Source organism: Bradyrhizobium guangdongense, from assembly GCF_004114975.1.
Classification (GTDB): domain Bacteria; phylum Pseudomonadota; class Alphaproteobacteria; order Rhizobiales; family Xanthobacteraceae; genus Bradyrhizobium; species Bradyrhizobium guangdongense.
In genome coordinates, this window is record NZ_CP030051.1 from 5,507,845 (window position 1) to 5,623,187 (window position 115,343).

Below are 115,343 nucleotides of genomic sequence, written 5' to 3' on the forward strand. Positions count from 1 at the left end.
ACCGGTTCACCTCCGACATCCATTGCGTCACGACGTGGTCGCGCTACGACAATGAATGGGAGGGACTTGCGACGCGCGAGCTGCTCGCGGCCTGCCAGCCGCACGAGGATGCGCGCTTCGTCGTACTGCATTCCTACGACGGCTACACCACCAACCTCGCGCTGGAAGACTTTGCTGCCGAAGACGCGCTGCTCGCCCATAGCTGGTCGGGCCAACCGCTGTCGGATGAACACGGCGGCCCTGTCAGGCTCGTCGTGCCGCATCTGTATTTCTGGAAGAGCGCCAAATGGCTCCAGGCCATCGAGTTCCTGACCGAAGACGCGCCAGGCTTCTGGGAAGTCCGCGGCTATCATAACCGCGGCGATCCCTGGGCTGAACAGCGCTATTCAGGCGATTGAATCAAACAAGCACGGGGAAGCTCATGCCGACCGAACGCTTTCAATTCACCGGCGAGGGCGGCCATCAGCTCGCGGCCGCGCTGGAGCTGCCGGATGGCGAGCCCGCGGCTTACGCGCTGTTCGCGCACTGCTTCACCTGCGGCAAGGATGCCCTCGCCGCAAAGCGCATCTCGGTTGCGCTTGCCGCCAAGGGCATCGCGGTGCTGCGCTTCGACTTCACGGGCCTCGGCTCCAGCGAAGGCGATTTCGCCAATTCGACGTTCTCCTCCAACGTCGCCGATCTCGTGCGGGCGGCCGATCATCTGCGCAGCGTCCGCAAAGCCCCGTCGATCCTGATCGGCCACAGCCTGGGCGGCGCCGCGATCCTGGCGGCGGCCGGACATATTCCGGAAGCCAAGGCGGTTGCGACCATCGCGGCGCCTTCTGATCCCGCGCACGTCACTGGCCTCTTCAAAGAACATCTCGACGACATCCGCGCCCAGGGGGAAGTCGAGGTCTCGCTCGCAGGAAGGCCGTTCCGGATCAGGCGCGAATTTCTCGACGACATCACCGAACACGAGCTGATGAAGGACATCACGGGACTGCATAAGGCGCTGCTGGTGATGCACTCGCCTGTCGACGACACCGTCGGCATCGACAATGCGACAGGGATCTTCATTGCGGCGAAACATCCGAAGAGCTTCGTCTCGCTCGACCACGCCGATCATCTGTTGACCAAGCCGGCCGACGCGCTCTATGCGGCCGATGTGATCGCCGCCTGGGCGAGCCGTTACATCGACACCGCAAGACCTGCGAATGCGGTGGACCTTCCCGAAGAACCGCGCAAGGTTGTGGTGCGGGAGACCGGCAAGAGCAAGTTCAACCAGATCATCACCGTCGGTCCGCATCATCTGGTGGCGGACGAACCGAAAGCTGCCGGCGGCGAGGATGCCGGTCCCGGTCCCTATGACTTCCTGCTGGCCGGTCTCGGCGCCTGCACCTCCATGACCATGCGTCTCTATGCGGACCGCAAATCGCTGCCGCTCGACCGCGTCACGGTCACGCTGAAGCATTCCAAGATCTACGCCAAGGACTGCGCGGAGTGCGAGACGCGCGACGGCATGCTCGACCAGATCGAGCGCGACATCGCGATGGAGGGCGCGCTGGATGCCGAGCAGCGAAAGAAGCTGATGGAGATCGCCGACAAGTGCCCGGTGCACCGGACGCTGACGTCGGAGATCCGCATCGTCACCAAGGCCGTGGACTAGCACGCTAGAAGCACGAGGCCATCGTCCGCAGCGCTGCGCTGATCTCGTTCTCGCGCCAGGCCGCAAAGCCGAGCAGCAGGCCATGATCGCGCGGCTTGCCGAGCGCCAGGCTGGACAGGGCGCGCGTCTCGACACCTGCGTCGACCAACCGCTTCACGGCGGCCTGATCTGCGCGGCCGCGCTTGAGGCGGGCGACCAGCTGGATGCCGCCCGATGGCACCTCCACCGTGAGGACATCACCGAGATGGCGCGCCAGTCCCTCGACCAGATGATCGCGCCTCGCGTGATAGAGCCGGCGCAGCCGACGCAGATGCGCGAGGAAATGGCCGTCGGCGATGAACTCGGCGAGCGCCTCCTGGATATGGCTGGACGCGACCAGCCCGATATGCCGCTGCGCGATCTCGAATGTGCCGACAAGCGCCGAGGGAACAACGAGATAGCCGAGCCGGATATCCGACGTCATCGCCTTCGAGAAGGTGCCGACATAGAACACGCGGCCATGGGCATCCAGCCCTTGCAACGCCGGCACCGGACGGCTGTCGTAATGGAATTCACCGTCATAATCGTCTTCCACGATCCAGGTCTTGCCCGGCTTGCTCGACCGGAGAAACTCGGTGCGGCGCGCCAGGGACATCAGCCGCCCGGTCGGGTGCTGGTGGGATGGCGTCATGAAGATGAGCTTGGGCGCAGCCAATCCCGGCGTCCTCAGCATGCCCTGCTCGTCGAGCCTCATGCCAGTCACATGCGCGCCGGATGCACGGAAGGCGGCTGCGGCGCCGGGATAGCCGGGATCCTCGACCCAGACCTCGTCGCCCGGCGCGATGAGGACCGACGCGATCAGGGTCAGCGCGGCCTGCGCGCTCGGCAGGATCATGATCTGGTCCGCGGTGGCGCGAACGCCCCTGCTGGTCGCCAGATAATGCGCCAGCGCCTCGCACAGGCGGATGCGGTTGATCGGACCAAGCTCGCGTTTGGCGGCGCGCACCGCACTGCGGCGCAGGCAGCGCGCCCAGATCTCGTCCGGAAACTCCCTGAAGTCTCCATGCCCCGGACGGAGCGGCCTGAGCGACGCCTGATAGGACATCGGCCAGTCGGTCTGCTTGAGCTTCGCGGCCCATGGCGAGAGCTGCGGCTTGGCCGCGCGACCGCGTGAAGCCGTGGCGCCCGCTCCCTTGATGCGCTCGCCGCCGTCGACCGTCACCACCGGACGCCGGCCGTGCGATGCCGCGAGATATCCCTCGGCGGCGAGCTGCTCGAACGCGTAGGTGACGGTGTTGCGCGAGACGCCAAGGTCGCTCGCGAGCCGTCGACTCGACGGCAGCGCGCGGCCTTTGGCAAGGCGCCCGGCTGCGATCAGGCTGCGCAGCTGGCTCGTCAGTTGCGCGACCAGCCCGTCGTCGCCGGCTCGGTTCAGATCGATCAGCGCGGAGATCATGTCGTCCGAAACTGGCACCTTATTCCTTTCACATCTGGATCTTTTTCAGGAGCCAGCGCGGATGCTATCCGCCGGACCGGACTGCTTCAAGGACACTGCGATGAACTCCTCCCTGTCTCCCCGCACTGCCGTCGGCCTGTTTCTCATCGTCGTCGTCGCCTGGGGCGTGAACTGGTCGGTGACGAAGCAGCTCGTCCAGTTTCTTCCGCCGCTGTGGACCTCGGCGATCCGGAGCTGGATCGCGCTGGCCGGCTTGTTCGTGATCCTTGCCCTGAGCAACAATCTGGTGATCCCGGAGCGGCGCGACGTTCCCGTGATCTTGAGCGTGGCGCTGCTGCACATGACGGTATTCTCGGTGCTGGTGGCGGCCGGTGTGCGCTTCCTGCCCGCCAGCAAGGCCATCGTGCTCGGCTACACCACGCCGCTCTGGGTCGCGATCGCGGCGCCCATGCTCGGGAAAGATACGCTGACGGCGCCAAAGCTCGCCGGCGCCCTGCTCGGGCTGGTCGGCCTTGCCGTGATCCTGAACCCGGCGTCGATCGACTGGACCAATGCGAACGTCCTGGTCGGCGCCGGCATGGTCATCCTGGCCGCGATCTCCTGGGCCGCGAACATCATCTATATCCGCGCGCACCGCTGGATCGCATCTCCGCTGCAGCTCCTGATCTGGCAGGTGCTGGTCGCGACCATCGTGCTGACGGGATCGGCGCTGGCCGCGGATGGGCTGCCTCGCGCGGAATGGTCGTGGCGGCTCGTGCTGCTGTTTCTGTACTCCGGCCTGATCGGGACGGCACTGGCCTATTGGGCGATGTCGATGGTCAACAAGAGCATCTCGGCGCTGACGACCTCGCTCGGCACCACGGCGACGCCGGTCGTCGGCATTGCCACCGCCGCGATCCTGCTGGGTGAGCCGATCGACATCAGCCTTGGCATCGCGGCCGCGTTGATCGTCACCGGCATTGGTCTTGCGACGCTGGGTGACCGGTTGCTGCGCCGTCAGGCGACCGCGAGCGGCTGAACCCGCAACGCGCCACGCAGGCCTGCCGTCGTGCCAAGCAGAATGCCGGCGACCGCGATGAACGAGCCCGCCGCAAGCGTCGACATGCCGGTGAGCCCCTGCCCGATCGAGCAGCCGAATGCCATCACGCCGCCGATCCCCATCAGAGCGGCGCCACCGGCCGAGCGCAGCATGTGGCGCGGCGAGGAATAGCCTTCGAGGTGGAAACGGCCCGTCAGGACCGCAGTCGCCAGACTTCCGGCGAAGACCCCGCCAACGGTCGCGATGCCGAAATTCAGCGTCAAGCCGGTCGAGAGCATGGCGTATTGCAGGCTGTCGGCGATCGGCGCGATGAAGGTGAGCGAGGTCACCGGCACCGGATTGAAGTCGTCAGCGCCAAGATAGCCGGTCACGTACCAGCCGCCGGCGACGAGGAGACCCACAACGACGCCCGCCGCGATCTGGCCCGGCGAGCGGCGGAACCCCGCATGCGCGAAAGCGAACAGGATCAACGCGAGCACGATCACGGCCGCGGCCAGCATGCGCGAGAGCGCTTCCGTCAGACCCAGCGTCGCCAGCAAGGACGGCAGCGTGTTCATGCTGACGGTCGCCTGCGTTGCCTGCACCAGCGCGATGCGCGCCGGCGCGATCAGGCCCTTGAGTGTCATCTGCGCGGCAATCGCAAGGACGATGACAACGACGAACGAGCGGAGATTACCGCGGCCGAGCAGCACCAGCGCGCGCGAGCCGCAGCCGTTCGACAGCACCATCCCGTAACCGAACAGGAGTCCGCCGAGGAACAGCACCGGCATCGAGAAGGTTGGTTGCAGGTAGATCGACTTGCCGAGATCCACCATACCCTCGCCGGCGAGGAACTGGCTGGCCGCGATTGCAACTGCGAGCGCCAGCGCATAGCTCCGCACCAGCCGCCCGTCGCCCTGCCCCAGCCAGCCGCGCATGCTGCTCATCAGGCAGAAGCCGCTGAGCAGGCCGACGGAGCCGTAGACCAGGCCAATGACGAGGCCGGCAAGGAGGACGAGTTGGGTCGAGTCCATGACTATGGCTTCAGGATCACGCGATCCCGCGACGAGCCGGCGACCGCAACATACGCCTCCTTCGCCCGCTCGAGCGGATAGATCGCGCTCGCCTTGATAGGGAACGGCCTCAAGTGCCCGCTCGCAAAGCCTGGGCCGAGATCGCGCAGCACCGCACCGGTCGCTGCCGAGGACAGGCCGAGCGTGTCGATGCCGACATAGGTATGCTGTCCCCGATAGAATTCGAGGATGTTGAATTGCACGATGTGGTCGATCGCGGCGATCAGGATCTGGCGGCCGCGCAACGCGAGCGACTTGTGCGCCACCTGGAAATAGGGATCGCCGACCGTGTTGAAGACGATGTCGGCGCCCTTGCCGCCTGTGAGTTCGCGCACGCGCGCGGCAACATCAGCGGCCGAGGCGTCGATCACCTCGATCGGCGCATTGGCGTGGCCCGCATAGGCTTCGGCCTTGCGCACCACGCCGATGACGCGCGCGCCCTGCCAGGTCGCGATCTGCACCGCAGCCTGGCCGACCTTGCCGTTGACGCCGAACACCAGAACGGTTTCGCCGGGCTTTGGAACGCCAGCGCGACGAAAGCCTTCCATGGCCGTCACGAACGGCACGCCGATTCCGGCGGCCTCTTCCCATGACAATCCCTTCGGCTTCTCCACCACCGCATCCGCTTCGACAACGAGATGGCTGGCGTGGGTGCCGTCGCGGCGAATGCCAAGATCCCCGGAGGAACCGAACACGTCGTGACCGATCGTGCCGGCGGGCCCGTCGATCACGACGCCGGCGTAGTCGCGGCCGGGCGTGCGGGGGAAGACGGCATAGGGCATCAGGCCGGTCGCGGCCTTGATGTCGGACGGATTGACGGACGCGGCCTTGACCTCGATCAGCAGATCATTGGGACCGCGCGTCAGCGTGTGATGCTCCACGACCGGCGCGACCGCGGCGGCGTTCTCGGCCTTGGCAGTGAGGCGAACGCAGCGCACCTCGACGGTTTTGGGATCGGCAGATGACATGGACAAGGCCCGCGATTTCTCGCGGGCCTTGTCGCCTCTGGGGCCGGTCGAGTCAATCCGTCAAGTCAGTCCTTGGGCCGCTTGTCGTAGAGGCGCTTGGCCTTGCCGAGCGAGCGCTCCAGCGTGGCGGGCGGAACTATCTGGACCTTCGAGCTGATCCCGATCGTGTTCTTGATGTGGGTCGCGATCCGGTCGGCGTGGTCGATCAGCCCCCTTCCGTCCCAGCTTTCGGTGCGCGCCTCGGCGATGATGGTCAGTTCGTCCATGCGGCCTTCGCGAGTGAGCTCCAGGATGAAGTGGCCGCCGCACCAGTCGGTCGCGAGCAGGATCTCCTCGATCTGGGTCGGGAACAGGTTGACGCCCCGCAGGATGATCATGTCGTCGGAGCGGCCCGTCACTTTCTCCATCCGCCGCATGCCCGGCCGCGCCGTTCCCGGCATCAGCCGCGTCAGGTCGCGGGTCCGATAGCGGATCACCGGGAAGGCTTCCTTGGTGAGGGAGGTGAACACCAGCTCGCCCTTCTCGCCATCGGGCAGCACCGCACCGGTCTCGGGGTCGATCACTTCAGGATAGAAATGGTCCTCCCAGATATGCAGGCCATCCTTGGTCTCGATGCATTCCTGCGCGACGCCGGGGCCGATCACCTCGGAGAGACCGTAGATGTCGGTCGCATCCATGTCGAAAGCGTCCTCGATCTCGGCGCGCATGGCGTTGGTCCAGGGCTCGGCGCCGAAGATGCCGATCTTGAGGGAGCATTGCCGCGGGTCGAGCTTCTGGCGCTTGAATTCGTCGAGGATCGCCAGCATGTAGCTCGGCGTGACCGTGATGATGTCAGGCCGGAAATCGTTGATCAGCTGCACCTGCCGCTCGGTCATGCCGCCCGAGATCGGTACCACGGTGCAGCCGAGCTTTTCGGCGCCGTAGTGCACGCCAAGCCCGCCGGTGAACAGGCCGTAACCATAGGCATTGTGGATGATCATGCCGCTGCGGCCGCCGGCGGCGCGGATCGAGCGCGCCATCACGTCCGACCAGGTGTCGATGTCGGCTTGCGTATAACCCACGACGATCGGCTTGCCCGTCGTGCCGGACGAGGCATGCACGCGCACCAGCTTTTCGCGCGGCACGGCGAACATGTTGAAGGGATAATTGTCGCGCAGGTCCGTTTTCACGGTGAACGGAAATTTGGCGAGATCGGCGAGCTCCCGAAAATCGGATGGATGCACGCCGGCCTGATCGAACGCCTTGCGATAATGCGCGACGTTGTCGTAGGCGTGCTTCAGCGACCAGCCCAGGCGTTGCTTCTGCAACGCCATGATCTCGTCACGCGAGGCGCGTTCATGCGCATCCATTTCGGCGCTGTAGGCGCCGGCATCATCCTTGAGCCTCGTCACGGCCATCCTCGTTTCCCCACATTGATTCGTTCTTTTCTTGGTTGATCGCTAGTTTTCTTGCGCCGGCAGCCACGTGCCGGGAATGACACGTGAATGCCCGCGGAATTCCGCGATGACGACATCGCCGGCGGTGACGCGCACGTCGTAGATGCCGGAGCGTCCGCCGCGGGTGACCTCGCGCGCATTCGCGACGAGGCGGTCGCTGAGCCTGCCCGGCTTGATGAAAGTGATCTGCCCCTGCGCCGCCACCACGCGCTCATTGTGCGAGTTGCAGGCGAATGCAAAGGCGGAATCGGCAAGCGTAAAGATGAAGCCGCCATGGGCGATGCGCTGGCCGTTGACCATGTCCGGCCGCACCACCATCGCCAGCGTCGCAAAGCCCGGGCCGATCTCGACGATCTCCATGCCGAGGCCTTTGGAGGCATCGTCCTCCGCCCACATCGCGTCGGCGCAGGCGCGGGCGATATCCTCGGGCGACAAGGCGGCTTTGACGTTCACGCGCTTCTCCGGGCCAGGTGTTTGCACATGATGTTCTGCTGGTCGCCCCAAACTGTCAAATAATGCGACGCATTTGCATCGTTGAGGCCCGATGCGGCCGATCAGACCGGGCTTCAAACATGATCGTAATCGACCACGACGCGCTCCGAGGATGGCTTGGCCTGGCAGGTGAGCACAAAGCCCGCCTTCAATTCCCAGGGCTCCAGCGAATAATTGATGTCCATCGGCGCCTCGCCCTCCAACAGCTTGGCGCGGCAGGTCGAACACATGCCGCCTTTGCAGGCAAAAGGCAGATCGAACCCGGCGCGCAGCGCAGCATCCAGGATCGCTTCGTCCTCGGCGACCGGCACATCACGGCGTTTGCCATCAATGATGAGGGACGCGATCGCCTTCGGCGGAGCGTCGGGCGCAACGACCTTCTTCGGCCTCGGCTTGCCGCCGAACTCGGAAACGAAGCGCTCGACGTGGATGCGCTCGTCCGCAATGCCGAGATCGCGGCAGGTCGCCTCGATCTCCTCGCTCATGCCAAGCGGACCGCAGATGAAGACGTGATCCACGCTTCCCGCCGGGACCAGCGAGCGCAACAGCACCCTCACCTTGTCGCCGTCGAGCCGGCCATGCAGGATCGGGATATCCTGTTCCTCGCCGGAGATGACGTGGAAGATCGAGAGACGATCGATGAAGCGATCCTTCAGTTCCTCGAGGGTCTCGCGGAACATGATATTGTCGGTGGTCCGGTTGCCGTAGAACAGGAAGAAGCGGCTGTCCGGCTCGCGCGCGAGCACCCCCTTCACGATCGACAAGATCGGCGTGATACCGGAGCCTGCGGCGAAACCGACGTGAATACGACCGGTATCGCCGGACGGGATCACGCCAAAACGCCCGGTCGGCGTCATCACGTCGAGCTCGTCGCCGCGCTTCAGCTCGTCCGCCGCCCAGCTCGAAAACGCGCCCCCATCGACCTTCTTCACAGCGATGCGGATTTCGCCGTCATCAGGCCCGGAGCAGATCGAATAGGAGCGGCGCACCTCTTCACCATCCAGCGTGGTCCGCAGAGTCAGGTATTGGCCGGGGCTGAAGGTGTAATCGCCGGCAAGTTCGCCGGGAATGTCGAACGTCATCGAAACGGCGTCCGACGCCTCGCGGCGAAGGTCGTTGACGGCCAGGCGATGGAAGCGCGGTGCGGCTGCTGACATTGGATCGACTCTACATCGCTGTCATTGCGAGGAGCGAAGCGACGAAGCAATCCAGATTGCCTCCGCGGAGACAGTCTGGATTGCTTCGCTTCGCTCGCAATGACGACAGGGTTGGCATCTGGTTCAACTCAATGACACTTGAAATAATCGAACGGTTCGCGGCAAGTCTTGCAGCGCCACAGTGCCTTGCAGGAGGTCGAGCCGAATTCGGACAGCAGCTCGGTGTTGTCGGAGCCGCATTGTGGGCACGCGACTGCCTGCTCGCCGAACAGCGCGCGGCGCGAGCCCGAGGCCTGCGGCGGCGCGATGCCGTAGGCGCACAGCTTGCGGCGGCCGTCCTCGCTCATCCAGTCGGTGGTCCAGGCCGGCGACAGCACGGTTCGCACCTTTGGATGACGGAAGCCGGCGCGCTCCAGCGCGAGCTCGATCTCGAGAGCGATCAAGTTCATGGCCGGGCAACCCGAATAGGTCGGCGTGATCGCGACTTCGACCTGGTCTCCGTCGAGAACGACATCGCGGAGCACGCCGAGATCGGCAATGGTGAGCACCGGAATCTCGGGATCAACCACGCTCGCGGCCGCATCCCAGGCGCGCTGGCGCAGCTCGGCCTTGGCATCGAGCACCGTTACCATGTCAGCCCCGGAAAACTCCGCTGCATCGATTGCAGTTCGGACAGGAGGTGGCCGAGATGCTCGCTGTGCCGGCCCGCGCGGCCGCCCTCTTGCATCCAGTCATTCTGCGGGATGCTGAGGGTTGCTTCATCGACGACATCGGAAAGCGTCGTCAGCCAGCGCCCCCGCAAAGCTCCTGGATCGATGGCGACACCGGCATGGATCAGGGCGCGCTCGCCGTCGTCGATGGCGAACATCTCGCCGGTGAAGGCCCAGAGGTGATCGATCGCAGCCTGTGCGCGTCGATGGCTTTCGTCCGTACCGTCGCCGAGCCGGATGATCCATTCCGAGGCGTGGCGCAGATGATAGGCGCTCTCCTTCTCCGACTTGGCGGCAATCGCCGCGAGCGTCGCATCGCGCGAAGCCGTCATCGCGCGCCAGTAGAGATCGGCGAAGGCGGAATAGAAGAACTGCCGCACCATGGTCTGGGCGAAATCGCCGTTCGGCTGCTCGACCAGCAACAGGTTGCGATACTGCCTGACGTCCCGCAGATATGCGAGCTTGTCCTCGTCGTTGTCCCTGCCTTCGATCTTGGCGGCATAGCTGTAGAGCTCGCGCGCCTGGCCGATCAGGTCGAGCGCGATATTGGACAGCGCCATGTCCTCTTCCAGAATCGGCGCATGCCCGCACCATTCCGACAGCCGGTGGCCGAGGATCAGCGCATCGTCAGCGCGTCGCAGCGCATAGAGCACAAGCGGCGTTTCGGAGACCTGGATGTTGGCGCAAGACATCACACCACCCCCATCACATGTGCCCCACTTCCTCGGGGACCTCATAAAACGTCGGATGGCGGTAGATCTTCGATTCCGCCGGCTCGAACATCATGCCCTTCTCGGCCGGATCGCTGGCAGTGATCGCGGCCGACGGCACGACCCAGATGGAGAGACCCTCGCCGCGACGGGTGTAGATGTCACGAGCGGCCTGCAGCGCCATGGTGGCATCGCTCGCGTGCAACGATCCCACATGCTTGTGCGCGAGCCCGTTGCGGCTGCGAATGAAGACTTCCCACAGCGGCGTGTTCGGCGTGGTCATAACGATCTCTCCTATTCGGCGGCTTGCGCGGTCTGGCGCCGTGCGCGCTTGGCCGCATAAGCGGCGGCTGCCTCGCGCACCCAGGCGCCCTCATCATGTGCCTTGCGGCGCGCAGCCATGCGGTCGCGGTTGCACGGGCCGTTGCCGGCGAGCACCTGCTTGAATTCGGTCCAGTCGATCTCGCTGTAGCGCCAGTGCCCTTCCGCATCCTTGATCATGCCGGGATCGGGAATGGTGAGACCGAGATATTGCGCCTGCGGCACGGTGGCATCGACGAACTTCTGGCGCAGCTCGTCGTTGGAGAAACGCTTGATCTTCCATCGCGTCGAGGCGTCGCTGTGCTGGCTCGCCGCATCCGGCGGCCCGAACATCATCAGCACCGGCCACCACCAGCGGTTCAGCGCATCCTGCGCCATCGCCTTCTGCTCATCGGAGCCGCGGCACAGCGTCACCATGATCTCATAGCCCTGACGCTGGTGGAACGACTCCTCCTTGCAGACGCGGATCATCGCGCGCGCATAGGGACCGTACGAGCAGCGGCACAGCGGGATCTGGTTCATGATCGCGGCGCCGTCGACCAGCCAGCCGATCGTGCCGATATCCGCCCAGGTCAGCGTCGGATAGTTGAAGATCGACGAATACTTCGCCTTCCCCGCCAGCATGGCGTCGACCAGTTCCTCGCGCGAGGCGCCGAGTGTCTCGGCGGCGGCATAGAGATAGAGCCCGTGGCCGCACTCGTCCTGCACTTTCGCCAGCAGCGCAGCCTTGCGGCGCAGCGTCGGCGCACGCGTGATCCAGTTGCCTTCGGGCAGCATGCCGACGATTTCGGAATGAGCGTGCTGGGAAATCTGGCGGGTGAGCGTCTTGCGGTAGGCCGCCGGCATCCAGTCGTTCGGCTCGATGCGTTCCTCGGCATCGATGCGCGCCTGGAACTGTGCAGCCTTGGCGGCGTCCTCGAGACCGCGATCGTCGGTCTCGGCCGTGTTCAGCGCCTGGGTGTACATGCGCATTCCTCCCGATGTATTGGGAGCCAATATATAACAATAATTATCTCATGCAAGATATTTCTGTAACATAAATCAGGTACCGAACCTCCGCTCCAACAGCTTTCGCGCCGGCGGCAGCGGCCCTTTCTCATTGGTCGCATGATCGTCGAGCCATTGTTCTGAGGGAGCCAGCAGGGCGCGATAGATCTCGCCGCAGAGCTCGCGAGCGGCCCTGCCCGGCCACTCCGCCGGCAACAGGCTCTCGGGCAGCAGCGGATCGCGCAGCACGACGCGGCGGTAATAGTGGATCAGCAGGATACGCGCGGTGAAGGCGTCGGCCTCGGACAGGTCCGTGCCGCGCGCGAGCGCTGCACGCAGCGGCTCGAACGTCTTCATGAATTTCAGATAGGCGTCCGCGGTGCGCTCCAGCGGCCAGCTGGCGCTGAGCAGACGACGGCCGTTGTCATCCTCGGCCGAGACTTCGAGGCGGATGGCACCTGCCGCCTCGTCCGGCACCGGCACGCCTGACGGGGCAACCCACACGCCCGGCAGCGGACTGCCGAAGCCGGCATTGCGCAACGCTTCGCGCGAGGCGTCGCGGTCTTCACCATTGCCGATCAGCAGCAGCTCGAAACGACCCGTCCAATCGGACGGCGGGGGACCGTAGATATGGCGCGTCGCCGCTTCGAAAGTCTCCCGGCCTTTCTCGGCCAGACGATAGAAGCTGTTGCGGCCGACCTTTTCGCGCGTCAGCCAGCCGTCGGCAGCAAGCCGCGACATCGCCGTGCGCACCACGCTGCCGTCGATGTCGAGACCCTCGAAGAATTCCAGCAGCGTGCCGAGCCACACCACGCCGCCACGCGGCACGATGGCATCGCCAAACATGGTGATGACGATGGAGCCGGTGCGTGACGGCTCACGCTTGAGCTGATCGATGATGCGAGAGAGCGGATGCGCCATGCGGCAGGCTTAGCGCGTTTGGTGCGGCCGCGACAATGGAGGGAAGCGACGGCGGCTGCTTCCTCCCTCTCCCCGTTCTTACGGGGAGAGGGTTGGGGTGAGAGGCTCTCTCCGCCAACGAGATAGCCGTAAGACCTGTACCCCCTCACCCGGATCGCATCTCCGATGCGATCCGACCTCTCCCCGCAGGCGGGGCGAGGTGAAGAAGCGCACTACCTGTGCGGATCGGGATACGCCAGGCTGCGCCAGCCGCTGCGATCGAACGGCCGCCACTGACCTTCCTTCTGGGCGAGGCGATCGGCGACCGCATAGACCACGGCGGGATGGTGGCCCATGCCGCAATGGCTGCTCTCGACCTCGATGCTCTCGGTCTGCGCGCCCGATTTCTCCATGCAGCCCTGCCAGGCGCAGACGCCGTCGGTGCGACTGAAGATCGCGGTGGTCGGCACCGGCGGCGGGACGGCGAGCTCGCCGCCGAACTGCGGATCAACCTCGTCGGACTTCCGCCCGCTCGCCCACTCGTAGACACGCCAGGCATTGGTCGAACGCGGATTACCCGCGAACGGGCTACCGAGCGTGATCACCTGGCGCACGCGGTCGGGCATCATCTTGGCGAGCTGACGCGCATAGAGGCCACCGAGGCTCCAGCCGACCAGGCTGATCTTGCGACCGTGAGTGTCATTGAGCTCCTCGACCAGATCGACCATGGCGCGCTGTACGCCGTCGCGCAGGCCATAGTTGCGGCCCTGGCGCCAGCCGCTCACGGCGTAGCCTTTGCTGATCAGAAATGTGCGCAGTGCGCGCGTCGAGGCATCGGAGGCCACCAGGCCCGGCAACACCAGCACCGGATGCCCGTCGCCACGGGGCGCGAGGCTCAGCAGCGGCAATGCGCCGAGGAATGCACCGAACTCGTGGATCGCGCGCCCTTCCAAGAACATCAGGGTACGGGACGGCGGACGCAGCGTCTGGGCAGTAGCGGTCATCAATGGATCCCCTTGGGAAGAATTCGGGAAGAGCCCGCCGGCTGCGATGCCGGCAAACGGGCATGAATTCCAATACGCCGGCTTCTTGATCGTTCCGCAGCGCAACATGAATCAGCCAGGCGGCCGGTTCCATCCATTCAAGCGGGAGAGACGCAAGGCCACAATAGGTCCCGGCGTTAATGCTGTCGGTCGTGACGCAAAAGTCACAACAATCGGAGCAGGAATTCTACGGAGTAGAGCGCCAATCCCGCGAGGCCGCCGATCAGCGATCCGTTGAAACGGATGTATTGCAGGTCGCGGCCGATGTTGATTTCGATCAGCGAAATCAGCTGCGCCATGTTCCAGGCCTTGACCTGGTCGGAGATGAAGGTCGAGACGCCGCTCTTCTGGTCGGCGACGAAGCTGCGCAGCACCGTCACCAGGCCCTTGTTGATCTCGCCGCGCAGCTCGGCATCGCCGGCGAGCGCATCGCCCGCCGAGACGAACATGCCGGCGAGATGATGCTGCAGCACCTGCGTCTCGCCGCTCGCGCTGCGCTCGATGAAGGATCGCGTGTTGGCCCAGACGGTGCGGGCGAGTTCGGCAAGCTCGGGCCGCGCGAGCAGATCGCGCTTCAAGCTATCGATGCGATCGATATAGGCTTGATCGGTGCCGAGCCGATCGACGAAGCTCAGCACCATGCGGTCGAACTCGCCGCGGAACGGATGCTTGGGATCGCTGCGCACCTCGTTGAAGAACGCGGTGGCGGACGCCACGATCTTGTTCACCAGGAACTTGTCGGCGCGATAGAGCTTGAGCAGGGTCGGCAATTCCGCGCGCACCTTCTCGCGGATCATCGCCATGGTCTCTTTCTGGTTCAGCGTCTCGTGCATCACGCGCAGCAGATCGTCGAAAAGGATCTGATGCCGTCCCTCCGCCACGAAGCCGCGCAGCGTGCCGGCCGCGAGCGGAGCGAGGTCGATCGCCTGGATCTGCGAGGACATGCGGCGGATGATGAAATTCATCAGGCCCGAGCTTTCGGTCGCGGAGACGGCCTCCGGCAAGAGACGGAGCGCAAAGCGCGCAAGGTCATCGCTGCGCTTGCGGTCGCGCAGCCAGTCGGCGACGAAGGAGCCGAAATCGATCTCCATCAGCTTGGCTTCGACCGGGCCGGCCTCGAGGAAATGCACCTGAATGAACTCGCCGAGCTTGTCGGCAATGCGGGCCTGGTTGCTCTGGATGATAGCGGTGTGCGGGATCGGCAGGCCGAGCGGCCGCTTGAACAGCGCAACGACGGCATACCAGTCGGCGAGCCCGCCGATGGTCGCGGCCTCCGCGAAGGCGGCGATGAACCCGAACACGGGATGCACGGGCAGCAGCCATTTGGCCAGGACGAACAGGCCGAGCGTCGAAGCCAGCACCAGCGTCGCCAACGCCTTCACGCGGCGCAGCTCCGCCGCGCGTTCGGCATCGGCAGGAGTGTCAAATGAGAAGGTGGATGAGTCCATAACTGCATCACCCTACTCGTCATTGCGAGCGAAGCGAAGCAATCCAGAATCCCTCACGCGGTGACATTCTGGATCGCTTCGTCGCAAGGGCTCCTCGCAATGACGGCTGTGGCCCAAAACAAAAGGCCCGCCGAAGCGGGCCTCAAATTCAGTTTGGTCTCAAGCCGCGCCGGATCAGGCGGTCTTGTTGTAGACCTTGGCGAAGTTGTCCTGAGCGGACTTGGCACCGTTGGCGGCGAGCTTGCCGAGATAATCGGCGGTCGCCTTGGCGCGCGAGACGAACACTTCGCCGCGGGCGCGGAGCAGGCTCGACTGGATCTCGACGGCTTCGCTGACCGACTTGGCGGACGCGAGCTTGTCGATACCCGAGAAGAACGCCTCGGCGTCCTCGTAGATCGCCTGCTGGATGTTGCGGCTGATCTTGCCGGCTTCAGTGACGGACTCGGTCACCGCGTTCTCGACGGCGGCGGTCACGCGCTCGGAGCCAGCGAACACCTCGGCGGCACGGTCCTTGGCAGTGTTGGCGGTCTTCTTGACGAATTCGCGGGCAGCCTCGGGAACTTCCAGGTTCTGGATGTTCTTGAAAGCGTCTTTGAAGCCCTCGAAAGCGGTATTGGTTTCGGCGGTCATGGGGTTCTCTCCATCCTCATTGGTCTGAGCTATGGGCTCACCCCGTCCTCGATGGCCCGGGGCACGGCCTATATGGCATAGTTAATTGTGCGATGCAATATTCATGTTGCATCGCGATATCACGAAATCGTGAACAGCCTTGATAGGAGGCATCCTGATGCCTCCCCTCCCCGCCCTCTACTGTGCATGGGGTTGTTTTGCAGTTTTTGGGCGCATGGTGGTGCGTCAGTGCCGGACGGCGTCCGGCAGACCATAGGCCTCCATCTGGGCCCGGACCTGCGCGACATTGTGCCCAAGGACGACAATGTCGTGGGTGTTGCCCTCGACGTCCCGGACATGATCCCGCAGCAACGCCTCGGCCTTGAAACCGAGGCTCTCGAACAGCGCGATCGCCGCCTGCTGGTCGACCGTCATCTGCACCGAGAGCTTCTCCAGCCCCGCCCCCAGCGCGAGCGCAAAGGTCTCCTGCGACAGCGCCTTCCCCACTCCCTTCCCGCGCACCTCGGACGAGACCACCATCCGGATCTCCCCGACATGGGGCGACCAGGAATGCGGGTCGCGCACCAGGGTCCCGCAGCCGACGACCTTGCCGTCCTTGACCGCGAGCAGGCTCCGAATGGCGCCGCGCTCGATCTCCTTGATCCAGGCGGACAGCACCTTCGGCTCGCTGATGTTACGCGGCAGGAACAACAGGTCGTGGGTCGGCAGCGCCTTGCCGAAGGCCAAGACGGCGGCCTCATCGGACGGCGACATCAGGCGGATCTCGATATCGCCCGCATCCGTCTTGACGTGACGCGGGTAGGAACGTGGCTCGCTCATGTCGATCTTGTCCCCAGCCAGGAATCCAGTTTCGGCCATAGCCGCTTGATCGCGTTGGCGCCGGCGACGAGCGAGACGTGCCCGCCTTTCAGCACCACCTCTTCCTTGTCCGCCGACCCGATCTTCGCAATCAGGTGTTTTGCCGCCTCATAAGGCACGATGTGATCGTGCTCGGCGACCGCATGCAGGATCGGCACCTTGATGTTCTCGAGTTTCGCGGGACGACCGCCAACCGACATGGTGTCGTTGTACAGCTTGTTGTCCCACATCAGATCCTTGGTGATGGTGCGGAAATATTCACCCGCCAGCGGCAGCGTGTCGGTCGCCCAGCGATCGAACATCCGATACGATTTCACGAACTCGTCGTTCCAGATGTTTTCCCAGAGCTGGATCTGACTCACCGTGCGCGAAGCCGGGCGCAGCATCTCGAACGAGGACAGGATCATCTCCGGCGGCACGTTGCCGACGCTGTCGACGAGGCGGTCGACGTCGAAATAGCGACGGTCGGAGAAATTCGAGAACAGCTTCATCTCGCGAAAGTCGATCGGCGTGGTGAAGCAGATCAAATTCTTCATCGGCCCGTCCGGAAAGATCGAACCATAAAGCAGCGACAGCACGCCCCCGAAGCAATAGCCGATCACGGAGACATCCTGTTCGCCGGAATCGGCCTGTACGCGGCGGACGCAGTCCGGGATGAAGTCGAGGACATAGTCCTCCATCCGCAGGCTCTTCTCCTCGGGCCGCGGCGCGCTCCAGTCGAGCATGTAGACGTCGTAGCCGTGCTTGAGCAGGAACTCGATGAAGCTCTGGCCCGGCACGAGGTCGAGGATGTAGCCGCGATTTGTGGTCGCCATCACGATCAGCACCGGCACCCGATAGATCTCGTCCGACATCGGCCGATAGTGATAGAGGCTCATCGTTCCCCGCGAATGCAACACGTCCTTCGGGGTCGATCCGAGTGTCGGACCGGAGGTCGAGAAATATTCGACGCCCTTGATGCTGCGCTGGATCGCGCGCTGCACCTCGGCCTGGATGCGCTCCGGGATTGCCGCCAAATCAAGCCCCGTCGGCGCGTTCATTTTGGCCCTCCGCCTTCGGACGGCGGACGCTTTGTGCGCGGTGGCCGGAGCGCGCTGCCGATCGGCGATCCCGCAGGATTGGCCGACATCTGATTCAGCATCGCCCTGATTTCGCCGAGCTGCCCTTCGATCGACTGCAGCCGCTCGGCAATGCCGGTCATCTGCTCGCGGCTCGGCAGGTTCATCGAGAGCAGATACTTCTCCATGAGATCGCCGAACTGCTTCTGAGCACCCGCCGCAGCGCCGCCGGCGCGGTTCATGGCCTGCGAGAACTCGGGGGTCTCCATCGCCTTGGTGGCGAACGAGTTGAAGCCCTTCTCCATCTCGCCGACCATCTTCTGCCACAGGGCGACGGGGTCGGTGATCTTGTCGGTCATCGGCGTCCTCCAGGTCACGGGGGCTTCTTGCCCCTCTTTTGTCGCCATACCACACCGTTGCGACGGGCCGGTCAACGGCTAAGCGACAGCGCGATGTCGCCCGCACGGCTTCTTTGCGCCAGCAAACCATGCGATACAATTCCGACCTGCAAGCCAAGGGAACACACCGGTGAACGCCTCCGCCCATCAGCCGCCCCGGACCGTCCGCGCCAACGGCATCGACATCTGCTACGAGATCTTCGGCAATGACGACGCTGAGCCGCTGCTGCTGATCATGGGCCTCGGGGCGCAGATGATCCATTGGGACGATGCATTCTGCGAGCAGCTCGCCGCACGGGGCTTTCGCGTGATCCGTTTCGACAATCGCGATATCGGCAAGTCTAGCCATCTCACCGGCGGCAAACGCCTGACCCCGCTCGAGCTGCTGAAACTGCGCTTCCTCAAAATTCCCGTGGCCGCAACCTATAAGCTGATCGACATGGCCAAGGACACGGTGGGCCTGATGGATGCGCTCGGCATCAAGTCGGCGCATCTGGTCGGCGCCTCCATGGGCGGCATGATCGCGCAGGAGGTGACACTGTCGTTTCCGCAGCGCGTGCGCTCGCTGACCTCGATCATGTCGACAACGGGCAATCCGCGCGTGCCGCCGCCCACGCGTGAGGCCGCCGCCATGCTGATGGCGCCACCGCCACGCAGCAAGGAAGAGTTCATCGCCCGCTTCGGCGAGACCTGGAAGATCTTGCGCGGCGGCTCCTTCCCGGAGGAAGAAGCGCTCGATCTGGGCCGAGCCGAACGCGTCTTCGCCCGCGGGCTCAACCCGGCCGGGGTTGGCCGGCAGCTCCGCGCCGTGCTCGCCTCCGGTAGCCGGAAGGAGCGGCTGCATGGGGTCAAGATGCCGACGCTGGTGATCCACGGCACGGTCGATCCGCTGGTCCATCCGGAGGGCGGCAAGGATACGGCAGCGTCCATTCCGGGCGCGAAGCTGCTGATGATCGAAGGCATGGGCCATGCGCTGCCGATGCGGTTCTGGCCGGAGATCATCGGCGCCATCGACAAGCATGCGCATGGCGCTGCGGCGCAGGCCGCTTAGGCTTTCTTCGCGATCCAGATCACGTGACGTGCGCCGCCGCCTCTGCCGGTGGCGCGGACATTGACCTCGTTGACATCGAAGCCGGCGCGGCCGAGACGCTTGGTGAAAGCGGGGTTCGGTCCCGACGACCAGACGGCCAGCACGCCGCCCGGGCGCAACGCCACCTTGGCCGCTGTCAATCCGCCCGCACTGTAGAGCGCGTCATTGCCCTTCCGGGTCAGTCCTTCCGGCCCGTTGTCAACGTCGAGCAGAATGGCGTCGAACGCCGAGTTCTTCGTGCGGATGATTTCGCCGACATCGATTTCGCGGATGCTCACCCTGGCATCGTCCAGGCTGTCGCCGAACACCTCCGCCATCGGGCCGCGCGCCCAGGCGACTACCGCCGGCACCAGCTCGGAGACCACGATCTTCGCCTTGCTTCCCAGCACGGCCAGCGCCGCACGCAGCGTAAAGCCCATCCCGAGGCCACCGATCAGGACGACGGGCTTTGCGACCTTCTCGATCTGCTTCGCCGCAAGGGTTGCCAGCGCGGCTTCCGAGCCCGACAGGCGGTTGTTCATCAGCTCGTTGGTGCCGAGCTTGATGGAAAACTCCTTGCCGCGCCGCATCAGGCGGAGCTCTTCGTCGGAGCCGGGGATTTTTGCGGTGTCAAGCTTTTCCCAGGGAATCATGGGAGTGCTTTAGCACGATCCGACGAACAATCACCCTCCCGCCCAGACATCCAGCACATAGCGGTTCTTCGTACCCATATCTTCGATCCAGCGCGCGCCCGCGGCCGCATCGCTGCCGCTCTTTTCGCGATAGATCGCGACGAGCGCGGCCTTCACATCGGGCTCCATCCTGCTGCCGTCGCCGCAGACATAAATGATCGCGCCCCGTTCGATCAGCGGCCAGACCTTGTTCTTTTGCGCAGCGAGGACGTGCTGAACATAGGTCTTAGGGCCGTCCGCGCGCGAGAACGCGGTGAAGAGCTCGGTGATGCCGCTTTCGGCGAGTGCCTTCAGCTCATCCGCATAAAGAAAATCCTGGTCGGGATGGCGACAGCCGAAAAACAGCATGGACGGTCCGAGGCTGGCGCCCTTCGCCTTGCGCGCGGCACGCTCCTGGAGGAAGCCGCGAAACGGCGCGAGACCGGTGCCCGGACCGATCATGATAACAGGTACGGAGGGATCGTCCGGCAGCCGGAAGCCAGCCTTGGTTTCGCGCACGGTGGCGTAGATCGTATCCCCGGCCCGCCGGTTGGCCAGATAGTTCGAACAGATGCCTTTGTAGATGCCGCGTCCAGAAGCGGCCGGCCCTTCGACCACGCCGACCGTGACGCTGCAGCGCGCTGGATCCACCGACGGCGAGGACGAGATCGAGTAATAGCGCGGCGCCAGTAGCGAGAGCATTTCCAGATAGGCATGGAACGGCAATTCGCAGGCCGGGTATTCGAGCAGAAGATCGAACACCGATTTGCGCCTCGCCAGAATCTCGCTGCGATAGCGCTCCAGCGGCTCGGCTTCTTCGCCGACAAAGGCCAAAAGCTTCGGCTTGGTAACCGGGCAGCGGGTGTGCTCGGCCATGATCTGGATCTGCTTGCGCGTCGCCACCTGCTGCAGCTCAACAAACTCGCTGAGCAGGCGTCCGACCGAGACGGCCTCGCCGACCGGCAATTGCGCGCGACGGCCCTCGGCAACTTGCAGCCGGATCTGATCAGCCGGCAGGAAGCCGAAGCGGCGGGCGACGGAATCCACCAGCCTCGGATCGTTGCGCGGAACGACGCTGAGGTGATCGCCGACGCGATAGCTGACGCTCGTCGGCAGCTGCACCTCGATGTGGCGCGTCGAGCGCTCCGACGGATTGGTCCCGCTCTTGTTCTGAAGCTCGTCATTGGCCAGCACCTTCATCGCCACAGCACCGCCCTGAGCGACGATGGTATTGACGGCAGTCACCGCGACCGGCTCGATTGCGTAGAGCGGATCGTCCTCGGCGGTGCGGGTGAAATTCCAGTCGATGCCGAACTCCTTGGTGGCGACCTGCGCGGCCGCCGGGAACCACTTCTGGAACTGGCCGTCGAGATCGCTGCGCGCATCGCCCTCGCCGCGCGGATAGACTGCGCGCGCGCCGTGCTTCGACAGCTGCTCATCGATGAAGCGCGGCACCGATTGATAGGTCGCAGCCCAATCGCTGTTGCCGCAGCCGAATACGGCGTAGCGCACGTTGGCGAAGGCGTCCCCAGGCAAATCACCGCCGAGCCATTTCACGAACTGCGTCGCGTTGTCAGGCGGCGCACCGTTGTAGGAGGCGCAGATGATGAGGACGCCCCCCTGTTGCGGTAGCTTGCCGACGTACTCGTCGAGCGACCCGAGATGCACGGCAAAGCCATTGATCTCGGCGAGGTCGGCCATACGCGTCGCGAGTTCCTCGGCCGTACCGAGGTTGGAGCCGTAAAGCACCAGCATCGGGGTGTTGTGGCCCGGCCGCGTGGCCGGCTGGCGCGGCGCCGTCGGCGTCGAAGCTGCAGCCGCGACAGGCCCGCCATAAGCACCGCGCTCGCGGTCGGCGCGCGGACGCACCTTGATCTTGAAGCCTTCCGGCTTCATCGTCAGCGTTTCCTTCAGGTGCAACTGGTAGCGCTGGTGGTCGATCAGCTTGAAGCGCTGAAGGATCATGCCGAGCGCGAGCGCCGCCTCGTGCATGGCAAAGCCGCGGCCGATGCAGGCGCGCTGGCCATTCCCGAACGGCTTCCAGGCATTGATCGGCCGCTTGGCCTCGGCTTCCTTGCTGAAGTTCTCGGGATCGAACGCATCGGGATTGGGCCCCCAGACACTGGGATCGCGATGCAGCGCGGTCACCAGGATCGTGGTGAAGGTGCCCTTCCGGAGCTTGTACTTGCCGCCCCCGATGGTCTCGTCGTTCAGCGGCGAGATGCCATAGGCCGGCGCCGGCGGCCACAGCCGCAGCGCCTCCTTCAGGATCTGTGTGATGTAGGTGAGCTGTGTCACCTGCTGATAGGTCGGCTTGGCATTGACGTCGGGGCCGAAGACGCGGTCGACCTCGTCATACGCCTTCTTGAGAATGTCGGGATGCTTCAGCAGTGCATAGAGCGTGTACGACAAAAGGCCGCTGGTGGTCTCGTGCCCCGCGATCAGGAAGGTATTGATCTGGTAGCGAATGTTGACGTCGTCGAGCTGCTCGCCCGTGGAGCGGTCGACGCCGGTCATCATCGCCGCGAGCATGTCCTTCTTGTCGTCGATGCCTTCGGCGCTCTTCCGGCGCTCGGCGATGATCTCGTCGACCATCTTGTTCATGAAGGCGACGTCCTCGCCCAGCGTCTTGCGCCGCTTCTGCATCCAGAGCTGCTCGAACGGCAGGCCGCGCGTCATCATGATGGTTTCGAGCGAGCGCACCAGCGACTCGACGAAGGGATGATAGTCGCGCCGGTAGAACGAATTGAAGCGGTAGTCGAAGCCGCACAGGCCGATCGTATCCAGCGTCAGCGCGGTCATATCGTGGACGACGTCGATCTCGTCATCGGCGTTCAGGCGCTCCCATTTCTGGACGAGCTGCTCGGCGACATCGACCATGCTCGGATGATAGGATTGCATGGCGCGGTTGCCGAAGGGCTGCAGCAGGATGTTGTGCGCCTTGCTCCAGTTCGGCTCGTTGGTATCAGCAGTGAACAGCCCGTCACCACCGACCGCGCGCACCCGCCGCAGCGCGCCGCGCACCGTCTTGTCGAAACGCTTCTCGTCGGAGAGCTCGTCGACCAGATCATGGCCGGAGACGACAACAATCGGCGAGCCCATCATATCGAGCCAGAAGATCGGACCTAGCTCCTTCGCAAGCCGCGTTAGATGCTGCACCGGCGCGGCCGAGTCCAGCGACAGCATGTTGCCGACCACTGGCTTGGTCGGCGGATGCGGAATCGGATCCAGACGGTTCTTCGATGACATTAAAAGTGCTTCCCCCTCATATCCCCGTCATTGCGAGGAGCCCTTGCGACGAAGCAATCCAGACGACCTCTGCGGAAAGATACCTGGATTGCTTCGCTTCGCTCGCAATGACAAGTGCTAACCAAACCGCCTCTTACGCCATTCGATCAAGACGGCGCTGACCTCTTCCGGCTTCTCCTGCTGCGTCCAATGGCCACTGTCTTTCACCAGGTACTTCTCGAGATCAGCCACCAGTCTCTCCATGCCGTCGGCCGCGGACGGCGGCAGCACGGCGTCGTTCTCGGCCATGATCATCAGCGACGGCACGCTGATGTGGTGGTCCAATCCTTTCGAGCGTTCCCAATTGCGGGTGAAATTGCGGTACCAGTTGATCCCGCCGGTGAAACCAGTCCTCGTAAAGGTATCGACAAACACCTTCTTCTCGTCGGCCGACAGGATCGGCGTGCGCGGGTCGAGCTTGGCGTCATAGGCCGCCACCATCTGCGGGAATGCCAGGTTGGTCTTGGACGAGGCGCCGACGCCCGCGATCGGCGCCTCCTCTGATTTCACCGCCGGCCGCGGCAGCGGCTTGCGCATGAAGGCATCAAAGGTCTGCTCGACGCGACCGCCAAAAATCTTGTCCGGCTCGCGCGCGGGATCCTGGAACTGGACGATATACATCTGGTCGCCGAAGCGCTGGCGAAACAGCGCAATCGGATCCACCGGCGCGCGATCCCAATGCGGCGTGTTGACACCAACGACACCGGCAACTCGCGTCGGATGCCGCAACGGCATTTGCCAGACGACGAAGCCGCCCCAATCATGGCCGACGAAGATCGCCTTCTCGATGTTGAGATGGTCGAGCAGCCCGACGAGATCGCCCGTCAAATGCTCCATGTCATAGGCCTCGACCGGTTCAGGCCGGTCGGTCGTGCCATAGCCGCGCTGGTCCGGCGCGATCACGCGGATGCCCGCCTCGCTCAGCGCTTTGATCTGGTGGCGCCAGGAGAAGGCGAGCTCGGGCCAGCCATGGCACAGCACGACCGGCGGCTTGTCCGTGATCGGGCCCGCTTCGTAATAGCCCATGCGGATTCCGTTCGTCGTCGCGAACTGAAGCGGCGGCATTTCAACCATTGTGAGGATCCTGACAAAGCTTGCTATTCAGCCGCGCCCTTGATGTCCGTCGCCGGCGGTGCATAGGCGGCTTCGAGCGCAGCAAATTCCTCCGGCAGCATGTCGCACATCACCTGCACATGCGGAATGATGTTGGCGCCGACGATGAAGCCGAAATCGAGCTGGTCGCGGTAGCTCTGAACCGTGATGTTGAGTGCCTGCCCGTGGGTCGAGATCGACACCGGGAAGATGTGCAAGAGCTCGGCACCGGCCGCGTACAGCGTCTGCCGCGGCCCCGGCACGTTGGACACCGTGATGTTCGCCGCGGGCGGCAGCACGTCCGACAGGTTGGAGCGGCTGTAGAGCAGCGCCAGGATCTGCACCATGATCGGCGCGCCCAGCATCGAGATGTTGGAAACCTGAGGCATCAAGGCGCGAAGCGGATGCGACATCTCCTTGGATTTGGTCGATTGCGCGATGATGGCCTCCAGCCGCGCCTTGGGATCCTCGACATTGGTGGCGATCGAGCAGATCATGCCGAACACCTGGTTGTTGGCCTCGGTGTTTCCCTCCTCGCGCAACGAGATGGGCACGGCGGCGGTCAGGGATTTCGCCGGCAGCGTGCCGTATTGCTGAAGATAGCGGCGGACGACGCCCGAGGCGAGCGCCAGCACGACGTCGTTGAGCTTGCCGCCGGCCTGCTTGGCCAGCGCCTTGGCCCGCGACAGCGAGATCGACACGCCGGCAAAGCTCCGCTCCGACGAAATCGTCTTGTTGAGCATGGTCGGCGGCGACACCATGCTGGCGAGGCTCTCGCGCGATTTGGGATCGGCGATCTTGCCGAGCACGTCGGACACGCTCTTGAGCACGGTCGGGATATTGCCGGCAAAGCGCACCGCGCTCTCGATCTGGTACATCGCGTTGTCGAACAGGATCGAGCCGATGTCGCTCTTGCCGGTGCGCGGCAGTTGCAAGTTCTTCGCGGCCGTCGACGCATCGAGCGGCTGGCTGAACAGCTGCTGATAGGAATCGAGCAGGTTTGCCGCGATGTCGCGCGGCTCCTGGCCGGGCTTGGCTCCCGCCGTCGGCGGCTCGACCTTCCGCGGGATCGGCGAGATATCGTAGATCATGTTGGTCAGCGCCGCGCCTGCGCCGCCATCGATAGCGGCGTGGTGCATCTTGGAATAGAGCCCAACCTCGTTGTCCTTCATGCCCTCGAACACGTAGAACTCCCACAGCGGGCGGGCGCGGTTCAGGAGTTTTGCGTGCATCCAGCCGACGATGCGCTCGAGCGTTGCGCGGTCGCGCGGCTGCGGCAGGCTGGCGCGGAAGATGTGACGGTCGATGTCGAACTGGTCGTCCTCAACCCAGGTTGGATGATCAATATCAAGTGGCGCTTTCTCCAGGCGCGCCTTGAGGATCGGCGCGATATGCAGCCGTGAGACGATCATCGCCTTGAAGTCTTCGAAGAAGTCGCCCTTGTAATCGTCGGGCAGGCGAAAGATCGCCATGCTGCCGACATGCATCGGCATCTCAGGCGTTTCCAGATACAAAAACGATGCGTCCAGCGACGACAGCTTCTTACCGTCAGCCATAGTTCCCTCCCGAAGAATTTGACGGGCGCTCTTGGACGGCGCTTCTCGTCAGACCGATACTGCCCGCTCTGGCGGGGCATATGCAATGGCAAACGGGCCTGACCGGTCAAACGCCAGAACTCTCCCTCCGGTTGGGCCAGTCGATCCGCCACGGCCCACAACGCTGCGGGGTTGACGCCGAGCCCGACATGGCTCGCGAAGTACACCTCGATGTTCTCCGCACGGCCCGACGGGTGCAGCAGGCAGGTCCGCCAGTTCACGACACCGTCGCCGCGCGAATAGATCGAGGTCGCCGGCACCGGAAGTTCGCCGGCGATCGCCTCGCGCGCTTCCGCGAAATCCTCGACCCGCTCGCCCGACACCGCCTCGTACAGTGCCGTCGCATTGGTTGCCTTCACGTCGCTGGCAAAGGGACTGCCGAGCGTGACGACATAGCGAACCATCTCGGGCGCCTGAAGCGCGAGATCGCGGGCGTAAACGCCGCCGAGACTCCATCCGACCAGACTGACTTTTCGCCCGCTTGCGCCGTGGATTTCAGCGAGGCGCGCGCGCAGGCCTTCGCGCATTCGCGCCAGACCGCCGAGATTGCGGCCCATCCGCCAGGCATGGGTCTCATAGCCGAGCTCGCCGAGATAGCGCCGCATCGGCGCCATCGAGAGATCGCTGGCGAGAAATCCAGGCAGCGCCAGCACCGGATGGCCGTCGCCCCTGGGTGCGCGCATCAGGAGCGGCGATAGCAGGAGGCTGGCGTTGAATTCGAACAGAGCGCGTGCTTCCGCGAGCAACAGGCCGAGGGCCGGCGGACGAAGCCGACCCGAGCCCGGCGCCCCGTCGCGCGCATCAGGCATTACTTCTTCTTGTCGCCGCCGCGCGGGCTGCCGAGACCGGCCATGGTCACGAACATGTCCTGAAACCGCTCGGCGATCTTGGGATCGAAGGTGAACCAGCTCTGGATCAGCGATTCCGGCGAGACCTTCTCGATGTTGCTCAGGACCTGCTGCTGGAGCTTGTCCATCACCGCGGTCTGCATCGGCGCCACGTCAGGCAATCCGAAGAACTGGCGGGCTTCGAGGGGGGTGCAGTCGATTTCGATATTAACCTTCATGTCCCCTCCGGACGAGATTCGAGCCGTCTGCCCGCAGTATCGCCGCGAGTTGTGGTGCGACGCAAGCGACCTGATGCGGGCGCGCCATGGCCGATCCGGCAATCGGCTGATATGGTCAACCAAAGTCGAAAAAGGGCGGAGCTCCATGCCGGGCCGCAAGGTCAGCATTGCTGCACAGCGGTGCAACTTGGCGCGTTCCTTGCTGGAATGGCGCTTGCACGGGTCGAGAACTCTGGGCAACATGCATCGATCAGCCCCGCCGAACAATCAAAAATCACGGCGCGGGCGAGTGGAGAGGGTCAAGAATGTCAGTCGGACGAAGTCTTTTTGCGGCGACGCTCGCCGGTGTGCTTGCGTTGGCAGTTTCGCCGGCGTCGAGCCAGACGCTGCGCTACGCCAACCAGGGTGAGCTGAAATCGCTCGACCCCTACACGCTGAACGAATCGACCACCAGTGCGCATCTCGGCCATGTCTATGAGGGCCTGGTTGCCCGCGGCAAGGACCTGAAGATCGTCCCGGCGCTCGCCGAGAGCTGGGAGACGCCGGAGCCGACGCGCTGGCGCTTTCACCTGCGCAAGGGCGTGAAATTCCACAACGGCGATCCCTTCACCGCTGACGACGTGGTGTTCTCGGCGGAGCGCGTGCGAGCAAAGGGCTCGAATTTCCAGAGCCGCGTTCCCGCCGACGCCAAGGTCGTCAAGGTCGACGATTACACCGTCGATTTCATCTTGACCTCGCCCAATCCCATCCTGACGGCGTTGTGGGCGACCTGGTACATCATGGACAAGAAATGGGCAGAGGCGAACGATGCGGTGGCACCGACGCCCGCCGCCGCGACGACCCCGAGCTACGCTTCGCTTCATGAAAACGGCACCGGCCCCTTCATCATCGAAAGTCATCAGCCGGGCGTGAAGACCGTCTTCAAGCCCTATCCGAACTGGTGGCGCAAGCCGGAACACAATCTGAAGGAGATCATCTTTACGCCGATTGCCAACCCCGCCACGCGTGTTGCGGCGCTGTTGTCCGGCGAGGTCGATGTGATCGAGCCGGTTCCTGTCCAGGACATCGAGCGCGTCAAAGCGAGTCCCAACGCCACCGTGCTGACGGGACCCGAACTCCGCACCATCTTCGTTGGCATGGACCAGGCCCGCGACGAGCTCCTGTATTCCAACGTCAAGGGCAAGAACCCGTTCAAGGATGTTCGCGTCCGCGAAGCCGTCTACCGGGCGATCGACGTCGACCTGATCAAGAATCGGGTCATGCGCGGGCTGTCCACGCCCTCCGCTTTGATGGTGGCGCCGGAGATCTTCGCGTCGAAGGACTTCATCCGACCGAAATTCGACCCTGAGGCCGCCAAGAAGCTCCTCGCCGACGCCGGCTATGCCGGCGGCTTCGAGGTGACGATGGACTGCCCGAACGACCGCTACGTCAATGACGCCGCGATCTGTCAGGCCATCGTCGGCATGCTCGCCCGCATCAACATCAAGGTGGATCTGCTGGCGCAGCCCAAGGCGCAATATTTCGCCAAGGTGCTCAAGCCCGGCGGCTACAAGACCTCGCTGTACATGCTGGGCTGGACCCCGGATACGCTAGACTCCCAGAACGTCCTCCACGACATCATGGGCTGCCGGGACGATCCCAAGGATCCCAACCGCGGCGAAGCCAATCTCGCAGGCTATTGCAACAAGCAGTTCGACGAACTCGCCGACAAGGTTCTCGTGGAATCCGATACGGCCAAGCGCGATCTCCTGATCAAGCAGGCCTTCGAGCTTTCGATGAAGGACTGGGCCTATATCCCCCTGCACCAGCAGGCGCTCGCCTGGGGTGTGTCTAAGAAGGTGAAGCTGACCCAGCGCGCGGACAACATGGTCATGCTCTACTGGGCGACCAAGCAGGACGAGTAGGTGTCGACATCTTGTGAAGTCCCGGAAGCACCCGCTTCCGGGACTTGCTGTTTCGGGTTAACGCAATGATGCGTGCTGCTGAAGACATGTGAAAGGAACAGATGCTCGCTTTCACACTGCGCCGGGCCATCCAGGCCATCGGTGTCATGATCGCCGTCGGGATCATCGCGTTCTCGATGTTCCGGTTTGCCGGCGATCCCGTAAACCAGATGGTCGGGATGGACACGTCGGGTGCCGAACGCGCCGCGATCCGCAAATCGCTCGGCCTCGACGACCCCGTTCTCGTGCAATTTGGCCGCTATATCGGCAACGCTGCGCAGTTCAAATTTGGCGTGTCCTACCAGTTCCGCCTGCCCGTCAACAATCTGCTGATGGAGCGGATGCCCGCGACGCTGGAGCTGGCGATCTGCGCCACCATCTTCGCGATGGTCAGCGGCATCCTGATGGGCGTCTATTCGGCGCTGCGCCGTGACAGCTGGCTCGCCCATACGTTCCAGGCCGTCTCCCTGATCGGCATCTCGCTGCCGACCTTCCTGATCGGCGTTCTCATGATCTACCTGTTCTCGGTTACCCTCGGCTGGCTGCCTTCGTTCGGGCGTGGCGACGTCGTGCATATCGGTTGGTGGACCACCGGCCTGCTGACGGTCTCCGGCTTGAAAGCGTTGATCATGCCCGCAATCACGCTTGGGCTGTTCCAGATGACGCTGATCATGCGCCTCGTGCGCGCGGAGATGCTGGAAGTGATGCGGACGGACTATATCCGCTTTGCCCGAGCCAGGGGTCTGACCACGCGCGCGATCCATTTCGGCCATGCGCTACGCAACACAATGGTTCCCGTGATCACAGTCGCCGGCCTGCAGTTTGGCTCGGTCATTGCTTTCGCGATCATCACCGAAACCGTGTTCCAGTGGCCCGGCATGGGGCTCCTGTTCGTGCAGGCCGTTCAGAACGTCGATATCCCGATCATGGCGGCCTATTTGATGATGGTGTCGCTGATCTTCGTCACCATCAATCTCGTGGTTGATATCCTCTACACCATCGTCGATCCGCGGCTGCGCTCGACGGTCAGCCGGGCGCACTGACATGAGCGAAGCCGTCGTTCCCCACACGACCGAGAAGCGCGCTGCGGCCGCGCCCGGCTGGTTCAGGCGCGCACTCGACAGCGACCTGTTCTATTCGTTCCGCCGCTCCAAGATCACCATGATCGCAGCGGGCGTGACGCTGCTGTTCTTCCTTCTCGCGATCTTCGCCTCCGTGCTGTCGGTGCAGAATCCATTCGACCCGGCGCAGCTGCAGCTGATGAACTCGCGCATCTCGCCGCTCTGGACCGCCGACGGCCAGAGCCCGTTCCTGCTCGGCACCGACGAGCAGGGTCGTGACGTGCTGTCGGCGATTCTTTACGGCCTGCGCATCTCGCTTCTGGTCGGCGTGCTCGGCGTCGTGCTCTCCGGCGCGATCGGCATCCTGCTTGGGCTGACGGCCGGCTATTTCGGCGGTGCGGTGGATGGATTGATCATGCGCGTCGCCGACGTGCAGCTTTCCTTCCCGGCCATCCTGATCGCGCTCTTGATCAACGGCATCGCCAAATCGGTCTTCGGCAACAAGCTCGACGAGATGAGCATGCTGGCGGTCCTGGTCTTCGCGATCGGCCTGAGCTTTTGGGTGCAGTATGCGCGCACCGTGCGTGGCTCGGTGCTGGTCGAGAAGAACAAGGATTACGTCGCCGCCGCCCAACTGATCGGCCTGTCCGCCCCGGTGATCATGCTGCGCCACGTACTGCCGAACACCACCGGGCCGATCCTCGTGATCGCCACCATCAACCTCGCGCTTGCCATCATCACCGAGGCAACGCTGTCGTTCCTCGGCTCGGGCATGCCCGAGACCATGCCGTCGCTCGGCACGCTGATCCGCATCGGCAACGGTTATCTGTTCGCTGGCGAATGGTGGATCGTCGCCTTCCCCGGCATCGCACTCGCGGCGTTGATCCTGTCGATCAACCTGCTCGGCGACTGGCTACGTGACGCCCTCAACCCCAAACTTCGATGAGCATGCCGCGTTCATGACCGAACCCGTTCTCTCCGTCCGTAATCTACAGGTCGAGTTCGCCTCTCGCCGCGGCACGCTGCGCGCCATCAACGGCGTCTCCTTTGATATCGCCAAGGGCGAGGTGCTGGGCGTGGTCGGCGAATCCGGCGCCGGCAAATCCGTCACCGGCCTTTCGGTGATCGGCCTGATCGATCCGCCCGGCCGTATCGCCGGCGGCGAGATTCGCCTCGCCGGCCTGCGCATCGACAATCTGCCGCCGGAGGAAATGCGCCGCGTCCGCGGAAAGCGCATCGGCATGATCTTCCAGGATCCCCTCACCTCGCTCAATCCGCTGTACAAGGTCGGCGACCAGATCGTGGAGACGATCCGGACCCACCTCAATCTGTCGGAGCAGGCGGCGCGCCGCCGCGCCATCGACCTGCTCGCCGAAGTCGGCATCCCTGCTCCCGAAAAGCGCATTGACGGTTATCCCCACGAATTCTCCGGCGGCATGCGCCAGCGTGTGGTGATTGCGCTGGCGATCTGCGCCGAGCCGGAGCTGATCATCGCCGACGAGCCGACCACCGCGCTCGACGTCTCGGTCCAGGCGCAGATCATCTCGCTGATCAAGCGGCTCGGGCGCGACCACGGCACCGCCGTGATGCTGGTGACGCACGACATGGGCGTGATCGCAGAAACCTCCGATCGCGTCGCGGTGATGTACGCCGGCCGCGTCGCCGAGATCGGCCCTGTGCAGGACGTCGTGCGTAACCCGCTGCATCCCTATGCCAAGGGCCTGATGGGCGCGATCCCGACGCTTGCCGGTGACGACAAGCGCCTCGTGCAGATCCCCGGCTCCATGCCGCGTCTCTCGGCGATTCCGCGCGGCTGCTCGTTCAATCCGCGCTGCGCTTTCGCTTTTGACCGCTGCCGTGTCGAGCGGCCGGAGCCACTGGCGCGTGGCACACAATCGGTCGCCTGCCATCTCTACGACACCGCCCCGGCGGAGACCGCCGCATGAGCACGCCTTTCGTCCAGGCTACAAACCTGCGCCGCGTCTTCGACGTTTCGAAACCCTGGCTCAATCGCGTACTTGAAGGCGGGCAGCTCGAATATCTCAAGGCTGTCGATCACGTCAGCTTCGACATCAAGAAGGGCGAGACGTTTGCGCTGGTCGGCGAGTCCGGCTCGGGCAAGACCACGGTGGCACGCATGGTGGTCGGCCTGTTGCCGCCGAGCTCCGGCGACGTCCTGATCGACGGAGTCTCCATGACAGATCCGCGGCAAGGCCAGGCGCGACGAAAGCTGCGCCGCCGCATTCAGATGATCTTTCAGGATCCCTATGCCAGCCTGAACCCGCGCTTCCGCGTCGACGCCATCATCTCCGAACCGATTCGCGCCTTCGACCTGATCCAGGGCGAGCGTGATATCCAGGCCCGCGTCGGCGAGCTGCTCAGCCTCGTCGGCCTGCATCCGGACGACCGGCTGAAGTTCCCGCACGAATTCTCCGGGGGCCAGCGCCAACGCATTGCGATCGCGCGAGCGCTCGCCTCCGACGCCGAGTTCATCGTGTGTGACGAGCCCACTTCGGCGCTCGACGTATCCGTACAGGCACAGATCCTGAACCTGATGCGCGATCTCCAGGACAAGTTCGGACTGACCTACATGTTCATCAGCCACAACCTGGCCGTGGTCCGCCACATGGCGAGCCGGGTTGGGGTGATGTATCTCGGCCGGATCGTGGAGATCGCGGAGGGACGCGAGCTGTTCGCCAGTCCCCGCATGCCCTACACCAAGATGCTGCTGGGCGCCGTGCCCGATCTTGCCATGAGCGGCCGCCAGCGCATTCCGGTGAAGGGCGAGATTCCGAACCCGATCAATCCACCGCCAGGCTGCGCCTTCAACCCGCGCTGCCCGCTGGCATTTGATCTTTGCCGCAAGGAAACTCCGGAACTGATCGACGGCGTCGCCTGCCACGCCGTAAACACCGCACCGGTCCCGGCGTGACGCGCGCGTGCCATGCTATCAGCGCATTGCCGGCTCGGCATTGCCTGTGATCAATTGCGCGCGCCGCAAATGAGGTAGCCCATGGCTAGCAATGTCAATCCGGATCCCTTCACGACACGCCCCGAGATCGAGGGCACATTCGGGGTCGTCGCGACCACGCATTGGATCGCGACCGCCGTCGGCATGTCCATCCTGGAAAAGGGCGGCAACGCCTTCGATGCCGGCGTCGCCAGCGCCTTCACGCTGCAGGTGGTCGAGCCGCATCTGAACGGGCCCGGCGGCGACGTGCCGATCATCGTGCACGACGTGAAGCGCGGACGCACCGAGGTGATTTGCGGCCAGGGTCCCGCGCCCGCGCGTGCCACCATCGCTCATTACAAGAGCGAGGGGCTCGACATGGTGCCCGGCACCGGCCTGCTCGCCGCCTGCGTCCCCGGAACGTTCGAATCCTGGATGATGCTCCTGCGCGACTACGGCACCATGCGCGTGCGCGACGTGCTGGAGCCCGCAATCTCCTATGCGCGCGACGGCTATCCGCTGGTGGAACGCGCCTGCGCCACGATCCAGACCGTCGAGCAGCTGTTCCGCAAGCACTGGCCGACCTCGGCGGCGGTCTACCTGCCGAATGGCGAGGTGCCGAAGCCCGGCACGATGTTCACCAACAAGACGCTGGCTGCGACTTACGCCCGCATCCTCAGCGAGGCCGAGAGCGGAGGTGGCGGCCGCGATGCCGAGATCGAGCGCGCGCGCAAGGCCTGGTCGCAAGGCTTCGTCGCGGAAGCCATCGACAAGTTCTGCCGCACCCAGGAGGTGATGGATGTCAGCGGCTCGCCGCATCGCGGCGTGCTCTCCGCCGACGATATGGCACGCTGGCAGCCGACGGTCGAAGCACCACTCGCCTACGACTACGGCCGCTACACCGTCTGCAAGGCGGGCGTCTGGAGCCAGGGTCCGGTGACGCTGCAGCAACTCGCGCTCTTGAAGGGTTTTGCACTGGATGGACTCGACCCGACCGGACCGGAATTCATCCATCTCCAGATCGAATGCGCAAAACTCGCTTTCGCCGACCGCGAAAAATTCTACGGCGATCCGAAATTCAGCGAGATCCCGATCGGGACACTGCTGTCGGATGCCTATAACGACGAACGTCGCAAGCTGGTCACCGACAAGGCTTCGCTCGATCTCCGGCCCGGCGCGGTCGAAGGCTTCGGCGGCGTGGTCAAGCTGCGACGCGCTGAAGGCCAACGCGATGCCGTCGGCGCGCTCGGCGCCGGCGAGCCGACGGTGGGGCGCTTCGGCGAGGTGCGCGGCGACACCGTGCATTTCGACATCATCGACAAGGCCGGCAACATGGTGTCGTCGACCCCGTCCGGGGGCTGGCTGCAATCATCGCCTGTCATTCCGGAGCTGGGTTTCTGCCTCGGTAGCCGCGCCCAGATGTTCGACTTGGAGGAGAACCAGCCGAGCTCGCTCGCCCCCGGCAAGCGGCCGCGCACGACGCTGTCGCCGTCCATGGCGCTGCGCGATGGCGAGCCGTACCTGGCCTGGGGCTCGCCCGGCGGCGACCAGCAGGATCAGTGGATCACACAGTTCTTCCTTCGCCATGTCCATTGCAACCTCAATCTCCAGGAGGCGATCGATGCGCCGGCCTGGCATTCCGAGCACTTCCCGATCTCGTTCTGGCCGCGCACCGCACGCCCCGGCGTGCTCGTGGTCGAGAACCGCGTGCCCAAGGCGACGATCGAGAATCTTCGCGAGCGCGGACATATCGTCGAGATCGGCCCCGACTGGTCGGAGGGCCGACTCACCGCGGCCTCGCGCGTCGGGGTGCGCCGCCGGGCCGCCGCCAATCCGCGCGGCATGCAGGGCTACGCCGCGGGACGCTGAGGGCACCCCATGACCTGGTCGATCATCGCGCGCGACAATGCCACCGGCCAGTTCGGTATCGCGGTTGCGACCCGCTTCTTCGCCGTCGGCGCGCGCGTGCCCTACATCGCCGCCGGTCTCGGCGCCATCGCGACCCAGGCGTTCGTCAACCCCTATTACGGAATTGACGGCGTCAAATTGCTGCGCGAAGGCCTGAATGCGCATGACGTGCTCGCCGCGCTGCTCGCCAGCGACGATGGCCGCGAGAGCCGGCAGGTCCACATCATGGATGTCGGCGGCGCGATCGCCGCCCACACCGGGCGCGATTGTGTCGGCTGGTGTGGTCACATCGCCGGCAACGGCTTTTCGATCGCAGGCAACATGCTGGCGGGCGCCGATGTGCTTGCCGAGACGGCGAAGACCTACATTGCCAATGACAGCCTGCCCTTCCCGCGCCGGCTGCTCGCGGCGATGCGTGGAGGCGAAGCCGCCGGCGGCGACAAGCGCGGCAAGCAGTCTGCGGCGCTGTTGATCCACGGCGAGGAGGAATGGCCGGCGCTGGACATCCGCGCCGACGATCATGCCGATCCGCTCGGCGAGCTCGAACGGCTCGAACGCGTCAGCCACGAGCTCTGGGTCCACTTCCGCGCCTCCATGCCGACGCGGCAGAACCCGGCCGGCAATACCGATCGCAGCGTCATCGAGGCCAGCATCAAAGCGGCCCAGGCACGGTAGGCATGAACGCGAGCCCTCTCATCGAGATCAAGGACCTGCGCATCCGCTTTCACGGTGACGAGGGCCGCATCACCCACGCGGTCGACAGCGTAGATCTCAGCGTCGCCAACGGCGCCACACTCGGCCTCGTCGGCGAATCCGGCTGCGGCAAGAGCGTGACGTCGCTCGCGATCATGGGACTGCTGCCGAAACAGACGACCGACATATCAGGCGCGATCCGCTTCGACGGTTTCGACCTGCTAAAGACGACGGACGAGACCCTGCGGGACCTGCGCGGCAACCGGCTCGCGATGATTTTTCAGGAGCCGATGACTTCGCTCAACCCGAGCTTTACGATCGGCGACCAGATCATCGAGACCATTTTGCGCCACCGTGGCGGCTCGCGGAGGTACGCGCGCGAGCGCGCAATTGAGCTGCTGCGCCGCGTCCACATCCCCTCGCCGGAACGGCGGATCGACGACTATCCGCACAAGCTGTCGGGCGGCATGCGCCAGCGCGTCATGATCGCGATAGCGCTCGCCTGCGATCCGCAGCTCCTGATCGCAGACGAGCCGACCACCGCGCTCGACGTCACCTTGCAGGCCCAGATCCTGGAGCTGATGCGCGAATTGAAAGCCGCGAGCGGCGCCGCCATCATCCTGATCACCCACGATCTCGGCGTCGTCGCCGAGGTCTGCGACGAGGTCGCGGTGATGTATGCCGGAGAAATCGTCGAGCGCGCGCCGGTCGACGAACTGTTCTCCGCGCCACAGCATCCCTACACCGTCGGCCTGCTCGGCTCGATCCCGCGTCTCGACCATCGCGCCGAGCAGCTCGCGACCATCGAAGGAATGGTCCCGAACATGGCCCAGCCACCCGCGGGCTGCCGCTTCGCCGCGCGCTGCCCGTTCATGCTGGACGTCTGCACCAAGGCGCGGCCACCGCTGGTGGAGGTCAGCCCGGGACATGTCTCGCGCTGCGTCCGCGCGCCGCTCGAACTCCTGGTGTCGTGATGGCGCTCCTCGAGGTCGAAGGCCTGGTCAAGCACTTCGTCGCCGAACGCTCGTTGTTTGGCCGGGCACGCTCACATGTCAAAGCCGTCGATGGCGTTTCTTTTTCGCTCGAGGCCGGCAAGACCCTTGCCTTGGTCGGCGAATCCGGCTGCGGCAAATCGACCGTCAGCCGCCTGGTGCTGCGGCTGATCGAGCCCGATGCAGGCAGCGTGCGGTTTGGCGGCCGCGACCTGCTCTCGCTCGATGCCGACGCGCTCCGAAAATTCCGCCGCGAGGCGCAGATCATCTTTCAGGATCCTTACGCCTCGCTCAACCCGCGCATGACCGTCGGCCAGATCCTGACCGAGCCGCTGGCGCTGCACGATCTCGTCCCATCCGCACAACGGCGCGAGCGGGTCGCGGAACTGCTGCGGCTGGTCGGGCTGGAGCCGCGGCTGGCCCGGCGCTATCCGCACGAGTTCTCCGGCGGCCAGCGCCAACGCATCGCCATCGCCCGCGCGCTCGCGGTCGAGCCGAAGCTCATCATCTGCGACGAGCCGGTCTCGGCGCTCGACGTCTCGATCCGCTCCCAGATCCTCAACCTCCTGCGCGAGCTGCAGGACCGGCTTGGTCTCGCCTACATTTTCGTGTCGCACGACCTCGCGGTGGTCAAGCACATCGCGGACCGCGTCGCGGTCATGAATCTCGGCTGCATCGTCGAGGAAGCCGATGCGGACGAGTTGTTCGCCCGGCCCCGTCATCCCTATAGTCGCGCGTTGCTGTCCGCGATCCCCCTGCCGCAGCCTCACGCCAAGCGGGCGAAGGTCGTGCTGCAAGGCGAGATTCCGAGCGCGCTCAACCCGCCGGCCGGCTGTCGTTTCCATACCCGCTGCCCCTTCGTGATTGACCGCTGTCGCACCGAGCCGCCAGCGTTGGCGGCCGACGGAGCCGGGCACGCCACCGCTTGCCATCGTGTCAATGAGCTCCCGCCGGCCGATACCATCCTGCCCGCAACCGGGGGATTCTCACCGGCATTGGCGAAATTAGTCGCGGCTTTCAGCCGAAAGACGGAAGGCGCGAGGCCCGTCGGGGTTGGTATACAGAGTGCAAGGCCTTCGCCGCCGTAGCCGAAGCAATGGGGATTGACCGATGAAGATGTTTCGCCTGGCCGCAATGGCGGCTGCCTTCTTGCTATCGTTTAGCGCCGCCCAGGCCCAGACCACGCTCCGCATCGGCCTTGCCGAGGATCCTGACATCCTCGATCCCTCCATGGCGCGCACCTATGTCGGCCGCATCGTGTTCGCAGCGTTCTGCGACAAGCTGTTCGACATCGACGAAAAGCTCAACATCGTGCCGCAGCTCGCGCTGTCGAGCGAGACGGTCGATGACGGCAAAGGCCTCGTCATCAAGCTGCGGCCGGGCGTGAAATTCCACGATGGCGAGCCGTTCGATGCGGAAGCCGCCAAATTCTCGCTGGAGCGCCACCTGACGTTCCCGGGCTCGTTCCGCAAGCCGGAGCTGGCTTCGGTCGACCACATCGATATCGTCGATCCCCTGACCATCAAGCTGGTGCTGAAGTCGCCGTTCTCGCCGCTGCTCGCCCAGCTCACCGACCGCGCCGGCATGATGATGTCGCCGAAAGCGGCCAAGGAAGCCGGTGACAAGTTCGGCCTGCACCCCGTCTGCGCCGGCCCCTACAAGTTCGTCGAGCGCGTGCAGCAGGACCGCATCGTGTTCGAAAAATTCGCGGACTATTGGAACAAGGACAACGTCTTCATCGACAAGATCGTGTTCCAACCCATTGTCGATGCCACCGTGCGGCTGGCGAACCTGAAATCCGGCGGCCTCGACCTGATCGAGCGCGTGCTCGCGACGGATCTGAAGGAGGTGCGCGCGGATTCACGGCTGAAGGTCGCCACCGCCATCGAGCTCGGCTATCAAGGCATCACGCTCAATATCGGCAAGGACAAGGCCAAGGGGCCGCTCAGCCAATCCGCCAAGGTGCGGCAGGCGCTCGACCTTGCGATCGACCGTGAGGCGATCAACCAGGTCGTGTTCAACGGCGAGTTTCAGGTCGGCAATCAATGGATCAATCCTGATCATCCCTACTACCAGAAATCCCTGCCCGTCCGCGCCCGCGACGTGGAAAAAGCCAAGGCGCTGCTGAAGGAAGCCGGCGTGAAGCCGCCGGTCAGCGTCGACTTTCTGGTGCCGAAAGGCGCGGAAAACGAAACACCGGCGCAGGTGATCCAGTCGATGGCCGCAGAAGCCGGCTTCGACATGAAGATCCGCCTCACCGAGTTTGCGACCGGGCTGAAGCAGGCCGAGGCAGGCGATTATCAGGCCTTCTGGCTCGCCTGGAGCGGCCGCATCGACCCCGACGGCAACACCTTCGTCTTCCTGCACAGTGGTGCGCCTCAGAATTACGGCGACTGGACCAACGCCCAGGCTGACAAAGCACTGGAAGAGGCGCGGCTCGCGACCGATTTCGCCAAGCGCAAGGCGAGCTACGAAACGCTGGCGAAGCTGGTCCAGGATGAGGAGCCCATCCTTTATCTCTACCACCGGCGTATCATCATCGCCCATACGACGAAGCTGGAGGGCTACAAGCAGATGCCGGACGGACTCGTGCGCGTCGTCGGCCTCAAGCTGAAGTGACGCCGCGGGAATGCTGAATTTCCTCGCCCGCCGTCTCGCGCAGATCGTGCCGACGCTGTTCTTCGTCTCGGTGCTGATCTTCTCGCTGCAGCAATTGCTGCCGGGCGATCCCGCGCTGGTGATGGCCGGCGAGGAGCGCGATCCCGCCGTGATCGAGCAGATCCGGCACCAGTACCGGCTGGATCAGCCGGTGCCAGTGCAATACGCCTACTGGATCAAGGGCGTGCTATCGGGTGATTTCGGCGAGTCGCTGCGCAACAAGATGCCGGTGCGCGAGCTGATCGCGCAGAAGCTGCCGGTGACGCTGCAACTCGGTTCGATGGCCATCATCATCGCGTTCCTGATCGGCATTCCCGCCGGGATCGTCGCGGCCGTGAAGAAAGGAACGGCCTGGGACTACGGCGCCAATTTCTTCGCGCTGTGGGGCATCTCGACGCCGAATTTCTGGCTCGGCATCATGCTGATCTTCCTGTTCTCGATCGAGCTGGGCTGGCTGCCGGCCTCGGGCTATGTGCCGCTGACCGAGGACTGGCGTGCGAGCCTTGCCGCCACCATCATGCCGGCCTTCGTGCTCGGCAACGCCATTGCGGCGGTCCTGATGCGCCATACCCGCAGCGCCATGCTCCAGGTGCTGGAAAGCGATTATGTGCGCACCGCGCGCGCGAAAGGCCTGTCCGAGCGGACGGTCATCCTCAAGCATGCCATGCGCAATGCGTTGACGCCGATCATCACACTCGGCGCGCTCGAGCTCGGCACGCTGCTGTCAGGCGCCGTGCTGACCGAGCAGATCTTCTCGATTCCCGGCTTCGGCAAGCTGATCGTGGACGCCGTATTCAATCGCGACTACGCCGTGGTGCAAGGCGTGGTGCTGGTGACCGCGACGATCTACATCACGCTCAATCTGGTTGCCGACGTCGCCTACATCCTCGTCAATCCAAGGCTGCGAGGCTAGTGTCATGACTGATGCTGCCTTGTCTCGCCCGCATGTGCAAGCCGACGAGCTAGACAGCCCGGCACGCCGCGCGCGGCGGCGGCTGTTCAAACGCAAGGCAGCGGTGTTTGGGCTCGTCGTGCTCACGATGTTCATCACTGTTGCAGCCCTGGCGCCGCTCATCGTTCCCTACGATCCCATCGCGACGAGCTGGAGCCTCGTGCGCAAGCCGCCCACGGCCGCGCACTGGTTCGGCACTGACGAGCTCGGCCGTGACGTTCTGAGCCGCATCGTCTACGGCGCTCGGGCCTCGCTGCTGGCCGGCCTGATTTCGGTCGCGATCGCGCTCGGCATCGGCGTGCCACTCGGTCTGCTCGCCGGCTATCGCGGCGGCTTCGTCGATGCGCTGATCAGCCGGATCACCGATGCGATGCTGGCCTGCCCGTTCCTGATCCTGGCGATTGCACTGGCGGCGTTCCTCGGTCCGAGCCTCGGCAATGCCATGATCGCGATCGGCATCTCGGCAACGCCGGTCTTCATCCGCCTGACCCGCGGGCAGGTCTTGAGCGTCAAGGCCGAGGACTATGTCGAGGCGGCACGCGCGCTTGGCAATCCGCCATGGCGGATCGCCCTCTCGCACATCCTGCCGAACATCCTGCCGGCGCTGCTGGTCCAGGCGACCTTGTCGATCGCCGCGGCCATCATCGCAGAGGCTGCGCTCTCGTTCCTCGGCCTCGGACAACAGCCGCCGTCACCGTCCTGGGGCAGCATGCTCAATGCGGCGCAACGCTTCCTGACCCAGGCGCCCTGGATGGCGGTCTGGCCGGGGCTGGCCATCTTCCTCGTGGTGCTGTCGCTGAACCTGCTCGGCGATGGCCTGCGCGACGCGCTGGACCCGCGCCAGCGTTAGATGACCACCTCGCGCATCACGCGGCGGCAATCCATCTCGTATTCGAGGTCGACCACCGGCGGTCGCGCGAAGTGCCAGGTCAGACCGGAGCGCAATGCGCCGCGACAAACCAGTTCGTCGGCCAGAGTGTGGTGGAAATCGCGGATCGAATAGGCTTGCACGCCCGTGGTGTCCGTCCAGCCAAAGCCGAACGCCGCCATCCGGCCTTCCATCTGCGAGGTCGTGAACCGAACTTTCTCGCGAAGTCCGTCCGGACTGAGGTCGCGGTAGCGCACGGTACGCTCCACATAGCTCCCGCCGCCCTCCCGTGCTTCGGCGCCGCCGGCGATCACGAAGGTCGGAGTTTTCGCACGCGTCGGGCGGGTGAAGGAGAACGCATAAAACGACGGTTCCGACGGCGGATCGATCTCGGGGCAGACATTGCTTCGCGCCACCGGATTGGTGGTGCCGTCGAAGATGCCCCACTCCGACAACGTCTTCACATAATGCAGATTGAAGGCACGAAAGCCTTCCTCAGTGAACGCCGCGGGCGAACGCAGCTCGCAGGCGCAGAAGGCCGTCAGCGGGCGCCCCGCCTCCTGGATGAACTTCGCTGCGAGCGCAAATCCCTCCGCGAGGGGCACGAGACGGTCGAACCGGACACGCTCGATCTCGTAATCATTGTCCGCGACCGCACCTGCCGAATATTGGAACACCGACGGAATGAAGCGATAGTTGCCGGCAGAAAATGCTTGCGTCATGGCGGCCTCCTATTCCAGTTGCATGCGGATGCCTTTGGCGCCGTTCAGCAGACGCTTCAGGTGGAAGCCGGCCAGGGGATCATCGGCATGCATGCCGACCAGCGCGGCAAAGGCGGGCATGGCGGCGGCATCGCCGGCCTCCATCTTGGCGAAGGCCTCGGAATAGAGCGCCGTTGCCGGTGCCTCGAATGTGGCCGGTGGCAGCGGCTCGAAAGCGCGCAAGGCTTCGCGGCGCCCGCGCAGCACCAATTCGCCGACGGGGCGTCCCTGAAAATTCTCAGCCCTCTCGGCGACGCTCGAGCTGACGCATATCCGTGTACCCAAGTGCTTGTTGGCGGCCTCCAGCCGTGCCGCGGTATTGATGGTGTCGCCGTAGGCAGTGTAGTCGAAGAAGCGGTTGCCGCCGAAATTGCCGACCAGCGCCGGTCCGGCGTGAATGCCTATCCTCGTGGCGCCGAAGTTCACGCCCCTCGCCTTCTGGCGTGCGCAAAACTCCTGCGCCCAGCGATCGAGGTCATGCGCGCAGGCGACCGCTCGCGTCGCATAGTCCGGCTGATCACCCGGTGCATTGAACAGCACCTGGATTGCATCACCGATGATCTTGGCGACTGTCCCCTCATGCGCGAACACCACTTCGGTCATCCCGCCGACATATTCGTTGAGGAGCTCCCCGAGCGTCTCAGGCGCCGCGCTCTCGACCAGCGACGTGAAGCCGGTGATATCGGTGAAGATGGTCGCGACATCGCGCCACTGGACGGCGATCCCCTCGCCCTCTCCACCTGCCGCCAAACGCTTGGCGAGCTCGGGGGAGAAATGACGCGACAGCGCCGCATGCGCGCGCTCGGCTTCCATCTGGCGCCGCCGCACCTCGCGCAGCATCTCGATGTGGCGAACGGTCTTCTGGATCGTTGTTTCCAGGTCGAGGAAGTCGATCGGCTTAGTCAGGAAGTCGAATGCGCCGCGGTTCATGGCCGTGCGGATGTTGCTCATGTCGCCATAGGCAGAGACGATGATGGTCGACTTCTTGTCCTCGGCCTCCTGAAGCTTCGCGAGCAGTGAGAGCCCGTCCATGCGCGGCATGTTGATGTCCGAAACGACGAGGTCAACGAGCGGATTCTGTTCGATCGACTCCAGCGCCTCGACGCCATCGCGCGCGAAAATGAAGTTGACTAGCCCATCGCGGATCTGCCTGCGGAATTTTTGCAGGATCAGAGCCTCCAGATCCGGTTCGTCGTCAACGAAGAGGATGGTCGGGATCATGCCGCCTGCTCGAGCCTCGTGTCGATCTCCTGGCGCAACTGCGCAAAATCGATCGGCTTGGTGAGGAGCCCTGTGGCGCCGCCTTCGATCGCCTTCCGGCGCGTCTCGACATCGCCATAGGCCGTGATCATGATGACCGGGACATGCGGATGGTCGGCGCGTACCTTGGGCAGCATGTCGAGCCCGCTCATGCCGGGCATGTTGATATCGGACAAGATCAGGATCAGCGAAGGATCCCGCACCTCGGCTGCGCGCTTGATCGCGTCGGGCGCCGAGAGCGCAAATTCCATATGGAAGCGGCCGGCGCGCAGATCGCGCCGGAACTGCTGGCGGAACAGCGCCTCGACATCGGGCTCGTCATCGACGACCAGGATGTAAACGTTCAAGTCTTGCCTCCGGAAGGACCGCCTGCCGCCATCACGCGCGGTAGGGTGATGATGAATTCGGTAAATACACCGGCCTCGGTGTTCACGTCGATCGTCCCGCCATGCTGCTTCACGATGATGTCGTGGCTCATGGAAAGGCCAAGTCCGGTGCCTTCACCCGCCGGCTTGGTGGTGAAGAAGGGATTGAACATCTTCTCCTTCACCTCCTGCGGAATACCCGTACCGTTATCGCGGATGCGGATCTCCACCCTGCCACCGAGATTCTTCGTCACGGCGCTCAAGGTCGGCTCGAATCCCTCCGCGGCGCTCTCCTTGCGTTTGGCCGCCGCATAGAAACCGTTCGAGATCAGATTGAGGAAGGCGCGGGTGATTTCCTGCGGGTAGATGTCGGCCATACCGGCGGTCGGATCGAGGTCGCGCTCGAGCGTCACGTTGAATGATGGTTTTTCGGCGCGCGCGCCGTGATAGGCCAGATTGAGGCTCTCCTCGACGATCGCATTGACGTCGGTGGAGCGATGCTCGCCGGAGCCCTCGCGTGAATGCAGCAGCATGTTCTTGACGATGGAATCGGCGCGCTTGCCGTGCTGCACCACCTTCTCCAGGTTTCCGCGCAGCATGCCTGTCAGCTCGTCCACCTCGTCCTTCGTCTTGTCGTCGAGAGAAGCCGTTCGCAGAACCTCCTTGAGCTCGTCGATCAATTCGGTCGACACCGAGGAGAAATTGTTGACGAAGTTGAGCGGGTTCTTGATCTCGTGGGCAATGCCTGCCGTGAGCTGGCCGAGCGAGGCCAGCTTCTCGGTCTGAACCAGGCGGTCCTGCGCCGCGCGCAGGTCGTCGAGGGATTGCCTCAGTTCTGCGGTCCGCCGCTCGACCTTGTGTTCAAGGTCGGCGTAGGATTCCTGCAAGCGCTCGCCCATGTGGTTGAACTGGTTCGCGAGCTCCTCGAGTTCGTCGCCGGTCCTGATCGATATCCGCTGCGCGAAATCGCCCCCGCCGATGCGCATCGCCCCCGTACGCAGCGCCTGGATCGGGCCGACCATGCGGCGCGCGAGAAAGACTCCGGCGAGCACCGCGAAGATCGATGCTCCGAGCAGGACAATTGCGAGCCGCTCCAACGAGGCATAGAGCGCCGCATAGGCCTCCTCGACCGGCAGCTCGACGAACATGGTCCAGCCGACCGGGCTGATCGGCGCAGAAGTCGTCAGGACTTTCTGTCCCTGGATGTTGGTCGCCTCCTGCAAAGCATCCGGCATGACACCGCCGCCGGCCAGCGCGGCGCGCACCTGCGCCAGCCCGGACAGATCTGTATTGCGCAGGACCAGGCTGATGTCGGGGTGCGCAATCAGGCGCCCCTCCGGACCGACCACATAGGCGTGTCCATGCTCGCCGACCTTGATCCGGGACACGACGTCCCAGATCAGCTTGAGGTTGACGTCCGCGATGCTGACGCCGGCATCCTTGCGCGCGCCGGCCTGCGCCAGCGTCATGTAAGGCTCGGACTCCCTGCGGAAATAGACCGGTCCGTAAAAGACCTTGTGCGCAACCGCCTGGGTGAACTTCGGATCGCCCGACAGGTCGGCGCCACTGTCGATCACGTCCATGGCCAGACGCGAGACGCGCAGGCGCTCCCTGCCGGTCGAATCCACCTGGGCGAGCTCGGTGATCGCAGGCACCTGACGCAGCAGCCGCAGCGCGTCAAACCGGCGCGGCTCGATCGAGCCTGCCGACCACGGTAGCTGCGTGGTCCAGCCCAGCTGGCTCTCGATCTCCTTGACGAACTGGCTGATCTTCGCGGCGGCCGCCTCGGCCTGCTCGTGCTGGACCCGGATCAGCGCGGCCTTGTGCTCCCGGTAATAGAAGAGAACCTCGAACAGCCCATTGGCCAGCAGGGCGACGGCGACGACAGCCACGAACAGTCCGACATATTTGGTGAACAGCCGAGTCCTGATGCGGCCTTCCGGAGTGCTTGATACTCCGCCGTCCCCGGTCGCGCGTGCCAGGGCCCCGGTTTGCGGGGTATCGGAATGGACGGAAATGCTCATTCCCCAAGCCTAGCAAGAAGGCCGTGCCTTGTCTCCCGCCGCAGCGGGCAGGGTTACTCGATGACCTCGTCGGCAAGGGCCAGCAAGGTCGGCGGAATTTCAAATCCGGCTGCCTTGGCGGTCTTGAGATTGATCACCAGGGGATAGCGGGTCGGCAGCTCGAACGGCAGATCGCCGGGGCTGGCCCCGTTGAAAATGCGGGCGACGAGCGCTGCAGCCCGCTCGAAGGATTCCGGCACATCCGCTCCGTAAGACATCAGTCCGCCGTCGCGGGCAAGGTCGGCATTTTCGTAGATCGCCGGCAGCTTTCGGACGGCGGCGAACTCGAACACCCGCTTGCGGTTGAGAATGGTGAGCGCGTCGGCCACCATCAGGATGCCGTCCGGGAGATCGCCGTTCATCACGGAGAACGCCTCGTCGAAGTCGTCAGGCTCGCGGACGCCGAGCGCCTGCACGGTCAACCCGAGCTCCTGGGCCGCCTTCGCCGAGGCCTGATAGCGCGTGGTCATGCCGAGGTCGTCCTTGTTCCAGAGCATTGCGACCTTGGATAGTTTCGGCGACATGTCCTTGAGCAGCGACAGCCGCTTCGCGCTGAGCGTTGCCGCGACATCCGAAATCCCCGTGATCTGGCCGCCTGGATGCGCCAGGCTTTCTATCAGCTTGGTTTCGACGGGATCACCGATGCCGCTTGCCGCCACCGTCGCAATGCCAGCCGCCTTCGCCGCCATGGCCGTCGGGTAGCCCACGATCACGACTGCATCGATGTTTTTGGTCTTCAGCTCACCGATCAGTGCGGGAAGCTTGGCGACATCGCCCTGGGCGCCGCGCGCCTCAAAAGTCAAGTTCTGGCCAAGCTTGAAACCACGCTCGCCGAGCACCTTGATCAGGATCTTGCCGCCCGGACTGGTTTCGGTAATTGGCGAGATCGGGGTCAGTGTGCCCAGATGAAACGTTCGGCCGCCCTCAGCCGCAGCGGAGCGCGGTCCCAACAGCGACACACTACCGAGCCCTCCCAGGAATTCACGCCGCCTCATCGTATCTTCCCTGCCCTGGCGCAACAGCGCGCTGGACAAAGTCTAGCACGGGACGAGAAAAAAGCGGCAATGGCGATGGCCATTGCCGCTCTGCAATCTCCGCTTCCGACGGTCTCAGGTGGGGCGTAACGCCTTGCCACTGAGGTCGAGTTCGTTGACCTGCTTATTGCGCTCGGAATCGGCCGCCGCACGATGGTCGGTCGCCAGCACGACATAAACCGCCGGCAGCACGAACAGGGTGAACAGCGTGCCGATCGACATGCCGGCGACGACCACAAGGCCGATCGAGAAGCGGCTGGCCGCACCGGCGCCGGACGCGGTCAGCAGCGGGATCAGGCCGGTCACCATCGCAGCCGTCGTCATCAGGATCGGCCGCAAACGGATGCGGGCCGACATCTCGATGGCCGAGCGGCGGTCGAGCCGCTCGTTGACCTGGAGTTCGTTGGCGAACTCCACCATCAGGATGCCGTGCTTGGTGATCAGGCCCACCAGAGTGAGCAGACCGACCTGGGTGTAGATGTTCATGGTCGCCACGCCGAAGAACAGCGGGATCAAGGCACCCACGATCGCCATCGGCACCGAGATCATGATCACGAACGGATCCCGCAGGCTCTCGAACTGCGCGGCCAGCACCAGGAAGATGATGATCAGCGCGAAGCCGAAGGTGATGGCGAGCTGATTGCCTTCCTGCACGTACTGCCTGGAATCCGCGAGATAGTCGTGACTGAATCCCTGCGGCAGCTTCTTGGCCTCGCCCTCGAGGAAGTCCACCGCGGCGCCGACGGTGACGCCGGGCATCGGCACGGCCGAGAACGTCGCCGAGTTGAGCTGATTGTAGTGCGTCAGCGAATTCGGATCGGTCTTGGTCTTGATCGAGACCACGGTCGACAGCGGAAGCTGCTGCCCGGTATTGGTCGTCACATAATAGCCTCCGAGCGATTCCGGAGAGAGGCGCTCGCTACGCGGCACCTGCGGGATCACCTGATACGAACGTCCTTGGAGATTGAAGCGGTTGATATAGTTGCCGCCGAGCAGAACCGCGAGCGTCGAGCCGAGATTCTGCATGTTGACGCCAAGATCCTGCGCCTTGGTGCGGTCGATCGTGACTTCGACGTTCGGCTGGTTGTAGGCGAGATCGCTGTCGGAGACGATGAACATGCCGCTCTTGCGGGCCGCGTCCTTCAGCTTCTCCATCTGCTCATAAACGGTCTGGAAGCCCGCGGTGGAGCTGATGACCATCTGCACCGGCAAGCCCCCAGGGCCGCCCGGCAGCGGCGGCAGGTTGAATGCGAAGGCCTGGACGCCCTCGATCTTGGAAAGCTCGGCCTGAACCAGAGGCTTCAGCGCGATCGAGGAGCGCTTGCGCTCGTCCCACGGTTTGAGCAGCATGCCGGCGATGCCGCCTTGCGGACCGTTGATGCCGTTCAGCACGAAGCGAAGATCGGTCTCCGGGAAGCTCTGAAACTTCTTGTCGAGCTTGTCGCCGTAGAAATCGACATAGTCGATGTTGGCGTATTTCGGCGCCTTGGTCACCGCGAACACGATGCCCTGGTCTTCCTCAGGCGCCAGCTCTTTCGAGGTGTGCATGTAGAGGAAGCCGACAAGCCCGAGGATCGTCACCGCGAACAGGCCGGTGATGGCCTTGTAGTCGAGCGAGCGATCGAGCCGGCGGCCGTACCAACGGGTCAGCGCGCCGAACACTCTGTTGACGAGCTTTGCGAAGCGGCCCTCTTCGGTGTTCTTGAGGAGCACCGAACACATCATCGGCGACAGCGTCAGGGCGATCACGCCCGACACGATCACCGAGCCGGCGAGGGTGAAGGCGAATTCGCGGAACAGCGAACCGGTGAGGCCGCCGAGGAAGCCGATGGGGGCATACACGGCCGCGAGCGTGATGGTCATCGACACGACGGGGCCGACGATCTCGCGCGCGCCTTGGAGCGATGCCTGGACTGGCGTCTTCCCTTCCTCCAGATGGCGGTGGATGTTCTCCACCACGACAATGGCATCGTCGACCACGAGGCCGATCGCGAGCACCATCGCGAGCAGGGTCAGCAGGTTGAAACTGAATCCCAGCGCCAGCATCAAGGTACAGACGCCGATCATCGACAGCGGGATGGTGACCACAGGGATGATGACCGAGCGGAGCGAAGCCAGGAACAGGAAGATCACCACGATCACGATGATCACGGCTTCGCCCAGCGTCTTCTCCACCTCGTCGATCGAGGATTGGATGAACTTGGTCGAGTCGTAGGCGACCTTCATCTTCATCGACGGCGGCAGGTTGCGTTCGAGCTCGGGGAACAGTGCGCGCACGCCCTTGACCAATGTCAGTGGGTTGCCCTGTGGCGTCGCCTGCACGCCGATGAAGATCGCATGCTCGCCGTTGAAGGCGACGCTCGCGTCCGTGCTCTGGGCGGCAAGCTCGACGGTGGCGATGTCCTCCATGCGCACAAAGCCGCCGTCCTTGGCCTTGACGATCATCTTCTTGAACTGGTTGACGTCGGTCAGACCCGTGTTCGTCGAGACGTTCGAGACGATGAGGTAGCCTTTGGTCTGGCCCGCCGCGGACTGGAAGTTGTTGGCCGTGATCGCGGAGGCGACGTCCGCCGGCGATACGTTGCGGCCGGCCATCTTCACCGGATCAAGCCAGAGCCGCATCGCAAAGGTCTGACCGCCGAGGATGTCGGCCGAGGCCACGCCGTCCACCGTCGACAGCACCGGCTGAACCACGCGCGTCAGGTAGTCCGAGATCGCCGAGCCCGACAGCTCCTCCGAGGAGAATCCGAGATACATCACGGCCGTGGTCTGGCCCGTGGTCTTGGTGACGATCGGGTCGTTGGACTCCTTCGGGATCAGGTATTTGACCGAGTTCGTCTTGGCCAGCACCTCGGTGAGCGCCTGGTTCGGATCGAAATTCAGCTTGATGTAGACCTGGATCGTCGAGGTGCCGAGCACCGAGGATGAGGTGATATAGTCCACGCCCTCGGCGGAAGCGACCGCCTGCTCGATCGGCGTCGTGATGAAGCCCTGGATCAGGTCCGCGGACGCGCCGGGATAAACGGTCGTGATGTTGATGACCGTGTTCGACAGTTTCGGATACTGCCGGATCGGCAGCACCATCGCCGCGCGCAGTCCGATCAGCAGGATCAGCAAGCTGACAACGACCGACAGAACCGGGCGCTTGATGAAAATATCAGTAAAGGCCATCGCGGCGATCTCGATTTCTTTGTCTCAAGAGACGTGATCCGGCCAAGCCGGATCACGTGAGTGTCTCGTCAGTAGCGCGGCGGCTGCGCAGGGATCTGCGGAGCCGGATCGGTCGAAATCGCAACGGGTGCGCCCGACTGCAGCTTCAGCTGGCCGACGGCGACGACCTTGTCGCCCGCCTTGACGCCCTTGATGATCTCGACACGACCGTTGACGCGGTTACCGGTCTGCACGAAGGTACGCACTGCGGAGAGGCTGGTCTTGCCGTCCGCTTCCTTCTTCTCGGTGATCACGAATACCGAGTCTCCATACAGCGTGTAGTCGACCGCGGTTTCGGGAACGGTGATCACGGCCGGGTTGTCCGGCAGCACCACGGTGGTGGTCACGAACATACCCGGCTTCAGGATCTTCTCCGGATTGGCGATCGTCGCCTGCACGCGGATGTTACGGGTATCGGTCGCGATCTGCGGCTCGATCGTGGTGATCTTGCCGTCGAAGGTGCGGCCCGGATAGGCGTCGACCTTCAGCCGGACCGGCTGGCCGACCTTGAGGCTGCCCGAGTCCTTTTCCGTTACCGTGAAGTTGGCCCACAGTTCCGACAGATCCGTCAGCGATACGATCGCCGTGCCGGCGGTCAGATACTGGCCGACCTCGACCTTACGGACGCCGAGCTCGCCGGAGAACGGCGCGCGCACCAGCTTCTGCGAGATCAGCGCTTCGGTCTTGGCGATCCCGGCCATGGCTTGGTCATAGGTCGCCTGCGCGGCATCGACGGTCGACTGCGGACCAAACTGGCGCGCCGCCAATTGTTTGGCGCGGTCGAGCGCGAGCTGCGCGCCAGTTGCCTGCGCCTTGTAATTGGCAAGGTCACCCTGCTCCGGGGCGTCGAACAGCTGCACCAGCGGAGTGCCGGCCTCGACATGCGTACCGGGCTCAAACTTGATCTCGGTCACGCGGCCATTGACGTCGGCGGTGACGTCGACCTGGTGCACGGCGGCGAGACCGCCGACCGCGGTGAGCAGGTTCGGCACCACCTCGGACTTCGCTTCCGCTGCGCTGACCAGGGTCGGCGGCGGCTTGTTGTTGGCGAAGAACTGCTTGATCATCTGGCCGCGGAAATAATTGAACCAGACGAGACCACCGACGAGGGCGCCGAGAAGCGTGCCGACGATGATGAACCACAGCACCGGCCGGACCGGACGCTTGGGAGCCTTGCTGTCGATCGGTTCGCCCGAAATCTTGTGTTCGGTTACGATGTTCATTGTCATACGCTTTCTGCAATTGCCGTCTTGCCCACACCACCGGCCTGATCGTGGCCCAGATGCGAAGCAATTGCGGCGTCGTTAAGTCCGATGCCTCGGAGGAGAAACTCACAAAGCTGCCGCTCCAGATCGTTCGGACCGCCATAGGCGAGACACGGCATGGAGGGCAGCCTGGTCAGCGCAGCTGTCATCACCGTATGATGCGCAAACCAGAACAGGTTGAGTGGCTCACCGCCGCAGACCCGCGCATCGCCGGCGGCGACGGCTCGGTCGAGCGAGGCGACGAAGATCGGTCCGATCAGCGCCTCGATCTTGGCATATAGCAAACGCGCGAACTCGCCGTCATCCAGATGACTGGTGGCCATCAGTCGCAGGCGTTGCGCCTCCTCCTGATCAGGACCGTCGGCGATCAGCAGGAAATGCTGGACCATGCCGCGGATCAGCTCGACCAGGGTAGCCGTCGACGGCTCCCGCTCGAGGAGCTCGGTCAGCGCCGGGTCCGCTTCGCATTCGTCGCTCAGGATCTCGGCGTAGAGCGCCGCCTTGGACGGGAAATGCTTGAACAGCAGCGCCTCGGAAATGGCAGCAGCGGCCGCCACGCTCTTGGTCGTGGTGCCGTTATAACCGTGTCGGGCAAAGCAGCGTTTCGCGGCACCGAGGATCAATTGACGCCTCAGGTCGCTCGTCATACGCAATGAGCTCATGCTAGTGAGTAACCACTCACTAGCGCGAAAGTCAAGCACTATGCTGCATCGCAACCTGAATGCGTTGTAAAATCAGGAGAAATCAGCCTCCCCTGCACGTCCTGCGAGCAGGACTTTGGCGACCTAGATGGGCTGAAAGCCGAGGTCCCCTCGGATCCGGTTGAGAATGTACGTCCCATCCCGCGTGGGCAGGATGCGCTCCAGATTGGCGCTATCGATCTTCACACTGGCAAATCGCGGCCCGGCCGTGAGGTCGTGGACGGCTTTGGCGAAGGCCTCCACCTCGGCCATGGTCGAGATCGCCCGGCTGTCCTTGATACCGCAGGCCCTGGCGACGCCGACGAGGTCGGCAGCGGCGGAGGTATGGCTGGTCTGGCCGCCGGTCTCGCCATAGGCCTCGTTGTCGAGCACCGCGATCGAGAGATTGGCCGGCTTCTGCAGGCCAATGGTGGCAAGGCTGCCCATGCCCATCAGCATCTCACCGTCGCCGGTGATGACCAGCACCGGCAGTGTCGGCTGAGCCAGCGCGAGGCCGAGGCCGATCATCGCAGCGCCGCCCATGCCGCCCCAGAGATAGAAGTTGCGGGCGTGGTCGCCGGCGGCGGTGATGTCGTTGGTCGAGGCCCCGAGGCCGCCGATCGCGACGACGTCCTTGCGGTTCGCAAGCAGCGCGGAGACCACCTGACGGCGATCGAGGAGATTGGCCTTGCTCATTTGGTGAAAACCTTGGCGCCGATCAGGCGCTGCGACAGCAGGACGGCGGTGGGCGTGAGTGCGTTGTAGGCCTGCGCCGCAGCTGCTTCCAGCACCGCGGGCACCTCGGCCGCGTTCGAGGCGCGCAGCACCTTGATGCCCGAGAGCTCGAGTACGCCCTGCGTGGTCGAGCCCATCGGCACCTGCCACGGATTGAACTCGCCCCACTCACCTCGCATCGTAACGAGCGTCAGGAACGGAAAGCGCAGGATCGGGATCAGCGACAGCATGTTGATGCAATTGCCGACGCCGCTGGACTGCATCAGCAGGACGCCGCGCTGGCCGCCGGCCCAGGCGCCGGCGAGCAGCGCCACGCCCTCCTCCTCCGTCGTCAGCGGAATGCCGCGCATCGCAGGCGAGTCCAGCACGCGCAGGATCAGCTTCGAATGGCCGGCATCGGGCACGTAGGGCACCTGGCGGACGTCGAAGCGTTGCAAGGTCGCGAAGATATCGTCGGGCCAGGTCGGCGCCGTGTCGGCAGCATCAGTGCGGGCGTGCATTTTCCTGTCCGGTCGGCTAGCAAGGTTCGAAGAGTGTAGACGCGTCCACGCATCGACCAGAACAACAAAAACGGCATAACGGCTTTAACGTGCGAGTATAACGGGATGAACGCAGATGCGAAGGAGCTGGCGGCGAGCTTCGACCTCGAGAGACTGACGCCGGAGTTCTACGACAACCCCTATCCGACCTATCGTGCACTGCGGGAGAACGAGCCGGTCAAGCGCCTGCCGAGCGGCACCGTGTTCCTGACCCGCTATGACGATCTCGTCACCGCCTACAAGAACACCAGGTCGTTCAGCTCGGACAAGAAGCGCGAGTTCGCGCCGAAATATGGCGACACGCCGCTCTACGAGCACCACACGACGAGCCTTGTCTTCAACGACCCGCCTTCGCACACCCGCGTACGCCGCCTGATCATGGGCGCGCTGTCGCCCCGCGCGATCGCCAGCATGGAAGGCGACCTCATCAAGCTGGTCGACGGCCTGCTGGACGCCATCGCCGCCAAGGGCCGTTGCGAGCTGATCGAGGATTTCGCCGCCTCGATCCCGATCGAGGTGATCGGCAATCTGCTGGACGTTCCCCATGAGGAACGCGCGCCGCTACGCGACTGGTCGCTGGCGATTCTTGGTGCGCTCGAGCCGGTGGTGTCGCCTGAAGCGGCTGCGCGCGGCAACACGGCCGTGACGGATTTCCTTGGCTATCTCGAAACGCTGGTCGCACGGCGGCGCGCGAAGCCGGGCAATCCTGATCGTGACGTGCTGACGCGCCTGATCCAGGGCGAGGAGAACGGCGAGCGGCTGACCGAGAAGGAGCTCCTGCACAATTGCATTTTCCTGCTCAATGCCGGCCACGAGACCACGACCAATCTGATCGGCAACGGCCTCGTCGCGCTGCATCGGCATCCCGACCAGAAGCAGCGGCTGATCGATAACCCCGACCTGATCAAGACCGCGGTCGAGGAGATCCTTCGTTACGAGAGCTCGAACCAGCTCGGCAATCGCATGACTACCGAGCGGGTCGAACTCGGCGGCGTCATGCTCGAGGCCGGCACGTCGGTGACGCTGTGCATCGGAGCTGCCAACCGCGACCCCGCGCAGTTTGCCGAGCCCGAAACATTCGACATCGCGCGCACGCCGAACCGGCACCTCGCCTTTGCCACCGGCGCGCATCAATGCGCCGGCATGGCGCTGGCGCGGCTCGAAGGCGCGATTGCGATCTCGCGCTTCCTGGCGCGCTTCCCGGACTATGCCGTAAGCGGCCAGCCGGTGCGCGGTGGTCGGGTCCGGTTTCGGGGCTTTTCAAGCGTGCCTTGCGCGACCGGATGAGGTCTTAAAACAAAAAAGTCGAAAACAACCCCATGCACAGTAGACCGCGGCCGGCGCGAATGCCGCGGTGAATCCGCACAACCATTTGGCACCTCAGGCAATCCACTGCGCCGCGCGCAATGGACGCCAGAACGCCTACACCAGCGCCTTGTGCCGCGCGATGCAGGCGCGCAACACTTCGTCCATCGGCTTGCTCCACCAGTCATTGGAGAAGATCTCGATCTCCGAATAGCCGGCAAAGCCCTGCGCCTCCACGGCCGCGCGCACCGATTTGATGTCGATGACGCCATCGCCCATCATGCCGCGGTCGTTGAGGATGTCTTTTGTCGGCACCAGCCAGTCGCAGACGTGGAAGGCGAGCAGGCGATCCTGGCCGGCACGCGCGATCTGGCCCATCAGCTCAGGATCCCACCAGATGTGGTAGACATCGAGCGCGACGCCGAGCATGCCGGTGCGATCGGGATCGAGCCGGTCGCAAATGTCGAGCGCCTGTTTCGTGGTGTTCACGCAGGCGCGGTCGGCGGCATAGGCGGGATGCAGCGGTTCGATCGCCAGCGGCAGCTTCGCCTGCCTGGCATAGTCGAGCATCTCGGCGAGCGCTTCCTCGACCTGGCCGCGCGCTGCAAAGATATCCCTGGACGCCTCGCTGCCGGGCCGCGAATATTGCGGCAGGCCGCCGACGACGAGAACGACGCAGGGCGCGCCCAGCGCCTTGGCCTCATCGACGCAGCGCCTGTTGTCGTCGCGCACTTCGCCCCGGTGCGCCACATCCGAGGTGAACATGCCGCCACGGCAATAGCCTGACAGTTCGAGGCCGGCGTCGCGCACCGCGCGCGCCGCGCGATCGAGACCGGCGGCGGCGACCTGGTCGCGCCAGGGATCGATGGCGCGAATGTCGTGCCTGGCACAGGCGTCGATGATCTCGACGAGATCACCCTGTTTGCGGACCGTCGCCGTGTTCAGCGACAGCCAGCGATGATCGGACGAAAAATCACGCATCAGGGTTCGATACCGTGGGTGGCGAGCACGGTCTTCATCCGCTGCGTCGCGAGTTCGGGATTGGCGAGCAGACCGGCCTTGTCGGCCAGACGGAACAGCTCGGCCAGATGCAGCGTGGAGCGCGTACTCTCCTGGCCGCCGACCATGGTGAAATGGTCCTGATGGCCGTTGAGATAGGCCATGAAGACGACGCCGGTCTTGTAGAAGCGCGTCGGCGCCTTGAAGATGTGACGCGACAGCGGCACCGTTGGACCCAGCACGTCGTGGAAGCCGGCTACGTCGCCGGCCGCAAGTCGCGACAGCGCATAGGATGCCGCCGGCGCGATCGCGTCGAAGATACCGAGCAGCGCGTGCGAAAAGCCCTGTTCGTCGCCGGCGATCAGCTCCGCGTAGTTGAAATCATCGCCGGTATACATCCTGATGCGCTTGTCGAGACGGCGGCGCATGTCGATCTCGCGCTGCTTGTCGAGCAGCGAGACTTTTACGCCGTCGACTTTGGCCACGTTGCCGTTGATGATGGCGACCGCAATGTCCATCGCCTTGTCGAGATCTTTTGTGCCCCAATAGCCGCTCAGCGCCGGATCGAACATGTCGCCGAGCCAGTGGATGATCACGGGGTCGCGGACCTGCGACAGCACGCGATCGTAGACCTTGGCGTAGTCGTCGGCGCTACGACCGAGCTTGGCGAGCGCGCGAGAGGCCATCAGGATGATGCGGCCGCCGACCTTCTCGACCGCCGAGATCTGCTCCTCATAGGCGCGGATGACGTCGTCGATGGTCTTGGCGTCCTCAACCGCGAGATGGTCGGTGCCGGCACCGGAGAACACCAGCGCATTGCGGCGCTTGGCGGCGCCGACCGAGCGTGTCATCAGCTCCAGCGATGTCGGCCAGTCCAGCCCCATGCCGCGCTGTGCGGTGTCCATGGCTTCGGCAACGCCAAGCCCGAGATCCCAGACGTGCTCGCGGAAGGCGATCGTCTTGTCCCAGTCGACGGCGGCCGACAGCCAGGGGTCGTTCTCCGCAAGGGGATCGGCAACCGTGTGCACAGCCGAGAAGGCGATGCGGTTCAGCGGCCCCTCGAGCTTGACGGGGAACGTGCGCGAGGCTGCGAGCCGGTAGGTCTCGATCGAGCGATCGGGTTTCGGCAGTTTTAATGACAATGACGACATGGGTTGAACGGGCTTATTCATGTTCTCAGACCTCTCCCCGTCATTGCGAGCGAAGCGAAGCAATCCAGAATGCCTCTGCGGCAAGAGTCTGGATTGCTTCGTCGCTTCGCTCCTCGCAATGACGGCTGGATAGACATCGGGGGCTTATCCGCTAGGCTCAGACCTTGATCGGGGCGACGTCGATCCAGCGCCGCTCCTTCCAGCTCTTCAGCGCGCATTCGGCGAGCTGCACGCCCTTGGCGCCTTCGAGCAGCGTGAACTTGTAGGGCGCATCCTCATAGACGTGGCGGATGAACATCTCCCATTGCTCTTTGAAGCCGTTGTCGTAGGAGACGTTGTCGGGCAGCTTCTGCCAGTCGCCGTAGAAATCATGCAGGCGCTTCTCATCGGGATTCCACACCGGCCTCGGCGTCGCCTGCCGCGCCTGGATCATGCAGTCGGTGAGACCTGCGACCGCCGAACCGTGGCTGCCATCGACCTGGAATGTGACGAGGTCGTCGCGATAGACGCGCGTCACCCAGGACATGTTGATGTGCGCAATGATGCCACCTTCGAGCTGGAAGGTCGCATATGCGGAATCGTCGGCGGTCGCCTTGTACGCCTTGCCCTGCTCGTCGAAACGCTCGGGAATGTCGGTGTTGCCGATGCAGACGACGCTTCTAACGTTGCCGAAGAGGTTGTCGAGCACGTAGCGCCAGTGGCAGACCATGTCCAGAATGATGCCGCCGCCGTCCTCGCTGCGATAATTCCATGACGGCCGCTGCGCCTCCTGCCAGCCGCCCTCGAACACCCAATAGCCGAACTCGCCGCGCACCGAGAGGATGCGACCGAAGAAGCCGGAGTCGCGCAGGAACGCGATCTTCTTCAGGCCCGGCAGGAACAGCTTGTCCTGCACCGTACCGTGCTTGACGCCCTTGGCATTGGCAAGTTTTACCACCTCGACGGCTTCCTCGAAATTCGTCGCGATCGGCTTCTCGCAATAGACGTGCTTGCCGGCATTGATGGCCTGGGTCAGCAGACCGGGGCGCGCCTGCGTGGTCGCGGCGTCGAAGAACATGGTGTCGTTGTTGTCGGCCAGCGCCGCGTCGAGGTCGGTCGTCCAGCGCGTGACGTTGTAGCGTTTGGCGAGCGCTTCGACCTTCTCGGCGCTGCGGCCGACCAGGATCGGATCGGGCATGACGCGGTCGCCGTTCTTCAGGCGGACGCCGCCCTCGTCGCGGATCGCGACGATCGAGCGGATCAGATGCTGGTTGAGCCCCATGCGGCCGGTAACGCCGTTCATGATGAGGCCGAGACGTTGGGTGGTCATGCCAAATACTCCTGAAGTGATCCTGGCTGTTCGAGTGGACGAAGCGCCGACCAGTCCGGATGGACCGAGGTGGCAAAGCCCACCGCATGAAGCGATCCCGTCAGGAGATCGCCGTTGTGAATGTTGAGACGAATGCCCTGCCCGGCATCGGCATAGAGATCCGGATGCGCGGCGGCGAAGGCCTGTACTTCGCCAGCCGGCGTTTCGCCGAATCCGTCGACATAGTGGTGACCGTTGCGCTCGGCATGGGTGACGCCGATGAAGGCGCCGAGTGCGAGGTCCTGCTGCACGGCAAGGCCTGCCTGGCAGGTCAGGTCCTCGCCCGTGATGAAGAAGGTCTCGCCGCCGGCGCTCCATTTCGCTGCCCGGGTCGCGTTGACGATGGATTTGTACAGGCCCTTGCAGGACTTCGAGGAAATGCCGCGATAGCCGAGCGCCCGCGCCGCTGGGAACGCGTCATACGAATCATCGGCCTCGTCGATGATGAAATCGCGCGTGGCCACCGAGCCCAGCGGCGACTGCCTGATGATGTCGCGCGGCATCGGCTGTTCGATATAGAGCAGGCGCGAGGCGATGGGACGTAGCGCGGTGTCATGATCCAGCCGATCCATCAGCGCTTGCAGCGCGGCCAAATCGGCGTACTGCTCGTTGGCGTCGAGCGTCACTTTGGTGTCGCGTCCCAGCGCGTCGAGCTCCTTGCCGATGCGCGCCAGCCGCGCCGCATCGGAGGCGGGATCGCCACTCAGCTTCAGCTTGAAATACCGTGCACCGGCGTTCTCATGTCCGTCGGCAACACCGCCCTCGCCTTCGATGGGATCGTCGAGGCCGACCGTATGCCTGACGGCGACGCGCGGCAGCGGTTTGCGGCCGGCAAGAAAGATGGTGAGATCCGCATCCTTCAGATCGGGCGAAAGCTGCGCATCGATGCCGGCAATGTTGCCGGTCATTCCATTGAAAAAGTCGGTCTCGGCCGCACGCAAGAGCGCATCGAGAATGGCCTTGTCGATCTCCGCGGGGCCATAGGCGGCCGCCAGCGTTGGGATGTTTTCTTTCGCGCAAGCCGCGACCTGCACACCGATGCACGATGCATGCAGATCGAACGCGGTCTGGAATCCGGTCCGCGCCAGGTAGAGCCCGCGCGCGATCTCAAGCGAGCGGCGCAGGCCGTCGACCGTCTGCGCCGGCGACAGCTCCGGCCGCTTGTCGAACCATTTCGGCACCAGCAACTCGGCGCTGGCGCCGACCGCTAGACCCCTGCCCTCGACCTCGATCTCGACCCGTGCGAACAGCTGCGGCGTCGCGTTGATGGTCACAGCGCCAAAGCGGAACGGCCGCGCGAACTGCACGGGACGTTCGAAGAAGGCGATGTCTCGCAGCTTCAGGCGCGGGGGCATGGCTTCAGTCCAGCGAACCTTGCGAAAAGAAATGCTTACGGATGCGCTGCACAAGTTCCGTGAAGACAGGGTCCGCCATCACCTCGAGCGAGCGCGGACGCGGCAGCGGGACGTCGTAGATCGCGGCGATCGCGCCGGGGCGCTCGGTCATGACCAGCACGCGGTCGGCGAGGAACACGGCCTCGGGAATCGAGTGCGTGATCAAGAGAACCGTCTTCTTCGTCTCGCGCTGGATCCGCATCAGCTCGACATTCATGCGCTCGCGCGTCAGTGCATCGAGCGCGCCGAACGGCTCGTCCATCAGCATGATCCGGGGATCGTGCACCAGCGCACGGCAGATGGAGGCGCGCTGCTGCATGCCGCCGGAGAGCTGCCAGGGCAGCTTCTTCTCAAAACCTTCGAGGCCGACGAGCTTCAAGAGCGACTTGGCGCGATCGAGATATTCCTGTCGCGGCAGCCGCTTCATGTCGATCGGCAGCATGACGTTACCCAGGATGTTGCGCCAGGGCAGCAGCAACGCGTTCTGGAACACGATGCCGACATTGCCGTGCGGCGTCGTCACCTTCTCGCCCTCGACCAGCACCTCGCCCGTCGTCGGCGGCAACAGCCCGGAGATCAACTTGAGCAGCGTGGACTTGCCGCAGCCCGACGGCCCGACCACGACGAAGAACTCGCCATCGTTGATGTGGAAGTCGAGCGGCCGCAACGACGGCACATCGCCGTCGCGCGTCCGGTAGGTCTTTGATACGCCTGACAGCGTGATGCCCGACGCATCGCCGGCCCGGTCGTTCACCAGTCGAAGATGCGCGGCCGGCTGGTCTGTTGGACTGGCCTTTTTCGGTATCATTCAGTCACATCCGATCGAACACGCAAGTTACATTCGTCATTCCGGGGCGCGACGAAGTCGCGAACCCCGAATCCATCAGGCAGCAGGTTCTGACGAAAAATGGATTCCGGGTTCGCCCTCCGGGCGCCCCGGAATGACGGGAGTGGATGTTTCACGACCCACTCTTCGGCAGATAATCGTTGGTGTAGAAGGCCTTCGGGTTCTCCTTGGCCTTGGCGTCGAGGCCGCCATATTCGACCATCAGGTTGACACTATCGGTCATGTTCTGGTCGGTGACCTGGAACGGCCGCTTGCTCTTGGTCTCGGCGGTCCGGTACAGCGGAATGGTCAGCTCGAAGCCCTGCGTCAGCGTGTCGATCTTCCCGCCCTTGGGGTTGGCATCGAGAATCGACTGCGCCGCCGCCTTTGGATCCTTCTCGGCGGCTTCGACGGCCTTGGTGGTCGCCGACATGAAGCGGCGGACGAGATCGGCATTGGCCTTCACATAGTCGGTGTTGGCGATGATGCCTGAGGAGACCATGTTGATGCCGTAATCGGCAAACTTGATCGGGTAGACGTCCTTGCCGGTGGCGTCCTTGATCTTCATGGACTGGTCCATGACGTAGCCGAGCAGGAGATCAGCCTGGCCGTTGATGACGGCATTGAGCTTGGTCTGGCCGTCCCCGGCAACGGTCTTGAAGTCGCTCTCCTTCAGGCCGGTCTTCTTCAGGAACAGCGGCCAGATCTGGGTCATGGAATCGGCCGGCGTGATCGCCACCGTCTTGCCCTTGATGTCCTCGGGCTTCCGGATGTTCTTGTCAACAAACCCCATGACGGACATCGGCGAGGTCTGCAGCAACACACCGGTCGCGATGACAGGCGCCCCCTTGATCGCCGCGCGCATCATGGTCGGAACGTCGACATAGCCGAAATCGGCAGTCTTGGCCGCGACGGCCTGCGTGGTTGCCGCCGAGCCGCGTCCTTCCTGGATTTCGAGGTCGATCCCTTCGGCGGCATAGATGCCCTTGGCCTTGCCGTAATAGAACGGCGCGTGCTCGCCATAGACGTACCAGTTCAACATCAACACGACCTTGTCCGCCGCCTGCGCCGGCATGGCTGCAAACGCCATCAGCACTCCGGCTGCAGCCCCGATCCACCGCTTCATCGTCACTCTCCCTTGTCGTTATGTTTCGGCCGTTGGTGGCCGTTCATGGCTTGAACTCAAGAGGCGAAAATCACGTCCTCGCGCTGGCTGACATGCCAGGGAATGACCAGCTTCTCGATCCGGTCGACAATCCAGAACAGGACGACGCCGAGCAGCGCGAGGAGCACGAGCGCTGCGAACATGGTCGGCAGATCGAAGGTGCCGATCGAGCGCTGCATCACATAACCGATGCCGGAATTGGAGCCGACGAACTCGCCGACGACGGCGCCGACCACCGCCAGCGTCACGGAAACCTTCAGGCCGGAGAAGATCGCCGGCAGCGCGTGCGGCAGATTCACCGCGCAAAACACCTGAAAGCGGCTGCCCTGCATGGCGCGGGCGAGATCGACCATGTCAGGATCGACCGATTTGAAGCCCTGTACGGCGGAAACGACCACAGGGAAAAAGCCGAGCAGAAACGCCGAAATCACCTTCGGCAGGATGCCGAAGCCGAACCAGACCACGAACAGCGGCGCGATCGCGATCTTGGGCACGGACTGCGAGAATACCAAGAGCGGATAGACGTAGCTCTCCACCGTCTTCGAGCCCGCGATCAACATCGCGACGGGAATGCCGAACAGCGCCGAGAGCAGGAAGCCCCAGACGGTTGCATAGGTCGTCGGCCAGCACTGGCGCAGCAGTTCGGGCCAATCGGAGCGGAGCACGGCGACGACGTCGGCCGGCGCCGGGATCTGATAGGCGGGAATCCTGAACAGCCGGATCGACAGATCCCAGGCCACCACGATGAAGACGAGGAACAGAAACGGCCGAACCCAGGCCGCGTTCAGCATCTTGGACACCGCACTATGCGGCTTCGGCTCGGCCAATTTTCACTCCCGGCAGTCTTCTTCGTTATCAGGAGAAATTAACCCGTTGGATAAATACTGTCCAGAGGATTCCCTGTGGCGTTTTGCGGCGGGTTCCGGGGATTTGGTTGAAAACGCGGAGCCGACCGTCTCGTGTCCCGGACGCGCTGCAGCGTGCAGCGCTGCTGCGCAGAGCCGGGGCCCAAAGAGACGTGCTCTGCGGTCGCATGGGCCCGGCTCTGTAGCGCATCACTTACGTGCTGCGCTGCGTCCGGGGCACGAGATCGCTACACCGTCTGCGCCACCGCAGCGCGCGACTTCGGCGTCTTCGCGATCTCGAACAACGCGGCCGACGAGCCCGTCAGCGCGGCGAGCACCAGACCGACCATGTGCGCAAGCCGCTCGTCCTTGGCGTCCTTGGCGAGCAGGTCACGGCCGAAGATCACGCCTAAGGTGGCCGAGTTCGAGAGATAGAAGAAGCTGAGCGCCGCGATCGAGATGTAGAGCTGCACCGGATCGACCGCGACCTGGAAGTCGCCGCTCTCGACCCCTCGCCGCACCACGGTGCGAATCATCTCGACGAAGGGCGAGTGCATCGACTTGACCTTGGTCGAGCGCTTCAGATGCTTGGCGCGCGCGAGGTTCTCGGTTTGCAGCAGCGACAGGAACTCGGGATTGCGCAGGAAGTAGTTCCAGGTGAATTCGATCAGGCGGCGGATCGCCTCGGGTGGATCGAGATGCTCGAGATCGAGCCCCCGCTCCTCGCTGCGGATCTTGTCATAGGCGCCTTCGAGCACCGCCAGATACAGCTCATCCTTGTTGCCGACGTGGTAGTACAGCATGCGCTTGTTGGCGCCGGCCTTGGCCGCGATGCGATCGACGCGGGCGCCGGCGAGCCCGTGCGCGGAAAACTCCTGCTTGGCCGCCTCGAGAATGCGCAGCCGCATCCCCTCGGGATCGCGCTGCCATTTCAGGGTTCGCTTTGCGGTTGCCTTGGCCAAACCGGGTGCTCGCTGGGTGGTTACAAGACGCATGTAACACGCGCATAGGCGTTTGAGAACGTTCTGTCATTCCGGGGGGCGCCCCTTTTGGGCGCGAGCCCGGAATCCATTGTGCGGCAGGGTTGGTGGATGAATGGATTCCGGGCTGGTCGCTGCGCGACGCCCCGGAATGACAGCTCACTCCGCCGGCTTCGGCGAACGCTCCAGCAGCACGGTCTGGATTCCGCAGGTGCCGCTGCGCACCGTCATGATGCGGGTGCCGGGCTTGCGGCCGTTTCTGATATCGCTGACGTCGAGGCCGGCGGCGATCAGGCGGGCGCGCGTGGCGTCGATGTCGGCGACACGCCAGCTCAGGCCCCAGAGACGGTCATGCCTGACATCGCCGCCCGCGACGGGGCGGCGCACCACCTCGACGATGAGATCGCCGCAGCGGAAGAACATCAGCTGGCCCCAATCATGATGCGAGCGGTCGAGCGCAAGATCGAGCCCGAGGCGCGCGCCGTAGAGCGCGGCGGCGCGATCGGAATCTTCGGTGGTGATTACGACGTGATCGAGCCCGTCAATCGGTGCGAAATCGGTTGGGGCCGACTTCGGACGCTCCTCGGCAAGTTCGAGGAAGAACATGCGCACGCCGCGCGTCAATTCGGTCGCGGCGCGCGTGCGCTTCCAATGCAGCACCGCCCCGCTCGCATCATCGCTGCTCTCGACCTCGGTGACGGGATCGGGCTTGAGCGCCACCCGGTCCAGCCGCCGGTGCATCTTGCCGATATCAGCGACACGAAAGCACAGGCTGGCGAGCATGCCCTCCTGGTCCTCGAGCAGTGCGCGCATCCGGTCCGCCGTCGCGGTGAAGCCGCTCGGCGCCATCAATTCGATGGTCATGTTGTCGAGGGTGAACAGCACGCGATCGGCGCCCTCGCCGGAATTCTGCCAGGCCGGCGCGCGGGCGAGCAGCGTCTGATAGGCTGCCTTGGCCGCGGCGATGTCCCTGACCAGAACGACGACGTGATCGAGGCCGGTGATCATCTTTTCCCCTTCTTGATCGACGTCTCGATCAACCTGGAACCCTGGGCCGAAAAGCGGCATTTGTCCGGGCTTGGCATGAGCCTGACATGGTCGTATTCCGGCCATAGGCCGACCTCAAGCGCTCCGGGGCGGTTTTGCGAATAATTTCAGCGTCTCCGGCACGGAACCGGTGTTAGAGTAAATCCGCCGGCCGGACCACAAGCGCATCACGGACAAGCAATGCAGGCTCTCTTCATCGGACAGACCTATATCGACGTCGTCTTCATCACCGACCACATGCCGACCGGCGACGAAAAGCACGTGGCTTCGGACTACGCCGTCTCCTTTGGCGGCAATGCGGTGACGGCGGCGTTCTGCTGCGCCAAGCTCGGCATCGTGCCCGACCTGATCGCGACCGCGGCCAATGACTGGCTGGGACGCATGTTCCAGGACATGTGCGCGAAATACGCGATCTCGCTGCATGGGCGGAAGGTGAACCAGTCTTCGCTCTCCTTCATCATGCCGAAGGACGGCAAGCGCGCCATCGTCCGCTGCCGCGACGACGAGCACATCCACCCCTTCCCGATGCTCAATCTCGGCGGCTGCCGCGCGCTGCATGTCGACGGCCATCAGCCGGATGCCGCGATCCACTATGCCAAAGTCTGCCGCGAGGCCGGCATCCTGACCTCGCTCGACGGCGGCGGCCTGCGCACCAACACGCACGAGCTCCTGGAGTTCATCGACGTCGCCATCGTTGCCGAACGGCTGTGCGAGCAGATGGACCTCACGCCGGAGAAGATGCTCGACTACCTCAAGAGCCGCGGCTGCAAGATCGGCGGCGTCACCATGGGCGAGAAGGGCCTGCTCTGGTACGACGAAACCGGGACGGTGCAGGTGATGCCGGCAATGCCGATTCCGCGCGAGCGCGTGATCGACACAAACGGCGCCGGCGACGTGTTCCACGGCGCCTATGTCTATTCTTACCTGGCCCATCCCGGCAAAAGCTGGCGCGAGCATTTCGACTTCGCGCGGGCGGCCTCGACCTTCAAGATCCAGCGCCTCGGCAACGAGGCCGGCCTGCCGACCCTTGTCGACATCGCCAAGGTCAGGCACGAGTTCGAAGTCCGGGTTTAGGGATTTGTAAGGGCGACATGTCATGGGGCGCGTCTTCGTCGCCGGCAGCATCAACATGGATGTGGTGGCGACCGCCGATCGCCACCCCAGGGTCGGCGAGACCGTCGCCGGCCGGCAGGTGCTGTATTTTCCGGGCGGCAAGGGTGCGAACCAGGCGGTCGCGGCGTCCAGGCTCGGCGCCAAGACCACGCTGATCGGACGGCTGGGCAAGGATGCGTTCGGGGCGGAGCTGAGGACGTTCCTCGGTGATCAGGGCATCGATCTCGGGTCGGTGCGCGAGGCTGACACGCATACCGGCACGGCGATCATCACCGTCGCGGCTTCCGACAACACCATCGTCGTCGTTCCCGGCAGCAATGCGCTTGTCGGCGCCGATGACGTCGCTGGCGTGAGGCTGACGAAGGGCGATGTTGCGGTCAGCCAATTCGAGATTCCTCTGCCGACCATTGCCGCGTTCTTCCAGCGCGCCCGGAGCGCCGGTGCCACGACGCTGCTCAATCCGGCCCCGGCGCAACAGATGCCCGGCGAACTGCTCGCGCTGGTCGACATCCTCGTACTGAACGAGACCGAGCTTGGGTTTCTCGCCGGCAGCGAAGTTTCCGACAGCGATGAGGCCGCAAAGATCATCGCGGTGGCGCGACAGCTTCAGGCGCGCGAGGACCAGACCATCTGCATCACGCTGGGAAAGCGCGGCGTGCTTGCACTCGCCGGACGCGAGGAGTTTGCGGTGCCCGGGCGTGTGGTGACGGCGGTTGATGCCACCGGCGCCGGCGATTGCTTCGTCGGCGCGCTGGCTTCGCAGCTCGCCGACGACGTCCCCTTGCGCGCCGCCCTCGCCTTCGCCAATGCCGCCGCCTCGATCAGCGTGCAGCGGATGGGCGCCGGGCCGTCGATGCCGACGGCCGCGGAGGTGGCGGCGGTGCTCGGCGCCGGCTGATCAGGCCAGCGCGCTCTTCAGGTCGAAGCTTTCATCCGCCGCCTGCTCGGGCGTGATGGAGCGATCCATCGCCTGCAAGCGGCGGCCGAACATGTGATCGCCGGCGCGGTTGATCGATTCGATCCCGAGCAGTCTGTCGCGGTGATAGCAGAACGCGGAAAACGCCTTCTTGGCGGGATCGCCGCGCAGCACGACGCGATCATAGCCGGCGGTGAGGCCTGCGATCTGGAGCTTGTCGTCGCCCTGGTCGCTCCAGAACCAGGGATGGCCGTCGTACGGCTTCTTGTCGCCGGTCAGCCGCGCCGCCAGGCAGCGGGCGTGATCGGTGGCGTTCTGCACCGATTCCAGCCGCAGCGAGCCGCCGAACCGCGGGCTTGCGAACAGAGCGCAGTCGCCGATTGCCGATATGTTCGGATCGGCCGTCGACAGATATTCGTCGACGATGATGCCGGCCGCAACCGGCAGCCCGGCCTCGGCCGCGAGCTCGATGTTCGGCAGCACGCCGACGCCGACCACGACGAGGTCGGCGGGCAGATGCCGGCCATCGCTCAAGGACACCCCGGTGACCTTGCCGTTCTCGGCCTCGATGCTCGTCGCCTGCACGCCGAGGTGAATACGGATGCCGGCCTCGCGATGCCGCGCTTGAAAGTATTCCGAGACCTCCGCCGTCACCGCGCGCGCCATCACCCGCGGCGCCAGTTCGAGCACGTCGACCTCAAGGCCCTTGATGCGCGCGGTGGATGCGAATTCGAGCCCGATGAAGCCGGCGCCGATGATCACAGCGCGCGTCTTCGACGGCATGATCTGTCGCAGCGCCTCGCTTTCGTCGAGGATGCGCAAGTATTTCACGTCGGGCAGATTGGCGTTGGGCAGGTCGAGCAGGCGGTTGCGCGCGCCGGTCGCCAGCACGAGGTGGCCGTAGGCCAGCGTCTCGCCCGAGGCAAGCAGCACTTTGCGCGCGGCGCGATCGATCGAGACGGCGCGGCCGGCGATCAGCTCGATCTTCTGATCCTGATAGAATTTTTCGGGGCGGAACGTCAGGCTCTCGGGCCCGGCGGAGCCCTTGATATAGGCCTTGGACAAAGGCGGCCGCTGGTACGGCAAATGCGCCTCGTCATTGATCAGGCAGATCCGTTCGGAAAACCCCGCCTGGCGCAGCGAGGCCGCGACCTGGTAGCCGCCATGGCCGGCTCCGACAATGATGACTGGACCCTCGGTCATCGGACAGCCCATTTCTGCAAGACACGAGCGTAACCCATGTTGCCACTTCTCCCCTGGTTTTGGCTTGGCTTGCCTAGGAGGAGCCGGCGCTCGTGTCCGTCCCTAAACGAAGGCGCCCGCATTTGAGCCCATCGTTCCGCCCGGCGCAAGAGCGGCGGGTGGGGATTGTCACTCCTCGGCTTCTGCGATTTAGTTGCAGCAATAACCTCCAGCCGGGGATTTCCGATGCCAGCTCCCGTCGCAAAGCCTGACGATCCCGCGCTGCTGCGGATCGAGGGTGCGATCGCGACCATCACGCTCAACCGCCCGACCGCGTTCAACTCGGTCAACCTTGCGATCGCGCAGAAGCTCGAACAGCTCGCGGCGTATATCGAGGGCGACGACGCCATCCGCGTCGTCGTGCTCGAGGGCGAAGGCCGCGCCTTCTCGGCCGGCGGCGATCTCCAGACCATCGGGGCAGCGGCCGAGGCAGGCACCGTGACGCCAGTCGTCGGCGAGCTGCTCAAGCACTATCATTCATTCATCGAGATCCTCAGGCGCATGCCGAAGATCTCGCTGTCGAGCGTGCACGGCTCGGCGGCCGGCGCGGGCATGGGCCTCGCCTTCGTCACCGATCTCTGCATCGCCGCCGAGGACGCGAAGTTCACGCCCGCTTACGCCAAGATCGGCGTGTCGCCGGATGGCGGCTCGACGGTCGGGATCGTCGGCACGGTCGGCTCGCGCCGCGCGCTGCAGATCTTCCTCGCCGAGGACAATTTCACTGCGCAGCAGGCGTATGAATGGGGCCTGGTCGCCAAGATCGTTCCCGCGGCCGAGCTGAAGGCGGCCACGCGGCAGCTGGCCGAACGCCTGGCGCAGAACCCGCCGGCGGCCATTTCAGGCACCAAGTCGCTGGTTTATCAAGCCGCCACCACGCCGGTAAAACAGCAGCTCGATGCCGAGGAGCACAAGATCATCATGGCGATGAACACGGAGGAGTTCCGTGTCGCCGTGAAGAAGTTCACCAACAAGGGCAAGTAGCGCGCTACTGCGGGCAGATGTAGCCCGTCCCCGCCGGCGACTTGAAGCAGCCGACCGATTCGGGAAGCACGTGCCGCGGCAGCCACAGCACGACGCTCGGGAAATAGATCGCAAAGGCAATGGTGGCGAAGAACACGACATAGATCGGCAGCGCCGCACGCAGCGCCTTGGCAAAACTGATGCCGACGAATTTCGAGGCCATCAGCAGCACCAGGCCGTAGGGCGGCGTGATCAGGCCGAAGGCGAGCGTCGCGATCAGCACCACGCCCATGTGCACGCCGTTGATGTCGCCCGCCTCCGTCAGCGTGTTGACCAGCGGCATGAAGATGATGATGGTCGGCACCGGCTCGATGAAGTCGCCGACCACGGTGAACAGCAGCACCATCAGCAGCATGATCAGGTGCGGATCGTGGCCCGCAATCGAGGTGATCATCTCGGCGATGTAGCTGGCACCGCGCAAGTAAGCGAGCATCCAGCCGAACGCGTTAGCGGCGCCGATGGTGATCAGCGGCAGCGAGAAGATCAGGCCGGCCAGGCAGAAATCGTACGGGATCTTCTTGAAGTGCCCGCGGTTGAGCCCGGGGATCACCACCAGGATGATCCACACCACGGCGACGACGCCGGCCTCCGTCGGCGTGAACCAGCCGGTCAGGATGCCCCCGAGCAGGATCACCGGGATCATCAGCGGCAGCGCCGCATCTCCGGCCGCGAACACGATCTGCCGCAGCGGCGCGCGCGGCTTGCGCAAGCCCGAGGGGCCGAAGAAATAGCAGTAGATCATCAGGCCGAAGCCGATCATCAAGCCGGGCACGACGCCCGCCATGAACAGGCCGGCGATGGAGACGTTACCGACCGCGCCATAGACCACGGCGGTGATGCTCGGCGGCACCAGCGCGGCGATGGTCGAGGCCGAGGCGATGATCGCGGCGATGAAGGCGGGCTCGTAGCCCTCGCGCTTCATCGGACCGCCGAGCGCCCGGCTCATCACGGCGACGTCGGCGGTGGTCGAGCCCGACATTTCCGAGAAGAACATGCTGAAGACGACCACGACCTGCGACAGCCCGCCCCTGATATGGCCGACCAGCGACACCGAGAGATTGGCAATTCGCACCACCACATTGGCCGAGCTCATGAGCTCGCCGACCAGGAGGAAGAACGGAATGGCGAGCAGCGCTTCGGAATCGACGCCGTCGAAGATCTTCTGGATGATCGCGGCGAGCGACACATCGGACAGCATCGCGCCGATGAAGACGCCGGCCATCAAGGAGAACGGCACGGGCACGCCGAGATAGCCGAACGACAGGAAGCAGATCGACATCAACGCCAGGACGACGGGTGCGCTCACGGCTGCGCCCTCGCCTGCGCCTCGGTGACGACGGGCGCCGCATCCTCGTCCGGCGGCGTGGGATGATCAAAGCCGTTGCGCAGGCCGTTGACGAGCTGCTCGATCGTGAACAGGCCGATCAGCACGCCCGACAGCGGGATGATCGCATAGAGCGAAGCGATCGGCGTGCCCGACGGCAGGCGGAAGCTGCCGAAGCCGCGCAGGTAATTCTGGTAGCCGTACCAGATCAAGCAGAAGGCGACGCCGAGCACGATGATCCGGATGATCACTTCGACGATCACCCGCGGCGTGCCGTGCATCGCCTCGGAGATCGCGGTGAGATAGAGGTGATCGTTGCGCCGCGTCGCTGCCGCCGTGCCGATGAAGATGGCGTAGATGAACAGCGTCGATGTGACCTCCTGGAGCCACAGCCAGGGATGACCGATCGTGCGGGTGACGACGTCGGCGGTCACCGACAGGGAGAAGCCGAAGCACAGCACGCCGCAGAGGATCATCAGCGCGAGCTCAAGCCAGTCGAGCGCGCGCCATTTGAGATGGCGTTGGCGTTGGAGGATGAGCTTGTCGGCGATGGGCATTGATATCCCCGGCTGCGGCTGGCTACACCTCTCCCGCTTGCGGGAGAGGTCGGCGCGGAGCGCCGGGTGAGGGTTCTTTCCTCGAGGGAATTGTCCCAATGCGGAGACACCCTCTCCCCTGCCTCTCCCGGAAGCGGGAGAGGGAGCGCACCGTCTTCCGGCATTACGTCAATTGATCGACCGGATCAGATCCTTGATCTTCTCGGCGTGCGGGCCGAGCTCCTTGGCGAGCTTGTCCAGATAAGGATCGGCGATCGCCGTAAAGCTCTTCTTGTCGACGTTGTCGACGACCTTGACGCCCATCTTCTTCAGCTTCTCGGCCGCACTGCGCTCGAGGTCGAAGGCTTTCGCGGGCTCCTTGGTGCTGATCTCGTTGGCCGCGGTCTGCACCCAGCCCTTCTGCTCGGCCGAGAGGCTCTGCCAAAGCTTGTCGGAGACGAATACCAGCGCGTTGTTGGCTTCGTGCTCGGTGATGTTCAGCACCGGGGCAACTTCGTAGTGCTTGTTGACGAGGTAGACATTGATGCTGTTCTCGGCGACGTCCACGACGCCGGTCTGCAGGCTGGTGTAGACGCTGCCGAACGGCATGTGCACCGTCTGGGCGCCGTACGCCGGGAACATGGTGTCTTCGGTCGCGGTCGCCTGTACGCGGACCTTCAGGCCCTTGATATCTCCGACATTGTGGATCTCCTTCTTGGAGTACATGTGACGGACGCCCTGCGAGCCCGTGCCGATCAAGTGCAGGCCCTGCGTGGTCTCCTCGATCATGGTCTTGAGCGCTTCGAACACGCGGGGGTCCGCAAGCCCCTTGATCACATGCTGCTCGTCCCGGAACAGATAGTGCAGCGACATCACGCCGGCCTGCGGCGAGATCGTCGCGGTGTTGGCGGAGGAAACGATGGAGAATTCGACGTCGCCGGACTTGACGAGCTGGAGCACCTGCGGCTCCTGGCCGAGCTGCGCGCCCGGATACTGGTCGATGATCATGGTGCCTTTGCTCAATTCCTTGAGCTTGTCGGCAAAGAGGTCGCCGGCGATGGAATAGCCGGTGTTACGGGGCTGGTCGTAAGCGAAGCGATAATGCTTCACCTCCTGTGCCCCCGCGCCCGTGACGAACAGCATGGCGGCCGCAGCCACCAATGCACGCATGGATCGTGCAGTCATCGTCTCCCCCTTGTGTTATCGCCCGCCGCTTTCAGCGGTCTGGGCGTTCGTTGTCAGCCGTTACTCAGTTTGCTTGCCAGTCCTCTGCATGAAGTCGAAGTCGCAGCCCTCGTCGGCCTGCATGATGGTCTCGTGGAACAGCCAGGCATAGCCGCGCCGCGCCTCCTCGAACGCGGCAGCCGGCTTCAAGGCCGCGCGCCGGCGCTCCAGCTCGGCCGCATCGACCAGAAGCTCGATGCTGCGCTTGGCCACGTCGAGGCTGATCATGTCGCCGTTCTTCACCAGCGCCAACGGCCCGCCGACCGCGGATTCCGGCGTAATGTGGAGAACGATGGTGCCGAACGCGGTACCGCTCATGCGCGCATCGGAGATGCGCACCATGTCCTTGGTGCCGCCGCGCGCGAGCTTCTTTGGAATCGGCAAGTATCCCGCTTCGGGCATGCCGGGCGCGCCCTTGGGGCCGGCATTGCGCAGCACCAGCACGTCGTCGGCGGTGACGTCGAGATCGGGATCGTCGACCCGCAAGGTCATATCCTCGACGGATTCGAACACGACGGCCCGTCCCGTATGCTTCAAAAGCTTCGGGCTCGCGGCCGACTGCTTGATCACGGCGCCGCGCGGCGCGAGGTTACCGTGCAGGATGGCGAGGCCGCCTTCTGTCTTGATCGGATTGTCGCGCGAGCGGATCGCGTCCTGGCCGGGCACGTCTTCCGCATTGGCTACGACGTCGCGCAGCGTCTGGCCCGAGATCGTCCTGGCATCGAGATCGACGAGATCGCCGAGTTGCGCCAGCAGCTTCGGCACGCCGCCGGCATGATGGAAATGCTCCATATAATGCTCGCCGGACGGCTTGAGGTCGACCAGAACCGGCACCTCGCGGCCGATCTGGTCGAACGCTGCGAGATCGAGCCGGTGCGGCGAGCGATGTGCCATTGCGGTCAGATGGATGAGGCCGTTGGTCGAGCCGCCGATCGCCTGCAGCACGACCTGTGCGTTCTTGAACGACGCCGGCGTCAGGAGTTCGCTCGGCTTCGGTCCCTTGGTCTTGGCCATCTCGGCGGCCACGCGACCGCTGGCCTCGGCGAGGCGGAAACGCTCGGCATGCGGCGCCGGGATGGTCGCGCTCATCGGCAGCGATAGGCCCATAGCTTCGATCATGCAGGCCATGGTCGAAGCCGTGCCCATCACCATGCAGGTGCCGACCGACGGCGCGAGACGGCCGTTCACCGCCTCGATCTCGGCATCGTCCATGTCGCCGGCGCGATATTTCGCCCAGAGGCGGCGGCAGTCGGTGCAGGCGCCCAGCACCTCGCCCTTGTGATGGCCGACCACCATGGGGCCGACGGGAATGACCACCGTCGGCAGATCGGCGCTGATCGCGGCCATCACCTGCGCCGGCAGCGTCTTGTCGCAGCCGCCGATCACGATCACCGAATCCATCGGCTGCGCCCGGATCATCTCCTCGGTGTCCATCGCCATCAGATTGCGCAGGTACATCGAGGTCGGATGCGCGAAGCTCTCGGCGATCGAGATGGTCGGGAACACGAACGGCATCGCGCCCGACAGCATCACGCCGCGCTTGGCGGCTTCGATGATTTGGGGGACATTGCCGTGGCAGGGATTGTAGTCGCTATAGGTGTTGGTGATGCCGACGATCGGGCGCTCCAGCGCGTCGTCGGAATAGCCCATGGCCTTGATGAACGCCTTGCGCAGGAACAGCGAGAAGCCGGCATCGCCATAGCTCGTCAGACCCTTGCGCAAGCCACTCGTCATCACGTCACTCCCTGAGTTGCCATTGTGGTACAGGCTGCCCCTCGATTGTCAATAACATTGGCGCCCGCCCCGCTATTTCTGGACCGGCGCACCGCCTAGCCGCCAGATTATTGACAATCTGCCCGTTCTCTGCTCCCTGAGGCAAGCCGGCGGGCGCCGGGAGGCTGAGGGCATGTCCGACATCCGCACCGCAGAGGCCAGGCCTGTCAGGCGCGACGATCCTGATGACGTCGTTGCGCGGCTGGAGGAGGACATCATCTTCGGCCGTCTCGCACCGGGCGCGCGCCTGACCGAGGACGCGCTGATGTCGCGCTACGGCACCTCGCGCCACTTCGTGCGCCAGGCGCTGGTGGATGCCGAACGCCGCGGCATCGTCCGCCGCGAGAAGAATGTCGGCGCCACCGTGCGGTTCTATGCGGCCGATGAGGTCCGGCAGATCTACGAGGTCCGCGAGATGCTGACCCGGCAAGCCGCGCTGATGATCCCCCTGCCCGCGCCCAAAAGCCTGATCGACCAATTGACCGCCTTGCAACGGCAATACTGCGCCAAGGCGGATGTGAAGGATCTGCGCGGCATCCACGAGGCCAACGACGCCTTCCACCTCGCGCTGTTCTCCGCCTGCGGCAATCCCTACCTAGTACGCTCACTCCAGGACTACATGAACCTGACGCTGCCGATGCGCGCGAAGAATCTCGCCGATCGCGACGGCCTCGCGCAATCGCGGCGCCAGCACGAGTTGATGATCGAGCTCTTGAAGGGCCGCGACAGCTGGGCACTGGCGCAGCTGTGCGTGGATCATATGCAGTTCAGCAAGAAGGATTATTTGGCGCGGATTGCGGGAGATCTAGTGCCTCCGTCTATACCCGCTTCTCGGTGAGCGAACTTTCCGCAAGCCGTAGACTCGCCCTGGTAACAGCGCTCCGTCGACGCGTCATTGCGAGCGCAGCGAAGTAATCCAGGGTTCCTCTGCGGTGAGATTCTGGATTGCTTCGCTGTTCGCAATGACGCGAGGTTCTGTGCGTGTTTGTCAAAACCGCCTCAACAGGCCGCGTTCCACACTGGCTTCGCCATAGGCAGCGCAGGCCCTTTTCGGACTCCTGATCAAATCCGTCCGGACGCGCTTGAACGCCTTGCGGGCGGCCTCGAAAACTTCGGGTCGGAATTTGTCGTGATCGTAGCTCTCGCCATCGTGAGCCTTGATCGCCGCGGAATAGGCGTCAATCATCGCCATCGCCGCATTGGGGTTGCCGAGCAGCCGGGCGCCGAGCTGGACAGCGCCCGCGCCATCGACCTCGTAGCCGACGCATCGTTGCTCCAGCACGACCGATGCCGTGACGAGCTGGTCGAGGAAGGTCGCTTCGGCATCGCTGAGCGGTGCAGCGCGCAACGGCCAGGACACGATCATCCCGAGCATTGCGACCAGTGACAATTTGAATTTCATTGTCGTGGCTCTCGAATTGCGATCGCACATATCGAGAGCCAGACGATGTCCATGGGCCGTTGATCTAGATCAACGGCCGTCTCCGCAAATTGACACGCTCGGACACGTCATTGCGAGCGCAGCGAAGCAATCCAGGAATCCCTCCACGGAAAGACTCTGGACTGCTTCGCTGCGCTGGCAATGACAATGGTGAGAGTTGAGTATCCTACTCTCACCGTCCTTGCAGACACCGTCCGCGGCGATGTCTCAGCAAACGATTACCGCTTATTCCAATCGATGATCCGGCTCGCGTCCCCGTCGAATTCCTTGCTCGCGAACGCGCCGCCCTGAAAATGATCGCCGATCGGATCTGGCTTGAGCTTGGCCTGCTCGGCCATGGCGTGTGCCACATGATCTTCGGAACGGCCGACGGGGCGGTAACCGAATTCGTAGGCGCGGCTGTTGTCCCACCAGGCGCGCTCGTTCAGCGAGACGCCGTAGAAGACCTCGAAATGGATCTCGGGATGCTCGAGCCCGATCCGGCAGAGCTGCACCAGATCTTCCGGCTTCAGCCACATCGCGATGCGGCGGTGATCGAGCGGCTTCTCGTCACAATTGCCGATACGAATGCAGGTGACTTTGAGGCCGTGCTTGTCGGCATAGAGCGCGCCAACCGCTTCGCCGAACACCTTGCTGACGCCATAGCGTCCGTCGGGGCGCACGGTGACGTCGGTGCCGATCTTCTGGTGGCGCGGATAGAATCCGACGACGTGGTTGGACGAAGCGAACACCACGCGCTTGACGCCCTTGCGGTACGCGGCCTCGAACAGATTGTAGCCGCCGATAATGTTGGCCTGGAGGATGTCGTTCCAGGGGCCTTCGACCGAATAGCCGCCGAAATGGATGATGCCGTCGACGCCCTCGCAGATCGCCTCGCACTGCGCCAGGTCGGACAGGTCCGCCGCCTTGAACTGCTCGTTCGGCCCGAGATCCGCCGGGGGACGGATGTCGGAGAGCAGCAGATCCGGATAGATCGGCGGCAGCAGCTTGCGCAGGCGCGTTCCGATTCCGCCCGAAGCTCCCGTCATCAAGATGCGCGGCATATCTTTCCTCGTATGTGGCGACCGATTTGCGGTCACGTGTCTCTAATGATAGCTGGATTGTCCAGAGGGAACGAAACGAGAGAACCGACATGAATGAGGCATCGTCCCACACCCAGGATGCCCGCCAGGGCTGGCGGCCGGCGACTCATTACCCCGATCCGGCCATTCACGCGCTCGATCCCCGCTTCGAAAAATACTGGCTGAAGCTCTCGGCCGTGGAGCGGCTGACAACCGGCCTGCGCTGGGCCGAGGGTCCGGTCTGGTTCGGTGACGGGCGCTATCTGCTCTGCAGCGACATTCCGAACCAGCGCATCATCAAATGGGAGGAAGAGACCGGCGCGGTGTCGGTGTTCAGGAAGCCTTCCAATTTCGCCAACGGCAACACGCGCGACCGCCAGGGCCGCCTCATCACCTGCGAGCACGGCGGCCGCCGCGTGACCCGCACCGAATATGACGGCGAGATCACCGTGCTGATGGATCAATTCAACGGCAAGCGGTTGAACTCGCCGAACGATGTCGTTGTCAAATCGGACGGCTCGATCTGGTTCACCGATCCCACCTTCGGCCTGCTCGGCAATTACGAGGGCTACAAGGCCGAGTCCGAGATCGAGCCGAACGTCTACCGACTCGATCCCGCGAGCGGCAAGGCGGCCGTGGTCGCCGAGGGCGTGCTGGGCCCGAACGGGCTGTGCTTCTCGCCCGACGAGACGATTCTCTACGTCGTGGAGTCCCGTGGCGTACCGAACCGCAAGATCCTCGCTTATGATGTCTCGGCCGATGGCACGTCGATTTCGAACAAGCGCGTGCATATCGATGCCGGTCCGGGCACGCCTGACGGCATGCGCTGCGACGTCGACGGCAATCTCTGGTGCGGCTGGGGCATGGGCGATCCCGAACTCGACGGCGTCGTGGTGTTCGCGCCCGACGGCGTCATGATCGGACGTATCGCGTTGCCCGAACGATGTGCCAATCTCTGCTTCGGCGGCGTCAAACGCAACCGCCTGTTCATGGCGGCAAGCCAGTCGATCTACGCACTGTATGTGAATACGCAAGGCGCGGTGGGGGGATAGACGGGTCCTCTCGCCATCGTCATTCCGGGGCACGCCGTCTTCGGCGCGAACCCGGAATCCATCGTGCAGCAGCGCCCGCGGCCAAATGGATTCCGGGCTCATCGCTTCGCGATGCCCCGGAATGACGGCGGAGCAAGTCGCTTCGCTCGCAATGACTAGAAAAACAGGAACGCCGGAGCGGTTTGCCGCTCCGGCGTCATGTTCATTCGAGCGCTCAAACTTACGCCGCGTTGAAGCCGGCCACCGCCTTCACTTCGAGGAAGTCCTCGAGGCCGAACTTGCCCCACTCGCGGCCGTTGCCCGACTGCTTGTAGCCGCCGAACGGCGCGGTGCGGTCGTTCGGCACGCCCTGGAGGTTGACGTTGCCGGCACGGATCTGGCGGCCGACGCGCTTGGCGTCCTCGACCGACGGGCCGTAGACGTAGCCGGCGAGGCCATAGGGCGTGTCGTTGGCGATCTTGACGGCATCGGCTTCGTCCTTGGCGCCGATGATGGTCAGTACCGGTCCGAAGATCTCCTCGCGCGCGATCGTCATGTCAGGGGTGACGTCAGCGAAGATGGTCGGACGGACATAGAAGCCCTTGTTGACGCCTTCGGGCAGACCCGGGCCGCCGGCGACGAGCGTTGCGCCCTCATCGATGCCCTTCTTGATCAGGCCCTGGATCTTGTCCCACTGGCCGCGGTTCACCACGGGACCGATCGTCGTACCATCCGCGCGCGGATCACCCGCCTTGGTCTTGTCGGCGACGGCCTTCGCGATCGCGGCGACTTCCTTCATCTTCGACAGCGGCACGATCATGCGCGAGGGCGCGTTGCAGGACTGGCCGGAGTTGTTGAACATGTGCATCACGCCGCCGGTCACCGCCTTGGTGAGGTCGGCGCCTTCGAGGATGACGTTCGGCGACTTGCCACCGAGCTCCTGGCTGACGCGCTTCACGGTGGGCGCGGCGCGCTTGGCCACATCGATGCCGGCGCGGGTCGAGCCGGTGAAGGAGATCATGTCGATGTCGGGGTGCTCGCTCATGGCGGCGCCGACCTCCGGGCCGAGGCCGTTGACGAGATTGAACACGCCCTTCGGCACGCCGGCTTCATGGAGGATTTCCGCAAAGATCAAAGCCGAGGTCGGCGTGAACTCCGACGGCTTCAAAATCATGGTGCAGCCGGCGGCGAGCGCGGGCGCGACCTTGCAGGCGATCTGGTTGAGCGGCCAGTTCCACGGGGTGATCATGCCGACCACGCCGATCGGCTCGCGCAGCACCATGGCGGTGCCGACCGGCTCCTCGAAATGATAGTTCTTGAGCACGTCGAGCGTGGTCATGAGATGGCCGAGTCCGGCGCCGGCCTGGAGCTTCTCGGCCATCGGCAGCGGCGCGCCCATCTCGTCGGAGACGGCGGCGCCGATCTCCTTGAGGCGGCCCTTGTAGACCTCGATGATCTTCGAGAGTAGCGCGACGCGCTCCTCGCGGCTGGTCTGGGAGAAGGTGGCGAAGGCGCGCTTGGCGGCGGCGACCGCCTTGTCCACGTCGGCCTTGGAGCCCAGCGCAACCTCGTACATCGCCTCTTCCGTCGCGGGATTGACGACCGGAGTGGACTTCTTGACGGCGGGATCGACCCAGGCGCCGTCGATGTAGAATTGCATGCGATTGACCATCGTTAACCTCTTCTTGGGGGCTTGGAGGGGGGCGTTTCGGCAGGCATCCTTGCACGAAAGCGCCGGCAGTTGAACCCGCCATATGCGGGGCCAGCGTTGCGGCGGACGGAGGTTATATGAGCCGAGGGCGGGAACGTGGCAAGGTTCTCACAGCCGTCATTCCGGGGCGCGACAAAGTCGCGAGCCCGGAATCCATTTCGCCACCTGTCCTGACGCCCGATGGATTGCGGGTTCGACGCTGCGCGTCGCCCCGGAATGACAGGACGGTTGGCTCCGCTACACCGCCATCTTCCGATGCAGCACCGGTGCCCCTGTGGTGAGGCTTTCCGCCGCATCGATGATCGCGTTGGCGTCGATGCCGTAGTGCCGATAAAGGTCAGCGATCGTGCCGGTCTGGCCGAACTGCTCGACGCCGAGCGCCTCGACGCGATGACCGCGGACGCTGCCGAGCCAGCCGAGCGCGCTGGGATGACCGTCGATCACGGTCACGATGCCGCAGTCGCGCGGCAGCGGCGCCAGCAGCTTTTCGATGTGGCTGAGATGCTGCACGCCGCGCCGATCGCGGCGCAATTTCCGTGCGGCGGTCCACCCTGCGTGGAGACGGTCCGCCGAGGTGATCGCGAGCAGGCCGACGTCGCGCCTGTCCTCGCCGATGAAGCCGGTGGCCTCGATGGCCTCGGGCGCCACCGCGCCGGTATAGACGATCACGACCTCGGCATTCGGGCCGGGCTTGCGCAGCCAATAAGCGCCGTCGGTGATGCCTTGTTGCAGCTCTGGCGTCATGATCCGCTGCGGCTGCTCGATGCTGCGCGTCGAGAGCCGCAAATAGACGGAACCGCCCTCGCCCGGCTCGCGCTGCATGTGCTGAAAGCCGAAAGCCATGATGACAGCAAGCTCGTCGACGAAGGCCGGCTCGAACGAGGCGAGCCCGTCCTGCGCCATGCCGATCAGGGGCGTTGCGATCGACTGGTGTGCGCCGCCTTCCGGAGCAAGCGTGATGCCTGATGGGGTCGCCGCCACCATGAAGCGCGCATCCTGGTAGCAGGCGTAGTTGAGCGCATCGAGGCCGCGCTCGATGAAGGGATCGTAGAGCGTGCCGACCGGCAGCAGCCGCGCGCCGTTGATCTGGTGCGACAGGCCGAGCGCGGAGAGCATGATGAACAGGTTCATCTCGGCAATGCCGAGCTCGAGATGCTGGCCCTTTGGCGAGGCGTCCCAATTGTAGGTCGAGGGAATTTTCTCGCTGCGGAATAAGTCCGCCTTCTCGGCGCGCGCGAACAGGCCGCGCCGGTTCACCCACGGGCCGAGGTTGGTTGAGACGGTGACGTCGGGCGAGGTCGTGACGATGCGCTTTGCCAGCTCGCTGTCACCGCGCGCGATCTCGTTCAGCACGAGCCCAAAGCCTTGTTGCGTGGACATCTGCGGCGACGGCTTGAAGGCGAGCGACGTGGGCACCTCGATAACAGGCGCGGTCAGCCGGCGGCCATCCCTGTTGAACGGCACGCGCGCGAGAAAGGTCTCCAGCTCGGCGGCGCTTTGCGTCAGGCCCTCGAACTTGTCCCATTCGTGCCCGGGCCGGATGTTCTGGCTCTCGCGGTATTTCTCCATCTGCGCGACCGTCATCAGGCCCGCATGATTGTCCTTGTGGCCCTGGAACGGCAGGCCAACGCCCTTGATGGTGTAGGCGATGAAGCAGACCGGGCGATCGTGGTCGATGGACTCGAACGCCTCCAACATGCTCGCCATATCGTGGCCGCCGAGATTTGACATCAGCGCCAGCAGCTCCTCATCGCTGCGCTTGTCGATCAATTTCGTGATCGGGCCCTGATCGCCGATCTCGTCCTGCAGATGCTTGCGAAAAGCGGCGCCGCCCTGGAAGCACAGGGCTGCGTAGAGTGCGTTCGGACAATTGTCGATCCAGGCCTTCAGCGCTCCGCCACCGGGTTCGGCGAACGCTTCACGCATCAGGCGACCGTATTTCACGATGACGACGTCCCAGCCGAAATTGCGGAACACGGTCTCGAACTTTTCCCAAAGCCCCTCGCGCACGACGGCATCGAGCGACTGCCTGTTGTAGTCGACCACCCACCAGGTGTTGCGCAGGCCGTGCTTCCATCCTTCGGCGAGCGCCTCGAAGATGTTGCCCTCGTCCATCTCGGCATCACCGACCAGCGCGATCATCCGCCCCTCGCGGCGGTCCTTCATCCAGCCATGGGCCTTGACGTAGTCCTGCGCCAGCGAGGCAAACAGCGTCTGCGCGACGCCGAGGCCGACCGAGCCGGTGGAGAAATCGACGTCGTCGACATCCTTGGTGCGCGAGGGATAGGACTGCGCGCCCTTGAAGCCGCGAAAATTCTCCAGCTTCTCGCGGCTCTGGCGGCCGAACAGATACTGAATGGCGTGGAACACCGGGCTCGCATGCGGCTTCACCGCGACGCGGTCCTCGGGCCGCAGCACGTGGAAGTACAAGGCCGACATGATGGTCGCGAGCGACGCCGACGAGGCCTGGTGGCCGCCGACCTTCAGGCCGTCCGCATTCGGGCGGATGTGGTTGGCGTGATGGATGGTCCATGAGGACAGCCACAGCGCCTTGCGGCTGAGGGCTGTCAGGGTTTCGAGACGATCGGAATCAACGGGCATGGCGATGCTCCGGGAAATAAGGCGGATCATACGCCTGCCGCGGCCGCCAAAATTCTCAAACTTTCGCGCTATACCTCCCTTTATTGGGATAGTTTACCAACATGACCGCCAAAACATAGGTTCCATTCCAATGACCGACCTCGACGCCATCGACCGCAAGATCCTCGGCTATCTCCAGAACGACAGCCGGCTGACCATGCAGGAGCTGGCCGACAAGGTCGGGCTGTCGGTCTCGCCTTGCCATCGACGGGTCAAGCTGCTGGAGGAGCGCGGCGTGATCTCGCGTTACATCGCAACCGTGGACCAGAAAGCGCTGGGGCTGCATGTCAGCGTCTTCATCTCCATCAAGCTGGCGCGGCAGAAGGAGGAGGACCTCAACCGCTTTGCCCGCGCGATCTCGAAATGGGACGAGGTGCTGGAGTGCTATCTGATGACCGGCAACCGCGACTATCTGCTGCGCGTCGTCGCCGCCGACCTCGCCTCCTACGAGACGTTCCTCAAGACCAAGCTGACCCGGCTCGACGGCATCGCCTCGATCGAGTCGAGCTTTGCGCTCAGCCAGGTGAAATATTCGATCGCGCTGCCGGTGTAGGACGTCATCGCCACGGCTGCACCATGATCTTGGTGTGGGCCTCGGGATTGGCGAGATCGGCGAACGCCTTTGCGACACCGTCGAGACCGACTTCCGCAGTCACCATGGCCGCCGCATCCACCTCTCCTTCCGCGATCAGGCGCAGCGAGGCCGCGAACTCCTCCGGCGTGTAGCCGAGCACGTATTGGACGCTGAGCTCCTTCATGATGCCGAGCATCGGCTCGTTCCTGTCGCTCTCCATGCAGACCCCGACCACGACGATCCTGGCATCGCGCGGCGCGCCCTCGAACACCTGCTGCAGCAGGCCGGGCACGCCGACACATTCGAAGATGATCGCGGGCTTGAGCGCCGGCAACATGGCCTGGAACGGCGGCCGCGCCGCCTTCTCCGCCTCCGACATCTGCGCGTGCTCGGCCCAGGTCGCGTAGGGCTGAGATACTTTGGGATCGACGACGATATCGGCACCGAGCTTTGCGGCGAGCGCGCGCCGCGCCGGCGAATAGTCGGCGGCGACGATCGGATGCAGGCCTTTGATCTTCAGCGCGGCGATCACCGCGAGCCCGACCGGGCCGCAGCCGATTACGAGCGGCACTTCGCCGCCGCTGACATTGGCTTTTGCCACCGCGTGGACACCGACGGCGAGCGGCTCGGTCAGCGCGGCATGTTCCGGCGCAAGGCCGTTGGGCACCTCCAGCAGCAGCGGCTCGCTGAGCAGCATCTGCTCGGCATAGCCGCCGACGAACTCGTTGGAATAGCCGATGCCCTTGATGCCCTCAGGCGTCAGCAGCGCCGGCAGCGAGCACACATGCGTGCCCGGCTTGAGCTTGCGCGCGGTGCCGGGACCGTAGTCGAGGATCTCGCAGCAGAACTCGTGGCCGAAGACGACGTCGCGCGACAGATCCATCGGCGTCCGCCCGGTCTTCTTCGCCATCTCCACCATCCGCGGCGCATGCTGACGCGCGTGCAGGTCGGAGCCGCAGATGCCGCAGGCGAGCGTCTTGACCAGTACCTGGCCGGGGCCCGGCTTCGGTTCGGCCACTCCGTCGACGACCATCTCACCGTTCCTGAAGATCGCAGCGCGCATCCGGCTCCTCCCATCGTTTTGGAGCCCTTGATAGCACGAAGCGGGACGCACTGACTTGCGTCAGGGGTTTGGGGAACGCTCTTCCAGCACCAGAAGCTGGGCCCGCCGAACGCGCTCGCGATGGGCGATGTAGAGGCCGCTGGCGACGATGAAGGCCGCGCCGGTGACGGTCCACACGTCAGGCACCTCGCCGAACAGGAAGAAGCCCAGGATGCTGACCCACAGCAGCTGCGTGTAGGAGAACGGCGCCAGCACCGAGGCATCGCCGTAGCGATACGCCAGCACGATGATCCACTGGCCGACGGTGGAGGCTACCCCGATCACGATGCCGAGCCCGATCGCGGTCCAGCTCGGCGCCACCCAGACGAACGGCACCATCACAGAGAGGATGGCGACACCCGTCAGCGCGGAATAGGCCATGGTGGTGAGCACGGCTTCCCGCCCGCTCATCATGCGCGTCAGGATCAGCGCCGCGGCCCAGCAAAAGGCCGAAACGATCGGGAAGAACGCGGCGGCATGAAACGCGCTCGAGCCCGGGCGCAGGATGATCAACACGCCGAAGAGGCCGATCGCGGTCGCGATCCAGCGGCGCATGCCGACCTTCTCGCTCAGGAAGATGATCGACAGCGCCGTGACGAACAGCGGCGAGACGAAACCGGTGGCGGACGCCTCCGCGATGGGAAGGAAGCGCAGGCCGGTGATGAAAAACAGTGAGGAGCCGAGCAGGGCAGCGCCGCGCATCAACTGCAGGCCAAGGCGCTCGGTGCGCATCGCCTGCAGCGGCGAGCCCGGCAGCATCACCGGCGTGAACATCAGCGCGAAGGTGACGAAGCGGATCCAGGTGATCTCGATCGAGGGCAGGCTGGCGGAAAGATATTTCGCGGTGACGTCGGAGGTGCCGAGAAACACCGTCGAGAGCAATACCAATGCAATGCCCTTGAAGGGATGATCGACGCGCGCAGGCGCGCGGCGAGCCTCCTGCTTCTTCTCCGGCACGGGCATGGGAATACTGTCGAGCCTTGCGGCTGCGGCGGGCGGCGGTGTCACTGTGGGAACTCGGCAAAGGCGAATCGAGAACGTTCGTAAAAAACGACAAATGCGCCGCGTTCACAACTTCCGAAAACAGGATGCGGATATGCGCTCACGTCCGCGCGCGTCAATACTCCATTAAGAATGGGCGTTTGTGCACTACAGCATGGGCAGGCTGCGCGGCTTCGGGCCGCGCGGAAAAGCCGCATCCAGCGCCAAAATCTCCTCTTTCGTCAGCACGAGATCGCCGGCGGCCGCATTTTCGCCGGCATGTTCCGCGGACGAGGCCTTCGGGATCGCGAACACCGTAGTCGCACGGGTGAGGAAGCTCAGCGCGACCTGACGCGGCGTCGCGCGACGCGCCTGCGCGATGCGCGCCAGCACGGCGCCGCCCTTGCTGCGGTCGTCGGGAAAATCGTCGTGCCCGAACGGCGAATAGGCGACGACGGCGACGCCGTGCCGCTCGCACCACGGGATCACCGCATGCTCGATCGCGCGCTCCTTGAGATGATAGAGCACCTGATTGCAGGCGACCTTGCCCTCGCCTGAAACCGCGAGAATTTCGTCGAGATCGTCGGCGTCGAAATTCGAAACGCCCCAGGACTTGATCTTGCCGGACGACACCAGTTCCTCGAACGCAGCGACGGTGTCCTCGAGCGCGTACGATCCGCGCCAGTGCAGCAGATAGCAATCGAGGCTGTCAGTCTTCAGCCGCTTCAGCGACCGCTCGCAGGCCGTGATGGTGCCGCGGCGCGAGGCGTTGCTCGGCAGAACTTTCGAGACGAGGAACACCTCGTCGCGGCGGCCCGTGATGGCGTCGGCAATGACGAGCTCGGCATCGCCATACATCTCGGCGGTGTCGATATGGGTCATGCCCAGATCGAGCCCGCGCTGAAGCGCGGCAATCGCGCGCTTGCGATCGCCATGATCGAGATACCAGGTGCCCTGCCCGATCACGGAAACGCTGGCGCCGGTTTTGCCGAAGGGATGCCTGTTCATGTTCGTCTCCAATGCCAGCTCTTCAGGTCAGGCAAACCGCCATCCCGCTCAAGAGTTCAATCCGCTGATATCGGCGACCAGGACACTGCCGGTCGCCGATTCCGTGATATAGATCCGATCTCTGTTCGCGCCACCGATGGCGACATTGGTGCAGTTCGGCCCGGCGCAGGACTTGATCCGCGCGATCAATTCGCCGTTCGGTGCGAACACGAAGACGTGGCCGAGCGAGGCGTGGCCGACGAACAGACGGCCTTTCGCATCCATCGTTAGGCCATCGGGACCCGAGGTGCCGAACAGCGAGCAGAACCGGCCGACCTTGGACACGCTGCCGTCCCGCATGAACGGCAGCCGCCATACTGCGTTGTCGCGCGTCATCGCAACGAACAGCACGGTCTCGGTCGGATCGAGCACCAGCCCATTCGGGCTGACGCCGGTATCGATCAGGCAATCGAGCCGGCCGTTCGACGTCAGCCGATAGACGCGCCCGCTGGGATCGTGCAGGCCGGTCTGGCCCTGGTCGGTAAAGAAGATGTCGCCGTTGGAGCCGAGATGCAGATCGTTGCAGCCGCGGAACGATTCCGAATTGCGCGACGTCAGGACCGGCGTGACGCGGCCGGCCTGGGCATCGAGTTCCATGATGCCATGCATATAATCGGCGACCAGGATACGCCCGTCAGCCGCGATCTTCAGCCCGTTCGGCCAGCCCTCGTACTCGATCACGAGCAACCACGCACCATCGGGCGCGATACGAAAGATCCGACCGAAGGGAATGTCGACGATGTAGAGATTGCCCTCCTTGTCGAATGACGGCCCTTCAACAAAACTGTCGGTCGGCACGCCCGGCCGGTTGGCGTCGGCCCAATCCGTCCGCACGCCCTTGCGGCGAAACGTGTCGGGCATGGCTGAGAAGATCTTGGTTTCGATCAGGCGCGGTGGCGTTTCCAGGTACATCATGGTTGTTGTGATTGTTGAGGGGGAGCGCGGCAGCATAGGGCACTATCGCGGGCGCGTCGATTGGGGCGGAGGCATGGCACTTCCATGCCACTCCCACGGACGTGCGCCGTGTGAAACGCTTCTGCCCTGCATCCGGGGTGCATCAACCCAGTCATTACGGGCGCAGCGAAGCAATCCAGACTGTCACCGTGGAGGGACTCTGGATTGCTTCGCTACGCTCGCAATGACAGGGGAGAGAGCCGGGCCTAGCTCGCGGCACCTGCCAGTTTGACTTCTCTTGCCGACGCAATGTCCGTCGTCGCGATCAGCCGCTTCAGCTCGGGGATGCAGGAGCCGCAATTGGTGCCGGCCTTGAGCTTGGCGCCGATCTCGGCCGCGGTCCGCGCGCCGCCCGCGATGCTGTCGCAGATGGTGCCGCGGCCGACGCCGAAGCAGGCGCAGACGATCGGGCCGGTCGAGGCGGCGCCTTCGCCGGACTTGCCTGACAGCAGCATGCGGCGCTGCTCGTCGGTGACGTAATCGGCCGCGAACAGGCTCTTCACCACCTCCCAGTCGCCGGCATCATGCCCGGGGCCGACGAACAGGCAGGTCTCGATGCGGTCGCCCGCGAACGAGGCCGCGCGATAGATGCCGCCGCCGAAATCGCGATACTCGGCAATGTCCTCGCCGGAGACGGAATCGAGCCAGGCTGGCCAGCGCGACAGATCCGCATTGTCGGCGAAGAGATAGCCGAAGCCGCCGGCGACAGTGGCGCGGGTCCACAACAGGTTCTGTGGCAGATCGAGCTGCTTGCGCGACAGTGCGAAGCCGCGGAAGACGAACTCGTAAGGAGCGATCGCCGCCGGCGTCGCCTTCGACTCCGGCTGGCCCGAGAACGGATCGGTGAACGGTGCTACCAGCGCGCCGACGCGGCCGTGCGAAGCATTCATCGCGCTCCAGTGGATCGGCACGAACAGCGCGCCGCGCTGCTGGCCTTCGCCGACGACGACCTTCAGGATGCACTGACCATAATCGGTGGTGATGCGGGCGTAGCCGTCATGGACGATGCCGTACTTGCCGGCGTCATCAGGGTGGATCTCGACGAAAGGTTCGGGCAGATGCGCACCCAGGCGCTGGCTCAGGCCCGTGCGTGTCATGGTGTGCCACTGGTCGCGGATGCGTCCGGTGTTGAGCCTCAGGGGCCTCGAGGGCCCTGTCTCGCCACGCAGCGCCGGCACCTCCGGCGCGACGAAGCGGCCCTTGCCGTCATTGGTGAAGAATCCGCCCTCGGCGAAGAAGCGCTCGCCTGGTGCCTCGCCTTCGCGCGCAGGCCACTGCACCGGTTTCAAGGCGTCGAAGGCGTCGTCGGACAGCGAAGTCATCGCACCGATATCGAAGTCGCGGCTGCCGTCGTTCTCGAACGCCGAGAGCGCGGCGTGCTCGCGGAAGATGTCGGCCGCGGATTTGTAGTTGAAGCTGTCGCCGAAGCCGAGGCGCTTGGCGGTCTCGCTGAGAATCCACCAGTCGGGGCGCGCCTCGCCCGGCGCCGGCAGGAACGAGCGCTGGCGCGAGATGCGGCGCTCGGAGTTGGTCACGGTGCCCGATTTCTCGCCCCAGGCCAGCGCGGGCAACAGCACATGCGGGCCGGCCTCGACCGTGTCGTTAGAGAGCACGTTCTCCGAGACCACGAACAGCTCGAGCTTCTTCAGGGCATCGCGGACCATGTCCGCGTCGGGCAGCGACACCGCGGGATTGGTGCCCATCACCCACAGTGCCTTGACCTCGCCGCGATTGATCGCCTCGAACAGCTGCACTGCCTTCAGGCCTTCATGGGTGGCGATGCGCGGCGCCTTCCAGAACCGCCTGACACGATCGATGTCGGGCGGCGTGAAACCCATATGGGCGGCGAGCATATTGGCGAGGCCACCGACTTCGCGGCCCCCCATCGCGTTGGGCTGACCGGTCAGCGAGAACGGCGAAGCGCCCACCTTCCCGATCCGCCCCGTGGCGAGATGGCAGTTCAGGATCGCGTTGACCTTGTCGGTGCCCTGGGCCGACTGGTTGACCCCTTGCGAATAGAGCGTGACGACCTTCTCGGTGTCGCGGAACATCTTGAAGAAGATGGCGACGTCCTGCTCGGAGAGACCCGTGGCCAGCGCGGTCGCGGTGACGCTGCCGGCGATGTTGCGTGCGCGCGCCAGCGCATCGTCGAAGCCGGAGGTGTTCTGCGCGATGTAGTCGCGATCGAGCGCGCCATTGTCGGCAAGATGGACGAACAGGCCGGAGAACAGCGCGGTATCGGTGCCGGGCTTGAGGCCGAGGAACAGATCGACATCGCTTGCGGTATCGGTGCGGCGCGGATCGATCACGATCATGCGCGCGCCGCGCTCCGCACGGTTCTTCAACATGCGCTGGAATAGAACGGGATGACACCAGGCGGCGTTCGAGCCGACGAAGACGAGCAGATCGGCCTGGTCGAGATCCTCATAGCACCCCGGTACGGTATCGGCGCCGAAGGCGCGGCGATGGCCGGCGACTGAGGACGACATGCACAGCCGCGAATTGGTATCGACGTTGGCGGTTCCGACAAAGCCCTTCATCAGCTTGTTGGCGACGTAATAATCCTCGGTGAGGAGCTGTCCGGAGAGATAGAACGCGACCGCGTCGGCGCCGTCGCGCGCCACGATGTGCTGCATGCGGTGGGCGACATGATCGAGCGCATCGCTCCAGGCGACGCGTTCCAGCACGCCCTTGCAGCGGATCATCGGATACAGCAGACGGCTTTCCAGCCCGACGGTCTCGCCGAGCGCGGAGCCCTTGGAGCAGAGCCGACCGAAATTGGCGGGATGATCGGGATCGCCCGCGATCGCCGCCCCACCCTTGCCGTCGGGCGTCGCCAGCACGCCGCAGCCGACGCCGCAATAGGGACAGGTCGTTCTGGTTGCGCGAAGCGTCGGATCGATTGCCGTCATTCCAAACTGCCTTTTCAAGCCGCCCTGGACGGATGCGCCAGCGCGCGGCCGAACATCATGTCGGTACGGATCGCAGCCACCTTCTCGCGATTGCGGATCAGCTCGAGATACCAGAGCGCATCGACGGTATCGCCGATCAGCACGGCCCCGGTGAGCCGGCCGTCGGCGATGACGAGCTTCTTGTAGGTGCCGCGCCTGCGATCGGTGAGAACGAGGCTCTCGCTGCCGTCGCCGCCCATGAAATCGCCGGCGGAGAACACGCTGACGCCGGACACCTTCAGGTTGGTCGAGACGATGCTGCCCTGATAGGCGGCGGGGCGGCCGGCAAGATGCCGCGCCAGCACGCGCGCCTGCTCATAGGCCGGCTCGACCAGCCCATAGCAGGTGCCGCGATGCTCGGCGCATTCGCCAATTGCGTAGATGTCGGGCGACGCCGTCTGCATCACGTCGTTGACGACGATGCCACGGTTGACGGCGATGCCGGCGTCCTTGGCAAGCGCCACGTTGGGTTTGATGCCGGCGGCGAAGATCACAGCGTCGGCCTCGATGCGGCTGCCGTCGGCGAGCTCGACGGCCTCGACATGATTGTCGCCGTGAATCCGGGCCGTCGAAGCATTGAGCAGGATCCGGATGCCCTTGCGCTCCACCAGTGTCTTGAGCAGGTCGGCGGCCGGCAGATCGAGCTGACGCTCCATCAGCCGGTCCATCAGATGCAGCAGCGTCACCGGCGCTCCGGCCTTGGCCAGCCCGTACGCCGCCTCGAGCCCGAGCAGACCGCCGCCGACCACGACAACGCGCTTCCTGGCAGCAGCGAGCGTCAGCAGCAGGTCGACGTCGCGGCTGTCGCGAAAGGTGTGCACGCCTGCGAGATCGGCGCCCGGCAGGTTGAGCCGCAGCGGCGTCGATCCTGTGGCGAGCACGAGCTTGGAATATTCCACGCTCTCCTCGCCGTCGATCTTGAGCTCGCGGCGGCCGGTGTCGATCTCGGTGACGCGATAGCCATACCGAACCGTGACGCCGCGATGGCGCCACCAGTCCGCCGGCCGCAGCTCGATCTCGTGCGAGCCGGTCTCGCCGGCCAGCACGGAGGAGAGCAGCACTCTGTTGTAAGCGAGCCGAGGTTCATCGCCGATAACGGCAACCGCGTAGCGGCCGAGTGCGGTCTTGGCGAGTTCATCGACCAGACGCGCGGCCGCCATACCGTTACCGACGATGACGAGGGGCTCACTCACGAGACATCTCCTATTCGGCGGCCTGCGCCTGTGGGCCATAGGCCTCGGAAATCATGTAGCCGGACAGCACGCCATAGGCGTCGGTCCAGGCGGTGGCGAGTTCGGGTGTCCAGGCCTCGCCAAGGCCCTTCTCCAAGGTCCAGAGCAAGGTCGCGCCGACCACGGGATAGTGTTCGGCCTTGGCGCCGTAAGCGACGTGACGCTTGGCAAGCGCGGAGGCCGCGGGAAGAATCGTCTCGAGGTTCGACAGGCCGCTGACCACGGCAGCGAGCATGCCCATCAGCTTCTTGCGCTGCTCGGTCATGTCCTGCGGAAACATCGCGCGCACGGACGGGGCGACCTCGAACAAGCGGTCGTAGAACAGCTGGGAGGCTGCTTCTGAAATCGGCGCGACCTTGGAAAAGCTCTGCTGCACGAGCGCGATCTGTTGAGGAGTCATGATGTTGTCCTGTCTGTTTCGGTCTGCCTTCGTCCGCGCCGTTGCGGAAAAGGTTCATGGGCCAAACGTCACCAGAGAGACCTCTCCCCGCGTACGGGAAGAGGCGATTTTCGTAACCTCGCTTACACCCGCGCTTCGGCGAGGCTTGGCGCGCCTTCACCCTGCGGGCTGCGACGCAGATAGAACCACCAGGTCATAGCGAGGCAGACGGCGTAGAACGCGAGGAAGATGGCCAGCGCGAGCTGCGGACCGCCGGTCGCCGCGATCGACTTGCCGAAGCTGCTCGGGATCAGATAACCGCCGACGGCACCCACCGCGCCGATGAAGCCGACAGCCGCACCGCTCTCGATGCTCGCCGTCTTCAGCGCCAGCGCGCGCGCCGCGTCGCCCTTGCCGCGCACCTTGAACAGGTTTTCTTCGCGGAAGATCGAGGGGATCATGCGATAGGTCGATCCGTTGCCGATGCCCGTGGTCAGGAACAGGATCAGGAACATCGACAGGAAGCCGGTGAAATCCTTTTGCCCGACGAAGTAGAGGACGCCGATCGTGGCAGCCGCCATCGCGATGAAATTCCAGAAGGTGATGATGGACCCGCCGAGCTTGTCGGCGAGCCAGCCGCCGAAGGGTCGCGACAGCGAACCGACCAGCGGCCCGAGGAATGCGATCGAGATCGTCACCGTCGGAAACTGGGTCTTGATCAGCAGCGGAAACGCGGCGGAGTAGCCGATGAAGGAGCCGAACGTTCCGATGTAGATGAAGGCCATGATCCAGGTGTGCTTGCGCTTGACGATGGCAAGCTGGTTCTTGATCGACGCCTTCGCCGAGGTCAGGTTGTTCATGAAGAACATGGCGCCAAACACCGCGATCGCGATCGGCAATACCCACATCAGGCCGGCGTTCTGGAGATAGACGCCGCCGACCGGCTCTGCCTGGAACAGGTTGATGACGGCGAGCGTCATCAGGATCGGCGTCAACAGTTGCACGCTCGAGACACCGATATTTCCGCCGGCGGCGTTGAGGCCGAGCGCCCACCCCTTCATCCGGTCAGGGAAGAAGAAGGAGATGTTGGTCATGCTGGAGGCGAAGTTGCCGCCGCCGAGGCCTGCGGTCGAAGCAATCAGCAGCATCAGCCAGAACGGCGTGTCGGGCCGGCTCACGAAATAAGCGAGCGACAACGTCGGGATGAACAGAACGGCTGCGCTGAAAATGGTCCAGTTGCGGCCGCCGAACGTTGTTACAGCGAAGGTGTAGGGAAAGCGCATCAGGGCGCCGATCAATCCCGGCACCGCCACGAGTTGGAACAGTTCGTCGGTCGAGTAGTGGAAGCCCGCCTGCGGCAGCTTGGTCGCAACGATGCTCCAGATCAGCCAGACGGAGAAGCCGATGTGCTCGGCGACGATCGACCAGATCAGGTTGCGCCGGGCGACGTCCTTGCCGCCCCCATTCCAGAACGCCTCATCTTCGGGGCGCCAGTCAGAAATCCACGTCGGATTGCCTTCCTTCATTGGAAATAGTCCCTTTCGCTAGGAAGCGGGACACCGCCTCACGCGGAGGCGTAAAGCTGCACGCTCGGGGAAGCCCCCGTTTTCGGCGGTGTCACGATTTGAATGATTGCTCGGTGACGGCGTCGATGGCGTCGAAAGGCTTCAATTCAAGCTCCATGCCAAACCACGCTTCGCAGAAAATACGAACGTCCGCAGTGACTTACATCAATTGATGAAAAAATGTTCACGCCCATAATTGCATCAAAAACTTGCTCGCCGCTCATTTCTTGAATGCCGATTCGCCTGTTGATTGTGCGGCGCACAACTCTTGGGCAGGAGCCCGTTTTCGCGTCAGCTCGCCGCAGCGAGGGGTCAAATGCGACGTCTCGGAGGGGCTATCCGCTTCCGGCATTGGCAAATTCGGCGTCTGATAGGTGCCCGGCATGGCGCGATCGCTTGGCACATCCATTGCTTCCATCCTGCCTAGTCAACGATGACTGACAGTGAGCCGGAGCATCAAGCCACCGAGGCCACTGGGAAGCCTGTTCGCTGGTCCGCCAAGGCGGTCATCGTGACGCTATCCCTTGCGCATGTCGGTGCCCCTCTTCGATCCGCGTCCACTCTCTCGGGCGCAAAGCTCACTGCCTGGCAGAGGCGTCGATCCGGCACGGGCCTGGTCGATCGTGCACATGAGCAAAGGAGCTGTTGATGTCGTATCTCGCACCCTCGGAATTCGTCACCAAGATGGTGGACGCCGGCGAATCCAAGATCTTCATGTCCACCCGGGATACGGTCATCCGCGCCTACATGGCCGGCGCCATCCTGGCACTCGCGGCCTGGTTCGCCGTCACTATCAACGTCAACACCGGCCAGCCGATCATCGGCGCGCTGCTGTTTCCGGTAGGCTTCTCCATGCTCTATCTGCTGGGCTTCGACCTGCTCACCGGCGTGTTCGTGCTCTCGCCGCTTGCGCTGATCGACAAGCGGCCGGGCGTGACGCTCGGCGGCGTGCTGCGCAACTGGGGCCTCGTCTTCGTCGGCAATTTCGGCGGCGCGCTCACCGTCGCCTTCATGATGGCGTTCGTCACGACCTTCGGCTTCACCCAGGACCCGGACAAGGTCGGGGCTGCGATCGGCAATATCGGCGAGGGCCGCACGCTGGGCTATGCGGCACATGGCGCCGCCGGCATGGCGACGCTGTTCATCCGCGGCATGCTGTGCAACTGGATGGTCTCGACCGGCGTCGTCGGCGCCATGATCTCGACCACCGTCCCCGGCAAGGTGATCGCGATGTGGATGCCGATCCTGGTGTTCTTCTACATGGTGTTCGAGCATTCGGTCGTGAACATGTTCCTGTTCCCGTCCGGCCTGATGCTGCACGCCAGGTTCTCGATCCTCGACTATTTCATCTGGAACGAGATCCCGACCGTGCTGGGCAACCTGGTCGGCGGCCTCGCCTTCACCGGCCTCACACTCTACACGACGCACGTGTTGACCAAGCCGAAGCGGCAGCCGGCCGCCAATCCGTCGAGCCGCGCCGCGGCCTGATCGAATTGGTTTGAGCAACAAGGGAGCTTTGCCTGATAAGGTAAGGCTCCCTTTCTGTTGGTGGCGAGGATGGGTCGGGGCTTGCAAATCTCGATCGGGCAGCACTCCGACAAGGGGCGCAAGCCGGTCAACCAGGACTTTCACGGCGCGCTGATTCCGACGGAGCCGCTGTTGAGCCTGAAGGGAATCGCCGTCGTCCTGGCCGACGGCATCTCGAGCAGCGCGGTGAGCCAGGAGGCGAGCGAGTCGGCGGTCAAGAGCTTCCTGACCGACTATTACTGTACTTCCGAATCCTGGACGGTGAAGCATTCGGCGCGGCGCGTGCTTGAAGCCACCAACTCGTGGCTCCATGCCGAAACGCGGCGCAGCCGGTACGCCTATGATCGCGACAAGGGCTACGTCTGCACTTTCACGGCCATGGTCATCAAGTCGACCATGGCCCACATCTTTCACGTCGGTGACTGCCGGATCTACCGCGTAGCCGGCAAGGCTCTCGAACAGCTGACCGATGACCATCGCACCATCGTCTCGTCGGAGCAGACCTATCTCGGTCGCGCGCTCGGGATCAACCCGCAGATCGAAATCGACTACCAGGCTCTTCAGATCGAAAAGGGCGACATCTTCCTGCTGGCCACCGATGGCGCGTACGAGTTCGTCGATCAACGCTTCGTCACGGCCACACTCGAGGCCTGTGCCGGCGATCTCGACGGGGCGGCGAGGAGTATCGTCGAGGAGGCCTATCGGCGCGGCAGTGACGATAACATCACCGTCCAGATCCTGCGCATCGACGAGGTGCCACGGACTGGCTCATCGGAGATCTTTGGCAGTACCGCCGAGCTGCCGCTTCCGCCATTGCCGGAGCCCCGGGCGCTGTTCGACGGTTACCGCATCGTGCGCGAAGTGCATGCCTCTAGCCGCAGCCATATCTATCTGGCGGTCGACAGCGAGACCGACGAGATGGTCGCCCTGAAGATCCCCTCGATCGATCTCCGCGACGAGCCCGCCTATTTGCAGCGCTTCCTGATGGAGGAGTGGATCGCGCGGCGGATCGACAGTCCGCACGTCCTGAAGCCGCGCTCGCGCTCCAAGCGGCGAAACTATCTCTACGTCGCGACCGAGTTCATCGAAGGGCAGACGCTGCGGCAATGGATGCTGGACCATCCGCGTCCCGACATCGAGACCGTGCGCGACATCGTGGACCAGATCGCGTCGGGCCTGCGCGCCTTCCATCGCATGGAGATGCTGCACCAGGATCTCAGGCCCGACAATATCCTGATCGACAAGACCGGCACCGTGAAGATCATCGACTTTGGCGCGGTCAAGGTCGCCGGCGTGGCGGAAGCATCGCCCGATCCGGCCGACGCCGAAATCCTCGGGACGTTGCAGTACACCGCACCGGAATATTTCCTCGGCGAAGGCGGCTCCCCGCGCTCGGACATGTTTTCGCTGGCGGCCATTTGCTACCAGATGCTGACCGGAGAGTTGCCTTACGGCGCCCAGGTTGCCCGCATCAGGGGACGGTCGGACGCATGGAAGCTCCGGTATCGTCCGGCCAGCCACGACGACCGCGCCGTCCCCATCTGGATCGACGGCGCGCTACGCAAGGCGCTGCATCCCGATCCCAACAAGCGGCACGAGGACCTGTCCGAATTCACTTACGAGCTCAGGACTCCGAATCCGGCCTATTTCGCCACGCGGACCACGCCCCTGATCGAGCGCAATCCGCTGCTGTTCTGGAAGCTGACGACGGTGGTTCTGGCCTGCACCGTCGTCGCCTTGCTCGCCCTGCTGCATGCGCGTTAGCAGGGCTGGCCCGGTCAGGCCGGCTCTGCCGCCTTCGTCCCCAGCGGCTTGGGCGCGATGCCGCCGCCCGGCTTGAGGTGGAATTCGTAAGTCATCAGATGCCACTTCCCGGTCGCCTTGGTGCCGTCGGGCATCTCGGCATCGGTGCGCGGCTCGACCTTGGCGATGAGGTCGTCCTTGACCCCGAACACCACGTCGGAATCGAGATATTTGTCGCCGTCCATGAAGACATGGGTGATCAGCGGCTCGTACCCCCTGGCGTTGACCAGGAAGTGCACATGCGCCGGACGCATCGGATGACGCCTGGTCTGCACGATCATCTCGCCGACGGGCCCGTCGGTCGGGATCGGATAGCTGCACGGCAGAATGGTGCGGAAGAAGAAGCGGCCATCGGCGTCGGTGATGAAGCGCGCCCGCGCCGAGGCGCCGACTTCGTCATAGTTCGCCTTCTGGGAATCGTAGAAGCCGTCGTCGTCGGCATGCCAGACGTCGATAGGAACATTGGCGAGCGGCTGGCCCTTGAGATCGGTGACGCGGCTCTGCACGAACATCCGCTCGCCAGTCAGGTTGTTCGGCGAGATGTCGGTGCCGTGGGCGGTTACCTTGTGCTCGCCGACATAGAACGGGCCCAGCACCGTGGTCTCGGTGGCGCCGTCGCGGTCGCGATGATTGACCGCGTCGACCAGCATGGAGACGCCGAGCACGTCGGAGAGCAGGATGAACTCCTGCCTTGTATCGCTGCATTTCTGGCCGGTGCGGGTCAGGAAATCGATGGCGTATTCCCACTCCTCGAAGGTGAGACCGGTCTTGCTCACGTAATCGTGCAGCGACTTCACCAATTCCTGCAGCAGGAATTTCGCGCGGCGGTCAGGCGTGTTGTCGAAGCTTTTGACGACGGCTTCGGTAAGCTCGGTCTCGTTGAACTGGGTCATGGTGCGTTGCCCTTGTTTTTTCTCGTTGGCCCGTTGAGGCTCCTTGGAGGCGTTCCAGGCCGGAGCCTACACCATCGGGCGGGCTCGCGTTAAGCGCGACCCGCTTGGAAGAGGGGCGTCATTTCGGCTATCAACGTCGGACAAAACTGCCCGGAGGAACTGATGCTCGCCCCAACCCCCGCCTCGCCCGAATCCGTCGGCATGTCGAAGGCCGCGCTCGACCGCGTCGATGCCCATCTGAAGGCCAGGTATATCGATGCCGGCCGCTTCCCGGGCACGCACCTGCTCGTCTACCGCCGCGGCAAGATCGCCCACAGCTCGGTGCAGGGCCTTGCCGATGTCGAGCGCAAGGTGCCGGTCAGGGACGACACCATCTACCGCATCTATTCCATGACCAAGCCGCTCACCAGCGTCGCCTTCATGATGCTGGTCGAGGAAGGCCTCGTCGCGATCGACGAGCCGGTCGCAAAGTACATTCCGGAATGGAAAAACCTCGGCGTGTTCGTCGCCGGCACCTCGCCGTCCTTCCTGACCCGGCCGCCGTCCCGCCCGATGCTGATCGTCGACCTGCTGCGCCACACGTCAGGGCTGACTTACGGCTTCCAGCAGCGCTCCAATGTCGACGCCGCCTATCGCGCCGAGAAGATCGGCGAGGTCGAGAAATCAGGCACGCTCCAGGGCATGATCGAGGGCCTTGCGAAGATCCCGCTGGAATTCTCGCCGGGCGAGGCCTGGAACTACTCGGTCGCGACCGACGTGATCGGCTACCTCGTCGGCAAGATTTCCGGCATGCCGTTCGAGCAGTTCCTGAAGGAACGGATCCTGGATCCGCTCGGCATGACCGACACCGATTTCCACGTGCCGGCTTCCAAGGCGCATCGCTTCGCCGCGTGCTACTCGGCAGACCCGGGCGGCGGCATGACCTTCCACGCCGGCCAGCACCGCGAGGGCATCACGCTCCAGGATGATCCGGCGACGAGTTCGTTCCTCTCCCCGCCCTCCTTCATCTCCGGCGGCGGCGGGCTGTGCTCGACGGTTGCCGACTATCTGACCTTCTGCCGCGCGCTGCTCAACGGCGGCGAGCTTGGCGGCGTGAGGCTGATCGGGCCGAAGACGCTGGCGCTGATGACGAGCAATCACGTTCCGGGCGGGCAGACGCTGCCGGAGATGTCGCGCTCGCTGTTCTCGGAGGCCACCTATAACGGCATCGGCTTCGGCCTGGGATTTGCGGTGACCATGCGCCCGGCCGAGACGCTGATTGCCGGCAGCCCCGGCGAATACAATTGGGGCGGCGCGGCTACGACCTCGTTCTGGATCGATCCGGCTGAAGAGCTGATCACGATCTTCATGACGCAGGTTCTGCCGTCGAGCGCCTATCCGCTCCGACGCGAGCTGCGCAGCATGGTCTATGCCGCAATCACCGAGAGCAATCTCTGACCTTCCTAACATTTGTTGCAATGGGCTCCGCGTCATCGCGGAGCTCATTGCTTCTCTGCTAGTGGAAATGGCCGATCAGATAGATTCCACCGCCGATCACCAGCACGGCCGGAACGGCCCACAAGATCAAGACTGGCATTTGTCATCCTCCTCAGTTTGACGTGCAGACCTTGACGGTCTTCATGCTGCTCTCAGCCTCGGTGCGCGATTTGTAGATCGTGCCCGAAGGACTGACGACCGTCATTGACGAGTCCGTCGGCTTCTTGTCGACGACGGTGCATTTCTTGGTCTTGACGTCCTGCACGACGTAGAACTCGTCGGCCGCGAACGCCGGCAGAGAGAATGCAGTAATCATCAGCGCTGCGGTCATGATCTTCAGTTTCATCTGGTTCCTCCTCCAATCGCCGGGCATTCGGCACCCGGTCTATTCAGGAACGGGAAAAACTAGCAATTTGTTCCTATTGAACCGGAACGACGCCTTCGGCGGGATGTTGACGGAGCGGTCATCTCTCGGAGTCGATCGCATGTCACCGCATCGCGAGGCCCGGATCGCCGGGCTGAGCTTGGCGGCCGTTTATGCCCTCTGCCTGCTGCTCACCGCAATCAGCATGAGCTGAGATGAACTGCGTTCCAGAACTCCTGTTCCGAACCGCCCGCCGGATACGAAAAATCATGGCGCCGCGCCTGCCCTGCCCGTATGGTTTGAGAAAATCATAATCCGGCGCGATCGCGCTGGAACCGGGGCGCCCGCGTTTGTCGAAACTCACCTTGCCGGTCCGACTCGCTCTCCTGGTCACGGGAACGATGCTGCCCTTGATCGTCTTCGCGGTCGGCATTGCCTATTTCAATTATCGTCAGGACCGCAGCGACGCGACGCGCCGGGTGCTCGAGACGGTGCGGAGCATGCGTCTCGTGCTCGATGCCGAAGTGCAGCGGATGACGGGCGGCTTGCAGGTGCTCGCGCTCAGCGATTCCCTGCGCAACGGGGACTTCGACGGCTTCCGGCGTCTCGCCGTCGGATTCATCAGTCAATATGGCGAAGACAGCGTCCTGCTGCTGGCCGACAGGTCCGGGCACCAGCTGTTCTCGACGGCCACGACCGAAACGAAGAATCTGCCGTCGCGCAACAACCACGAAATCGTCGAACGGGTCTTTGCGAGCAAGGCGCCGCAGTATTCCGATCTGTTCGTTGGATCGACCAAGAAGCGTGCGATCGTTACGGTCGAGGTCCCCGTAATGCGCGACGGCGAAGTCGCCTATGCGCTCTCCTTCAGCCCGCCGATCGACATTTTCCAGCACCTGATCGAGCGGCAGCGCCCGGACGAGCGATGGACCGTATCGCTGCTGGACAGCAAAGGCATCGTTTTCGCGCGCGCTCCCAATCCCGGCGAGACGTTTGGCAAGCAGGCATCGCCATCGCTCTTCGAGGCGATGTTCCGCTCACCCGAGGCGGTTCTGTCGAGCGTCTCGCTCGACGGCGTCGCGCTTGCTTCGGCCTATACGCGATCGCGGCTGACCGGCTGGACCATCGCGGCCGGACTCACCGAGAGCTCGCTGATCGCGCCGCTCTGGCGCAACATCGCGATCACCAGTCTGATCGGCGGCGTGCTGCTCCTGGTCGGCCTCACCTTTGCGATCAGGATGGCAACGACGATCGCGCGCGGCGAGATGCTGCACAATCTTCTGATCGAGGAGCTCAACCATCGCGTCAAGAACACGTTGGCGCTGATGCAGGCGATTGCGGTGCAGACTTTTCGCAGCGCAAGTCGCGACGAGCGAACCAAGTTCGAGGGGCGCCTCGGCGCGCTCGCCGAAGCACATAACCTTCTCAGCCAGGAGAAGTGGGCAGGCTCGGAACTGCGGGACGTGATCGCACGCGCGCTCCAGCCGTTCCTGCTTGCAAATCCCGATCGCATCCGCATGGCCGGCCCCGGCGTGCCAGTGTCGCCGCGGCTCGCCGTGGTGCTGTCGATGATCGTGCACGAGATCGCGACCAACGCCGCGAAATACGGCGCCTTGTCCAACGAGACCGGCCGGGTGACGCTGGACTGGGAGGTCCTCGCCGACACGCCGAAGCCGCGGCTGCGGCTGATCTGGACCGAACTCGGCGGCCCATTGGTGACGGCGCCGGTACAGCGCGGCTTCGGCTCTCGCCTGATCGAGCGCAGCGCACGCGACCAGCTCGGCGGCGAAGCCACGGTCGACTTCCTGCCGCGGGGCGTGGTCTGCACGGTGACCTGCGCGCTGGACGGGGAGCGGTGAAGCAAGGATATCCCAAATGAAGATCACCAAAGTTCGCACCCACGTCCTCGAAGCCAAACTCTCGCAGCCTTTCGCCTATTCGCGCGCCTGGTACGACACCCGCAGCGCGATGCTGGTCGAGATCGAGACGGACGACGGCGTGACCGGCTGGGGCGAATGCTACGGACCTGCGCGGATGACGGCGGCGGTCGTCACAAGCGTCGCGCCATGGCTGATCGGCGAGGACCCGCTGCGCACCGAAGTGCTGTGGCAAATGATCTACGCGCGCCTGCGCGATCACGGCCAGAAAGGCGTCGTGATCCAGGGCTTGAGCGGCATCGACATCGCGCTGTGGGATATCAAGGGCAGGCATTTTGGCGTGCCCGTGCATCAGCTGCTCGGTGGCGCCGCGCGGAGGGAGGTGCAAGCCTATGCGACCGGGCTTTACCGGCGCAAATCCGGCGATCCGCTCAAATATCTGCCGGAGGAAGCGGCCGCTTATGCCGCCGAAGGTTTTCGCGCCGTGAAGGTGAAGGTCGGCTTCGGCATAGCGGAGGACGCCGCCGTCACCCGCGTCGTGCGCCAGGCGATCGGTCCGGACGTTGCACTGATGGTGGATGCCAACCACGCCTATGATGCCGTCGCCGCGATCCGGCTCGGCCGGCTGATCGAACCCTACGAGATCGGATGGTTTGAGGAGCCGGTGCCGCCGGAGGATGTCGCGGGCTATCGCGCGGTGAAAGCCGCGCTGACGATCCCCATCGCCGGCGGCGAATGCGAATTCACGCGCTTCGGCTTCCGCGACCTGTTCGCCTCGCACGCGCTCGACGTCGCCCAACCCGATACCTGCGCAGCCGGCGGCCTCAGCGAATGCAAGAAGATCGCCGACATGAGCGAGGCGTTCGGCATCCGCTACAATCCGCATGTCTGGGGCACCGGAATTGCGCTCGCGGCCTCGCTTCAGCTCCTTGCCGTGCTGCCTTCGCACACGCCGACTTCACTGGCACCGCTCGAGCCGATGCTCGAGTTCGATCGCACCGAACATCCGATCCGGCAGGCGATCCTGAAAGAGCCGATCGAGCACGTGAACGGCGTGGTTCGTGTGCCCGATGGTCCGGGCCTCGGCATCGAGATCGACCGCGAGGCGCTGGCGCGATTTGCGCTGACTTAGCGTAGCACCGAAAGATCGTCGCGCTTGTCCCGCTTTAGCGGCGACGCAAGCCACCATCGAAGGGATCAAACGCGCCGTCCGCGACGGCGCCCTACCCGATCGTCTGCAGCGACGGAAACGTCTCCAGCAGCCAGATGCTCACATTGGAGACCGCGCCGGTGAGGAAGCCGATGCCGGTGATCACCATCAACACGCCCATGGCGCGCTCGACATTGACGAGGTGGCCCTTCATGCGCGCGAACAGCTTTGTGAACTGCTCGATCATCAGCGCGGCAATCAGGAAGGGAATGCCGAGACCGGCGGAATAGACCGCGAGCAGGCCGGCGCCCTTCGTCACGGTGGCTTCGGCCGCGGCGATCGAGAGGATGGCTGCGAGGATCGGGCCGATGCAGGGCGTCCAGCCGAAGGCGAAGGCGAGGCCCATGATGTAGGCGCCCCAGAGCCCGACGGGCTTCGGAATCGGAAGCCGCCCTTCCCGCATCAACAGGCCGATGCGCGTCAGCCCGAGGAAGTGCAGCCCCATCACGATGATGACGATGCCGGCGAGGATCGACAGCTCCGCCGACCAGGCGCGGATCAGTCCGCCGATCAGAGAGGCGCTGGCGCCGAGCGCCACGAACACCGTGGAGAAGCCCAGCACGAACAGCAGCGCCGAGATCATGATAGCGCGCTTCGAGGCCGTGTCAGGCTCGTCGCTCTCGACATGCTCGATCGTGGCGCCGGTGAGATAGATCAGATAGGGCGGCACCAGCGGCAGCACGCAAGGGGAGAGAAAGCTGACGAGGCCGGCAATCAGCGCCGCCGTAATCGAAACATTTTGCATGATGCAGTCAAAACCATCCCGGGCGCTCGGGCTGGGCGCGGTCAACGCGCACGGGACCAGAGCCGAACCGGCTCTGGTGTAGCCGATGCCGGGGAATGCGCAACAGAGGCGCGATCAAACCAGGGCTCCTCCCGATGCCATCTGCGATCACAGATGCGGCACCGGGACGCGCACAGATCTCGCAAAAAAGCGAGATCCGGCGGCGCGGCTACTTCACCACGCGGAGCAGCGGACGCCGGGGCTGGTCCTGCGTCTGCTTGGAGGGGGACGGCGGCTCGCTGGCAGCGCTCCGCAGCATCTCGTCGCACAGCGCCTTGAGGTCGGCACTGTCAATTCCTTTGAGCTTCATCCTGACGTCGAGGATGACGATCGAGAGCAATTCGGCCGACTCGCGGCTGTTGCCTTCGTTGAGAACCTTCCAGCACTCCTCGAGCGTCTCGAGCACCGCCTGCAACTGTTCGTCTGAATGCGACACCGGCGTTCTTTCCGTTAATTCGGCCTGCGAGACGTGCTTGAAACGATCCCCTCGGCCCCCAAAGAGCACCAAGGATAACACGAGGACTCCGTGCCCTCGAAGACGATTTCGGTGTGTTCCTGCGTTGAAACAGCGGTTCCAGACGGCATCATTCGGCGCAGCAAGCCAGAACGGTGAAGGGTGAAACGTTTGAGCGGGCGCGATTGATCCGTCTCATCGGGGCGCAAGACGTCTTGCATGCCTGCCTCTGGTCCAGTTGGACCCGGCAATCCCGCAGCCATTCTACGGCTCGCAACGGAACGCACGCCTACCCCTCTTCCGGACAGAAATCAGCCCGTTCCCAACCCCAAGCACACCTAAATACCGTCTCTGGCGCGGTAAGTATGAGTTCAAAACTCACCGTTCCCCAACCCGTCGTGGTTGTGGTTTGCGCTAGATTCTGCCAGTTTAGCGGCCCGAAGGGACTTGTATGCATTCCTTAGCGGAAAGGGGCGTTCCACGAGAGGAACGCCTAAAGACAAACATCAGCGGCCTCTCGGACTGGGATGCCGCCCGCATATTCCTTGAAGTCGTTCGATGCGGAAGCTTCCGATCGGCGGCCGAACGCCTGTCGTTATCGATCAACGCCGTCCGCCGCCGAATCGATGATTTCGAGCGCCAGACCGACACCACGCTCTTCACCCGCGACGTCCATGGCACCCATCTTACCGATGAAGGCGCACTGGTGGTCGCGGCCGTCGAGCGCATGGAGGCAGCTGCCTTCGACGTGATGCGCACCAGTGATTCGACCGCCAACGCCCTCACCGGCGAGGTCCGCGTCGCCGTCACCGAAGGATTGGGTACGTTCTGGCTCGCTCCGCGCTTGGTGGAATTCCAGCAGGCCTATCCGAAGATCCTGGTCGATCTGCATTGCGCGATGCGCTCGGCCGACGTCTCCCGCCATGAGGCGGACGTCGCCATCCATCTGTCGCGCCCCTCGGCGCTCGACGTCAAGCTGGTGCGGCTCGGCCGCATGCACCTGATGTTCTGGGCCTCCCGGAGTTACGTCGAGAGATATGGCGCGCCGCGCTCGGCGGCGGAATTGATCAAGCACCGCCTGGTGCTGCAATTCGCCGATCAGATCGCCGCCAAGGAAACCTTCGAGAGCTTCTTCCCGGGCGTTCCGGAGCGTGACCTTCTGGTCATGAAGACCAACGTCTCAAGCGCCAATTATTGGGCGGTCGCGAATGGCGCCGGCATCGGCGTCTTCCCGAGCTATGCCATTGCGCTTGGCGGGAAGTTGATTCCACTAGAGGTCGAGTTGAACCGACCGCTGGATATCTGGTTGTCCTACCATCCCGGTAGCGGCCGGATTCCCCGCGTGCGGCACATGATTGACTGGCTGATCGAAGCTTTCAATCCGGCTCGCTTCCCGTGGTTTAAGGAAGAGTTCGTGCACCCGCATGAATTCAAGGACTCGTATATGGGCGAACCCCTGACCCAGCTCTTCGGGGGATTTTCAACCGAAGAACAAAGGTGAAAACAGAGATGAAAGCAGCGGCGAAAAGGATGAAGCAGCGCAGTGCCGGCAAGCCGGACATTGAGCTTGGCAAGCGGATCCGTCTGCGGCGCGTCGAGATGAAGATCTCGCAGGCCGAGCTGGGCGAAAAGCTCGGCGTCAGCTTCCAGCAGGTCCAGAAATACGAGAAGGGCGTCAATCGCGTCGGCGCGGCTCGTCTTCAACAGATCGCCTCCGCCCTCGATGTGCCCGTGACCTTCTTCTATGACGGCGACAACAAGGCCCGCGAAGTCGAAAGCCTCCTGTTCCTGGACTCGGCTTTCAGCCTCCGCCTGCTGCGCGCCTACAGCAAGATCAAGGACCAGACGGTGCAGCGTCAGCTCGTCTCGCTGATGGAATCGATCGCGGCGAACGAGGACTGAGCCGGTCGACGGTCCGGTCCTTCCGGCCCGATGTTCAATCCGCCGCGCCGCGGGGGCGCGGCCGGATTGGGCGTGATATGACGACTCAGGTTTGGGCCCGCGCGCCATCCGCGCGGTCTTGGCTTTTCGGGGCGGCCTGGCCGCCCCTTTTCTTTGCGCTATGCCGGCATCCGCCGTCATTGATCGCTGATATCGCGAACCCTTCCTGACCTTGCTGCGACCTAATCGAGAGCCGTGGTGCCAGGAATGCACCGGTTCGATGTGCCACGCTTAATGGGACCGCAACCCCGATGCCCTAGCCTTCCGCCAATTTCAGCGAATCGGCGCATGCGGCCTGGGCGGCCGGGACGCGCCGACACGAGCGCCCGTTGCGGGTCTCGTCCTCATGGGGAAGACCGGACAAAATGTCGAAACGCCATGTCGTGATCATTGCCATGGGCCTGCTTGCCAGCGCTTCGGCGCTTGCGCAGACCGAGACCACGGGCCAGAGCGGCCCCAAGGCCAATAGTTCGTCCGGCACGGTGCCCGCGACCGCCAACCCGGCTCACGCCGCCGCGCCAAAAGCCGCAGCAGCCCCGGCCTCCACCGCCGAGAGCCGCTCCGCCGCGGCGCTCGCGCTGACGCATGAGCCGACCTATGATGAAGGCACCGCCCAGCGGATCAAGGACGCGGCGCTGAGCTATTCCGACCTTGCGGTGCGCGGCGGCTGGCCGACGATTCCCGCGGACGCAAAATTCGCGCTCGGCGTCCAAGGGGCCAATGACGATCTGCTCCGCAAGCGGCTGATCCTCTCCGGTGACCTTGCGTCCGACAAAGCGAGCGGCGCCTATGACCAGGATCTCGCTGACGGTGTGAAGCGCTTCCAGGCCCGTCACGGCCTTGCACTTACGGGCCTGATGACGCCGCGCACGCTCGCGGCCATGAACGTCCCGGTGCAGAAGCGTATCCGCCAGCTGGAAGCCTCGCTCGAGCGGCTCGAGAACACCAATTTCAGCTTCGGCCAGCGTTATGTCGTGGTCAACATCCCCGCCGCCTACGCCGAGGCGGTCGAGAACGACGTGGTGGTGCGGCGCTATCGCGTCATCGTCGGCAAGACCGAAAAGCCCTCGCCGACATTGACGGCCCAGATCACCGGCGTCGTGCTCAATCCGACCTGGACGGTCCCCTCCTCGATCGCCAAGACCGAGATCTCCGCCCACATGCGCAAGGACCCGACCTATCTGTCGCGCATGCACATGGAGGTGCTCGACGCCCACGACAATCCGATCGATCCGCGTTCGGTCGACTGGTCGGGCACGCACACGCCGAACTTCACCGTGCGCCAGCAGAACGGCAGCTTCAACGCACTCGGCGCGGTCAAGATCGACATGCCGAACTCCTATTCGGTCTACATGCACGACACCAACCAGCGCAATCTGTTCAGCGACGACTACCGCTTCGATTCCCACGGCTGCTCGCGCGTCGACAATGTGCGCGATCTCGCCGCCTGGCTGCTCAAGGACCAGCCGAAATGGACCCGCGCCGCGATCGATGCAGAGATCGCCACCGGGCAACATCAGGACGTCGCCATGGCCAGGAAGGTCCCGGTCGCCTGGATCTATCTCACGGCCTGGATGACCAAGGACCAGACCATCCAGTTCCGCAACGACGTCTATAACCAGGACGAACAGTTGCTGGAGGCGACCGCCGAGGAAGCGGCGTTCTTCAGCAACGCCGGCAACCACCCGCTGACCGCGCATATGGCGCAATAGGCATGCAATCGCGGCACGGGTGGCTGCGGATCTCTTCACCCGCCGCAGTTGACCCGGACCTCGGGCTGACAGCACATTGCGCCTTGTCTGAAGACAAGCGAGCGCGCGATGCCTGACCTCTCCCAAAATACCCCCTACGCCGACGGCAAGATCCTCAAGCAGGTCATCGACGGCGTCGGCGTGATCACCTTCAACAATCCCGACAAGCGCAATGCGATGTCGCTGGAGATGTGGGAGGGATTCGGCGAGGCGCTGACAGCCTTGCGCGACGACGAGACGGTGCGCGTCGTGATCCTGCGCGGTGCCGGCGGCAAGGCGTTCGTGTCGGGCGCCGACATCAGCCAGTTCGAGAAGGTCAGGCACAACGCTGCCGCATCCGAAGCGTATGCCAGGCGCAGCGCCGCCCAGCGCGCGCTGCTTGCCGATTATCCCAAGCCGACCATCGCGTGTATCGAGGGCTTCTGCCTCGGCGGCGGCATGCAGGTCGCGATGCTCGCCGACATCAGGATATCAGCGCATGGCAGCCAGTTCGGCATTCCCGCGGCAAAGCTCGGCATCGCTTATGGCTATGACGGCTTGAAGCACCTGGTGTCGCTGGTCGGGCCGTCCTGGGCCCGGCTCCTGATGTATACCGGCATGCGCATCGACGCGGCGGAGGCGCTGCGCATCGGCCTCGTCGAGCGCCTGTTCCCCATCGATCAGCTCTGGGGAGAGACGATGGCGATCGCGCAGACCATCTCCGAAAACGCCCCGCTCGCGATCAAGGCCGCCAAGATCACCATCGCGCAGGTGCTGAAGGACGAAAGCGCCCGCGACATGGACGCGATCAAGGCGATCGGCACGGTCTGCATGGACAGCGCCGATTTTCGCGAGGGCCGGCAGGCCTTCATGGAAAAGCGGAAGCCGCAGTTCAGGGGAAGGTAAAGGGTCGCCTCGAGCGCACGTCTTTCCGTCGTCATTGCGAGGAGCCCTTGCGACGATGCAATCCAGAAAGCATCTGCGGAGAGATTCTGGATTGCTTCGCTGCGCTCGCAATGACGAAGCGGAGAGAACGGCACTCTGGAACTCGCCGGTAGTCTGAACCTTCATTCACCAAGATTAAATTCCTCGCGCGGTTTGTCGCGGTAGCAACCACTTGATCCCTCGCAAGTTCTTCCGCCACCAACGAGGGAGATTGCGATGAAACTCAAATTTGCTGTTCTTGGTCTGGCTGCCATAGGCGGTGCCGCGCTGGCGTCGGGACAAGCGCTCGCGGCAATGCCGAACGGCATCCCGCAGGCCGACCAGGTTGCGAGCGGTCCGGCGGCGCATGTCGATCAAGTGCGGATGGTCTGCAATGCCTGGGGCCGCTGCTGGTGGCGTCCGAACTATTACGGCGCCTACGGCTTTTATGGCCCGCGGCCGTTCTACGGCCCGCGCCCCTGGGGCTGGCGCCATCGCTACTGGCACCGCTGGTGAACGAGAAGGGGCCGCAAGGCCCCTTTGCCCCACGCTCCCGATCGAAGAGACGAATCCCGCTCGTTCAGCAGACCAGGCAGCAGCTCTAGGAAGCCGCTTCGTGGAGAAGTTGGCCCGCAGTTACGATGCGCACTGAGCGATTTGTTAAGAGGTTGCTCCAGACCCGATGGTGATGTCGGATCACGGCAGCAGCGTCCATATGCGGCCGATCGCTCACTGTATGAGCGTCACTGGCAACAACGACGTGGTGGTCGCTTGATATTGCCGAACGGACCGTTGAATCGACGCAGGAATCGGTCGCCCAGCCGGTGACGATGACCCGATCCGGCGCAATTTGAGCCAAGGTGCTGTGCAGCCCGGTTCGAACAAACGGATCGTTCAATGTCTTCTCGATCACGGCGTCGTCTGTGTGACGATCCAGTTCGGGCAGAAATGACCACCCCTCGGCGTCCCGCTCAAAACCATCGCCCGGCTTGCCGCAGTGCCTGATCCATATGACCTTGCCAGATCTTTCACGCACCATCGCGGTAAGCAAATTTATGCGTCGAACCACGCCCTGAAGATCGTGCTTCGGCGCACCATTCAAGAGGCCCACCTGCATGTCGAGCACAATGATCGCGTCCATCGGACTGCTCGGCTATTTCGAGAACTGAATATACACCTTCCTCAGAGCGCCGCGAGCACCGCCCTGGTGATATCCGCCGTGCCATTGCTGCCACCAAATTCCATCGGCGTGAGACCCCCGGCATAGACCTGATCGACCGCGCGCTCGATTTGCTCGCCTGCCTCCGTCGCGCTCTCGATGCCGTGCTTGTCGGCGAGCCAGTCCAGCATCATCGCCGCCGACAGGATCATGCCGGTCGGGTTGGCCTTGCCCTGTCCCATGATGTCAGGGGCGGTGCCGTGGCATGGCTGGAACACCGCGTAGGTGTCACCGATGTCGGCCGAAGGCGCCATGCCGAGGCCGCCGATCAGGCTCGCGGTGATGTCGGAGACGATGTCGCCGAACATATTCTCCATCACCATCACGTCGAAATCCCATGGGCGCTTGACCAGCATCGCCGCGCAGGCGTCGACATAGAGCCGATCGGTCTTCACGTCCGGATGCTTCTTCGCGATCTCGTCGAAAATGCCGCGGAAGAACGCAAACGCCTTGAACACGTTCGCCTTGTCGACGCAGGCGAGGGTTCCCTGCTTGCCGCGCGCCTTGCGCCGCTCGGCGAGGCGAAACGAGAAGTCGAACAGCCGCTCGGATGTCTTGCGCGTGATCACCATGGTCTCGCGCGCGTCCTCGTGGGTGACGACGCCCTTGCCCATCGAGGCGAACAGGCCTTCGGTGGACTCCCGGATCACCACGAGATCGATGCCGCGCTGGTCGGCGCTGACGATCGGGCTCGGCACGCCGGGAATGAGGCGCGCCGGGCGCACGCCGGCATAGAGATCGAAGATGAAGCGCAGCTCGATCTGCGGCGCGATTTCGGTGTTGTCGGGGTAGCGCACCGACGGCAGACCGCAGGCCCCGAGCAGGATCGCGTCCGCCCCCTCGCACAGCTTGATCGTCGAATCCGGCATCGACTTGCCGGTGGCGAGATAATTGTTGGCGCCCGCCGGCGCCTCGGTGAAGCGGAAGCTCAGGCCCGACCTGTCGCCGACCTTGCGCAGCACTTCGAGCGCGGGCGCCATGACTTCGGGACCAATGCCGTCACCGGCGAGCACGGCAATGTGAAAGGCGTTGTTTGCGGACATGGGTTTCCTACGCGACGAAAGAAGTGGCCCGTCATGGCGAGCGAAGCGAAGCAATCCAGAACTGCATCTGCGGAAACATTCTGGATTGCTTCGTCGCTTCGCTCCTCGCAATGACGCGTCGAACTACGGCACGAGCACGGTGCGCCCGACCACCGCGCCCTGCTGCAATTGCAGCAGCGCCTCGTTGGCCTTGTCGAGCGGCAGCCGCGTCACCGGGATCGGCGGCACCTTCTTCGCACGCACGAGATCGAGCAGTTCCTGCGTCTCGCGCAGGTTTCCCACATAGCTGCCTTGAATCGTCACCGCCTTGATCGGAATCAGCGGCAGCGCCCAGGTCGCGCCGCCGCCGAACAGGCCTACGATGACGAGCTTGCCGCCCTTGGTCAGACAGTCGAAGCCGAGCTGCGTCGTCGCGGCGTTGCCGACGAGATCGATCACCGCGCGGATCGGACCGCCGGCCTTCTTTGCCAGCTGCTCCAGCGCATCCGGCGCCTTGGGATCAACAGTTGCAAGCGCGCCGGCCTTTTCCGCGGCCTCGCGCTTCCTGGCGTCGATATCGACCATGATCGCACCCTTGCCCCCCATCGCCTTCAAGAGCGAGAGCGCCATGAGCCCGAGACCGCCGGCGCCGAACATCACGATCGGCGTGTCGAAATGCTGCTCGACCTTCTTCAGCGCGCTGTAGGTGGTGACGCCCGAGCACGCATAAGGCGCGGTCGTCGCGGGATCGAGCCCCCTGAGGTTGAGCAGGTAACGCGGATGCGGCACCAGCATGTGATCGGAATAACCGCCATCGCAATAGACGCCGAGCGAGCGCGGGGTCAGGCACATGTTCTCGTCACCGGCAAGGCACGTCGCACATTTGCCGCAGCCGATCCAGGGATAGACCAGGCCGACATCGCCGAGCTTGAGATCGCCCTGGTCGGCCGGCTTCACGTGGGGGCCGAACGCAACAACCTCGCCGACAGTCTCGTGGCCCATGGTCAGCGGCAGATTGATGCCGCGATCCCTCAGCGACAGCGGCTTGCGGCCATGGCCCAGATCGTAGCCGCCTTCCCAGATGTGAAGGTCGCTGTGGCAGACGCCGGCGGCCTTGACCTTGATCAGCACCTGCGTGCCCGACGGCTGCGGCGTCGCCTCATCGAACTCCTGCAGCGGCGCCTTGAAATCGGCAACCTTGAAACTCTTCATCAGCGTCCTCCCGGCATTCGTCTTGTCGTCGCCACCATGCCACGGGCGGCCAAGTGAGACAAATCCGGGACTCGTCTTAGTTCAGGCCAGCGGATGGTGGCAAGCCGCGAACTGGCCTGACGTGACCTCGCGCAACTCCGGTATCTCCGCGCTGCATCGCTGGTCCGCCCGCGGGCAGCGGGTGCGGAAGCGGCAGCCGGAGGGCGGCGCAATCGGCGACGGCGGCTCGCCGGTTGCCACACTCTCGGCGGGACGCACATCCGGATCAGGCACCGGAATCGCCTGCAGCAGCAGCGCCGTATAGGGATGCGCGGGTCTCGCGAACAATTGCTCCGATGGCCCGACCTCGCAGAGCCGGCCGAGATACATCACCGCGACGCGGTCGCTCACGGCTTTGACGACCGCGAGGTCATGCGCGATGAACAGCAGCGTCAGGCCGAACCGCGCCTTCATCTCCTCCAGCAGATTCAGGATCTGCGCGCGAATGGAGACGTCGAGCGCCGAGACCGGCTCGTCGCAGACGATGAATTCGGGATTGAGTACCAGCGATCGCGCGATCGAAATGCGCTGGCACTGGCCGCCGGAGAATTCGTGCGGCAGGCGGTTCGCCACGAGTTCGGGATCGAGCCCGACAGCGGCGAGCACGTCGTGAACCCTGCGCCTGCGCTCGGCGGCGTCCTTGACACCGGCGATGATCAGCGGTTCGGCGACGATGTCGCCGATGCGCCGGCGCGGATTGAGCGAGGCGATCGGATCCTGGAAGATGAGCTGCACGCGGCGGCGCATCTTGCGCAGCGCCTCGCCCTCCATCGCGGTGAGGTCCTCGCCGTCGAACAGCACGCGGCCGGACTTGGCGCGGCGCAATTGCAGCACGGCGCGCCCCAGCGTCGACTTGCCGCAGCCGGATTCACCGACCAGCCCCAGCGTCTCGCCCCGCGCGACATGAAGGCTGACGCCGGAGACGGCATGCACGGTCTTGTTGCCGAGCCCATATTCGACGACGAGATTGTCGACGTTCAGGAGCGGCTCGTCGCGCACGGCCAGCTGCATCATGCGCCGATCCTTTCCGCCATCTGGATCGGGTGGAAGCAGGCATAGAGATGATCGGCCGTCTCGGCGCTCATCAGGCCCGGCTTGGCCTCACGACAGCGGCTGGTGGCATAGCGGCAGCGCGGCGCGAAGGAGCAGCCCTTCAGCGGCCGGGTCGGATCGGGCGGCCGGCCGGAAATCGCCGGCAACGGCGTATGCGGCGCGGTCTCCAGCTTCGGAATCGCCGCCAGCAGCGCTTCCGTGTAAGGCATATGCATGCGTTTGAACAACGCCTGCGTCGGCGCGCGCTCCACCACCCTGCCCGCATACATCACCGCGACCTCGTCGGCGCGGCCGGCGACGACGCCGAGATCGTGCGTGATGATGATCATCGCCATATGGCGGCGGCGCTGCTCGCGCGCCAGCAGATCGAGGATCTGCGCCTGGATGGTGACGTCGAGCGCCGTGGTCGGCTCGTCCGCGATCAGCAGTTTCGGCTCGCAGGACAGCGCGATCGCGATCGCGATGCGCTGGCGCATGCCGCCGGAGCATTGATGGGGATATTGCGCGAGCCGCTGCTCCGGCGCCGGGATGCCGACGGCGGCGAGCAGCTCGATGCTGCGCTTGCGCGCGGCGGGCGCCTCTAGCTCGAGATGCTCCTGAATCGTCTCCATCAGCTGAGTGCCGATGGTAAGCACCGGATTGAGCGAAGTCATGGGGTCCTGGAACACCACCGCGAGGTCGCGCGCGCGGAGGCGGCGCAGGCTTTCAGGGGCGAGCCGGACCAGATCCTGACCGTCGAACGTGACGCGCCCCGTGAGCTTCGCCTTCCTCGGCAGCAGCTGAAGGACCGCGCGCGACAGCATGGTCTTGCCGCAGCCAGATTCACCGACGATTCCGAGCGTGCGGCCCGCCTCCAGCGACAGATCCACATGGTCCACGGCGCGCAAGATACCGCGCGGGGTCGGCAACTCGACCGCGACGTCCTCGATCGTCAGGAGCTGTGTGCTCACAGCGCCCCCTGACGCGGGTCGGTCAGCGCCCGCATGGTGTCGCCGACGAGGTTGAACGCCAGCACGGTGAGGAACAATCCGGCCGCCGGCAGGAAGGCGAGCCGCGGCGCGACGTCGAGGCTGTCGCGCCCCTCGCCGATCATGCTGCCCCAGCTCGCCATCGGCGGCGGCACGCCTAGGCCGAGAAAGGACAACGCCCCCTCGACCACGATGGTGACGGCGACACCGAGCAGGAAGAAGGCGAGCAGCGGCAGGATCACGTTCGGCAGCAGCTCGCGCAGCAGAATGCGCGCATGGCTGGCACCCAGTGCCTCGGCCGCGATCACGAATTCGCGCCGCGCCAGAGACAGCGTCGCTGCGCGCGCGACCCGCATGAAGGCGGGAATGCCGAGCACGCCGAGGATGACGGTGAGATTGGGAATGGACTGGCCGAGATAGGCTGTGACCGCGAGCGCGAAGATCAGCGGCGGAAACGCCAGCAGCACGTCCATGCTGCCGACCACCAGCGTTTCGAACCTCCCGCGGAAATAGCCGGCGAGCAGACCGAGCGCACCGCCGATGCCGAGGCCGATCAATGGGGCGATCAGCCCGACTGTCAGCGAGACGCGCGCGCCAAAGATCAGCCGGGCCAGTTCGTCGCGGCCGAGACCGTCGGTGCCAAGCCAGTGCTCGCTGGAAAAGGCGGCGCGCCGCTCCAGCATGTCCATGTCGACGGGATTTTGCAGCGGCAGCAGAGGCGCAAGAATCGCAAGCGCGAGGATGATGGCGAGCCAAAGGCTCGCGATCCAGAACAACAGCCCGAGCTTGCGCTTGCGCCTGACCGGCGCGGCTGTCACCTCGTCCTGCATCGAGAGCTCAAGCGTGGCCATGACGGATCCTCGGATCGAGCACGGCATAGAGCATGTCGACGATGAAGTTCACGAGCACGAAGCCGCAGGCGACGAGCAGCACCACACCCTGGAGGATGACGAGGTCACGGGTATAGATCGCCCCGACCAGCAGCCGGCCGATGCCGGGCAGCGCGAAGATCGATTCCACGATCAAGGTGCCGCCGAGCAGGCGACCGATGTTGATGCCCGTCACCGTCACCAGCGTCAGCGACGACGGCTTGAGCGCATGGACGAACAGGATGCGCGATGGCTTCAGGCCCTTGGCCTTCGCGAGCGCGATATAGTCCTCCTGCAAGGTCGCGATCATGTCGGAGCGCAGCACGCGCATGATTCCAGGCCATTCCGCCAGCGCCAGCGTCAGCGCCGGGAGCACGAAGAAGCGCAAGTTCGCGAGCGGCTCTTCGGTGAACGGGACATAGCCGGTCGCCGGCAACCAGTGCAGCTCGACCGCGAACAGATAGATCAGGAGGATCGCCACCAGGAAGGACGGCATCGACAGCATCGCAAAGGCGCTGCCGGTCATGAAGCGATCGAATGCGCCGCCGGCGCGCGCGGCGCAGGCGATCGCGATCGGCACGCCGATCAGGAGCCCGACGAACTCCGCCATCAGCATCAATTCGAGCGAGACCGGAATGCGCTCGGAGACCGCCTGCAGCACCGTCTGCCCGGTGCGGAACGAGCGGCCGAGGTCGCCTTGGAGGACGTGCCCGAGCCAGCTCAGGTAACGCCACCATAGCGGCTGGTCGAGCCCCATGTCATGGCGGAGCGCCGCGACGTTCTCCGGCGTCGCCTGATCGCCGAGGATGACCATGGCAAGATCACCCGGCAGCAGCGAGGCGATCAGGAAGGTGAGCAGCGAGACGGCGAGCAGCACCGGCAGGATCGCCAGCAGCCGCCGCACGATGAAGTTCAGCATCACCAGGTCATTCCAGCCAGGCGTCGGAGACGTCGATCACGCTGTTGTAGATTTTCGGAAAGCCTTTCAGCTTCGCGCTCGACAGCGCGTAATAGGTGTTCTGGAACGTCCAGAACCAGATCGCTTCCTTGTTGATGAGCCGGCTGATGGCGCAATAATCCTCGGTGCGCTGGCCGACATCGGCGGTGACGCGCGCATGGTCGAGCAGCCGGTCGAGCTCCGGATCGGAGAAGCCGGCGAGCGCGAGCGGGCTGCCGGTATGGAAGTTCGCGTACATCTGCGGATCGGGATCGGCGAGATCGACGATACGCCACGGCGTCAGCTGGAATTGGCGCGTGAAAGCGCGCGAGGGAATGGTCGCCTGATCGACCTGCTCGATCTCCATGTTGGCGCCGACGCGCTTCCAGAATTGCTGCAGCACCTGGCCGATCATGCGGCCGCGGGGCGTCGCGGTGACCAGCATCCTGAACTCGACCGGCTTGCCGTAGTCCTTGATCAGCGCCTTGGCCTTCTCGACATCGTAAGGCAGCGCGCCATCGTCCTTGCACTTGACCCAGGACCCATCGCCGTAAGGATTGCTCGCGGGCCGGCTCAGGCCGTTGCTGATTGCCTGCGACATTTTGGGCCGGTCGATCGCCATCACCAGCGCCTGGCGCACGCGGACGTCGTCGAACGGCGCCACCTTGGTGTTGAAGGCGTAGACCTGCGCACCCGAGCCCTTGTAGGTGTGTACGGTGAGCTTAGAGTCCTTCTGCGCCTTCATGATGTTGTCGGCGTCGTTTTCGTCGTCCCAGATAATGTCGGCCTCGCCCGATTGCAGCGAGGCGAAGCGTGACTGCGCATCGGGCAGCGGCTTCAGAACGATGCGGTCGAGGTACGGACGGCTCTTGTCCCAATAATTGGGATTCTTCTCCAGCACCATGCGGTCGCCGGCGGTCCATGATTTCAGGATATAGGGACCGGTGCCGACCGGGTTGCGGTTGTAGTCGTCGCCCTTGGTCTTCCACGCCGTCGGAGAGTGTACGACGTTGTTTTGGCTCTGGATGGTGATCGTCGCCGGCAGGTTCACCGAGGGGTCGGTGAGATGATAGACCACGGTGTATTCGTCGGGCGCCAGCACCTCCTTGACGTTGGTGATGTAGAAGGCGCAACGGCACTTGTTGGCCGGGTCCTTCTG

Annotated in this window: 103 protein-coding genes and 1 pseudogene (2 of these 104 only partly in view); 33 read left to right on the forward strand and 71 right to left on the reverse strand. The window is 64.2% G+C overall.

What is annotated here, in order from left to right; translation table 11 throughout:
- Positions 1-398: the 3' portion of a sulfite oxidase-like oxidoreductase gene (locus X265_RS26335; RefSeq protein ID WP_128967470.1), read on the forward strand. The gene continues 262 nt to the left of window position 1, outside the view; 398 of the gene's 660 nt are visible here — the last part of the coding sequence; its start codon lies off the left edge, out of view; its stop codon occupies positions 396-398.
- A gap of 23 nt (positions 399-421) precedes the next feature.
- Positions 422-1,645 (forward strand): bifunctional alpha/beta hydrolase/OsmC family protein, encoded by a 1,224-nt coding sequence (locus tag X265_RS26340; protein WP_128967471.1) that lies wholly within the window; start codon positions 422-424, stop codon positions 1,643-1,645.
- Positions 1,646-1,649: 4 nt separating this feature from the next.
- On the opposite strand, the gene pdxR is transcribed toward X265_RS26340, so the two are convergent.
- Positions 1,650-3,080: a MocR-like pyridoxine biosynthesis transcription factor PdxR gene (gene pdxR / locus X265_RS26345; protein ID WP_188637367.1), complete on the reverse strand. Its 1,431-nt coding sequence runs from the start codon at positions 3,078-3,080 to the stop codon at positions 1,650-1,652.
- Positions 3,081-3,180: 100 nt separating this feature from the next.
- On the opposite strand from pdxR, the gene X265_RS26350 reads away from it, so the two are divergent.
- Positions 3,181-4,098: a DMT family transporter gene (locus X265_RS26350; protein WP_128967473.1), complete on the forward strand. Its 918-nt coding sequence runs from the start codon at positions 3,181-3,183 to the stop codon at positions 4,096-4,098.
- On the opposite strand, the gene X265_RS26355 is transcribed toward X265_RS26350, so the two are convergent.
- The 16 genes from X265_RS26355 to X265_RS26435 all read right to left on the reverse strand — a co-directional run bounded on the left by X265_RS26355 (position 4,077) and on the right by X265_RS26435 (position 18,248).
- Positions 4,077-5,132, reverse strand: a complete 1,056-nt coding sequence (locus X265_RS26355; protein WP_164938801.1) for a YeeE/YedE family protein — start codon at positions 5,130-5,132, stop codon at positions 4,077-4,079. The genes X265_RS26350 and X265_RS26355 overlap by 22 nt on opposite strands.
- A 2-nt stretch (positions 5,133-5,134) precedes the next feature.
- Positions 5,135-6,139, reverse strand: a complete 1,005-nt coding sequence (locus X265_RS26360) for a quinone oxidoreductase family protein (protein ID WP_128969411.1) — start codon at positions 6,137-6,139, stop codon at positions 5,135-5,137.
- 65 nt (positions 6,140-6,204) lie between these two features.
- On the reverse strand, positions 6,205-7,536 hold the full coding sequence (gene paaK, locus X265_RS26365; RefSeq protein ID WP_128967475.1) for a phenylacetate--CoA ligase PaaK: 1,332 nt from the start codon (positions 7,534-7,536) through the stop codon (positions 6,205-6,207).
- Positions 7,537-7,578: 42 nt separating this feature from the next.
- Positions 7,579-8,028 carry a hydroxyphenylacetyl-CoA thioesterase PaaI gene (gene paaI, locus X265_RS26370; RefSeq protein ID WP_164938802.1) on the reverse strand — a complete coding sequence of 150 codons (450 nt, stop codon included), beginning with the start codon at positions 8,026-8,028 and terminating at the stop codon, positions 7,579-7,581.
- A 113-nt stretch (positions 8,029-8,141) separates the two neighbouring features.
- Positions 8,142-9,224, reverse strand: coding sequence for a 1,2-phenylacetyl-CoA epoxidase subunit PaaE (gene paaE / locus X265_RS26375; RefSeq protein WP_128967477.1), 1,083 nt, complete (start codon positions 9,222-9,224; stop codon positions 8,142-8,144).
- 128 nt (positions 9,225-9,352) lie between these two features.
- Complete coding sequence (paaD, locus tag X265_RS26385; protein WP_128967478.1) at positions 9,353-9,856, reverse strand: 1,2-phenylacetyl-CoA epoxidase subunit PaaD; 504 nt, start codon at positions 9,854-9,856, stop codon at positions 9,353-9,355.
- Positions 9,850-10,626 carry a 1,2-phenylacetyl-CoA epoxidase subunit PaaC gene (gene paaC, locus X265_RS26390; protein WP_164938803.1) on the reverse strand — a complete coding sequence of 259 codons (777 nt, stop codon included), beginning with the start codon at positions 10,624-10,626 and terminating at the stop codon, positions 9,850-9,852. The genes paaD and paaC overlap by 7 nt, the downstream gene beginning before the upstream one ends.
- A gap of 13 nt (positions 10,627-10,639) precedes the next feature.
- Positions 10,640-10,927: a 1,2-phenylacetyl-CoA epoxidase subunit PaaB gene (paaB, locus tag X265_RS26395; protein ID WP_128967480.1), complete on the reverse strand. Its 288-nt coding sequence runs from the start codon at positions 10,925-10,927 to the stop codon at positions 10,640-10,642.
- A gap of 11 nt (positions 10,928-10,938) precedes the next feature.
- Positions 10,939-11,931 carry a 1,2-phenylacetyl-CoA epoxidase subunit PaaA gene (gene paaA / locus X265_RS26400; RefSeq protein WP_164938804.1) on the reverse strand — a complete coding sequence of 331 codons (993 nt, stop codon included), beginning with the start codon at positions 11,929-11,931 and terminating at the stop codon, positions 10,939-10,941.
- 75 nt (positions 11,932-12,006) lie between these two features.
- Positions 12,007-12,873: a phenylacetic acid degradation operon negative regulatory protein PaaX gene (gene paaX, locus X265_RS26405; RefSeq protein ID WP_128967482.1), complete on the reverse strand. Its 867-nt coding sequence runs from the start codon at positions 12,871-12,873 to the stop codon at positions 12,007-12,009.
- 212 nt (positions 12,874-13,085) lie between these two features.
- Positions 13,086-13,856: an esterase/lipase family protein gene (locus tag X265_RS26410; RefSeq protein ID WP_164938805.1), complete on the reverse strand. Its 771-nt coding sequence runs from the start codon at positions 13,854-13,856 to the stop codon at positions 13,086-13,088.
- A 203-nt stretch (positions 13,857-14,059) separates the two neighbouring features.
- Positions 14,060-15,343: a DUF445 domain-containing protein gene (locus tag X265_RS26415; RefSeq protein ID WP_128967484.1), complete on the reverse strand. Its 1,284-nt coding sequence runs from the start codon at positions 15,341-15,343 to the stop codon at positions 14,060-14,062.
- A gap of 174 nt (positions 15,344-15,517) precedes the next feature.
- On the reverse strand, positions 15,518-15,973 hold the full coding sequence (locus tag X265_RS26420; protein ID WP_128967485.1) for a phasin: 456 nt from the start codon (positions 15,971-15,973) through the stop codon (positions 15,518-15,520).
- A gap of 225 nt (positions 15,974-16,198) precedes the next feature.
- A complete protein-coding gene (locus X265_RS26425) occupies positions 16,199-16,792 on the reverse strand; it encodes a GNAT family N-acetyltransferase (protein ID WP_164938806.1) in 594 nt (197 codons plus the stop codon).
- Positions 16,789-17,871 carry a PHA/PHB synthase family protein gene (locus X265_RS26430; RefSeq protein ID WP_128967487.1) on the reverse strand — a complete coding sequence of 361 codons (1,083 nt, stop codon included), beginning with the start codon at positions 17,869-17,871 and terminating at the stop codon, positions 16,789-16,791. Before X265_RS26430 ends, X265_RS26425 begins: the two co-directional genes overlap by 4 nt.
- Positions 17,868-18,248 (reverse strand): hypothetical protein, encoded by a 381-nt coding sequence (locus tag X265_RS26435; RefSeq protein ID WP_128967488.1) that lies wholly within the window; start codon positions 18,246-18,248, stop codon positions 17,868-17,870. Before X265_RS26435 ends, X265_RS26430 begins: the two co-directional genes overlap by 4 nt.
- Before the next feature lie 169 nt (positions 18,249-18,417).
- Between X265_RS26435 and X265_RS26440 the strand changes: the two genes are divergently transcribed.
- Entirely contained in the window at positions 18,418-19,338 is a 921-nt protein-coding gene (locus tag X265_RS26440) for an alpha/beta fold hydrolase (protein ID WP_128967489.1), read from the forward strand.
- Here X265_RS26440 and X265_RS26445 read toward each other — a convergent pair.
- The 6 genes and pseudogenes from X265_RS26445 to X265_RS26470 all read right to left on the reverse strand — a co-directional run bounded on the left by X265_RS26445 (position 19,335) and on the right by X265_RS26470 (position 27,068).
- Positions 19,335-20,009: a spermidine synthase family protein gene (locus X265_RS26445; protein ID WP_128967490.1), complete on the reverse strand. Its 675-nt coding sequence runs from the start codon at positions 20,007-20,009 to the stop codon at positions 19,335-19,337. The genes X265_RS26440 and X265_RS26445 overlap by 4 nt on opposite strands.
- Before the next feature lie 30 nt (positions 20,010-20,039).
- Positions 20,040-23,276 (reverse strand): bifunctional cytochrome P450/NADPH--P450 reductase, encoded by a 3,237-nt coding sequence (locus X265_RS26450; RefSeq protein WP_128967491.1) that lies wholly within the window; start codon positions 23,274-23,276, stop codon positions 20,040-20,042.
- Between the two features lie 117 nt (positions 23,277-23,393).
- Complete coding sequence (locus X265_RS26455; protein WP_128967492.1) at positions 23,394-24,389, reverse strand: alpha/beta fold hydrolase; 996 nt, start codon at positions 24,387-24,389, stop codon at positions 23,394-23,396.
- 23 nt (positions 24,390-24,412) lie between these two features.
- On the reverse strand, positions 24,413-25,963 hold the full coding sequence (locus X265_RS26460) for a WS/DGAT/MGAT family O-acyltransferase (RefSeq protein ID WP_128967493.1): 1,551 nt from the start codon (positions 25,961-25,963) through the stop codon (positions 24,413-24,415).
- 48 nt (positions 25,964-26,011) lie between these two features.
- A pseudogene (locus tag X265_RS26465) lies at positions 26,012-26,811 on the reverse strand (esterase/lipase family protein).
- Entirely contained in the window at positions 26,811-27,068 is a 258-nt protein-coding gene (locus X265_RS26470) for a DUF6489 family protein (RefSeq protein WP_092295962.1), read from the reverse strand. Before X265_RS26470 ends, X265_RS26465 begins: the two are co-directional and overlap by 1 nt.
- A gap of 305 nt (positions 27,069-27,373) precedes the next feature.
- Between X265_RS26470 and X265_RS26475 the strand changes: the two genes are divergently transcribed.
- The 12 genes from X265_RS26475 (at position 27,374) to X265_RS26530 (ending at position 41,075) form a co-directional block, all read left to right on the forward strand.
- Positions 27,374-28,972, forward strand: coding sequence for an ABC transporter substrate-binding protein (locus tag X265_RS26475; RefSeq protein WP_128967494.1), 1,599 nt, complete (start codon positions 27,374-27,376; stop codon positions 28,970-28,972).
- 101 nt (positions 28,973-29,073) lie between these two features.
- Positions 29,074-30,054 (forward strand): ABC transporter permease, encoded by a 981-nt coding sequence (locus X265_RS26480; RefSeq protein ID WP_128967495.1) that lies wholly within the window; start codon positions 29,074-29,076, stop codon positions 30,052-30,054.
- Between the two features lies 1 nt (position 30,055).
- Positions 30,056-31,018 carry an ABC transporter permease gene (locus tag X265_RS26485; RefSeq protein WP_128967496.1) on the forward strand — a complete coding sequence of 321 codons (963 nt, stop codon included), beginning with the start codon at positions 30,056-30,058 and terminating at the stop codon, positions 31,016-31,018.
- A 13-nt stretch (positions 31,019-31,031) separates the two neighbouring features.
- Positions 31,032-32,018: an ABC transporter ATP-binding protein gene (locus tag X265_RS26490; protein ID WP_128967497.1), complete on the forward strand. Its 987-nt coding sequence runs from the start codon at positions 31,032-31,034 to the stop codon at positions 32,016-32,018.
- The gene (locus X265_RS26495) at positions 32,015-33,004 is read left to right on the forward strand and encodes an ABC transporter ATP-binding protein (protein ID WP_128967498.1); all 990 of its coding nucleotides are present in this window, start codon (positions 32,015-32,017) and stop codon (positions 33,002-33,004) included. The genes X265_RS26490 and X265_RS26495 overlap by 4 nt, the downstream gene beginning before the upstream one ends.
- 81 nt (positions 33,005-33,085) lie before the next feature.
- Positions 33,086-34,891 carry a gamma-glutamyltransferase family protein gene (locus tag X265_RS26500; protein ID WP_128967499.1) on the forward strand — a complete coding sequence of 602 codons (1,806 nt, stop codon included), beginning with the start codon at positions 33,086-33,088 and terminating at the stop codon, positions 34,889-34,891.
- A gap of 9 nt (positions 34,892-34,900) precedes the next feature.
- Positions 34,901-35,605: a DUF1028 domain-containing protein gene (locus X265_RS26505; protein WP_128967500.1), complete on the forward strand. Its 705-nt coding sequence runs from the start codon at positions 34,901-34,903 to the stop codon at positions 35,603-35,605.
- A gap of 2 nt (positions 35,606-35,607) precedes the next feature.
- The gene (locus X265_RS26510; RefSeq protein WP_128967501.1) at positions 35,608-36,597 is read left to right on the forward strand and encodes an ABC transporter ATP-binding protein; all 990 of its coding nucleotides are present in this window, start codon (positions 35,608-35,610) and stop codon (positions 36,595-36,597) included.
- Positions 36,597-37,703 (forward strand): ABC transporter ATP-binding protein, encoded by a 1,107-nt coding sequence (locus X265_RS26515; RefSeq protein WP_164938807.1) that lies wholly within the window; start codon positions 36,597-36,599, stop codon positions 37,701-37,703. Before X265_RS26510 ends, X265_RS26515 begins: the two co-directional genes overlap by 1 nt.
- Before the next feature lie 22 nt (positions 37,704-37,725).
- The gene (locus X265_RS26520) at positions 37,726-39,234 is read left to right on the forward strand and encodes an ABC transporter substrate-binding protein (protein WP_128967503.1); all 1,509 of its coding nucleotides are present in this window, start codon (positions 37,726-37,728) and stop codon (positions 39,232-39,234) included.
- Between the two features lie 10 nt (positions 39,235-39,244).
- Complete coding sequence (locus X265_RS26525; protein ID WP_128967504.1) at positions 39,245-40,186, forward strand: ABC transporter permease; 942 nt, start codon at positions 39,245-39,247, stop codon at positions 40,184-40,186.
- 4 nt (positions 40,187-40,190) lie between these two features.
- Complete coding sequence (locus X265_RS26530) at positions 40,191-41,075, forward strand: ABC transporter permease (RefSeq protein ID WP_128967505.1); 885 nt, start codon at positions 40,191-40,193, stop codon at positions 41,073-41,075.
- On the opposite strand, the gene cnbZ is transcribed toward X265_RS26530, so the two are convergent.
- The 10 genes from cnbZ to X265_RS26580 form a co-directional block, all read right to left on the reverse strand.
- Positions 41,072-41,815 carry a 2-amino-5-chloromuconate deaminase CnbZ gene (gene cnbZ, locus X265_RS26535; RefSeq protein ID WP_128967506.1) on the reverse strand — a complete coding sequence of 248 codons (744 nt, stop codon included), beginning with the start codon at positions 41,813-41,815 and terminating at the stop codon, positions 41,072-41,074. The two genes, X265_RS26530 and cnbZ, sit on opposite strands and share 4 nt — an antisense overlap.
- A gap of 9 nt (positions 41,816-41,824) precedes the next feature.
- On the reverse strand, positions 41,825-43,075 hold the full coding sequence (locus tag X265_RS26540) for an adenylate/guanylate cyclase domain-containing protein (RefSeq protein ID WP_128967507.1): 1,251 nt from the start codon (positions 43,073-43,075) through the stop codon (positions 41,825-41,827).
- Entirely contained in the window at positions 43,072-43,461 is a 390-nt protein-coding gene (locus X265_RS26545) for a response regulator (RefSeq protein WP_128967508.1), read from the reverse strand. Before X265_RS26545 ends, X265_RS26540 begins: the two co-directional genes overlap by 4 nt.
- Positions 43,458-45,503 (reverse strand): sensor histidine kinase, encoded by a 2,046-nt coding sequence (locus X265_RS26550; RefSeq protein ID WP_128967509.1) that lies wholly within the window; start codon positions 45,501-45,503, stop codon positions 43,458-43,460. Before X265_RS26550 ends, X265_RS26545 begins: the two co-directional genes overlap by 4 nt.
- 53 nt (positions 45,504-45,556) lie before the next feature.
- A complete protein-coding gene (locus X265_RS26555) occupies positions 45,557-46,537 on the reverse strand; it encodes an ABC transporter substrate-binding protein (protein ID WP_128967510.1) in 981 nt (326 codons plus the stop codon).
- A 114-nt stretch (positions 46,538-46,651) separates the two neighbouring features.
- The gene (locus X265_RS26560; protein WP_128967511.1) at positions 46,652-49,747 is read right to left on the reverse strand and encodes a MexW/MexI family multidrug efflux RND transporter permease subunit; all 3,096 of its coding nucleotides are present in this window, start codon (positions 49,745-49,747) and stop codon (positions 46,652-46,654) included.
- Positions 49,748-49,815: 68 nt separating this feature from the next.
- Positions 49,816-51,009 (reverse strand): efflux RND transporter periplasmic adaptor subunit, encoded by a 1,194-nt coding sequence (locus tag X265_RS26565; RefSeq protein ID WP_128967512.1) that lies wholly within the window; start codon positions 51,007-51,009, stop codon positions 49,816-49,818.
- A 2-nt stretch (positions 51,010-51,011) separates the two neighbouring features.
- Positions 51,012-51,713, reverse strand: a complete 702-nt coding sequence (locus X265_RS26570; RefSeq protein WP_128969412.1) for a TetR/AcrR family transcriptional regulator — start codon at positions 51,711-51,713, stop codon at positions 51,012-51,014.
- Between the two features lie 123 nt (positions 51,714-51,836).
- Positions 51,837-52,427: a thiamine pyrophosphate-dependent enzyme gene (locus X265_RS26575; RefSeq protein WP_128967513.1), complete on the reverse strand. Its 591-nt coding sequence runs from the start codon at positions 52,425-52,427 to the stop codon at positions 51,837-51,839.
- On the reverse strand, positions 52,424-52,966 hold the full coding sequence (locus tag X265_RS26580) for a phosphonopyruvate decarboxylase (protein WP_128967514.1): 543 nt from the start codon (positions 52,964-52,966) through the stop codon (positions 52,424-52,426). Before X265_RS26580 ends, X265_RS26575 begins: the two co-directional genes overlap by 4 nt.
- A gap of 105 nt (positions 52,967-53,071) precedes the next feature.
- Between X265_RS26580 and X265_RS26585 the strand changes: the two genes are divergently transcribed.
- A complete protein-coding gene (locus X265_RS26585) occupies positions 53,072-54,292 on the forward strand; it encodes a cytochrome P450 (RefSeq protein ID WP_128967515.1) in 1,221 nt (406 codons plus the stop codon).
- Positions 54,293-54,427: 135 nt separating this feature from the next.
- Here X265_RS26585 and X265_RS26590 read toward each other — a convergent pair whose 3' ends face one another.
- From X265_RS26590 to X265_RS26630, 9 genes are all read right to left on the reverse strand, one after another.
- Positions 54,428-55,291: a sugar phosphate isomerase/epimerase family protein gene (locus tag X265_RS26590; protein ID WP_128967516.1), complete on the reverse strand. Its 864-nt coding sequence runs from the start codon at positions 55,289-55,291 to the stop codon at positions 54,428-54,430.
- Complete coding sequence (locus X265_RS26595; protein WP_128967517.1) at positions 55,291-56,481, reverse strand: dihydrodipicolinate synthase family protein; 1,191 nt, start codon at positions 56,479-56,481, stop codon at positions 55,291-55,293. The genes X265_RS26590 and X265_RS26595 overlap by 1 nt, the downstream gene beginning before the upstream one ends.
- Before the next feature lie 136 nt (positions 56,482-56,617).
- A complete protein-coding gene (locus tag X265_RS26600; protein WP_128967518.1) occupies positions 56,618-57,769 on the reverse strand; it encodes a Gfo/Idh/MocA family protein in 1,152 nt (383 codons plus the stop codon).
- Positions 57,766-59,163, reverse strand: coding sequence for an enolase-like domain-containing protein (locus tag X265_RS26605; RefSeq protein WP_128967519.1), 1,398 nt, complete (start codon positions 59,161-59,163; stop codon positions 57,766-57,768). Before X265_RS26605 ends, X265_RS26600 begins: the two co-directional genes overlap by 4 nt.
- A gap of 4 nt (positions 59,164-59,167) precedes the next feature.
- Complete coding sequence (locus X265_RS26610; RefSeq protein WP_128967520.1) at positions 59,168-60,010, reverse strand: ABC transporter ATP-binding protein; 843 nt, start codon at positions 60,008-60,010, stop codon at positions 59,168-59,170.
- A gap of 151 nt (positions 60,011-60,161) precedes the next feature.
- Positions 60,162-61,154: an ABC transporter substrate-binding protein gene (locus X265_RS26615; RefSeq protein ID WP_164938808.1), complete on the reverse strand. Its 993-nt coding sequence runs from the start codon at positions 61,152-61,154 to the stop codon at positions 60,162-60,164.
- A 56-nt stretch (positions 61,155-61,210) separates the two neighbouring features.
- Entirely contained in the window at positions 61,211-62,020 is an 810-nt protein-coding gene (locus tag X265_RS26620; RefSeq protein WP_128967522.1) for an ABC transporter permease, read from the reverse strand.
- A 266-nt stretch (positions 62,021-62,286) separates the two neighbouring features.
- Positions 62,287-63,033: a TetR/AcrR family transcriptional regulator gene (locus X265_RS26625; protein WP_188637363.1), complete on the reverse strand. Its 747-nt coding sequence runs from the start codon at positions 63,031-63,033 to the stop codon at positions 62,287-62,289.
- A 144-nt stretch (positions 63,034-63,177) separates the two neighbouring features.
- Positions 63,178-64,026, reverse strand: coding sequence for a VOC family protein (locus X265_RS26630; protein WP_128967523.1), 849 nt, complete (start codon positions 64,024-64,026; stop codon positions 63,178-63,180).
- Positions 64,027-64,245: 219 nt separating this feature from the next.
- Here X265_RS26630 and X265_RS26635 point away from each other — a divergent pair, with 219 nt between their 5' ends.
- Positions 64,246-65,139, forward strand: coding sequence for a sugar kinase (locus X265_RS26635; protein ID WP_092295859.1), 894 nt, complete (start codon positions 64,246-64,248; stop codon positions 65,137-65,139).
- Between the two features lie 22 nt (positions 65,140-65,161).
- The gene (locus X265_RS26640) at positions 65,162-66,076 is read left to right on the forward strand and encodes a ribokinase (RefSeq protein ID WP_128967524.1); all 915 of its coding nucleotides are present in this window, start codon (positions 65,162-65,164) and stop codon (positions 66,074-66,076) included.
- Here X265_RS26640 and X265_RS26645 read toward each other — a convergent pair whose 3' ends face one another.
- Positions 66,077-67,297 carry an NAD(P)/FAD-dependent oxidoreductase gene (locus X265_RS26645; protein WP_128967525.1) on the reverse strand — a complete coding sequence of 407 codons (1,221 nt, stop codon included), beginning with the start codon at positions 67,295-67,297 and terminating at the stop codon, positions 66,077-66,079.
- A 225-nt stretch (positions 67,298-67,522) separates the two neighbouring features.
- On the opposite strand from X265_RS26645, the gene X265_RS26650 reads away from it, so the two are divergent.
- Positions 67,523-68,317: an enoyl-CoA hydratase/isomerase family protein gene (locus X265_RS26650; protein WP_128967526.1), complete on the forward strand. Its 795-nt coding sequence runs from the start codon at positions 67,523-67,525 to the stop codon at positions 68,315-68,317.
- Positions 68,318-68,321: 4 nt separating this feature from the next.
- Here X265_RS26650 and X265_RS26655 read toward each other — a convergent pair whose 3' ends face one another.
- The 4 genes from X265_RS26655 to X265_RS26670 form a co-directional block, all read right to left on the reverse strand.
- Positions 68,322-69,662, reverse strand: coding sequence for a TRAP transporter large permease (locus X265_RS26655; protein WP_128967527.1), 1,341 nt, complete (start codon positions 69,660-69,662; stop codon positions 68,322-68,324).
- Positions 69,659-70,237, reverse strand: a complete 579-nt coding sequence (locus X265_RS26660; RefSeq protein ID WP_128967528.1) for a TRAP transporter small permease — start codon at positions 70,235-70,237, stop codon at positions 69,659-69,661. The genes X265_RS26655 and X265_RS26660 overlap by 4 nt, the downstream gene beginning before the upstream one ends.
- A 168-nt stretch (positions 70,238-70,405) precedes the next feature.
- Positions 70,406-71,401 (reverse strand): TRAP transporter substrate-binding protein, encoded by a 996-nt coding sequence (locus X265_RS26665; protein ID WP_128967529.1) that lies wholly within the window; start codon positions 71,399-71,401, stop codon positions 70,406-70,408.
- A 60-nt stretch (positions 71,402-71,461) separates the two neighbouring features.
- Positions 71,462-73,174, reverse strand: a complete 1,713-nt coding sequence (locus X265_RS26670) for an IlvD/Edd family dehydratase (RefSeq protein ID WP_164938809.1) — start codon at positions 73,172-73,174, stop codon at positions 71,462-71,464.
- 172 nt (positions 73,175-73,346) lie between these two features.
- Between X265_RS26670 and X265_RS26675 the strand changes: the two genes are divergently transcribed.
- Positions 73,347-74,051, forward strand: a complete 705-nt coding sequence (locus X265_RS26675; protein ID WP_128967531.1) for a GntR family transcriptional regulator — start codon at positions 73,347-73,349, stop codon at positions 74,049-74,051.
- Between the two features lie 150 nt (positions 74,052-74,201).
- Here X265_RS26675 and X265_RS26680 read toward each other — a convergent pair whose 3' ends face one another.
- Positions 74,202-74,615 (reverse strand): hypothetical protein, encoded by a 414-nt coding sequence (locus X265_RS26680; RefSeq protein ID WP_128967532.1) that lies wholly within the window; start codon positions 74,613-74,615, stop codon positions 74,202-74,204.
- Between the two features lie 257 nt (positions 74,616-74,872).
- Positions 74,873-75,697: an NAD-dependent epimerase/dehydratase family protein gene (locus X265_RS26685; protein ID WP_128967533.1), complete on the reverse strand. Its 825-nt coding sequence runs from the start codon at positions 75,695-75,697 to the stop codon at positions 74,873-74,875.
- 89 nt (positions 75,698-75,786) lie between these two features.
- Between X265_RS26685 and X265_RS26690 the strand changes: the two genes are divergently transcribed.
- Positions 75,787-76,767, forward strand: a complete 981-nt coding sequence (locus X265_RS26690; protein WP_128967534.1) for an SMP-30/gluconolactonase/LRE family protein — start codon at positions 75,787-75,789, stop codon at positions 76,765-76,767.
- Positions 76,768-76,987: 220 nt separating this feature from the next.
- Here X265_RS26690 and X265_RS26695 read toward each other — a convergent pair whose 3' ends face one another.
- Entirely contained in the window at positions 76,988-78,418 is a 1,431-nt protein-coding gene (locus tag X265_RS26695; protein ID WP_128967535.1) for an aldehyde dehydrogenase family protein, read from the reverse strand.
- Between the two features lie 276 nt (positions 78,419-78,694).
- Positions 78,695-81,058, reverse strand: coding sequence for a transketolase (locus X265_RS26700; protein ID WP_128967536.1), 2,364 nt, complete (start codon positions 81,056-81,058; stop codon positions 78,695-78,697).
- 130 nt (positions 81,059-81,188) lie between these two features.
- On the opposite strand from X265_RS26700, the gene X265_RS26705 reads away from it, so the two are divergent.
- Positions 81,189-81,650 carry an Lrp/AsnC family transcriptional regulator gene (locus X265_RS26705; RefSeq protein WP_128967537.1) on the forward strand — a complete coding sequence of 154 codons (462 nt, stop codon included), beginning with the start codon at positions 81,189-81,191 and terminating at the stop codon, positions 81,648-81,650.
- A gap of 4 nt (positions 81,651-81,654) precedes the next feature.
- On the opposite strand, the gene X265_RS26710 is transcribed toward X265_RS26705, so the two are convergent.
- The 8 genes from X265_RS26710 to X265_RS26745 all read right to left on the reverse strand — a co-directional run bounded on the left by X265_RS26710 (position 81,655) and on the right by X265_RS26745 (position 91,843).
- Positions 81,655-82,734 carry a zinc-binding dehydrogenase gene (locus X265_RS26710; RefSeq protein WP_128967538.1) on the reverse strand — a complete coding sequence of 360 codons (1,080 nt, stop codon included), beginning with the start codon at positions 82,732-82,734 and terminating at the stop codon, positions 81,655-81,657.
- Positions 82,735-82,794: 60 nt separating this feature from the next.
- The gene (locus X265_RS26715; protein WP_188637366.1) at positions 82,795-83,736 is read right to left on the reverse strand and encodes a DMT family transporter; all 942 of its coding nucleotides are present in this window, start codon (positions 83,734-83,736) and stop codon (positions 82,795-82,797) included.
- Between the two features lie 186 nt (positions 83,737-83,922).
- Positions 83,923-84,762 carry an aldo/keto reductase gene (locus X265_RS26720; RefSeq protein ID WP_128967540.1) on the reverse strand — a complete coding sequence of 280 codons (840 nt, stop codon included), beginning with the start codon at positions 84,760-84,762 and terminating at the stop codon, positions 83,923-83,925.
- A gap of 48 nt (positions 84,763-84,810) precedes the next feature.
- The gene (locus X265_RS26725) at positions 84,811-85,713 is read right to left on the reverse strand and encodes an SMP-30/gluconolactonase/LRE family protein (protein WP_128969414.1); all 903 of its coding nucleotides are present in this window, start codon (positions 85,711-85,713) and stop codon (positions 84,811-84,813) included.
- A gap of 248 nt (positions 85,714-85,961) precedes the next feature.
- On the reverse strand, positions 85,962-88,667 hold the full coding sequence (locus tag X265_RS26730) for a nitrate reductase (RefSeq protein WP_128967541.1): 2,706 nt from the start codon (positions 88,665-88,667) through the stop codon (positions 85,962-85,964).
- A gap of 14 nt (positions 88,668-88,681) precedes the next feature.
- Entirely contained in the window at positions 88,682-89,899 is a 1,218-nt protein-coding gene (locus X265_RS26735; protein ID WP_167506283.1) for an NAD(P)/FAD-dependent oxidoreductase, read from the reverse strand.
- Between the two features lie 10 nt (positions 89,900-89,909).
- The gene (locus X265_RS26740; RefSeq protein ID WP_092295803.1) at positions 89,910-90,338 is read right to left on the reverse strand and encodes a globin family protein; all 429 of its coding nucleotides are present in this window, start codon (positions 90,336-90,338) and stop codon (positions 89,910-89,912) included.
- Between the two features lie 122 nt (positions 90,339-90,460).
- Positions 90,461-91,843, reverse strand: coding sequence for an MFS transporter (locus X265_RS26745; RefSeq protein ID WP_128967543.1), 1,383 nt, complete (start codon positions 91,841-91,843; stop codon positions 90,461-90,463).
- A 687-nt stretch (positions 91,844-92,530) separates the two neighbouring features.
- On the opposite strand from X265_RS26745, the gene X265_RS26750 reads away from it, so the two are divergent.
- Entirely contained in the window at positions 92,531-93,370 is an 840-nt protein-coding gene (locus tag X265_RS26750; protein ID WP_128967544.1) for a formate/nitrite transporter family protein, read from the forward strand.
- Positions 93,371-93,439: 69 nt separating this feature from the next.
- Positions 93,440-95,173 carry a bifunctional protein-serine/threonine kinase/phosphatase gene (locus tag X265_RS26755; protein ID WP_164938810.1) on the forward strand — a complete coding sequence of 578 codons (1,734 nt, stop codon included), beginning with the start codon at positions 93,440-93,442 and terminating at the stop codon, positions 95,171-95,173.
- Between the two features lie 14 nt (positions 95,174-95,187).
- Here the strand turns inward: X265_RS26755 and X265_RS26760 are convergent, their stop codons facing one another.
- Entirely contained in the window at positions 95,188-96,105 is a 918-nt protein-coding gene (locus tag X265_RS26760; protein ID WP_128967546.1) for a dioxygenase family protein, read from the reverse strand.
- Positions 96,106-96,267: 162 nt separating this feature from the next.
- On the opposite strand from X265_RS26760, the gene X265_RS26765 reads away from it, so the two are divergent.
- Positions 96,268-97,542, forward strand: coding sequence for a serine hydrolase domain-containing protein (locus X265_RS26765; RefSeq protein WP_128967547.1), 1,275 nt, complete (start codon positions 96,268-96,270; stop codon positions 97,540-97,542).
- Positions 97,543-97,693: 151 nt separating this feature from the next.
- Here the strand turns inward: X265_RS26765 and X265_RS26770 are convergent, their stop codons facing one another.
- Positions 97,694-97,927, reverse strand: a complete 234-nt coding sequence (locus X265_RS26770) for a hypothetical protein (RefSeq protein ID WP_128967548.1) — start codon at positions 97,925-97,927, stop codon at positions 97,694-97,696.
- Between the two features lie 419 nt (positions 97,928-98,346).
- On the opposite strand from X265_RS26770, the gene X265_RS26775 reads away from it, so the two are divergent.
- Together X265_RS26775 and X265_RS26780 are read left to right on the forward strand one after the other, a co-directional pair.
- Positions 98,347-99,804: a sensor histidine kinase gene (locus tag X265_RS26775; RefSeq protein ID WP_128969415.1), complete on the forward strand. Its 1,458-nt coding sequence runs from the start codon at positions 98,347-98,349 to the stop codon at positions 99,802-99,804.
- Positions 99,805-99,820: 16 nt separating this feature from the next.
- A complete protein-coding gene (locus X265_RS26780) occupies positions 99,821-100,954 on the forward strand; it encodes a mandelate racemase/muconate lactonizing enzyme family protein (RefSeq protein WP_128967549.1) in 1,134 nt (377 codons plus the stop codon).
- Positions 100,955-101,045: 91 nt separating this feature from the next.
- Here X265_RS26780 and X265_RS26785 read toward each other — a convergent pair whose 3' ends face one another.
- The gene (locus X265_RS26785; RefSeq protein ID WP_128967550.1) at positions 101,046-101,777 is read right to left on the reverse strand and encodes a cytochrome c biogenesis CcdA family protein; all 732 of its coding nucleotides are present in this window, start codon (positions 101,775-101,777) and stop codon (positions 101,046-101,048) included.
- 208 nt (positions 101,778-101,985) lie between these two features.
- Positions 101,986-102,252, reverse strand: a complete 267-nt coding sequence (locus X265_RS26790) for a hypothetical protein (RefSeq protein WP_128967551.1) — start codon at positions 102,250-102,252, stop codon at positions 101,986-101,988.
- A 469-nt stretch (positions 102,253-102,721) separates the two neighbouring features.
- Between X265_RS26790 and X265_RS26800 the strand changes: the two genes are divergently transcribed.
- The 5 genes from X265_RS26800 (at position 102,722) to X265_RS26820 (ending at position 107,381) form a co-directional block, all read left to right on the forward strand.
- Entirely contained in the window at positions 102,722-103,771 is a 1,050-nt protein-coding gene (locus X265_RS26800) for a LysR family transcriptional regulator (protein WP_128967552.1), read from the forward strand.
- A gap of 29 nt (positions 103,772-103,800) precedes the next feature.
- Positions 103,801-104,172: a helix-turn-helix domain-containing protein gene (locus X265_RS26805; RefSeq protein WP_164938811.1), complete on the forward strand. Its 372-nt coding sequence runs from the start codon at positions 103,801-103,803 to the stop codon at positions 104,170-104,172.
- A 404-nt stretch (positions 104,173-104,576) separates the two neighbouring features.
- Positions 104,577-105,923, forward strand: coding sequence for a L,D-transpeptidase family protein (locus X265_RS26810; protein ID WP_128967554.1), 1,347 nt, complete (start codon positions 104,577-104,579; stop codon positions 105,921-105,923).
- A gap of 108 nt (positions 105,924-106,031) precedes the next feature.
- Entirely contained in the window at positions 106,032-106,847 is an 816-nt protein-coding gene (locus X265_RS26815) for an enoyl-CoA hydratase (RefSeq protein WP_128967555.1), read from the forward strand.
- 255 nt (positions 106,848-107,102) lie between these two features.
- Entirely contained in the window at positions 107,103-107,381 is a 279-nt protein-coding gene (locus X265_RS26820) for a hypothetical protein (RefSeq protein WP_128967556.1), read from the forward strand.
- Positions 107,382-107,466: 85 nt separating this feature from the next.
- Here X265_RS26820 and X265_RS26825 read toward each other — a convergent pair whose 3' ends face one another.
- The 8 genes from X265_RS26825 to X265_RS26860 form a co-directional block, all read right to left on the reverse strand.
- On the reverse strand, positions 107,467-108,006 hold the full coding sequence (locus tag X265_RS26825; RefSeq protein ID WP_128967557.1) for an isochorismatase family protein: 540 nt from the start codon (positions 108,004-108,006) through the stop codon (positions 107,467-107,469).
- A 41-nt stretch (positions 108,007-108,047) separates the two neighbouring features.
- Positions 108,048-109,127 (reverse strand): isocitrate/isopropylmalate dehydrogenase family protein, encoded by a 1,080-nt coding sequence (locus X265_RS26830; RefSeq protein WP_128967558.1) that lies wholly within the window; start codon positions 109,125-109,127, stop codon positions 108,048-108,050.
- A 123-nt stretch (positions 109,128-109,250) separates the two neighbouring features.
- A complete protein-coding gene (locus tag X265_RS26835; protein ID WP_128967559.1) occupies positions 109,251-110,318 on the reverse strand; it encodes an alcohol dehydrogenase in 1,068 nt (355 codons plus the stop codon).
- A gap of 81 nt (positions 110,319-110,399) precedes the next feature.
- Positions 110,400-111,371, reverse strand: coding sequence for an ABC transporter ATP-binding protein (locus tag X265_RS26840; RefSeq protein WP_128967560.1), 972 nt, complete (start codon positions 111,369-111,371; stop codon positions 110,400-110,402).
- A complete protein-coding gene (locus X265_RS26845; protein WP_128967561.1) occupies positions 111,368-112,360 on the reverse strand; it encodes an ABC transporter ATP-binding protein in 993 nt (330 codons plus the stop codon). Before X265_RS26845 ends, X265_RS26840 begins: the two co-directional genes overlap by 4 nt.
- Complete coding sequence (locus X265_RS26850) at positions 112,357-113,229, reverse strand: ABC transporter permease (protein WP_128967562.1); 873 nt, start codon at positions 113,227-113,229, stop codon at positions 112,357-112,359. The genes X265_RS26845 and X265_RS26850 overlap by 4 nt, the downstream gene beginning before the upstream one ends.
- A complete protein-coding gene (locus X265_RS26855) occupies positions 113,216-114,166 on the reverse strand; it encodes an ABC transporter permease (protein WP_128967563.1) in 951 nt (316 codons plus the stop codon). Before X265_RS26855 ends, X265_RS26850 begins: the two co-directional genes overlap by 14 nt.
- 7 nt (positions 114,167-114,173) lie before the next feature.
- Positions 114,174-115,343, reverse strand: partial view of an ABC transporter substrate-binding protein gene (locus X265_RS26860; RefSeq protein WP_128967564.1) — the 3' portion only. Its footprint extends 375 nt past the window's final position; the window shows 1,170 of its 1,545 coding nt (coding positions 376-1,545); the start codon falls outside the window, past its right edge; it ends in the stop codon at positions 114,174-114,176.

Excerpts from the sequence above, each read along its gene's own strand:
- X265_RS26510 (WP_128967501.1), top strand. The coding sequence starts at position 35,608 with ATGAACGCGAGCCCTCTCATCGAGATCAAGGACCTGCGCATCCGCTTT.
- X265_RS26590 (WP_128967516.1), bottom strand. The coding sequence starts at position 55,291 with ATGCGTGATTTTTCGTCCGATCATCGCTGGCTGTCGCTGAACACGGCG.
- X265_RS26720 (WP_128967540.1), bottom strand. The coding sequence starts at position 84,762 with ATGAACAGGCATCCCTTCGGCAAAACCGGCGCCAGCGTTTCCGTGATC.
- X265_RS26540 (WP_128967507.1), bottom strand. The coding sequence starts at position 43,075 with ATGATCCCGACCATCCTCTTCGTTGACGACGAACCGGATCTGGAGGCT.
- X265_RS26485 (WP_128967496.1), top strand. The coding sequence starts at position 30,056 with ATGAGCGAAGCCGTCGTTCCCCACACGACCGAGAAGCGCGCTGCGGCC.
- paaX (WP_128967482.1), bottom strand. The coding sequence starts at position 12,873 with ATGGCGCATCCGCTCTCTCGCATCATCGATCAGCTCAAGCGTGAGCCG.
- X265_RS26520 (WP_128967503.1), top strand. The coding sequence starts at position 37,726 with ATGAAGATGTTTCGCCTGGCCGCAATGGCGGCTGCCTTCTTGCTATCG.
- X265_RS26765 (WP_128967547.1), top strand. The coding sequence starts at position 96,268 with ATGCTCGCCCCAACCCCCGCCTCGCCCGAATCCGTCGGCATGTCGAAG.
- X265_RS26800 (WP_128967552.1), top strand. The coding sequence starts at position 102,722 with ATGCATTCCTTAGCGGAAAGGGGCGTTCCACGAGAGGAACGCCTAAAG.
- X265_RS26740 (WP_092295803.1), bottom strand. The coding sequence starts at position 90,338 with ATGACTCCTCAACAGATCGCGCTCGTGCAGCAGAGCTTTTCCAAGGTC.
- X265_RS26435 (WP_128967488.1), bottom strand. The coding sequence starts at position 18,248 with ATGACCGACAAGATCACCGACCCCGTCGCCCTGTGGCAGAAGATGGTC.
- X265_RS26595 (WP_128967517.1), bottom strand. The coding sequence starts at position 56,481 with ATGAATAAGCCCGTTCAACCCATGTCGTCATTGTCATTAAAACTGCCG.
- X265_RS26355 (WP_164938801.1), bottom strand. The coding sequence starts at position 5,132 with ATGGACTCGACCCAACTCGTCCTCCTTGCCGGCCTCGTCATTGGCCTG.
- X265_RS26460 (WP_128967493.1), bottom strand. The coding sequence starts at position 25,963 with ATGGCTGACGGTAAGAAGCTGTCGTCGCTGGACGCATCGTTTTTGTAT.
- X265_RS26705 (WP_128967537.1), top strand. The coding sequence starts at position 81,189 with ATGACCGACCTCGACGCCATCGACCGCAAGATCCTCGGCTATCTCCAG.
- X265_RS26625 (WP_188637363.1), bottom strand. The coding sequence starts at position 63,033 with ATGCGTCTTGTAACCACCCAGCGAGCACCCGGTTTGGCCAAGGCAACC.
- X265_RS26430 (WP_128967487.1), bottom strand. The coding sequence starts at position 17,871 with ATGAACGCGCCGACGGGGCTTGATTTGGCGGCAATCCCGGAGCGCATC.
- X265_RS26475 (WP_128967494.1), top strand. The coding sequence starts at position 27,374 with ATGTCAGTCGGACGAAGTCTTTTTGCGGCGACGCTCGCCGGTGTGCTT.
- paaB (WP_128967480.1), bottom strand. The coding sequence starts at position 10,927 with ATGACCACGCCGAACACGCCGCTGTGGGAAGTCTTCATTCGCAGCCGC.
- X265_RS26785 (WP_128967550.1), bottom strand. The coding sequence starts at position 101,777 with ATGCAAAATGTTTCGATTACGGCGGCGCTGATTGCCGGCCTCGTCAGC.
- X265_RS26600 (WP_128967518.1), bottom strand. The coding sequence starts at position 57,769 with ATGACCACCCAACGTCTCGGCCTCATCATGAACGGCGTTACCGGCCGC.
- paaD (WP_128967478.1), bottom strand. The coding sequence starts at position 9,856 with ATGGTAACGGTGCTCGATGCCAAGGCCGAGCTGCGCCAGCGCGCCTGG.
- X265_RS26525 (WP_128967504.1), top strand. The coding sequence starts at position 39,245 with ATGCTGAATTTCCTCGCCCGCCGTCTCGCGCAGATCGTGCCGACGCTG.
- X265_RS26340 (WP_128967471.1), top strand. The coding sequence starts at position 422 with ATGCCGACCGAACGCTTTCAATTCACCGGCGAGGGCGGCCATCAGCTC.
- X265_RS26560 (WP_128967511.1), bottom strand. The coding sequence starts at position 49,747 with ATGGCCTTTACTGATATTTTCATCAAGCGCCCGGTTCTGTCGGTCGTT.
- X265_RS26775 (WP_128969415.1), top strand. The coding sequence starts at position 98,347 with ATGCTGCCCTTGATCGTCTTCGCGGTCGGCATTGCCTATTTCAATTAT.
- X265_RS26820 (WP_128967556.1), top strand. The coding sequence starts at position 107,103 with ATGAAACTCAAATTTGCTGTTCTTGGTCTGGCTGCCATAGGCGGTGCC.
- X265_RS26675 (WP_128967531.1), top strand. The coding sequence starts at position 73,347 with ATGTCCGACATCCGCACCGCAGAGGCCAGGCCTGTCAGGCGCGACGAT.
- X265_RS26420 (WP_128967485.1), bottom strand. The coding sequence starts at position 15,973 with ATGACCGCCGAAACCAATACCGCTTTCGAGGGCTTCAAAGACGCTTTC.
- X265_RS26495 (WP_128967498.1), top strand. The coding sequence starts at position 32,015 with ATGAGCACGCCTTTCGTCCAGGCTACAAACCTGCGCCGCGTCTTCGAC.
- X265_RS26855 (WP_128967563.1), bottom strand. The coding sequence starts at position 114,166 with ATGCTGAACTTCATCGTGCGGCGGCTGCTGGCGATCCTGCCGGTGCTG.
- X265_RS26555 (WP_128967510.1), bottom strand. The coding sequence starts at position 46,537 with ATGAGGCGGCGTGAATTCCTGGGAGGGCTCGGTAGTGTGTCGCTGTTG.
- X265_RS26690 (WP_128967534.1), top strand. The coding sequence starts at position 75,787 with ATGAATGAGGCATCGTCCCACACCCAGGATGCCCGCCAGGGCTGGCGG.
- X265_RS26680 (WP_128967532.1), bottom strand. The coding sequence starts at position 74,615 with ATGAAATTCAAATTGTCACTGGTCGCAATGCTCGGGATGATCGTGTCC.
- X265_RS26530 (WP_128967505.1), top strand. The coding sequence starts at position 40,191 with ATGACTGATGCTGCCTTGTCTCGCCCGCATGTGCAAGCCGACGAGCTA.
- X265_RS26715 (WP_188637366.1), bottom strand. The coding sequence starts at position 83,736 with ATGCCCGTGCCGGAGAAGAAGCAGGAGGCTCGCCGCGCGCCTGCGCGC.
- X265_RS26500 (WP_128967499.1), top strand. The coding sequence starts at position 33,086 with ATGGCTAGCAATGTCAATCCGGATCCCTTCACGACACGCCCCGAGATC.
- X265_RS26710 (WP_128967538.1), bottom strand. The coding sequence starts at position 82,734 with ATGCGCGCTGCGATCTTCAGGAACGGTGAGATGGTCGTCGACGGAGTG.
- X265_RS26840 (WP_128967560.1), bottom strand. The coding sequence starts at position 111,371 with ATGATGCAGCTGGCCGTGCGCGACGAGCCGCTCCTGAACGTCGACAAT.
- X265_RS26810 (WP_128967554.1), top strand. The coding sequence starts at position 104,577 with ATGTCGAAACGCCATGTCGTGATCATTGCCATGGGCCTGCTTGCCAGC.
- X265_RS26610 (WP_128967520.1), bottom strand. The coding sequence starts at position 60,010 with ATGATACCGAAAAAGGCCAGTCCAACAGACCAGCCGGCCGCGCATCTT.
- X265_RS26685 (WP_128967533.1), bottom strand. The coding sequence starts at position 75,697 with ATGCCGCGCATCTTGATGACGGGAGCTTCGGGCGGAATCGGAACGCGC.
- X265_RS26360 (WP_128969411.1), bottom strand. The coding sequence starts at position 6,139 with ATGTCATCTGCCGATCCCAAAACCGTCGAGGTGCGCTGCGTTCGCCTC.
- X265_RS26450 (WP_128967491.1), bottom strand. The coding sequence starts at position 23,276 with ATGTCATCGAAGAACCGTCTGGATCCGATTCCGCATCCGCCGACCAAG.
- X265_RS26850 (WP_128967562.1), bottom strand. The coding sequence starts at position 113,229 with ATGGCCACGCTTGAGCTCTCGATGCAGGACGAGGTGACAGCCGCGCCG.
- X265_RS26760 (WP_128967546.1), bottom strand. The coding sequence starts at position 96,105 with ATGACCCAGTTCAACGAGACCGAGCTTACCGAAGCCGTCGTCAAAAGC.
- X265_RS26650 (WP_128967526.1), top strand. The coding sequence starts at position 67,523 with ATGCCAGCTCCCGTCGCAAAGCCTGACGATCCCGCGCTGCTGCGGATC.
- X265_RS26410 (WP_164938805.1), bottom strand. The coding sequence starts at position 13,856 with ATGACCGCTACTGCCCAGACGCTGCGTCCGCCGTCCCGTACCCTGATG.
- X265_RS26585 (WP_128967515.1), top strand. The coding sequence starts at position 53,072 with ATGAACGCAGATGCGAAGGAGCTGGCGGCGAGCTTCGACCTCGAGAGA.
- paaE (WP_128967477.1), bottom strand. The coding sequence starts at position 9,224 with ATGTCAGCAGCCGCACCGCGCTTCCATCGCCTGGCCGTCAACGACCTT.
- X265_RS26575 (WP_128967513.1), bottom strand. The coding sequence starts at position 52,427 with ATGAGCAAGGCCAATCTCCTCGATCGCCGTCAGGTGGTCTCCGCGCTG.
- X265_RS26640 (WP_128967524.1), top strand. The coding sequence starts at position 65,162 with ATGGGGCGCGTCTTCGTCGCCGGCAGCATCAACATGGATGTGGTGGCG.
- X265_RS26615 (WP_164938808.1), bottom strand. The coding sequence starts at position 61,154 with ATGAAGCGGTGGATCGGGGCTGCAGCCGGAGTGCTGATGGCGTTTGCA.
- X265_RS26515 (WP_164938807.1), top strand. The coding sequence starts at position 36,597 with ATGGCGCTCCTCGAGGTCGAAGGCCTGGTCAAGCACTTCGTCGCCGAA.
- X265_RS26580 (WP_128967514.1), bottom strand. The coding sequence starts at position 52,966 with ATGCACGCCCGCACTGATGCTGCCGACACGGCGCCGACCTGGCCCGAC.
- X265_RS26815 (WP_128967555.1), top strand. The coding sequence starts at position 106,032 with ATGCCTGACCTCTCCCAAAATACCCCCTACGCCGACGGCAAGATCCTC.
- X265_RS26565 (WP_128967512.1), bottom strand. The coding sequence starts at position 51,009 with ATGAACATCGTAACCGAACACAAGATTTCGGGCGAACCGATCGACAGC.
- X265_RS26755 (WP_164938810.1), top strand. The coding sequence starts at position 93,440 with ATGGGTCGGGGCTTGCAAATCTCGATCGGGCAGCACTCCGACAAGGGG.
- X265_RS26835 (WP_128967559.1), bottom strand. The coding sequence starts at position 110,318 with ATGAAGAGTTTCAAGGTTGCCGATTTCAAGGCGCCGCTGCAGGAGTTC.
- X265_RS26830 (WP_128967558.1), bottom strand. The coding sequence starts at position 109,127 with ATGTCCGCAAACAACGCCTTTCACATTGCCGTGCTCGCCGGTGACGGC.
- X265_RS26730 (WP_128967541.1), bottom strand. The coding sequence starts at position 88,667 with ATGACGGCAATCGATCCGACGCTTCGCGCAACCAGAACGACCTGTCCC.
- X265_RS26570 (WP_128969412.1), bottom strand. The coding sequence starts at position 51,713 with ATGAGCTCATTGCGTATGACGAGCGACCTGAGGCGTCAATTGATCCTC.
- X265_RS26660 (WP_128967528.1), bottom strand. The coding sequence starts at position 70,237 with ATGCCCATCGCCGACAAGCTCATCCTCCAACGCCAACGCCATCTCAAA.
- pdxR (WP_188637367.1), bottom strand. The coding sequence starts at position 3,080 with ATGATCTCCGCGCTGATCGATCTGAACCGAGCCGGCGACGACGGGCTG.
- X265_RS26635 (WP_092295859.1), top strand. The coding sequence starts at position 64,246 with ATGCAGGCTCTCTTCATCGGACAGACCTATATCGACGTCGTCTTCATC.
- X265_RS26780 (WP_128967549.1), top strand. The coding sequence starts at position 99,821 with ATGAAGATCACCAAAGTTCGCACCCACGTCCTCGAAGCCAAACTCTCG.
- X265_RS26490 (WP_128967497.1), top strand. The coding sequence starts at position 31,032 with ATGACCGAACCCGTTCTCTCCGTCCGTAATCTACAGGTCGAGTTCGCC.
- X265_RS26695 (WP_128967535.1), bottom strand. The coding sequence starts at position 78,418 with ATGGTCAATCGCATGCAATTCTACATCGACGGCGCCTGGGTCGATCCC.
- X265_RS26415 (WP_128967484.1), bottom strand. The coding sequence starts at position 15,343 with ATGGACTCATCCACCTTCTCATTTGACACTCCTGCCGATGCCGAACGC.
- X265_RS26445 (WP_128967490.1), bottom strand. The coding sequence starts at position 20,009 with ATGATTCCCTGGGAAAAGCTTGACACCGCAAAAATCCCCGGCTCCGAC.
- X265_RS26645 (WP_128967525.1), bottom strand. The coding sequence starts at position 67,297 with ATGACCGAGGGTCCAGTCATCATTGTCGGAGCCGGCCATGGCGGCTAC.
- cnbZ (WP_128967506.1), bottom strand. The coding sequence starts at position 41,815 with ATGACGCAAGCATTTTCTGCCGGCAACTATCGCTTCATTCCGTCGGTG.
- X265_RS26550 (WP_128967509.1), bottom strand. The coding sequence starts at position 45,503 with ATGAGCATTTCCGTCCATTCCGATACCCCGCAAACCGGGGCCCTGGCA.
- X265_RS26770 (WP_128967548.1), bottom strand. The coding sequence starts at position 97,927 with ATGAAACTGAAGATCATGACCGCAGCGCTGATGATTACTGCATTCTCT.
- X265_RS26425 (WP_164938806.1), bottom strand. The coding sequence starts at position 16,792 with ATGAGCGAGCCACGTTCCTACCCGCGTCACGTCAAGACGGATGCGGGC.
- X265_RS26665 (WP_128967529.1), bottom strand. The coding sequence starts at position 71,401 with ATGACTGCACGATCCATGCGTGCATTGGTGGCTGCGGCCGCCATGCTG.
- paaA (WP_164938804.1), bottom strand. The coding sequence starts at position 11,931 with ATGTACACCCAGGCGCTGAACACGGCCGAGACCGACGATCGCGGTCTC.
- X265_RS26605 (WP_128967519.1), bottom strand. The coding sequence starts at position 59,163 with ATGCCCCCGCGCCTGAAGCTGCGAGACATCGCCTTCTTCGAACGTCCC.
- X265_RS26750 (WP_128967544.1), top strand. The coding sequence starts at position 92,531 with ATGTCGTATCTCGCACCCTCGGAATTCGTCACCAAGATGGTGGACGCC.
- X265_RS26350 (WP_128967473.1), top strand. The coding sequence starts at position 3,181 with ATGAACTCCTCCCTGTCTCCCCGCACTGCCGTCGGCCTGTTTCTCATC.
- X265_RS26700 (WP_128967536.1), bottom strand. The coding sequence starts at position 81,058 with ATGCCCGTTGATTCCGATCGTCTCGAAACCCTGACAGCCCTCAGCCGC.
- X265_RS26470 (WP_092295962.1), bottom strand. The coding sequence starts at position 27,068 with ATGAAGGTTAATATCGAAATCGACTGCACCCCCCTCGAAGCCCGCCAG.
- X265_RS26725 (WP_128969414.1), bottom strand. The coding sequence starts at position 85,713 with ATGTACCTGGAAACGCCACCGCGCCTGATCGAAACCAAGATCTTCTCA.
- X265_RS26630 (WP_128967523.1), bottom strand. The coding sequence starts at position 64,026 with ATGATCACCGGCCTCGATCACGTCGTCGTTCTGGTCAGGGACATCGCC.
- X265_RS26825 (WP_128967557.1), bottom strand. The coding sequence starts at position 108,006 with ATGGACGCGATCATTGTGCTCGACATGCAGGTGGGCCTCTTGAATGGT.
- paaK (WP_128967475.1), bottom strand. The coding sequence starts at position 7,536 with ATGGCCGTGACGAGGCTCAAGGATGATGCCGGCGCCTACAGCGCCGAA.
- X265_RS26745 (WP_128967543.1), bottom strand. The coding sequence starts at position 91,843 with ATGAAGGAAGGCAATCCGACGTGGATTTCTGACTGGCGCCCCGAAGAT.
- X265_RS26480 (WP_128967495.1), top strand. The coding sequence starts at position 29,074 with ATGCTCGCTTTCACACTGCGCCGGGCCATCCAGGCCATCGGTGTCATG.
- paaC (WP_164938803.1), bottom strand. The coding sequence starts at position 10,626 with ATGTCTTGCGCCAACATCCAGGTCTCCGAAACGCCGCTTGTGCTCTAT.
- X265_RS26455 (WP_128967492.1), bottom strand. The coding sequence starts at position 24,389 with ATGGTTGAAATGCCGCCGCTTCAGTTCGCGACGACGAACGGAATCCGC.
- X265_RS26505 (WP_128967500.1), top strand. The coding sequence starts at position 34,901 with ATGACCTGGTCGATCATCGCGCGCGACAATGCCACCGGCCAGTTCGGT.
- X265_RS26805 (WP_164938811.1), top strand. The coding sequence starts at position 103,801 with ATGAAGCAGCGCAGTGCCGGCAAGCCGGACATTGAGCTTGGCAAGCGG.
- X265_RS26670 (WP_164938809.1), bottom strand. The coding sequence starts at position 73,174 with ATGACGAGTGGCTTGCGCAAGGGTCTGACGAGCTATGGCGATGCCGGC.